The sequence below is a fragment of the Rhodococcus sp. MurmanLake-1 genome, from assembly GCF_056945715.1.
Genome location: NZ_JBWZNF010000003.1, coordinates 399,603 through 514,945 on the forward strand (window position 1 = coordinate 399,603; position 115,343 = coordinate 514,945).

The 115,343-nt window shown below is 61.9% G+C and carries 110 protein-coding genes (2 of these 110 cut by a window edge); 51 read left to right on the forward strand and 59 right to left on the reverse strand.

Translation table 11 applies throughout. The features are described from left to right. On the reverse strand, positions 1-2,575 hold the 5' portion of the coding sequence (gene recC, locus AC2ETI_RS11810; RefSeq protein WP_483633943.1) for an exodeoxyribonuclease V subunit gamma. It extends 707 nt beyond the left edge of the window; the window shows 2,575 of its 3,282 coding nt (coding positions 1-2,575); it begins with the start codon at positions 2,573-2,575; the stop codon falls past the left edge of the window. A 97-nt stretch (positions 2,576-2,672) separates the two neighbouring features. Between recC and AC2ETI_RS11815 the strand changes: the two genes are divergently transcribed. The 4 genes from AC2ETI_RS11815 to AC2ETI_RS11830 all read left to right on the forward strand — a co-directional run bounded on the left by AC2ETI_RS11815 (position 2,673) and on the right by AC2ETI_RS11830 (position 6,288). Next, entirely contained in the window at positions 2,673-3,506 is an 834-nt protein-coding gene (locus AC2ETI_RS11815; protein WP_483633944.1) for an ABC transporter ATP-binding protein, read from the forward strand. Then, positions 3,503-4,333: an ABC transporter permease gene (locus AC2ETI_RS11820; RefSeq protein ID WP_060938425.1), complete on the forward strand. Its 831-nt coding sequence runs from the start codon at positions 3,503-3,505 to the stop codon at positions 4,331-4,333. Before AC2ETI_RS11815 ends, AC2ETI_RS11820 begins: the two co-directional genes overlap by 4 nt. Continuing rightward, on the forward strand, positions 4,330-5,127 hold the full coding sequence (locus AC2ETI_RS11825; RefSeq protein ID WP_042950824.1) for an ABC transporter permease: 798 nt from the start codon (positions 4,330-4,332) through the stop codon (positions 5,125-5,127). The genes AC2ETI_RS11820 and AC2ETI_RS11825 overlap by 4 nt, the downstream gene beginning before the upstream one ends. Before the next feature lie 78 nt (positions 5,128-5,205). Continuing rightward, positions 5,206-6,288 carry an ABC transporter substrate-binding protein gene (locus AC2ETI_RS11830; RefSeq protein ID WP_020968444.1) on the forward strand — a complete coding sequence of 361 codons (1,083 nt, stop codon included), beginning with the start codon at positions 5,206-5,208 and terminating at the stop codon, positions 6,286-6,288. 12 nt (positions 6,289-6,300) lie between these two features. Here the strand turns inward: AC2ETI_RS11830 and AC2ETI_RS11835 are convergent, their stop codons facing one another. Continuing rightward, positions 6,301-6,900: a TetR/AcrR family transcriptional regulator gene (locus AC2ETI_RS11835; protein WP_205907418.1), complete on the reverse strand. Its 600-nt coding sequence runs from the start codon at positions 6,898-6,900 to the stop codon at positions 6,301-6,303. Between the two features lie 118 nt (positions 6,901-7,018). Between AC2ETI_RS11835 and AC2ETI_RS11840 the strand changes: the two genes are divergently transcribed. After that, entirely contained in the window at positions 7,019-7,966 is a 948-nt protein-coding gene (locus AC2ETI_RS11840) for an alpha/beta hydrolase family protein (protein WP_483633945.1), read from the forward strand. Between the two features lie 17 nt (positions 7,967-7,983). On the opposite strand, the gene AC2ETI_RS11845 is transcribed toward AC2ETI_RS11840, so the two are convergent. Further along, positions 7,984-8,340, reverse strand: coding sequence for a hypothetical protein (locus tag AC2ETI_RS11845; protein ID WP_070385858.1), 357 nt, complete (start codon positions 8,338-8,340; stop codon positions 7,984-7,986). 125 nt (positions 8,341-8,465) lie between these two features. Here AC2ETI_RS11845 and AC2ETI_RS11850 point away from each other — a divergent pair, with 125 nt between their 5' ends. After that, positions 8,466-8,900 carry a cupin domain-containing protein gene (locus tag AC2ETI_RS11850; protein ID WP_113682127.1) on the forward strand — a complete coding sequence of 145 codons (435 nt, stop codon included), beginning with the start codon at positions 8,466-8,468 and terminating at the stop codon, positions 8,898-8,900. On the opposite strand, the gene AC2ETI_RS11855 is transcribed toward AC2ETI_RS11850, so the two are convergent. Then, the gene (locus AC2ETI_RS11855) at positions 8,889-10,094 is read right to left on the reverse strand and encodes a cytochrome P450 (RefSeq protein WP_483633946.1); all 1,206 of its coding nucleotides are present in this window, start codon (positions 10,092-10,094) and stop codon (positions 8,889-8,891) included. The two genes, AC2ETI_RS11850 and AC2ETI_RS11855, sit on opposite strands and share 12 nt — an antisense overlap. A gap of 139 nt (positions 10,095-10,233) precedes the next feature. Between AC2ETI_RS11855 and AC2ETI_RS11860 the strand changes: the two genes are divergently transcribed. The 3 genes from AC2ETI_RS11860 (at position 10,234) to AC2ETI_RS11870 (ending at position 13,969) form a co-directional block, all read left to right on the forward strand. Then, the gene (locus tag AC2ETI_RS11860; protein ID WP_483633947.1) at positions 10,234-11,094 is read left to right on the forward strand and encodes an SDR family oxidoreductase; all 861 of its coding nucleotides are present in this window, start codon (positions 10,234-10,236) and stop codon (positions 11,092-11,094) included. Then, a complete protein-coding gene (locus AC2ETI_RS11865) occupies positions 11,091-11,819 on the forward strand; it encodes an acetoacetate decarboxylase family protein (RefSeq protein WP_029254467.1) in 729 nt (242 codons plus the stop codon). Before AC2ETI_RS11860 ends, AC2ETI_RS11865 begins: the two co-directional genes overlap by 4 nt. Positions 11,820-11,914: 95 nt before the next feature. Further along, complete coding sequence (locus AC2ETI_RS11870) at positions 11,915-13,969, forward strand: neutral/alkaline ceramidase (protein ID WP_070796374.1); 2,055 nt, start codon at positions 11,915-11,917, stop codon at positions 13,967-13,969. A gap of 81 nt (positions 13,970-14,050) precedes the next feature. On the opposite strand, the gene AC2ETI_RS11875 is transcribed toward AC2ETI_RS11870, so the two are convergent. Then, entirely contained in the window at positions 14,051-15,247 is a 1,197-nt protein-coding gene (locus tag AC2ETI_RS11875; protein WP_483633948.1) for an MFS transporter, read from the reverse strand. Positions 15,248-15,390: 143 nt separating this feature from the next. Between AC2ETI_RS11875 and AC2ETI_RS11880 the strand changes: the two genes are divergently transcribed. Then, positions 15,391-15,837: a MarR family winged helix-turn-helix transcriptional regulator gene (locus AC2ETI_RS11880; RefSeq protein ID WP_003945852.1), complete on the forward strand. Its 447-nt coding sequence runs from the start codon at positions 15,391-15,393 to the stop codon at positions 15,835-15,837. On the opposite strand, the gene thrS is transcribed toward AC2ETI_RS11880, so the two are convergent. After that, positions 15,834-17,054, reverse strand: a complete 1,221-nt coding sequence (gene thrS, locus AC2ETI_RS11885) for a threonine--tRNA ligase (RefSeq protein ID WP_047890333.1) — start codon at positions 17,052-17,054, stop codon at positions 15,834-15,836. The two genes, AC2ETI_RS11880 and thrS, sit on opposite strands and share 4 nt — an antisense overlap. Before the next feature lie 330 nt (positions 17,055-17,384). On the opposite strand from thrS, the gene AC2ETI_RS11890 reads away from it, so the two are divergent. Further along, a complete protein-coding gene (locus tag AC2ETI_RS11890; protein ID WP_019746908.1) occupies positions 17,385-18,659 on the forward strand; it encodes a DUF445 domain-containing protein in 1,275 nt (424 codons plus the stop codon). Positions 18,660-18,673: 14 nt separating this feature from the next. Continuing rightward, positions 18,674-19,498, forward strand: coding sequence for an Abi-alpha family protein (locus AC2ETI_RS11895; protein ID WP_069146975.1), 825 nt, complete (start codon positions 18,674-18,676; stop codon positions 19,496-19,498). Positions 19,499-19,561: 63 nt separating this feature from the next. Here AC2ETI_RS11895 and hsaB read toward each other — a convergent pair whose 3' ends face one another. Genes hsaB through hsaA form a run of 4 tightly spaced genes read right to left on the reverse strand, consistent with a single transcriptional unit; the run spans position 19,562 to position 23,109 of the window. Further along, complete coding sequence (hsaB, locus tag AC2ETI_RS11900) at positions 19,562-20,146, reverse strand: 3-hydroxy-9,10-secoandrosta-1,3,5(10)-triene-9,17-dione monooxygenase reductase subunit (RefSeq protein ID WP_003945677.1); 585 nt, start codon at positions 20,144-20,146, stop codon at positions 19,562-19,564. Further along, a complete protein-coding gene (gene hsaC / locus AC2ETI_RS11905) occupies positions 20,143-21,045 on the reverse strand; it encodes an iron-dependent extradiol dioxygenase HsaC (RefSeq protein WP_003945585.1) in 903 nt (300 codons plus the stop codon). The genes hsaB and hsaC overlap by 4 nt, the downstream gene beginning before the upstream one ends. Further along, complete coding sequence (gene hsaD, locus AC2ETI_RS11910) at positions 21,045-21,923, reverse strand: 4,5:9,10-diseco-3-hydroxy-5,9,17-trioxoandrosta-1(10),2-diene-4-oate hydrolase (protein WP_483633949.1); 879 nt, start codon at positions 21,921-21,923, stop codon at positions 21,045-21,047. Before hsaD ends, hsaC begins: the two co-directional genes overlap by 1 nt. Before the next feature lie 10 nt (positions 21,924-21,933). Beyond that, positions 21,934-23,109 carry a 3-hydroxy-9,10-secoandrosta-1,3,5(10)-triene-9,17-dione monooxygenase oxygenase subunit gene (gene hsaA, locus AC2ETI_RS11915; RefSeq protein ID WP_031332838.1) on the reverse strand — a complete coding sequence of 392 codons (1,176 nt, stop codon included), beginning with the start codon at positions 23,107-23,109 and terminating at the stop codon, positions 21,934-21,936. A gap of 195 nt (positions 23,110-23,304) precedes the next feature. On the opposite strand from hsaA, the gene AC2ETI_RS11920 reads away from it, so the two are divergent. Next, positions 23,305-24,465, forward strand: a complete 1,161-nt coding sequence (locus tag AC2ETI_RS11920) for a 3-ketosteroid-9-alpha-monooxygenase, oxygenase component (RefSeq protein ID WP_003945847.1) — start codon at positions 23,305-23,307, stop codon at positions 24,463-24,465. 2 nt (positions 24,466-24,467) lie between these two features. Next, positions 24,468-24,839, forward strand: a complete 372-nt coding sequence (locus AC2ETI_RS11925; RefSeq protein WP_007734099.1) for a hypothetical protein — start codon at positions 24,468-24,470, stop codon at positions 24,837-24,839. Positions 24,840-24,912: 73 nt separating this feature from the next. Here the strand turns inward: AC2ETI_RS11925 and AC2ETI_RS11930 are convergent, their stop codons facing one another. From AC2ETI_RS11930 to AC2ETI_RS11960, 7 genes are all read right to left on the reverse strand, one after another. Further along, positions 24,913-25,746 carry a hypothetical protein gene (locus tag AC2ETI_RS11930; RefSeq protein WP_020906154.1) on the reverse strand — a complete coding sequence of 278 codons (834 nt, stop codon included), beginning with the start codon at positions 25,744-25,746 and terminating at the stop codon, positions 24,913-24,915. 194 nt (positions 25,747-25,940) lie between these two features. Next, entirely contained in the window at positions 25,941-26,567 is a 627-nt protein-coding gene (locus AC2ETI_RS11935) for a TetR/AcrR family transcriptional regulator (RefSeq protein WP_019746903.1), read from the reverse strand. A 70-nt stretch (positions 26,568-26,637) separates the two neighbouring features. Next, positions 26,638-27,894, reverse strand: a complete 1,257-nt coding sequence (locus AC2ETI_RS11940) for an NAD(P)/FAD-dependent oxidoreductase (RefSeq protein ID WP_483633950.1) — start codon at positions 27,892-27,894, stop codon at positions 26,638-26,640. Beyond that, a complete protein-coding gene (locus tag AC2ETI_RS11945; RefSeq protein WP_007734094.1) occupies positions 27,894-28,085 on the reverse strand; it encodes a rubredoxin in 192 nt (63 codons plus the stop codon). The genes AC2ETI_RS11940 and AC2ETI_RS11945 overlap by 1 nt, the downstream gene beginning before the upstream one ends. A gap of 30 nt (positions 28,086-28,115) precedes the next feature. Beyond that, positions 28,116-28,286 carry a rubredoxin gene (locus tag AC2ETI_RS11950; RefSeq protein ID WP_007734092.1) on the reverse strand — a complete coding sequence of 57 codons (171 nt, stop codon included), beginning with the start codon at positions 28,284-28,286 and terminating at the stop codon, positions 28,116-28,118. Beyond that, complete coding sequence (locus AC2ETI_RS11955; RefSeq protein WP_483633951.1) at positions 28,283-29,458, reverse strand: alkane 1-monooxygenase; 1,176 nt, start codon at positions 29,456-29,458, stop codon at positions 28,283-28,285. The genes AC2ETI_RS11950 and AC2ETI_RS11955 overlap by 4 nt, the downstream gene beginning before the upstream one ends. A 170-nt stretch (positions 29,459-29,628) precedes the next feature. After that, positions 29,629-30,105, reverse strand: a complete 477-nt coding sequence (locus AC2ETI_RS11960; RefSeq protein ID WP_483633952.1) for an HIT family protein — start codon at positions 30,103-30,105, stop codon at positions 29,629-29,631. A 141-nt stretch (positions 30,106-30,246) separates the two neighbouring features. Between AC2ETI_RS11960 and AC2ETI_RS11965 the strand changes: the two genes are divergently transcribed. Beyond that, entirely contained in the window at positions 30,247-31,854 is a 1,608-nt protein-coding gene (locus AC2ETI_RS11965) for an FAD-dependent monooxygenase (RefSeq protein ID WP_483634007.1), read from the forward strand. On the opposite strand, the gene AC2ETI_RS11970 is transcribed toward AC2ETI_RS11965, so the two are convergent. From AC2ETI_RS11970 to AC2ETI_RS11995, 6 genes are read right to left on the reverse strand one after another with little or no spacing between them, the layout of a single operon-like run. Then, a complete protein-coding gene (locus AC2ETI_RS11970; RefSeq protein ID WP_020906146.1) occupies positions 31,841-32,329 on the reverse strand; it encodes a VOC family protein in 489 nt (162 codons plus the stop codon). The two genes, AC2ETI_RS11965 and AC2ETI_RS11970, sit on opposite strands and share 14 nt — an antisense overlap. Next, positions 32,326-33,078, reverse strand: a complete 753-nt coding sequence (locus AC2ETI_RS11975) for an SDR family NAD(P)-dependent oxidoreductase (RefSeq protein ID WP_483633953.1) — start codon at positions 33,076-33,078, stop codon at positions 32,326-32,328. Before AC2ETI_RS11975 ends, AC2ETI_RS11970 begins: the two co-directional genes overlap by 4 nt. 3 nt (positions 33,079-33,081) lie before the next feature. After that, positions 33,082-34,125, reverse strand: a complete 1,044-nt coding sequence (dmpG, locus tag AC2ETI_RS11980; RefSeq protein ID WP_020906144.1) for a 4-hydroxy-2-oxovalerate aldolase — start codon at positions 34,123-34,125, stop codon at positions 33,082-33,084. Beyond that, complete coding sequence (locus tag AC2ETI_RS11985) at positions 34,122-35,024, reverse strand: acetaldehyde dehydrogenase (acetylating) (protein WP_483633954.1); 903 nt, start codon at positions 35,022-35,024, stop codon at positions 34,122-34,124. The genes dmpG and AC2ETI_RS11985 overlap by 4 nt, the downstream gene beginning before the upstream one ends. Before the next feature lie 8 nt (positions 35,025-35,032). Beyond that, the gene (locus AC2ETI_RS11990; RefSeq protein WP_003945480.1) at positions 35,033-35,818 is read right to left on the reverse strand and encodes a 2-keto-4-pentenoate hydratase; all 786 of its coding nucleotides are present in this window, start codon (positions 35,816-35,818) and stop codon (positions 35,033-35,035) included. Between the two features lie 3 nt (positions 35,819-35,821). Beyond that, positions 35,822-37,420, reverse strand: a complete 1,599-nt coding sequence (locus AC2ETI_RS11995; RefSeq protein WP_483633955.1) for an FAD-binding protein — start codon at positions 37,418-37,420, stop codon at positions 35,822-35,824. A 115-nt stretch (positions 37,421-37,535) separates the two neighbouring features. On the opposite strand from AC2ETI_RS11995, the gene kstD reads away from it, so the two are divergent. The 3 genes from kstD to AC2ETI_RS12010 are packed head-to-tail and all read left to right on the forward strand — an operon-like array spanning position 37,536 to position 41,925. Then, positions 37,536-39,260: a 3-oxosteroid 1-dehydrogenase gene (gene kstD, locus AC2ETI_RS12000; RefSeq protein ID WP_175413857.1), complete on the forward strand. Its 1,725-nt coding sequence runs from the start codon at positions 37,536-37,538 to the stop codon at positions 39,258-39,260. Continuing rightward, positions 39,250-40,107: a MaoC/PaaZ C-terminal domain-containing protein gene (locus AC2ETI_RS12005; protein WP_054782293.1), complete on the forward strand. Its 858-nt coding sequence runs from the start codon at positions 39,250-39,252 to the stop codon at positions 40,105-40,107. The genes kstD and AC2ETI_RS12005 overlap by 11 nt, the downstream gene beginning before the upstream one ends. 54 nt (positions 40,108-40,161) lie before the next feature. Next, a complete protein-coding gene (locus tag AC2ETI_RS12010) occupies positions 40,162-41,925 on the forward strand; it encodes a cholesterol oxidase substrate-binding domain-containing protein (RefSeq protein WP_483633956.1) in 1,764 nt (587 codons plus the stop codon). A gap of 134 nt (positions 41,926-42,059) precedes the next feature. On the opposite strand, the gene AC2ETI_RS12015 is transcribed toward AC2ETI_RS12010, so the two are convergent. After that, positions 42,060-42,296: a hypothetical protein gene (locus AC2ETI_RS12015; RefSeq protein WP_125461407.1), complete on the reverse strand. Its 237-nt coding sequence runs from the start codon at positions 42,294-42,296 to the stop codon at positions 42,060-42,062. Between the two features lie 484 nt (positions 42,297-42,780). On the opposite strand from AC2ETI_RS12015, the gene AC2ETI_RS12020 reads away from it, so the two are divergent. The 3 genes from AC2ETI_RS12020 to AC2ETI_RS12030 all read left to right on the forward strand — a co-directional run bounded on the left by AC2ETI_RS12020 (position 42,781) and on the right by AC2ETI_RS12030 (position 45,398). Then, positions 42,781-43,068, forward strand: a complete 288-nt coding sequence (locus tag AC2ETI_RS12020; protein ID WP_020906139.1) for a MerR family transcriptional regulator — start codon at positions 42,781-42,783, stop codon at positions 43,066-43,068. Between the two features lie 144 nt (positions 43,069-43,212). Next, entirely contained in the window at positions 43,213-44,400 is a 1,188-nt protein-coding gene (locus AC2ETI_RS12025) for a serine hydrolase domain-containing protein (protein WP_046377925.1), read from the forward strand. Positions 44,401-44,588: 188 nt separating this feature from the next. Then, on the forward strand, positions 44,589-45,398 hold the full coding sequence (locus AC2ETI_RS12030; protein WP_020968420.1) for a PE-PPE domain-containing protein: 810 nt from the start codon (positions 44,589-44,591) through the stop codon (positions 45,396-45,398). 230 nt (positions 45,399-45,628) lie between these two features. On the opposite strand, the gene AC2ETI_RS12035 is transcribed toward AC2ETI_RS12030, so the two are convergent. From AC2ETI_RS12035 to AC2ETI_RS12055, 5 genes are all read right to left on the reverse strand, one after another. Next, positions 45,629-47,263: an MFS transporter gene (locus tag AC2ETI_RS12035; protein ID WP_483633957.1), complete on the reverse strand. Its 1,635-nt coding sequence runs from the start codon at positions 47,261-47,263 to the stop codon at positions 45,629-45,631. A 117-nt stretch (positions 47,264-47,380) separates the two neighbouring features. After that, positions 47,381-48,370: a linear amide C-N hydrolase gene (locus AC2ETI_RS12040; RefSeq protein ID WP_134998436.1), complete on the reverse strand. Its 990-nt coding sequence runs from the start codon at positions 48,368-48,370 to the stop codon at positions 47,381-47,383. Between the two features lie 146 nt (positions 48,371-48,516). Then, positions 48,517-50,283, reverse strand: a complete 1,767-nt coding sequence (locus AC2ETI_RS12045) for an oleate hydratase (protein ID WP_060938444.1) — start codon at positions 50,281-50,283, stop codon at positions 48,517-48,519. 440 nt (positions 50,284-50,723) lie between these two features. Further along, positions 50,724-50,876, reverse strand: a complete 153-nt coding sequence (locus AC2ETI_RS12050) for a DUF1049 domain-containing protein (protein WP_225989417.1) — start codon at positions 50,874-50,876, stop codon at positions 50,724-50,726. A 1,112-nt stretch (positions 50,877-51,988) separates the two neighbouring features. Continuing rightward, positions 51,989-52,630 carry a hypothetical protein gene (locus tag AC2ETI_RS12055; protein WP_019746880.1) on the reverse strand — a complete coding sequence of 214 codons (642 nt, stop codon included), beginning with the start codon at positions 52,628-52,630 and terminating at the stop codon, positions 51,989-51,991. Positions 52,631-52,800: 170 nt separating this feature from the next. Here AC2ETI_RS12055 and AC2ETI_RS12060 point away from each other — a divergent pair, with 170 nt between their 5' ends. The 5 genes from AC2ETI_RS12060 (at position 52,801) to AC2ETI_RS12080 (ending at position 59,521) form a co-directional block, all read left to right on the forward strand. Further along, complete coding sequence (locus AC2ETI_RS12060; RefSeq protein WP_483633958.1) at positions 52,801-54,081, forward strand: metal-dependent hydrolase family protein; 1,281 nt, start codon at positions 52,801-52,803, stop codon at positions 54,079-54,081. Positions 54,082-54,285: 204 nt separating this feature from the next. Continuing rightward, positions 54,286-54,921 carry a P-loop NTPase family protein gene (locus AC2ETI_RS12065; RefSeq protein ID WP_024488313.1) on the forward strand — a complete coding sequence of 212 codons (636 nt, stop codon included), beginning with the start codon at positions 54,286-54,288 and terminating at the stop codon, positions 54,919-54,921. Between the two features lie 3 nt (positions 54,922-54,924). Beyond that, complete coding sequence (locus AC2ETI_RS12070; RefSeq protein ID WP_483633959.1) at positions 54,925-56,910, forward strand: YhgE/Pip family protein; 1,986 nt, start codon at positions 54,925-54,927, stop codon at positions 56,908-56,910. Positions 56,911-57,000: 90 nt separating this feature from the next. Next, the gene (gene gad / locus AC2ETI_RS12075; protein ID WP_019746876.1) at positions 57,001-58,380 is read left to right on the forward strand and encodes a glutamate decarboxylase; all 1,380 of its coding nucleotides are present in this window, start codon (positions 57,001-57,003) and stop codon (positions 58,378-58,380) included. 292 nt (positions 58,381-58,672) lie between these two features. Continuing rightward, entirely contained in the window at positions 58,673-59,521 is an 849-nt protein-coding gene (locus tag AC2ETI_RS12080) for a sterol desaturase family protein (RefSeq protein ID WP_483633960.1), read from the forward strand. Positions 59,522-59,539: 18 nt separating this feature from the next. Here AC2ETI_RS12080 and AC2ETI_RS12085 read toward each other — a convergent pair whose 3' ends face one another. Beyond that, positions 59,540-60,847, reverse strand: coding sequence for an FtsX-like permease family protein (locus AC2ETI_RS12085; RefSeq protein WP_019746873.1), 1,308 nt, complete (start codon positions 60,845-60,847; stop codon positions 59,540-59,542). After that, positions 60,844-61,689 (reverse strand): ABC transporter ATP-binding protein, encoded by an 846-nt coding sequence (locus AC2ETI_RS12090; RefSeq protein ID WP_483633961.1) that lies wholly within the window; start codon positions 61,687-61,689, stop codon positions 60,844-60,846. The genes AC2ETI_RS12085 and AC2ETI_RS12090 overlap by 4 nt, the downstream gene beginning before the upstream one ends. On the opposite strand from AC2ETI_RS12090, the gene AC2ETI_RS12095 reads away from it, so the two are divergent. After that, positions 61,664-62,413 (forward strand): helix-turn-helix domain-containing protein, encoded by a 750-nt coding sequence (locus tag AC2ETI_RS12095; RefSeq protein WP_070796446.1) that lies wholly within the window; start codon positions 61,664-61,666, stop codon positions 62,411-62,413. The genes AC2ETI_RS12090 and AC2ETI_RS12095 overlap by 26 nt on opposite strands. A gap of 9 nt (positions 62,414-62,422) precedes the next feature. Here the strand turns inward: AC2ETI_RS12095 and zapE are convergent, their stop codons facing one another. After that, positions 62,423-63,370, reverse strand: coding sequence for a cell division protein ZapE (gene zapE / locus AC2ETI_RS12100; RefSeq protein ID WP_483633962.1), 948 nt, complete (start codon positions 63,368-63,370; stop codon positions 62,423-62,425). Between the two features lie 127 nt (positions 63,371-63,497). Here zapE and AC2ETI_RS12105 point away from each other — a divergent pair, with 127 nt between their 5' ends. Beyond that, complete coding sequence (locus AC2ETI_RS12105) at positions 63,498-64,064, forward strand: TetR/AcrR family transcriptional regulator (protein WP_438472930.1); 567 nt, start codon at positions 63,498-63,500, stop codon at positions 64,062-64,064. Positions 64,065-64,074: 10 nt separating this feature from the next. Here the strand turns inward: AC2ETI_RS12105 and AC2ETI_RS12110 are convergent, their stop codons facing one another. After that, on the reverse strand, positions 64,075-65,235 hold the full coding sequence (locus AC2ETI_RS12110; RefSeq protein ID WP_483633963.1) for a lipase family protein: 1,161 nt from the start codon (positions 65,233-65,235) through the stop codon (positions 64,075-64,077). 207 nt (positions 65,236-65,442) lie between these two features. Here AC2ETI_RS12110 and AC2ETI_RS12115 point away from each other — a divergent pair, with 207 nt between their 5' ends. Further along, positions 65,443-66,237, forward strand: a complete 795-nt coding sequence (locus tag AC2ETI_RS12115; RefSeq protein WP_483633964.1) for a putative protein N(5)-glutamine methyltransferase — start codon at positions 65,443-65,445, stop codon at positions 66,235-66,237. Here the strand turns inward: AC2ETI_RS12115 and AC2ETI_RS12120 are convergent. The 9 genes from AC2ETI_RS12120 to AC2ETI_RS12160 form a co-directional block, all read right to left on the reverse strand. Beyond that, a complete protein-coding gene (locus AC2ETI_RS12120) occupies positions 66,228-66,857 on the reverse strand; it encodes a TetR/AcrR family transcriptional regulator (RefSeq protein ID WP_459114064.1) in 630 nt (209 codons plus the stop codon). The two genes, AC2ETI_RS12115 and AC2ETI_RS12120, sit on opposite strands and share 10 nt — an antisense overlap. A gap of 30 nt (positions 66,858-66,887) precedes the next feature. Continuing rightward, entirely contained in the window at positions 66,888-67,688 is an 801-nt protein-coding gene (locus tag AC2ETI_RS12125) for an ABC transporter permease (protein ID WP_003945537.1), read from the reverse strand. After that, entirely contained in the window at positions 67,685-68,641 is a 957-nt protein-coding gene (locus tag AC2ETI_RS12130; protein ID WP_336505103.1) for an ATP-binding cassette domain-containing protein, read from the reverse strand. Before AC2ETI_RS12130 ends, AC2ETI_RS12125 begins: the two co-directional genes overlap by 4 nt. 239 nt (positions 68,642-68,880) lie before the next feature. Beyond that, complete coding sequence (locus AC2ETI_RS12135) at positions 68,881-70,341, reverse strand: MFS transporter (protein ID WP_021342838.1); 1,461 nt, start codon at positions 70,339-70,341, stop codon at positions 68,881-68,883. Continuing rightward, positions 70,338-71,186: a mycofactocin-coupled SDR family oxidoreductase gene (locus AC2ETI_RS12140; protein ID WP_019746862.1), complete on the reverse strand. Its 849-nt coding sequence runs from the start codon at positions 71,184-71,186 to the stop codon at positions 70,338-70,340. The genes AC2ETI_RS12135 and AC2ETI_RS12140 overlap by 4 nt, the downstream gene beginning before the upstream one ends. Before the next feature lie 103 nt (positions 71,187-71,289). Further along, entirely contained in the window at positions 71,290-72,483 is a 1,194-nt protein-coding gene (acmB, locus tag AC2ETI_RS12145) for a methyl acetate hydrolase AcmB (RefSeq protein ID WP_446837284.1), read from the reverse strand. A gap of 126 nt (positions 72,484-72,609) precedes the next feature. Next, on the reverse strand, positions 72,610-73,020 hold the full coding sequence (locus AC2ETI_RS12150) for a VOC family protein (RefSeq protein ID WP_003945857.1): 411 nt from the start codon (positions 73,018-73,020) through the stop codon (positions 72,610-72,612). A 110-nt stretch (positions 73,021-73,130) separates the two neighbouring features. Next, positions 73,131-74,156 (reverse strand): AraC family transcriptional regulator, encoded by a 1,026-nt coding sequence (locus AC2ETI_RS12155; protein ID WP_355331317.1) that lies wholly within the window; start codon positions 74,154-74,156, stop codon positions 73,131-73,133. Between the two features lie 54 nt (positions 74,157-74,210). Then, positions 74,211-74,753: a GNAT family N-acetyltransferase gene (locus AC2ETI_RS12160; protein ID WP_153213490.1), complete on the reverse strand. Its 543-nt coding sequence runs from the start codon at positions 74,751-74,753 to the stop codon at positions 74,211-74,213. 85 nt (positions 74,754-74,838) lie between these two features. Here AC2ETI_RS12160 and AC2ETI_RS12165 point away from each other — a divergent pair, with 85 nt between their 5' ends. After that, complete coding sequence (locus tag AC2ETI_RS12165) at positions 74,839-76,143, forward strand: HNH endonuclease signature motif containing protein (protein WP_483633965.1); 1,305 nt, start codon at positions 74,839-74,841, stop codon at positions 76,141-76,143. Positions 76,144-76,250: 107 nt separating this feature from the next. Here AC2ETI_RS12165 and AC2ETI_RS12170 read toward each other — a convergent pair whose 3' ends face one another. The 6 genes from AC2ETI_RS12170 to AC2ETI_RS12195 form a co-directional block, all read right to left on the reverse strand. Further along, positions 76,251-77,420: a lipid-transfer protein gene (locus AC2ETI_RS12170; RefSeq protein ID WP_020906121.1), complete on the reverse strand. Its 1,170-nt coding sequence runs from the start codon at positions 77,418-77,420 to the stop codon at positions 76,251-76,253. Beyond that, entirely contained in the window at positions 77,417-77,857 is a 441-nt protein-coding gene (locus tag AC2ETI_RS12175; protein WP_020968404.1) for a MaoC family dehydratase, read from the reverse strand. The genes AC2ETI_RS12170 and AC2ETI_RS12175 overlap by 4 nt, the downstream gene beginning before the upstream one ends. 2 nt (positions 77,858-77,859) lie before the next feature. Beyond that, entirely contained in the window at positions 77,860-78,867 is a 1,008-nt protein-coding gene (locus tag AC2ETI_RS12180) for a bifunctional MaoC family dehydratase N-terminal/OB-fold nucleic acid binding domain-containing protein (protein ID WP_483633966.1), read from the reverse strand. A 10-nt stretch (positions 78,868-78,877) separates the two neighbouring features. After that, positions 78,878-80,029 carry an acyl-CoA dehydrogenase family protein gene (locus tag AC2ETI_RS12185; protein WP_020968402.1) on the reverse strand — a complete coding sequence of 384 codons (1,152 nt, stop codon included), beginning with the start codon at positions 80,027-80,029 and terminating at the stop codon, positions 78,878-78,880. Next, a complete protein-coding gene (locus AC2ETI_RS12190; RefSeq protein WP_020968401.1) occupies positions 80,014-81,054 on the reverse strand; it encodes an acyl-CoA dehydrogenase family protein in 1,041 nt (346 codons plus the stop codon). Before AC2ETI_RS12190 ends, AC2ETI_RS12185 begins: the two co-directional genes overlap by 16 nt. Before the next feature lie 83 nt (positions 81,055-81,137). Next, on the reverse strand, positions 81,138-83,300 hold the full coding sequence (locus AC2ETI_RS12195; RefSeq protein ID WP_070385795.1) for an acyl-CoA dehydrogenase family protein: 2,163 nt from the start codon (positions 83,298-83,300) through the stop codon (positions 81,138-81,140). A 94-nt stretch (positions 83,301-83,394) separates the two neighbouring features. On the opposite strand from AC2ETI_RS12195, the gene kstR reads away from it, so the two are divergent. After that, complete coding sequence (kstR, locus tag AC2ETI_RS12200) at positions 83,395-84,033, forward strand: cholesterol catabolism transcriptional regulator KstR (RefSeq protein ID WP_003945752.1); 639 nt, start codon at positions 83,395-83,397, stop codon at positions 84,031-84,033. 87 nt (positions 84,034-84,120) lie between these two features. Then, positions 84,121-86,661, forward strand: coding sequence for a trehalose-phosphatase (gene otsB / locus AC2ETI_RS12205; RefSeq protein ID WP_483633967.1), 2,541 nt, complete (start codon positions 84,121-84,123; stop codon positions 86,659-86,661). A gap of 3 nt (positions 86,662-86,664) precedes the next feature. Here otsB and AC2ETI_RS12210 read toward each other — a convergent pair whose 3' ends face one another. Next, a complete protein-coding gene (locus AC2ETI_RS12210) occupies positions 86,665-87,753 on the reverse strand; it encodes a LacI family DNA-binding transcriptional regulator (protein ID WP_007733995.1) in 1,089 nt (362 codons plus the stop codon). A 139-nt stretch (positions 87,754-87,892) separates the two neighbouring features. Between AC2ETI_RS12210 and AC2ETI_RS12215 the strand changes: the two genes are divergently transcribed. The 7 genes from AC2ETI_RS12215 to AC2ETI_RS12245 all read left to right on the forward strand — a co-directional run bounded on the left by AC2ETI_RS12215 (position 87,893) and on the right by AC2ETI_RS12245 (position 93,791). Then, positions 87,893-88,843, forward strand: a complete 951-nt coding sequence (locus tag AC2ETI_RS12215) for a metal ABC transporter solute-binding protein, Zn/Mn family (RefSeq protein ID WP_019746850.1) — start codon at positions 87,893-87,895, stop codon at positions 88,841-88,843. Positions 88,844-88,945: 102 nt separating this feature from the next. Beyond that, on the forward strand, positions 88,946-89,806 hold the full coding sequence (locus AC2ETI_RS12220) for a metal ABC transporter ATP-binding protein (RefSeq protein WP_029254441.1): 861 nt from the start codon (positions 88,946-88,948) through the stop codon (positions 89,804-89,806). Then, the gene (locus AC2ETI_RS12225) at positions 89,803-90,684 is read left to right on the forward strand and encodes a metal ABC transporter permease (RefSeq protein WP_003945811.1); all 882 of its coding nucleotides are present in this window, start codon (positions 89,803-89,805) and stop codon (positions 90,682-90,684) included. The genes AC2ETI_RS12220 and AC2ETI_RS12225 overlap by 4 nt, the downstream gene beginning before the upstream one ends. Positions 90,685-90,718: 34 nt before the next feature. After that, positions 90,719-91,480 carry a LamB/YcsF family protein gene (locus AC2ETI_RS12230; RefSeq protein ID WP_336505111.1) on the forward strand — a complete coding sequence of 254 codons (762 nt, stop codon included), beginning with the start codon at positions 90,719-90,721 and terminating at the stop codon, positions 91,478-91,480. Next, positions 91,477-92,091, forward strand: coding sequence for a 5-oxoprolinase subunit PxpB (gene pxpB, locus AC2ETI_RS12235; protein ID WP_483633968.1), 615 nt, complete (start codon positions 91,477-91,479; stop codon positions 92,089-92,091). The genes AC2ETI_RS12230 and pxpB overlap by 4 nt, the downstream gene beginning before the upstream one ends. Positions 92,092-92,148: 57 nt before the next feature. Further along, entirely contained in the window at positions 92,149-93,021 is an 873-nt protein-coding gene (locus AC2ETI_RS12240) for a 5-oxoprolinase subunit C family protein (protein WP_211918191.1), read from the forward strand. A 77-nt stretch (positions 93,022-93,098) separates the two neighbouring features. Next, a complete protein-coding gene (locus AC2ETI_RS12245; protein WP_483633969.1) occupies positions 93,099-93,791 on the forward strand; it encodes an LpqN/LpqT family lipoprotein in 693 nt (230 codons plus the stop codon). Between the two features lie 88 nt (positions 93,792-93,879). Here AC2ETI_RS12245 and AC2ETI_RS12250 read toward each other — a convergent pair whose 3' ends face one another. After that, the gene (locus tag AC2ETI_RS12250) at positions 93,880-94,578 is read right to left on the reverse strand and encodes a hypothetical protein (RefSeq protein WP_483633970.1); all 699 of its coding nucleotides are present in this window, start codon (positions 94,576-94,578) and stop codon (positions 93,880-93,882) included. 309 nt (positions 94,579-94,887) lie between these two features. Between AC2ETI_RS12250 and AC2ETI_RS12255 the strand changes: the two genes are divergently transcribed. Both AC2ETI_RS12255 and AC2ETI_RS12260 read left to right on the forward strand, forming a co-directional pair. Beyond that, a complete protein-coding gene (locus tag AC2ETI_RS12255) occupies positions 94,888-95,610 on the forward strand; it encodes a hypothetical protein (protein ID WP_225989632.1) in 723 nt (240 codons plus the stop codon). Between the two features lie 172 nt (positions 95,611-95,782). Then, a complete protein-coding gene (locus AC2ETI_RS12260) occupies positions 95,783-96,580 on the forward strand; it encodes a helix-turn-helix domain-containing protein (protein ID WP_019746842.1) in 798 nt (265 codons plus the stop codon). Between the two features lie 4 nt (positions 96,581-96,584). Here AC2ETI_RS12260 and AC2ETI_RS12265 read toward each other — a convergent pair whose 3' ends face one another. Beyond that, complete coding sequence (locus tag AC2ETI_RS12265; RefSeq protein WP_029537512.1) at positions 96,585-97,574, reverse strand: iron-siderophore ABC transporter substrate-binding protein; 990 nt, start codon at positions 97,572-97,574, stop codon at positions 96,585-96,587. A gap of 199 nt (positions 97,575-97,773) precedes the next feature. Between AC2ETI_RS12265 and AC2ETI_RS12270 the strand changes: the two genes are divergently transcribed. Beyond that, positions 97,774-99,402, forward strand: coding sequence for an ABC transporter transmembrane domain-containing protein (locus AC2ETI_RS12270; RefSeq protein ID WP_483633971.1), 1,629 nt, complete (start codon positions 97,774-97,776; stop codon positions 99,400-99,402). Next, positions 99,399-101,180, forward strand: a complete 1,782-nt coding sequence (locus tag AC2ETI_RS12275; protein ID WP_483633972.1) for an ABC transporter ATP-binding protein — start codon at positions 99,399-99,401, stop codon at positions 101,178-101,180. The genes AC2ETI_RS12270 and AC2ETI_RS12275 overlap by 4 nt, the downstream gene beginning before the upstream one ends. A gap of 34 nt (positions 101,181-101,214) precedes the next feature. On the opposite strand, the gene rlmB is transcribed toward AC2ETI_RS12275, so the two are convergent. From rlmB to carD, 5 genes are read right to left on the reverse strand one after another with little or no spacing between them, the layout of a single operon-like run. Further along, a complete protein-coding gene (rlmB, locus tag AC2ETI_RS12280; RefSeq protein ID WP_020906105.1) occupies positions 101,215-102,192 on the reverse strand; it encodes a 23S rRNA (guanosine(2251)-2'-O)-methyltransferase RlmB in 978 nt (325 codons plus the stop codon). A gap of 2 nt (positions 102,193-102,194) precedes the next feature. Further along, complete coding sequence (cysS, locus tag AC2ETI_RS12285) at positions 102,195-103,589, reverse strand: cysteine--tRNA ligase (protein WP_003945830.1); 1,395 nt, start codon at positions 103,587-103,589, stop codon at positions 102,195-102,197. 11 nt (positions 103,590-103,600) lie between these two features. Further along, a complete protein-coding gene (gene ispF, locus AC2ETI_RS12290) occupies positions 103,601-104,077 on the reverse strand; it encodes a 2-C-methyl-D-erythritol 2,4-cyclodiphosphate synthase (RefSeq protein WP_019746837.1) in 477 nt (158 codons plus the stop codon). After that, positions 104,078-104,776: a 2-C-methyl-D-erythritol 4-phosphate cytidylyltransferase gene (ispD, locus tag AC2ETI_RS12295; RefSeq protein ID WP_081341377.1), complete on the reverse strand. Its 699-nt coding sequence runs from the start codon at positions 104,774-104,776 to the stop codon at positions 104,078-104,080. Between the two features lie 22 nt (positions 104,777-104,798). Beyond that, the gene (gene carD / locus AC2ETI_RS12300) at positions 104,799-105,287 is read right to left on the reverse strand and encodes an RNA polymerase-binding transcription factor CarD (RefSeq protein ID WP_003945666.1); all 489 of its coding nucleotides are present in this window, start codon (positions 105,285-105,287) and stop codon (positions 104,799-104,801) included. Between the two features lie 265 nt (positions 105,288-105,552). On the opposite strand from carD, the gene AC2ETI_RS12305 reads away from it, so the two are divergent. Both AC2ETI_RS12305 and radA read left to right on the forward strand, forming a co-directional pair. Beyond that, complete coding sequence (locus tag AC2ETI_RS12305) at positions 105,553-106,188, forward strand: copper chaperone PCu(A)C domain-containing protein (protein ID WP_021342814.1); 636 nt, start codon at positions 105,553-105,555, stop codon at positions 106,186-106,188. 97 nt (positions 106,189-106,285) lie between these two features. After that, positions 106,286-107,719 (forward strand): DNA repair protein RadA, encoded by a 1,434-nt coding sequence (gene radA, locus AC2ETI_RS12310; RefSeq protein ID WP_003945739.1) that lies wholly within the window; start codon positions 106,286-106,288, stop codon positions 107,717-107,719. Positions 107,720-107,742: 23 nt separating this feature from the next. Here the strand turns inward: radA and AC2ETI_RS12315 are convergent, their stop codons facing one another. Further along, entirely contained in the window at positions 107,743-108,303 is a 561-nt protein-coding gene (locus AC2ETI_RS12315) for a PaaI family thioesterase (protein ID WP_019746834.1), read from the reverse strand. A 96-nt stretch (positions 108,304-108,399) separates the two neighbouring features. Here AC2ETI_RS12315 and disA point away from each other — a divergent pair, with 96 nt between their 5' ends. Next, complete coding sequence (disA, locus tag AC2ETI_RS12320) at positions 108,400-109,485, forward strand: DNA integrity scanning diadenylate cyclase DisA (protein WP_024487741.1); 1,086 nt, start codon at positions 108,400-108,402, stop codon at positions 109,483-109,485. A 25-nt stretch (positions 109,486-109,510) separates the two neighbouring features. Here the strand turns inward: disA and AC2ETI_RS12325 are convergent, their stop codons facing one another. Both AC2ETI_RS12325 and AC2ETI_RS12330 read right to left on the reverse strand, forming a co-directional pair. Beyond that, a complete protein-coding gene (locus tag AC2ETI_RS12325; protein ID WP_029254432.1) occupies positions 109,511-110,260 on the reverse strand; it encodes a DUF4232 domain-containing protein in 750 nt (249 codons plus the stop codon). 97 nt (positions 110,261-110,357) lie between these two features. Then, entirely contained in the window at positions 110,358-110,987 is a 630-nt protein-coding gene (locus AC2ETI_RS12330) for a carbonic anhydrase (RefSeq protein WP_317551648.1), read from the reverse strand. Positions 110,988-111,215: 228 nt separating this feature from the next. On the opposite strand from AC2ETI_RS12330, the gene AC2ETI_RS12335 reads away from it, so the two are divergent. The 5 genes in view from AC2ETI_RS12335 to AC2ETI_RS12355 are tightly spaced (each overlapping or abutting the next) and all read left to right on the forward strand, a layout consistent with a single transcriptional unit that may run on beyond the window. Further along, positions 111,216-112,055: an MlaE family ABC transporter permease gene (locus AC2ETI_RS12335; protein ID WP_020968384.1), complete on the forward strand. Its 840-nt coding sequence runs from the start codon at positions 111,216-111,218 to the stop codon at positions 112,053-112,055. Then, positions 112,055-112,900 carry an MlaE family ABC transporter permease gene (locus tag AC2ETI_RS12340; RefSeq protein ID WP_020906104.1) on the forward strand — a complete coding sequence of 282 codons (846 nt, stop codon included), beginning with the start codon at positions 112,055-112,057 and terminating at the stop codon, positions 112,898-112,900. The genes AC2ETI_RS12335 and AC2ETI_RS12340 overlap by 1 nt, the downstream gene beginning before the upstream one ends. Next, entirely contained in the window at positions 112,897-114,081 is a 1,185-nt protein-coding gene (locus AC2ETI_RS12345) for an MCE family protein (protein ID WP_446837279.1), read from the forward strand. The genes AC2ETI_RS12340 and AC2ETI_RS12345 overlap by 4 nt, the downstream gene beginning before the upstream one ends. Beyond that, positions 114,078-115,088 carry an MCE family protein gene (locus AC2ETI_RS12350; RefSeq protein WP_020906102.1) on the forward strand — a complete coding sequence of 337 codons (1,011 nt, stop codon included), beginning with the start codon at positions 114,078-114,080 and terminating at the stop codon, positions 115,086-115,088. The genes AC2ETI_RS12345 and AC2ETI_RS12350 overlap by 4 nt, the downstream gene beginning before the upstream one ends. Then, positions 115,085-115,343: the 5' portion of an MCE family protein gene (locus AC2ETI_RS12355; protein WP_483633973.1), read on the forward strand. Its footprint extends 734 nt past the window's final position; only the first 259 of its 993 coding nucleotides appear in the window; it begins with the start codon at positions 115,085-115,087; the stop codon falls past the right edge of the window. The genes AC2ETI_RS12350 and AC2ETI_RS12355 overlap by 4 nt, the downstream gene beginning before the upstream one ends.

The following is a 115,343-nucleotide window of genomic DNA, read 5'->3' on the forward strand; positions in this document are numbered from 1 at the left end:
CGGCTGCACGGAAATCCGCCGAGCTGCGTCCAGCCAAGCGCGAGAGAAGCATTCGGTCACCCAGAGCCCAGGTGGACAGTGGATCGAGCTCGGTTGCCAGCGAATCCGCGATGTCGTCGTCGAGTTCCGGTACCCGGACGCCGAGGCGTTGGCGCAGAAAACCACGGGCGGGGTGTACGAGGAAGTTCACCAGGTCGGCAAGGTTCACTTCCTTCGGATGCACCTCGAGTAGCTTGGCCGACAAGACTGTCGGCAATTCGATCGGTGTTCCGGCAGCAGCCCTGGCACCGGCCAGCGCTGCCGTGTCGAAGCTGAACGGCTGATCCGGCGAGAAGTTTCGATTGTCGAACGACTGCAACGGGTGTCGAGTCAGCACCCCGTTGATCGCTTCCGGGCCCACCGTCGCACTGAGTACGTCGAGGAGGCCACTGAGGGGGATCGCCGGCGGTCTGACGACACCGGTGACCGGATCGGCACCGGTATACAACAGAATCAGATGCTCACCCGCAGACATCACGGCATCGAGAAGCAGTTGCCGGTCTTCACTGCGCAGATCACGCTCCCCCACAACGGGATCACGGGACAAGATGTCGTCGCCGTCGACTCCACCGGTTCGAGGGAACACCTCGTCGTCGAGTCCGATCAGAACGACCACGCGATGCGGCACCGAACGCATCGGAACCATCGTGCACACCGTCAGTTCGCCGGTTCGGAAGTTGGCACGCGTAGGTCTGCCCGCGAGGCTGCGCGAGAGCATCGCGCGAACATCGGCCAGACGTAACATCGTCTCTCCGCCGAATTCGACAGCAGCTACAAGTTCGCGGTGGGCCCCCGCGCTCTGCCAGGAATCTGCGGGCGCTGTGTCGGTCAGCAGATCCAGGGCCCGCATCAGCACACGAAGCCATTCGGCCGGTGAATGTGGGCCGGCAAGATCGCGAAGCGAGACGGCCAGGCGATCGACGAACTCTGCGAAACGTCCACTCAGGTCGATGTCTGTGCCGTCCACGTCATCGAGTGGTAGCGCGAGATCCAGCCAGGCATTTTCCGATTCGTCCGCGCTGACCCCCAACAAGATTCGGTCCATGGCGGTGTTGAAGGTGTTCTGCGGAAATGCATCGAGACCGAACGTGGCACGCTGCCGACTACCGATTCCCCAGCGAGCACCCGCTTCCGTCGTCCATTCCCGCAGTCTTTCCAACTCGTCTTCGCCCCACGAAAAACGTGTGCGGACAGGATCAGCCGCTGCCAGGTCGAGAACCTCACTGGCTGTGGCCCGGCCGTCGGCCAATTCGAGGAGAGAGCCGAGAACGGCCAGGACAGGATTGGTCTGACGTAATCCGCGGTCTGCCAGCCTTACTCGAAGAAGGTGCCCCGGATGGCCATGGACGCCTTGCCCGAATGCAGCACGAACCAAGGGTGCGTACGTTTCGACGTCCGGGCACATCACGAGTACGTCGCGCGGCTGCAATGTCGGGTCGTCCTCGAACAATCGGAGCAGACATTCGCGGAGCACCTCGACCTGCCGTGCCGGCCCGTGGCAAGCGTGGACCTGAACTGTCCCATCCGGTTCCGCTGCAACGCTGGGAGCACGATCTGCGATGACATCGGCCTTGACCGTCGCCAGGAGGGATTTCGGGCCGGCTGGTTCGGGAAGATGCACCGACTCGAACTCGGCGGCACCGAGGCTGATCTGAAGTTCACGAACGTCGCGAGCAAGACTCGACAGCAACGGATTGGCAGATATCAGCGCTGACCCGTCTTCCGAACGTCGAATCGTGCTCTCACTTCGAGGCGGTATGCGCGAGCTCATCTTGCTCCACAGCGCGGGGCTGGGATGCGGGAGCCAGATGTGCACGTCCCGATTCGCACTGAGTGCGCTCAAGATCATTCGCTGATCGACCGGCAGCCGGGTCGGCCCGAAGACCGACAGACGTTCCGGTAGGTCGACCAAAGCCGGGTCCTCGACCAGCGCGCGGCTCACTTGCCCCAGTCGCTCTACGGGCCCCGGAACGTCGATCTTGTCCGCGACGATGCACCACAGACGTGCCTGCCATTCGAAATCCTCCGACAGCGCCAATCCGTGTCCGTCGGTCAACCGCCCGGCGGCCCAGTCGATCAGCATCTGCGGGCGTTGCGCGGCATAACTGCGGAAGAGTTCGGTGACATGTGTGGCGGAGGCAAACCGTCGACCTTCACGATGGCCTTCGAGATGTTTCGCCAGTACTCCGCACCAGGGCTCGCCGAGGGACTCGTCGATCACGTCGAGAACCGTCCACACCAATCGCGTCGGCGACCATGGGTCGTCGTCAGCCGTGATTCCACTGACCGCGGCCACGGACTCCGCGACCAGGCGCGCGGGTGAAGGAAACGCGATGTTCGCAGAAATTCCGTCCACTGCTGACGGTCCGGACGTGCCTAGCTGGGAGGACAGCCGCTGATTGAGCCAACGCTCGACGCCCTTGGCCGGCACCGCAACAGTTTCCCGGGCGAATGGATCCGACAGCGGTGTACGGAGGAGCGTGGCCAACGCCGAGACCAAGGTGTCCGAACGCTCGGCCCGGTACAACTTCAGCAATCTTCGCTCCCCTCACTCCGTCCAGACGTCCATCTCACCACGGCGCTGTGACAGGAGACGCCGAACCAGCCTCACGCAGCGGTGACGCGCAGGCAACATGACCGCAACCGGACGTTCGTACTGTGCGGGAATGACCAGTCCCGTCACCACACCTCGCCCCGCTGGAACCGGTCTCGACATCTCCGGCCTCGGCAAGACCTTCGAGATGGGTCGTCGGTCGGTGACCGCGCTGACCGACGTGTCCCTTCAAACCAGCGAAGGCTCCTTTCTGTCTCTGCTCGGGCCGTCCGGATGCGGGAAGTCCACCGTTCTCCGCATCCTTGCGGGCCTCGACACTCCGACGTCGGGAACAGCACTTGTCAACGGACAGTCGCCCGCCGAGTTACGCAAGCGCCGCGAACTCGGAATCGCCTTCCAGGATTCGGCTTTGCTGCCGTGGCGGACGGTGACCTCCAACATCAAACTGCCGCTTCAGGTTGCCGGCATCGATCCCGACCCCGACCAGATCGCCGACCTGATCGCTCTCGTCGGCCTCGAAGGATTCGAGAAGGCCAAGCCCGCTCAATTGTCCGGCGGTATGCGTCAGCGCGTGTCGATCGCACGATCGCTCGTGGTCAAGCCGAGTGTCCTGCTACTCGACGAACCCTTCGGCGCACTGGACGACATGACCCGCCAACGGCTCAACATCGAATTGCTCAGGATCTGGACCGAGAAACCGGCGACCACGTTGATGGTGACTCACGGAATCGCCGAAGCCGTGTTCCTCTCCGACGTCGTTGCCGTCATGACGCCGAGGCCCGGACGCGTCCTCGAAGTCGTGCCGATCGACCTGCCGCGCCCGCGTACTCCCGAGATGACGCGTACACCCGAGTTCCACGAGATCCACGACTACCTCTCCGGACTGCTCTTCGGAAAAGCAGGCGTCGCATGACAATTACCGATATCGAGAACGTCGCGACCGCGGCGGCGCAGCCATCTGTACCGCGCCGGATCCGATTGAAGCGTCCAACGTGGTTCGGCGGTGCAGTCGGCATCTGCGGACTGATCGCTCTCTGGTGGATTCTGGCGGCGGCCGGTGTTGCGGGAGGTACGATTCCGACGCCGTGGGTGGTTGTCTCGACGATGTTCGACGACGGTTGGTCGCTCTACGGACCCAATTTCACCGTCACGGCTTCCGGTGCGCTGCAGGGCTTTCTCTGGGGAAATCTGCTGGCGATCACGCTTGCCGTGCTTGTCGTCCTCATTCCGCCCATCGAGGGATTGGCCACACAATTGGCGATCCTGAGCTACTGCACACCGCTGTTGGCGCTTGGCCCAATCATCCTGGTCGTCTTCGGCGGCCGGACCCCCACGATCTTTCTCGCCGCGATGTACTGCTTCTTCACCACGATGGTCGGCACACTCGCAGGCCTGAGATCGGCAGACAAGACGAGCCTCGATCTCGTTGCCGCCTACGGTGGTGGGCGTTGGCAGAAGTTCACCAAAGTTCAATTGGTGAGCGCACTTCCGAGCACCTTTGCCGCCCTCAAGATTGCTGCACCCTCGGCCGTACTGGGTGCAATTCTCGGTGAGTATCTCGGCGGGGTGGACAGCGGGATCGGCGTCGCACTCACGGCCGCTCAGACGTCGTACAACGTCCCGCGAACGTGGGGAATGGCCATCGCCGCCGCCTTGCTGGCCGGCCTGGGATACGCCGTCGTCGCAGCGATCGCCCGGCTCGTCACCCCGTGGACGAACGCTCCGGGAGCACAGAAATGACCGCGGTACGAGGAACATTGAGATTCCTCGCTCCGATTGCCATCGCCTCGGCGCTGTTGCTTGTCATCTGGGTGGTCTTCCTCAACACCTTCCCCCAGGTCGGCCCGCGTGTGGGAAAGACGCCGGCCGACGTCTGGGAGTACCTGTTCTCCGGTCCTAAGTCCGCCGACGCTCGTTCGGGCATCATCGACAACCTGTTCATCACTCTGCGCGACGCCGGTGTCGGCTTTGCCGTCGGAATGACTGCCGCGCTCGTGGTGGCATCGATCTTCGTCGTTTCCCGCACTGTCGAACAGACTTTCATGCCCGTTGCAATGCTTCTACGATCTGTTCCTCTCGTTGCGATGACCCCGATCATCGTCCTGATATTCGGCCGCGGAATCGTGGGTGTGACGGTCATGGTTGCGATAGTGGTGTTCTTCCCAGCCCTCGTCATGATCATGGTCGGTCTACGTGCCGCTCCGGCTCAGGCACAAGACCTCATAGCTGCGTACGGTGGGAGTCGTTGGACCGCATTGCGAATGGTGTCCGTACCGTCCGCACTTCCGGCGGTGTTCGCCGCCGCTAGGGTGTCAGTGCCCGGCGCTTTGATCGGAGCACTGATCGGCGAATGGCTCGGTAGCGGTCAAGGCTTGGGTTCGAGCATGATCAAAGCCATTCCGCGCTACCAGTACAACGAATTGTGGGCATCTATCGTGGTGATCACCGTGGTGTCGATCGTCCTCTACGCCGTGGTCGGGATCTTCGAAAGCATCGCTCTGTCTCGCTTCGGTCCTTCGGCGGGCAAGTCGTGACATCTGTTAACACGACCTCAACAAACTCTCTCTCCCAAGCAAACTGAACGAAACCGACTGGCCCTAGTGTTCCGATTCATGACGCCATTCAAGCCCGTCCGCCAGCTGGACCGCAGGGCCTTCTTCCGCTACTCCGCGCTGACCGGCATCGCAGTCGCCGGTAGTGCGTCATTGCTCGCGTGTAGCAGTGACTCCAGCAGTTCGAGTGGCGGAACCACGGACGACGGTTCCGAATTCGGAACAGTTGCAGTGCAGTTGTCCTGGATCAAGAACATCGAGTTCGCCGGCGAGTACTTCGCTCTCGACAAGGGGTACTACAAGGATGCCGGGTTCGGGAATGTAGACCTGGTGGCAGGTGGCGCAGCCGGTACCGGCGTCGAAGCCGGCTTGGACACCGGCAAGGTGTGGATCGGAATGTCCGCACCGCAGCTCACAGCACCCGCCGTACTCGACGGACTGGAGGCAAAGATCGTCGGGGCGACGTTCCAGAAGAATCCGTTTGCGATTGTCAGTTCCGCTGCGGCACCGATCAACTCACCGCAGGACATGATCGGCAAGAAGATCGGCGTCCAGGATTCCAATCAGCTCGTCTTCGGAGCTCTCCTGGCAGCAAACGGCCTGACCGAAAGCCAGATGACGATCGTGCCCGCGCAGTTCGATCCGAGCCCCCTGGCAAACGGCGAGGTGGACGGCTGGGTCTCCTACGTGACCAACGAGCCGATCACACTGGCCGCCAAAGGTTTCCCCAACGCCCACTTCCTCTTCGCGGACTACAACTTGCCGTTGGTCGCCGAATCGTTCACGGTTCTCCAGTCCACCATCGACAACGAGAGGGACAAGCTCAAGGCATTCCTGAAGGCCGAGATCCAGGGATGGAAGGATGCGGTCGCTGATCCGGCAGAGTCGGCGCGGCTTGCCGTCGAGGTCTACGGCAAGGACCAGAACCTGGAACTCGAAGAGCAGATCAAGGAAGCCACCGCACAGAACGATCTTGTGGTGTCGGCAGATACCAAAGCAAACGGGTTGTTCACGATGACACCCCAACTGATCGAACAGAACATCGCGGCACTGTCGAAAGCGGGGCTGGAGATTACGGCGGACCAACTGTTCGACATGTCGATCCTCGAAGAGGTGTACGCCGAGAATCCGGAGTTGATCTGACTGAGCCGAGCGTCAACGAACCTCTCGCGCGAGTACGCCCGAGATGAATAGTTGTACAAGGACCTCGGCCTTGTACCGGGCATCGGACCCAGCACCGATACAAAGGTTCCCGATGCCTTTGAGCACGTTGTACGCATCGACCCGCGAAGCAGTGCCAACAGACTCGAGCGCTGCCTCCAGGAGGGAGCCACATACCGGGACGAGGCGGTCGACGAAGTAGGCGTGCAGAGCGTCGGACCCGGCGCTGTCTCCTTGCAGTGCGCCGGCGAGCCCGTGCTTGGTGACCAGGAGCTCCACGAACAAAGCCACCCATGCCCGCAAAGCCGCCTCCGGCGTTGCACTCTCCGCGAGCATCTGTGGGCCCGCGTCCGCACACGCCTCGACTTGGTGTCGGTATACGGCGACCACCAACTCGGGGCGCGTCGGGAAGTGGCGGTAGATCGTCCCCATGCCGACGCCGGCCTTCGCCGCAATCTCCCGCACCGGAGCGTCGACTCCGGACTCTACGAACACTGCTGCCGCCGCGTCGAGCAGCGCCTGCTCGCTTCGACGTGGGCGACCGACTTGCTTGGGAGAGGCGACGCGCGACTGCTCGTCCTGGGCATCAGCCATGTGCACTCCTCGCTGACTCACGACATATGTTTGCATTACGGAACAACGTTCCGTAATGTTGCGGAGCGACGCTCCGATAATCAGTATCGCAGGGTGCAGCCTCAGCAAGGAACTTGCCATGACCTCATCAATGATCGACACGCTGAACGGCATCATCGGCGCCGGCACCCCGGTCGTCTCCGTTGCCCCCGTCGAGTTGTTCGCCCTCGATCGACCAGTCCCGCTGGAAGTACGTGTGTCTGCTCCGGCGGCAGGCACGAACCTCCCCGTTGTGGTGTTCTCCCACGGCAACGGGTGGAACCTCGATGGATACTCGCCACTCACGGCATTCTGGGCATCCCACGGATTCGTGGTGATCCAGCCGACACACCTGGACTCGCGCCGGAACGGTTTCGGGTTCGATCACCCGGTGTTCCCGACGATCTGGACCGAGAGGATCGCGGATCTCACACGCATCCTCGATCAGCTCGACACCATCGAATTTGCCGTGCCCGGACTTGCCGGCCGCATCGACCGCAGTCGAGTTGCCGCCACGGGCCACTCCTGGGGTGGGCAAACCGCTCAGTCACTCCTCGGAGCACGGATCTTCGACGAAGCCGGCCAGGTCGTCGGCCAGGACATGTCCGACAGTCGCGTCACCGCGGGAATCCTTTTCGCAGCAACCGGTCTCGGCGGCGAGAACCTACATCCGTTCGCGCAGGCGAACTTCCCGTTCATGCGCCCCTCGTTCCAGGAACTGACAACGCCGACACTCGTCGTCGCGGGCGACCACGACCAGTCCAAGATGTCCAGCCGCGGACCTGACTGGTTCACCGACGCCTACACGCACAGCCCAGGAGCCACCGACCTCCTGACCTTCTACGGTGCCGAGCACGCACTCGGCGGAATCGTCGGATACGAAGTCGCCGAGACCACTGACGAAAACCCAGAGCGGGTCGCCGCCATCCAACGGATGAGTACTGCCTACCTTCGGACCGCGTTGCGCATCGATGAGACCAGCTGGCCAGCGGCCCAGGCCGCATTCAGCGACAACGCCGACCCGATCGGCCGAGTCGGCACCAAGTAATGCGGCAGTGATCCAACTTATTGGCCGAAGTTGAACCTGAGATTCGCATTGATCAATGTATTGAGCCGCTTTCGCATCCTGACAACGTCCGACTCGGACGGTATCGGATCTTCGAGGAAGAGCGTCCAACGCAGCATCGTGCCGTTTCCGACCGCCTCGATGTCGAATCGGATGACGGCGTCGGGGCGGTCCGGCCAGATCGACGACCAGATCACCAGCCCCGGTTCTTCAGCCCTGACGATCTCCGGTGCGATCTCGCTCTCGAGAAGTTCCAGCCAGTGCCGGGCGGGCTGGCGGTACGGATCGATCAATGCCTCGAACATGAAGCGCGCAGGCGGCGGCTGGCTCCGGCGCCTCGTCGCGACTTGCTGCATGACACGAGCGTAACCGCCTCTCAAGGGCATACCTCTGCCTTCACCCTGCAAGATCCACGAAAACCGGGATAAATCGGACACTGTCGGAGGACACTCAGGAGCACATCCGTCTGGGAGGGCCGCTCATGCGTAAACGCCATCAGGTTCTGCTTGCAGTGTCCGCAGCGATCGGGCTGTCTCTGACGCCGATCAATGCGTCGGCAACACCGAGCACGGGAGTACACGGTGAAATCCTCGGGCAGGTGACTTTCGACGGCAAGGACTACATCCTGCGTCAGATCACCATCGACCCCGGCGGTTCCACCGGTTGGCACTTCCACGACGGGACGCTCTACGCACTGATCGCGCAGGGCACGTTGAGCCACTACCGATCCGATTGCTCCGTCGACGGGATCTACAGCGCCGGAAATACTTTGATCGAACCGAGCGGTTCAGATCATGTGCACATCGGAAACAACTCGCAGACAACACCATTGGTACTCGAGGTCGTCTACGTCAATCCGGCGGGCAGCGCCCTCTCCGAAGATGCTGCGCCTCCCAACTGCCAACTACCCGGCTGACGGCGCCGAAGCGGTAAACCGCACCGGCATCGATTCGAGACCGGACACGAAGTTGGCGGCACGCCGCTGCAACGGCGCGTCGGTGGCAAGTGCCATTCCCGGCAGCCTGGCGAAGAGTTGCTCGAACATGATCCGTCCCTCGAGCCTGGCCAGCTGATTACCCAGACAGAAATGCGTTCCGAAGCCGAAGGCCACGTGTGGATTCGGTGTGCGGCCGATATCGAACCGTTCGGCGTTCAGGAACACGGACTCGTCGAAATTTGCCGATTCGAAGAGCAGCAGCATCTTCTCACCCGCCTTCAGTTGCGCACCGAAGAAATCGGTATCACGGGTCAGAGTTCGAGCCATGTTCTTGATCGGCGAGGACCACCGCAACATCTCCTCCATTGCCAAGGGAATGGCATCGGGATCGTCGGCCAGCGCTCGATGCTGGTCCGGATGGCGCAGCAGCTGCTCCATGCCGCCGCTCAGGACGTGCCGTGTGGTCTCGTCACCGCCGATGAGTATCAGTAGGGACTCGTTGACGATTTCCTGATCGGAGAGGGCCTCGCCGTCGACCACACTGTGAATCAATGTGCTCACCAAATCGTCGGCCGGCTCGCTCCTCCGCTCGGCAATGGTTCGCATCATGTACGCGGTGAAGTCGACATACGCAGCCATCATGGCCTGCAGTTGCTCCTGGGAAGCGTTGCTTCCCAATGCCTTCACCAGATCATCCGACCACCGCAGAAACAACGCGCGTTCCTCGGGACGGACACCCAACATGTCGCCGATGACGGCCATGGGAAGTGGTGCGGCCAGGTCTGCGACGAAGTCGGCTTCTCCTTTCTCACAGACGGCGTCGATCAGTTGATCGCAGATCTCCCGGATACGGCCGGCCTTGGCTTCGACCTTCTTACGTGTGAAACCCGCGTTGACCAAGCGTCGACGCGTGAGGTGCTGCGGGTCGTCCATGTCGATCATCTGCGGCAACGGACCCGTTTCGGGGCGGATGCCGCCGGCGTTGGAGAACAGTTCGGGATCCCGCTCGGCTGCGACGACGGCGTCGTAGCTCGCGGCCGCGGTGATTCCGTTGGCGTCGTCTCGGTACACGGGCTCGTGATCACGCATCCAGGCGTATGCGTCGCGCACATTCCCGAGGTCTCCGCTGTAGAAGCGTCCGTCGATCAAATCGAAGGTCGGTCTGGTAGCCATCACTCCACCTCTCGCACAACCCTTGCCACAATAAGTAGAACCTGTTCCTATATAGCGTGGGGCGTTTTCACCGAAGCCGAACCGGAAAACCTCCAGAATCAGCACGCGAGCCCGCCGGAGCAACGACCAGGAGACACACATGGACGACGACACCGCCTCAGCGGGCATACCCACTTTCACCGGCACATCGATACTGGTGACCGGCGGCGGTAGTGGCATCGGTCTGGGCATCGCTCGTTCGCTGGTTGCGTCTGGCGCTCACGTCACGATCTGCGGACGCAACAAGGAGAAACTCGAAGCTGCCGCCGAATCGATCCGGCAGTCGAGTCCGGAAGGATCGGTCAGCGTCTCCCCTACCGACGTCACGATCGAGGCAGACGTCGTCGCCGCTGTTGCCGCGGCGGTCTCCGTCACCGAAAAGCTCGACGGAGTCGTGGCCTGCGCCGGCGGGAACGAAACCATCGCACCGGTCACGCAACTCGACGTCGACGCGTGGCGCCGCACCGTCGACCTCAACGTCACGGGGACCATGCTGACGATCAAGCACGGCGCCCGGGCGCTGGTGGCAGGAGGCGGTGGATCCATCGTCGCGATCTCGTCGATCGCCAGCAGCAACACACATCGCTGGTTCGGCGCGTACGGCGTCTCGAAGTCCGGCGTCGACCACCTGGTGCAATTGGCGGCAGACGAACTGGGCGCCAGCAACATTCGTGTCAATGCGATCCGGCCGGGTCTGACCCGAACGGATCTGGTCGCGCTCATCACCGACGGTGGCCCGATCCTGGACGACTACCTGGCCAACACTCCGCTCGAACGCGTCGGCGAGGTCGAGGACGTCGCCGGACTCGCTTCCTTCCTACTCGGACCGCAATCCACCTGGATCACCGGGCAGATCATCAACGTCGACGGAGGCCAAATGCTGCGCCGCGGACCGGATTTCCGCTCGATGCTCGAACCCGTCTACGGATCCGACGGACTCCGCGGGGTGGTCGCGCCATGAGCTACACGATTCTGGGCAAGAAGGTCGAGATGCCCGTCGAAGTTCGCACCGCGTCGGCCTTCATGGCGTTGTACTCGGTACCCAGCGCAACGGCGCAGTCGATCATCGATTACACCGGCTTGACCGCGCTCCAGTACCGTCCCGGCCGGGCGCTGTGCGGCCTGGTTTTTGTCGACTACATCGATGGGGATCTGGGGCCGTACAACGAATTCGGGGTGACGTACATGGTGCGTAGCCACACTGCGCCTCCCGAAACCTCGGTGCTGGGAGATCTACGTTCGCTCGCTGCCGGAACTGCAGGGGCACTCATTCACGAGTTGCCGGTGGACGGAGAGTTCACCAAGGCCGCCGGCCGGGAAATCTGGGGATTCCCGAAGGTGCTCGCCGAGTTCGACACCGAGCACGTCGGCTCGGTCAAGCGCGGATCCGTCTCGCGCGACGGCAAACTCATCACACAGTTGAGTGTGAAGTCCGGCGTCAGCGTGCCTGGCGGCGGAGCCAACATGTCGTTGGCCGCGTACTCGCATCTCGACGGCGCAACCAGGTGCACGTCGTGGGACATGGCGCCGACCGGCGTCAAATCGCGCCCTGGTGGAGCAGAGGTTCAGCTGGGTAGTCACCCGATGGCGGCGGAGCTTCGGAAACTGGGACTCCCCCGCCGGGCCCTGATGACCACGACCATCAAAAACCTGGCGATGACGTTCGGGGAGGCGACAACGATCTGAGTGTCAGCCGACGGCACCCCTTTCGGTCACGTGTGACTCGGGCTACACTCCTGGACGGTTGACCAACTCGCGTCAGACCGCCCGAAAGGACACTCGTGCAGATCACCCGACGCACCGTACTGGCAGGCGCTGCCGCCGCACCTGCGCTCGCCGCTCTGTCGACGAACCAGGCCGTCGCAGCTTCGCCGGCACGCACCGTTTCACCCGCACGTACCGACAAGTCGTCGTCGTTGCAGGTGGGCGTCGGGATCTCCGATGTGACCGGACCGGTCGCCGAGGTCGGCATGATGGGCTACTCGAGCTTCGACCAACGCGCCGAAGGCCTGCACCAGCGAATGCGCGCACGCGCCTTCATCTTCGAGTCCGGCGGGTCACGGGTCGCCTACGTGTGCGTCGACAACTGCATGATCTTCCAGTCCGTTCACGACGAGGTCCTACGCCGGCTGGCTGGGAAATTCGGCGACATCTACACCGAACGCAACGTCATGTTGACGGCCATCCATTCACACGCGGCATGTGGTGGGGCCTCGCACAACTACGCGTACAACCTCGCAGTTCTCGGCTTCGAACTGCCGGTGTTCGAAGCCGAGGTCAACGGCATGGTCGAGGCGATCAGCGCTGCCCACGAGAACCTGGCGCCGGGCTCCGTCCGTTTCGGGCGGTCCGACCTCACCGATGCCAGCGTCAACCGATCGCGAGTGGCGTTCGACCTCAATCCCGAAGAGGACAAGGCCTACTACCCCGGTGGCAACGATCACCACATGCGTGTCATGCGGATCAGTCGGGGCAGCAAGGACATCGGGGCGATCAACTGGTTCGCTACCCACTGCGCCTCGCTCACGAACGAGAACCATCTCATCTCCGGGGACAACAAGGGCGCCGCGGCGTACTTCTGGGAGCACGACGACCGGGGTGTGCGTTACCTCGACGGCGACACCAGCTTCATTGCCGCTTTTCCGCAGACCAACAGCGGCGACATGTCACCGAACCTCTTCCTCGAGCCCGGACGCGGACCGACCGAGGACGAATTCGAGAATGCACGCATCATCGGGCTGCGCCAGGTTGCGGCGGCTCAAACTGCCTTCGGCTCGGCCTCCGAAACCGTCACTGGTGGTGTCGACAGTCGGATCATGTACCTGGACATGGCAAATCAGGTGGTGAGCGGAAGATTCACCCCGGACGGGCGCGAGCACCGCACTGCACCGGCAGCGATCGGTGCGGCAATGAGCGCCGGAAGCGTCGAGGACGGGCCTGCAATTCCGATCTTCCCCGAGGGCACCCGAAACCCCATGATCGACGCCTTGGGCGGCATGGATGCTCCTGTGCCTCAATGGCTTCAGGATGCACAGGCCCCCAAGCTCGTAGTCGTTCCGGTCGGCCTGTTGCCACCGGGCGGATGGGTGCCGAACGTACTGAAGATCCAGATCCTGCGGATCGGCCAGTTCTACATCGTCGGTGGCCCTGCGGAATTCACCATCGTCTCCGGATTACGAGTGCGTCGAACCGTCGCCGAGGAGCTTGGAGTTCCCCTCGAGAACGTCATCTTCCAGGGCTACGCGAACTCGTACTCGAGCTACTGCACCACGCCACAGGAATACGATTCGCAGCAGTACGAGGGCGGCTCGACGATGTTCGGCCGTTACACACTGCCGGCCTATCAACAGGGGTACGCCGCTCTCGCAGCCGCGATGCGCGACGGCACCGAACCTCCTCGCGGCCCCGCGCCGGCCGACCTGTCCGGGTTCCAACCCAGCTTCGGACCTGGCGTCGACTTCGACGAGCCCTTGCCGGGAACACAATTCGGCGATGCGACCGTCCAGCCCGGCGACGGCTCACCGGGTGCGCAGGTTGCCGTCGAGTTCGTCACCGGCCACCCCAAGAACGACACTCACCGAAACGGGACCTTCTACGAGATCCAGCGAAATACCGGCGGATCCTGGACACGGGTCGCCGACGACAACGACTGGTCCACCAAACTGCACTGGCGCCGGGTCGGGAGCAACGGTTCCGTCGTTCGCATCACGTGGGATGTTCCGGCCGATACTCCGGCGGGTACGTATCGAGTCCAACACTTCGGTGCGTCGAAGGCTCGGGGTAGCGGCGCGATTTCGCCGTTCTCCGGGGTGACCGCCGAATTCCGCCTCACCTGACCCGCGTGAACGTATCGCTCCCCTTGTTGGACAAGGGGAGCGATACGTTCACGCGATGGGGTCAGAGCGCAGTTGCCAGGTTCAGGCGGCGGTCGGGTGCAGCGAGGTGCTCGACGTCGACTGCTCTGACGCTGCCGGGCGGTCGATCTTCGCCGCGACGATCAGGACCAGCAGACCTGCGACGGTGACCGCCGCCCCCATCCAGATCGGGGAGGTGAAGCCGAGTCCCGCGGCGATGGTGATTCCGCCCAGCCATGCACCGAGCGCGTTGCCGACGTTGAAGGCGGCAATATTTGCCCCCGACGCCATGGTCGGTGCGGCCGACGCGTAGTTCATGATCCGCATCTGCAGACCTGGAACCGTCGAAAAACCGAAGGCGCCCATGAAGAACAGCGAGATCACGGTCATGACCTTGCTCTCGGCGGTGGCGGCGAACACGATCAGAACGACGGTCAGGATCGCGAGAATCCAGACCAGCGCCTTCGTCAGCGAGCGGTCGGCCGCCTTGGCGCCCAGGAAGTTACCGACGAACAGGCCCGAGCCGAAGAGGATGAGCAGCCACGGAACGCTGGACGTCGCGAAGCCGGTGACCTCGGTGAGGGTGAAGGCGATGTAGGTGAAGGCTCCGAACATTCCGCCGTAGCCGAGGATGGTGATGGCGATCGAGAGCCATACCTGCTTGTTGCGGAATGCCCCCAACTCTCCGCGCAATCCGCCACCGGTCGTGCTGGCGGGCGTCGTCGGGACGAGTGCTGCAATTCCGATCAGGGCGATGACGCCGATGACGGTGATGGCCCAGAAGGTCGAGCGCCATCCGAGTTGCTGGCCCAGCAGAGTGCCGAACGGAACGCCGAGAACGTTGGCGATGGTCAGGCCCGCGAACATCATCGCGATGGCGCCGGCGCGCTTGTTGGGCGCCACCATGTCGGCGGCAACCACCGAACCGATCCCGAAGAACGCACCGTGGCACAGTGCCGCAACGATGCGTCCGCCCATCATGACCTCGTAGGAGGGCGCGAGCGCGGACATCAGGTTGCCGATGATGAACAGCACCATGAGCGAGAGAAGGACCTTCTTGCGCTCGAAGCGGGTGACGGCAGCGGTCAGGAGGATCGCGCCGATCGCCACCGACAGTGCGTAGCCCGAGATCAGGTAGCCCGCGACGGACTCGGTGACCTCGAAATCAGCCGAGACCTCGGGCAGGAGGCCCATGATGACAAATTCGGTGAGGCCGATCCCGAACCCGCCCATAGCGAGGGCAATGAGACCCAATGGCATCTCGATGTTCCTTTCACAGATTTACGCGTAAGCCGTTAGCGGGCGTGTGCAGTAGTTGCAGGCGCGCTATAAATAGTTGCACGCGCGCGCTACATGCGCAAGCTGGTAACCTGGAGTCGCAGGAAACGGACAAGGAGAATCACATGGGGATCGCCGACGACGCCGTCGAAATCCGTTCGCAAGGGTGGCGCACGCTCGCAGCACTGCACGGCGCCCTCGACACCGAACTGGAACGCGCGCTCCAGCGTGAGCACAAACTGTCCGTCGTCGAATACACCGTGCTCGACGCACTGAGCCGCCAGGACGGCTGGCACATGCGGATGGCCCAGCTGGCTCGCGCTGCCGCACTGAGCAGCAGCGCCACGACGCGCTTGGTCAATCGACTCGAAGATCGAGGACTACTGACGCGCATCCTGTGCGCCGACGACCGTCGAGGCATCTACACCGAACTGACGCCGGCCGGCCGCGAGCTTCTCGAAAGCGCACGGCCGACGCACGACGCCACCCTCGAGGCCGCACTCGACGAGGCGTGCAAAACGCCCGAACTCGCGCCACTGGTGCGCGCGCTCCACGAACTACCCGTCGGCTAGAAGTCTGCCGGAAGCAGGGCACGCTCCTCGATGCCCGAGACCACCTGAGCGACAAACACACTCGCATCGACGACCGCCCGCCCACCACGCGCAGGGACCAGAACGTCGACGGTGCCGCCGTGCACCTCGTTGTCCCCGATCACCGCGATGTACGGGTCACGGTGAGTGCGTGCCTCGCGGATGCGACGTCCCAACGATCCGTCAGGCGCGATCGCCACTCGAACATCGCGAGCCTCGAGATCGGCCCGCAAACGCTCGGCCTCAACCTGGTGCCGGTCGCCGACGGGCAGAATCGAGACTTGGTTGGGTGCCAGCCACGGCGGCATCCGCCCTTCGAACCTTTCGATCAAAAGCGCAGTCATGCGTTCCATCGACCCGAGCAAGCCCCGATGGATCATGACGGGGCGAGCCTTGGATCCGTCCTCAGCGGTGTACTCGAGGTCGAACCGCTCCGGTTGATTGAAGTCGAGTTGCACGGTCGAGAGTGTTTCCTCGCGGCCGTGCGCGTCTCGCACCTGGACGTCGATCTTGGGACCGTAGAACGCTGCCTCCCCCTTCGCTTCCACGTACTCGATCGAGCGTGCATTCAGCGCCTCGCGAAGGTGATCCTCGGCGTCCGCCCACTGCTCGTCGGTGCCGAGGTACTGCCCCTCTCCCCCTCTGATCGAGAGGCGGTACTCCCGTTCGGCAATCCCCAGAGTCGAGTAGCAGCGCTCGATCGCGACGAGCGCGACGATCACTTCCGCTTGCACTTGTTCACGACTACAGAAGACATGTGCGTCGTCGAGATTGATCTGTCGGACTCGACTCAATCCGCTGAGAACTCCGGAGAGTTCGCTACGGAACATCGAGCCGAGTTCACGAACGCGGAAAGGTAGCTCGCGATAACTACGACCGCGAGCGGCGAATACCTGAGCGTGATGAGGACAGTTAGCCGGACGAAGGAGAAATGACTCTCCGCCTATCTTCATTTCGGGGAACATGTCTTCCGAGAACTTGGACCAATGACCAGATCTCTCGTACAACTCTTTCTTCGCCATAACCGGGGTATAGACACCCTGACAACCGGAGCGCGCTGCTTGTTCGGCGGCGAACTTTTCGAGTTCGTTCCTGATGACGGCGCCGTCCGGTAACCAGAGCGGAAGGCCGGCTCCGACTATGGGGGTGGTGGCGAAAAACTCCAGGTCGCGCCCGAGTTCGCGGTGGTCAACGCTCATGAGAGCTCTCCAAATCGTTCAAGGGGAGACGCACGCGGAGCGACGAAACAGGAAAGCCCCGGGGCGATAACTCCCGGGGCTGAAAGGGTTCGGTCAGCAGTTGCTAAACGATGCGCCGGAAGAGAACCGGCGTCGTCGTGTTGTGCGCAATACTGACCATGTACGTGAGGTTACATCAACTTCCTACCCACCTACAGCCCGAATTGTCGGGCCTCTATGCTGACGCAACTGGGAAGGCGCAGCAGTAGCCAACGAAACACCCACGAAGAGCGAAGTTTCGGCAATCATGTCCGAACGTGAGGTTCTCGGATATGAGGAGGATGTGCGACGGTGCCGGACCACTTGCTCGAACAGTTGATCACCATTCCTTTGTTCACCGGAATCATCGGGTACATCACCAATTGGTCGGGCGTCCTGATGCTGTTTGCGCCGATCAACTTCCACGGGATCAAAGTGCCCGGCCTCAAACTGCTCTTCCCGTTCCTCCCCCGGCGCGTCCAGGTGATCCCCGCGATCACCAGCGACGGCAGATTCGGTTGGCAAGGCATCGTCCCCTCGCGGGCGGAGAAGATGGCGTCGATCGCCGTCGACAAATCCCTCGCGAAAGTCGGAAGCATCGCCGATTTCTATCGCGTCCTGGACCCGGACAGCATCGCCGAGCACTTGGTGAACATCTCCCGCAGTGAAGTGCGCGGCGTGGTCACCAGAATCATGACGGCCGAGAATCCTCAGCTGTGGCACAACCTTCCGACGTCGGTGAAGGAAGCCGTCTTCCGCAAGGTGGAGGACGATCTGCCGGCCAGCGTGCGCATGATCACCGACCGCATCGAAGAGGACATCGACGAGTTCATCGACGCGAAGCTGATGGTGATCCGCTACCTCTCCTCGCATCCCAAACTGCTCAACGACATCTTCCGCACGATGGGCAACAAAGAGCTCAGGTTCATGCAGAACTTCGGCTTCTACTTCGGGTTCCCGATGGGCTTCGTGCTCGTCGGAATCCTCCATCTGGTTCCGCAGTGGTGGGTGCTTCCCATCGGTGGCGTGATCATCGGGTACATCGTGAACTACCTGGGAATCACGATGATCTTCGAACCGATCACCCCCAGCCGTTGGGTGCCGTGGCGGCAGGGACTTTTCCTCAAACGCCGCACCGAGATCATCGCCGGGTACGCAAAAACCCTGGCCGATCACGTCGTGACGCTCGAGAACATCGGCACCGAACTCCTCGAAGGTCCCCGCTCGGACCGAACGCGGCGGATGCTCGATCAGGTACTGCGCGAATCCGTCGACGACGCCGCCGGCTGGGCAAAGTCGGTGGTCAAGATGACCGTCGGTTCGCAGAGCTACAAGCGTCTGCCCGGCCTGGCCACCACCGAAGTGCTCGATCTGTACCCAAGGGTCTTCGAGGACGCGGAGTTCGCCGAGAGCCAGTCGGAGAAGATTCGTGTCTTCGTCACCGAACGCATGAGCATCCTTTCACCGGAAGATTTCAGTGAACTACTACGCTCAGCCGTCAAACAGGACGAGTGGCTGTTGTTCGTACACGGGGCCGTGCTGGGCTCGTTTGCCGGTTTCCTGCACCTCGCAATATTCGGAGTATGAGTCGGAGTATGAGTATGAGTGAGCACGACCATCGCCTGATCGTCGAAGCGGAATCGTACGACTGGGCTGCGGACATCGCGCCGGTCGAATCCGTGGAAAAGCGTCTGATCCGCAGCCTTGTCGGGCTGACTGCCACGACGACGCTCACGTCGATCAAGCTGACGGGTTGGGCTTTCGGGACGGCGAAGGAGGCGACGCGGCAGATCGTTCAGGCTGCCGCCGAAGCCGCGGCAGAGGCCGCTGAATCGGCCAATGTTCAATCCGAACGTCGAGCCGAGAACTCCAACGGAGACGGCTCGCGGACCGACAACCTACGGGCAGCAATGGCAACTCGAACCAATCGCAAACAGAGTGTCGAAGCCACTCTCGCGGCGCTGCGGGCACGCGGCGACAGGTTGCTGGACCGTTCCGCGGACGTGACCGATCGCGACGATCTGCACCCGGCCTACGACCGGATCCTTGACGAGATCGCGCCGGACGAAGCTCGAATTCTTCGGTTGCTGGCCACTTCAGGTGCGCAACCGAGCGTGGACGTACGTACGGCGCGGCCGTTCGGCGTCGGCTCGGAGATGATCGACGAGGGGCTGTCGATGATCGGAGAACTGGCGGGATGTCGCCATCTGGACCGCATCAGCGCGTACCTGAACAACCTGCATCGGCTCGGTTTGGTGGCGTTCTCACGCGAGCCCGTCGAGGCCGACCGGTACCAGGTGGTCGAGGTACAGCCGTCGGTGATCGAGGCGGTCAAGCGAGCCGGACGATCCAACAAGATAGTGCGTCGTAGCATCCTGCTGACGCCGTTCGGTGACGACTTCTGTCATACCTGTTTTTCTCTGTAGGGCCTCCGGCCCCGTGAGTGGTTAAGGAGCCCCTGGACTCCTTAACCACTCACGGGGGTGCCCCTACAGCCAGGTATCTTCTGTCGTGGTCGTCAGGAACGCTTCCAGATCGTCACGCCAGGTAGCCGGAACAGTCTTGTCTGGCTCGATGCCCGTGTACTGCCCGCGATAGAACAGCAGCGGGCGTTCGGTCTTGATCTCACTCATCGACGACACACGTCCGAAGACGACGTAGTGATCACCGCCGTCGTGGACGGTTTCCACCGTGCAGTCGATGTGGGCAAGCGACTTGTCGATGATCGGTGACCCCAACGGTGATGGCGTCCAATCGATACCCGCGAACTTGTCCGGCTCACGCGACCCGAAACGAGCACACACCGCCTGCTGTTCCTCCGCCAACACGTTGACGGCGAACTTCCCGGTCCGCTCGATTGCCGCCCACGACCGAGAACCCTTGGTGGGGCAGAACAACACCAAAGGTGGGTCGAGTGACAGGGCAGCGAAAGACTGACACGCGAACCCGACCGGCTCACCGTCGTCGACTGTCGTGATGATGGTGATACCCGTGCAGAATTGCCCGAGAACCGTGCGGAACTGGCGTGGATCGATCGCCTGCTCCGCACTCACCGACGCGTCGGGCGAACTCACGGCTTCATTCCCACCGTGAAGTCGTGACCCCACAGGCTCACGGCCGTGCTTTCCCTCGCGATCCAGTTTTCGTCCTCGACCTCTAGCCCCTCACAACCGAATTCGATGTCGAACCCGCCCGGAGTCTTCATGTAGAACGAGAGCATCTCGTCGTTGACGTGGCGACCGAGAGTCGCCGACATCTTGACCTTCTTGCGCAGTGCCCGGTCGAGGCATAGTCCGACGTCGTCGGAGTTCTCCACCTCGAGCATCAAATGCACGATGCCCGTCGGGTTGGGCAACGGCAGGAACGCCAAGCTGTGGTGACGCGGGTTGCAGCCGAGGAACCTCAGCCACGCCGGGTCGCCGTCCGCGGGCCGGCCGACCATCTGCGGAGGCAGACGCATCGAGTCGCGAAGCTTGAATCCGAGTACGTCGCGGTAGAACCGCAGCGAAGCGTCGTCGTCATCGGTGGTGAGCACAACGTGGCCGAGGCCCTGCTCGCCCGTCACGAACCTGTGCCCGTACGGGCTCACGATCCGGCGGTGTTCGAGAGCAGCTCCGTGGAACACCTCGAGGGAGTTGCCCGAGGTGTCCTCGAACGCGATCATCTCGACGACGCGACGGTCCTTGAGCTGCTCCGCCGTGCCTTCCTTGAACGGAACACCGGCTGCCGACAACCTGTCACGGATATCCTGCAGCTCAGCGGCATTCGCGGTTTCCCAACCCGAGACGAGCAGACGGTCCGTGTCGTTCGGAACGATGACAAGACGCGCCGGGAAGTCGTCCATACGCAGATACAGCGATTCCGCGTCGACGCCCTTACCCTCGATCATTCCGAGGATCTTGAGTCCGTATTCGCGCCACGCAGCCATGTCGGTGGCCCCGATGCGCATGTACGCCAGAGATCGAATACCCATCATTTACCTCCGTCGAGCAGGAAGTCGGTTGCGAGCCGGTTGAATTCGTCGAACTTCTCGAGCTGCGCCCAGTGACCGCAACCGCCGAAGACGTGGAGTTGCGCGCGCGGGATCATCTTGAGCGCAACCAGTGCGCCGTCGAGGGGGTTGACCCGATCCTCACGGCCCCAGATCAGCAACACACGCTGACGGAGCTTGTACGCCTCGCGCCAGAGCATGCCGAGCTCGAAGTCACCGCTGGAGAAGGACTTACCCATCGCCTTGGCCGCAGCCAGCGACTCGGGAGTGTTGGCGGCAGCAAAGCGTTCGTCGACGAGTTCCGGCGTGATCAGCTTCTGATCGAAGACCATGATCCGCAAGAACGCTTCGAGGTTCTCCCGCGTGGGCTGGTAGCTGAACTTCCCGAGGTTCTTGACGCCCTCGGTGGGGTCCGGCGCAAACAGGTTGACACTCAGACCGCCGGGGCCCATCAGAACGAGGCGACCCGCACGGTCCGGGTAGTCGAGCGCAAAGCGAACAGCAGCGCCACCACCGAGCGAATTACCCAGCAGGTCAACGCGACCGGTAATCTCGAGCGTATCCAGAAGATCATTGAGCGCCGACGCACTGTGCACGAAGTACTGCGGATGCTCCGTCGGCTTGTCGGACTGCCCGTAACCGGGCTGATCGACGGCGATGACGTGAAAGTTCTTCGCCAACACCGGAATGTTGCGGGCGAAGTTCGACCACGACGACGCGCCTGGGCCACCGCCGTGCAGCAGCACGATGGTCTTGTCGTTTCCGACGCCTGCCTCGTGGAAGTGCAGTTTCAGATCGGGGCGCACTTGCGCGAACCGCGAAGTGGACTCGTAGGTGAGAGCTTCTTCGGTAGTTGTCACTGAGCCTCCTCTAGACCATCGTGTCGGTGATCGGAAGACCGAATTCGCCGGTTCCGAACATGACGTATGCGCGTTCGGGATCGTTCGCGGCGTGGACGCGACCAGCGTGGGCGTCACGCCAGAAACGCTGAATCGGAGTGCCGTTCTGCAGCGCCGTGGCACCGGAGTTCTCGAAAAGCTTGTCGATCGAGGCGATCGCACGGCCAGTGGCGCGCACCTGGTCGCGTCGAGCGCGCAGCCGCAGTTCCATCGGAACCTCTTCGCCCGCAAGGATCAACGCGTACTCGTCGGCGACGTTGCCGGAGAGCTGACGCCACGCGGCGTCGATGTCACTGGACGCCTCGGCGATACGCACCTTGGCGAACGGATCGTCCTTCGACTTCTCGCCGGCGAACGCAGCACGAACACGCTTGCCTTGATGCTCGACGTGCGCTTCGTAGGCGCCGTAAGCCATTCCGACGATCGGCGCCGAGATCGTGGTGGGGTGAATGGTTCCCCACGGCATCTTGTAGACCGGCGCGGTGTTCTTCTCGAGGCCCGGGGCGGTCAATTCGCTCATCGCCCGGAAGCTCAGAACGCGATGCTTGGGAACAAAAACATCCTTGACCACAACGGTATTGGAGCCGGTTCCACGCAGGCCGACCACATTCCACACGTCGTCGATCTGGTAGTCCTCGCGAGGAATCAGGTAGCTCACGAAATCGACTGCGCGGCCGTCCTTGAACACCGGACCACCGAGAACGGCCCAGCTGGCATGGTCACAACCCGAGGACCACGCCCACGCACCGTTGACCTTGTATCCGCCCTCGACTACTTCACCCATACCCATCGGAGCGTAAGAGGACGAGATGCGCACGTCAGTGTCGTTGCCCCACACGTCTTCCTGCGCCTGCTGAGAGAAGAGGGCGAGGTGCCAGTTGTGTACCCCGATGATCGAGGAGACCCACCCTGTGGAACCGCACGCGCTGGCGATCTTCTTGACCGCGGAGTAGAACAGCACCGGATCGGCTTCGTATCCGCCCCACTGCTTCGGCTGCAGCAAGCGGAAGAAGCCTGTTTCCTGGAGTCCCTTGATGGACTCGTCGGGGATACGACGCAGATCCTCGGTCTCCTGTGCGCGCTCGCGCAGTGCCGGCAGTAGTGCGTCGAGCCTCTGCATCACCTCGTGGCTGTCATGGTTACCCACTTCGACGCTCCCGTCTTCCTCGATCGGTTGGTTCACTTACACTTGAGACTAGAACACGTTCTCTTTTCTGTCGAGACGCTGACAAAGGTCCCGTTTGTGGCCGCAATGCTGTAACAAGTGCCCCCAAAATCTGGCGGAACCGGATCGAGTTCTATAACGTGTTCTACTAACAGCTAGAAGGGATGTGAGGTCACAATGGCGCAGATTCGCGAGATCGACGTCGGAACGGTGCAAACGCGTTTCGCCCGCGGTTGGCACTGCCTGGGTCTACTGAAGACCTTCAAGGACGGCAAACCGCACGCGATCGAGGCTTTCGGTACGAAGCTCGTGGTGTTCGCCGACAGCAAGGGCGACATCAAAGTTCTCGACGGATACTGCCGTCACATGGGTGGTGACCTCACACAAGGCGAGGTCAAGGGTGATTCCATCGCCTGCCCCTTCCACGACTGGCGCTGGGGCGGCAACGGAAAGTGCACCGGCATTCCTTACGCCCGCCGCGTGCCTCCGCTCGCTCGCACCCGCGCGTGGACGACCCTCGAGCAGAACGGTCAGCTCTTCGTCTGGAACGACCCCGAGGGCAATCCGCCGCCCGAAGAGATCGTGATTCCTCGTATCGAGGGTGCGTACAGCGACGAATGGACCGACTGGACCTGGAACTCCATGGTCATCGAGGGATCCAACTGCCGCGAGATCATCGACAACGTGGTCGACATGGCGCACTTCTACTACATCCACTACGCCTTCCCGACGTACTTCAAGAACGTCTTCGAAGGTGAGATCGCCACTCAGTACCTCAACACCACCGGCCGTCCCGACATCGGAATGGCCTCCCAGTACGGCGGCGACACGCTTCTTCGCTCCGAAGCTGCGTATTACGGACCGTCGTACATGGTCAATCCCCTGTGGAACAGCTACAGCGGATACGAGGTCGAGAGTGTTCTGATCAACTGCCACTACCCGATCAGCCCGGACTCGTTCGTGCTGCAGTGGGGCGTGACGGTCAAGAAGCCGACGGGTGTCTCCGACGAGATGGCCGACAAGTTGGCCGGCAAGTTCACCGAGGGCATCAGCGAGGGCTTCCTGCAGGACGTCGCGATCTGGAAGAACAAGACCAAGATCGAAAATCCCCTCCTCTGCGAAGAAGACGGCCCCGTCTACCAGCTACGACGCTGGTACGAGCAGTTCTACGTGGACAAGGCCGACGTCACCGAGAAGATGACGCAGCGCTTCGAGTTCGAGGTGGACACCACCAAGGCAAACGAAGCCTGGCACGCCGAGGTCGAGGAAAACCTCGCACGCCAGAAGGCTGAGAAGGAAGCCGCAGCAGAAGCAGCAAAGAAGGAAGCAGAGGTCTAATCGTGAGCGCCTCGATCGGAACCGACGCACGGTGGGCTCGCTGGGCCAAGGCACCGGACTTTGCCGGGCAAACGGAACGGCTCGAGGCGATCGCGGCCCAGACGATCGAGGACAAGCACGAATACCTCGACTCGGGTCTGCAGGAAGTCGACTGCAAGGCATGCGGTGCCTGCGTACTTGTTCGCAAGAACACGTACAAGCACACCAGTGTTCAGTGGACTTCCGACCCGGCGCTGCGTTGCCACACCTTCAAAGAGGCCATTGCTTCCGGACAGTCGACGGCATTGAAAGACGGTTGCCCGAAACTGCACGACAGCATCGCCGACGCGGTCAGGGACGGCACCATCACAGTGCGTGATCCCGAGGTCAGCTGACCTGATTGTGTAGAACGAGGGCAGACCCACCACGGGTCGGCCCTCGTTCTACGTTCCAGCGCCTGCGCGTCCGTCAGGCAGGCGGTCGCACCTTTCGTGCGGCCACCGCGTAGACGTCGCTCGACGTGGTGAGAGAGTTCTTTCCGCTGGCCGCCGGCACTCCCCCGCGTAGATTCACCGCCCAGTTGAGCGCACCGAGCGGTCCACATCCGCTAGCTCCCGGCGCCGCAAACACAGCATCCGAATGTGGGACTGCCGGGAACACTGCACCGGGGAACTCACCGATAGGTTCCGACGGAGGGTTTCCGGTTGTGGTCAGGTGAAGGTTGATCGGATTCGAAACCGAACCGATGTAGCAATCGTCACCGAGCAACGGATTAGACAGTTTCAATCGAACAGGCATGGTGAGTTCCTGCTCGAGAACCTTCAGATCCGGGACTCCCACCGATTCCACCGTCGCGCTGATCTGAGTCAGTCCCAGCGGAGTATCGATCCCGAGAGCACCTCCGGGTACCGAAATCGGATTGGAATAGACCCCGTTGGACCCGTCCTGCTTGGCGACGAACGTCTCGATGAAACTGTTGTCCGGCTGGGTCGCGTATTTCACGCCGCCCGCAACCTTGAGACTTCCGTCCGGGATCGGCACCGAAAGTGCGCCCAATTTCATGGTCCCTCCGCGAACTACGACGCTGGCGCACGTTGTCACCTCGAGATCCTCGATCGGGCACGTGCCCCAACCGTCGAAGGTCAACGGATCAACCTCTGCCGCACCGGAGGAACCGAGCGATCCGCTGCCGGAAGACCCTGACGATGATTCGTCGGCAATTGCCACACCTGCACCGGCCATGACAAATGTTGCAACTAGCGCGACTGTTGACATAACTCGAAACTTATTGCGGCTCTTCATCTTCGAAACCCTCCACCGTTGACGGAATCTGACGAGAGCCGCCCACGGGCTGCACCTCGACGCACGTCCGGCACGCTACCGAGAAGCGGGACTTGGATTCACACATATCGGCGAAACTTCCCACCAAAGAACTACGGCGATCAGTCTCGATCGAACTTCCGTCCTGGCTCGGAAACCGTATCGATCCTGTCGGCTCAGTTCGGTTCGACTGTGCCCGAACCGATGACCTGATCGAGGAACGGCCCGAACATCTCCCCCAGGTTCTCGGCGATCTGATCTGGAGTACCGAAGGACAACGTCACGTGACTGATCGCCAGACGCACTATCGTGCTGCCGAACATCTCGGCATGGACGCGGTCGACGTTCGCCCAACTGGTCATGAAGATCTCGGCCAACCTCGCGCTCGCATGTTCGAGCAGCGGAGTCCCGTCGGTGGTGACCAGGCTCAGCAGGTCATGTTGCGGACGAGGACCGACAATACTGACCACCATCGGATCCCGGGCACCGGCGTCGAAGAATGCACGGAAGGCCGCCGAGACCGCACCCCGGGGGTCCGAATGGTGCAGCGCTACTTCGCGTTCCACCTCTTCGAGGAACTCGTCGACGAAACGGATGAGGTATCCGGACGCCAATCCCTGCCGGGACGTGAACTCCTTGTACAACGTCTGCCGGCTCATACCCGCAGCTTCCGCGATATGCGCCATCGTGATGTCGTTCCACGATTTCTCGGTCAAGAGTTCGCGTGTGGCGTCGAGCGCTGACGCACGGAGGAGTTGACGAGCTGCCTCGTGGTACGGGACACGGGCACGAGCGGTGGACATATCGGGAAGATTTCCATCGCCCGTGCTCGGTGTCAAAACGGTGGACACGCAAGCAACAGAAGTCACGAACTCAGAGCACCGGTAAGGCGACAAGACCCGCCGCAAGTTCGGTCAGATCCCTGTTCGAATCGGCGAGTACGTCGGCGCTGATGTCCGGGGAGCGTTCGATAAGGGTTCGGACGGCGCGAATGTCCTTCGGCCGGCCCACGCTCACAGCACCGACGATATTTCCATCGCGCATGCAGATCGCAGTGAAGTCATAGGAGTCCAAGTCTCCTCGAACAATCACGGTGTCGTCCGCGCCTGGCCAACCAGCTACTTGAATGTTGCGGCCGAATTGGTTCGACCAACTCCATGGGACGGATTCGAAAGGTTCCGCCTTCCCCACAATGGTCTTGGCAACTGCGACGGCGTGGTCCTGCGCAGTGTTCCAGTGCTCGCCGCGGTGCATGCCGCCGAGAAAACCGTTGGGCACGTTGGCCACATCGCCGATCGCGTACACACCATCGACAGACGTTCTGAGGTATCGGTCTACCGTAATCCCGTTGTCCACCGCAATACCCGCAGCAGCAGCCACATCGGTATCGGGCAAGGATCCGATTGCGACCACGGCCAAGTTCGCTGTCCACTCGCGTCCGTCACGCGCACGTGCGGTGACGCCGTCGGCACCCGTCGTGAGCGTCTCGAGGTCGACTCCCGTCTGCAAGGTGACGCCGCCCAAGTTGTGCAGCGCGGCGATCTTCTCCGCTATCGACGGTGGAAGCAGTCTGGACAGGGGCAGCGGTTGCGCTTCGAGAACCTGCACACTGCAACCCAAGTCACGTGCCGTTGATGCCACCTCCGATCCGATCAAGCCACCGCCGACCACCAGTAGCGAGGATCCTTCGATCAGCCGGGATTGCAAGCGTCGCATGTCTGCGATATCCCGAAGATAGTGAACGCGCTCAGAATCTTCCGCGGTCAACCGTCGGGACCGTCCACCCGTGGCAAGAATCAGAACGTCGTAGTCGACGCCGTCACCGTCGGCTAAATGTATGGTGCGGGAATCTGTGTCGATTCTCGTGACAGTCACGCCGATCCGAAGGTCGATACCCTGCTCGTTCCAGAAAGTCGACGGCCGCAACCGAACCCGATCGATCGACGCTTTCCCGGACAGTAGTTCCTTCGACAGTGCCGGACGTCGGTACGGCTCCTCCGTTTCGGAGCCGATCAGGATGATGCTGCCGCCGAACCCTTCCTTGCGTAGGGCCTGCGCAGCACCAGAACCGGCGATGCCCGTGCCCACGATCACGACGGTGCGTGTGTCGGGCTCGCTGACCGCTGTCATCAGCGGTCCACCTCCACCATTTCGAAATCGACTTTGGCAGCACCACAATCAGGGCAGGACCAGTCTTCGGGAATCTCGTCCCAGCGAGTACCCGGCTCGATACCGTCGTCGGGCCAGCCGATCGCTTCGTCGTACTCGAACCCGCACTGGAGGCAGCGGAACAATTTGTAAGCAGTGGCAGTCTCGGACATCGGTTTTCCTTTCACCGGTGGGTATTTCGATCAGGATTGCGTGACGAGGGTGAAGTCGACCTTCTCGCGGACGCCGCAGTCGGGGCAGCACCAGTCGTCCGGAATGCTCGACCACGGTGTGCCGGGTGGAAAGCCCTCTCGCGCAGCACCTGTCGATTCGGTGTACGTGTAGTCGCAGATCGGGCAGATGTAGGCGTTCATGCGTTCACCCCGTAGGCTGCGAGGATCTTGGCCCGCTTCTTCGGCGCGATGTTGACCTGGGTGATGTCACCTCGGTAGTGCTCGAGAACGCGGTGGTCCATCACCTTGCGCCACAGGGGCGGGACTGTTGCGAGCATAATCATGCTGGCGTAGCCGCTCGGGAGCTGAGGGGCCTCTTCCATACTGCGAAGCGCTTGGTAGCGCCGTGTCGGATTCGCATGATGATCGCTGTGCCGCTGCAAGTGATAAAGGAAGACGTTGGTGCAGATGCGATCACTGTTCCAGCTGTGCGCCGGCGTGCATCGCTCGTACCGTCCGCTTGCGGTTTTCTGACGCAGGAGTCCGTAGTGCTCGAGGTAGTTGATCGCTTCGAGCAGCGAAAACCCGATGAACGCCTGGATCACGAGGTACGGCGCGATGCCGATCCCGAATACTGCAAGCGCGACACCGAACAGAACAACCGACATGAGCCAGGCGTTGAGCACGTCGTTCTTGATGCTCCAGTGCGTGGTGCCCAAACGCTCGAAGCGGGTCTTCTCGAGATGCCACGCCGACTTCAATCCCCCGCCGACGCTGCGCGGCCAGAAACCGTAGAGGGTCTCACCGAAGCGCGAGGTCGCCGGATCTTCCGGAGTCGACACTCGCACATGGTGGCCACGGTTGTGCTCGAGGTAGAAGTGGCCGTAAGCGCTCTGCGCGAGAACGATTTTGGACAACCAGCGCTCGACGCTCTCCTTCTTGTGCCCGAGTTCGTGGGCGGTGTTGATGCCGATTCCGGCCGTCACACCGATCGTCACTGCGAGTCCGATATTGGAGAGAACGCTCAAATCCCAACGCGCCCAGATGTAGCAGGACAGGAAGAAGGCCGTGTACTGCAGCGGCAGATAGGCGTAGGTGCACCACCGGTAGAAGCGGTCGTTCTCGAGTTCGTCGATCACCTCGTCGGGCGGATTCTTCCCGTCCTCACCCGCAAGGATGTCGATGACGGGAATGAGAGCAAACGCAATCAGTGGGCCGGTCCACCAGAAGACATTCCATCCGGTGGCGGTAACAAGCCCCACGGCGATGAAAGTTGCCGATGACGGAATCAGCGCCAGCAGCCACAAGTAGCGTTTCCGGTCTCTCCAAGTTACGAGCCGACCATCTGGCTCGGTGTACACCAACGCCGCCATCGAATTCTCCAGTTCTCGTTCGGATCAGTGAGTGCGTCCTGCGCGGTAATCCGCGACACGAACAACATCTATGTATAGAGAGTGGACAAATGATGGTGTTTTGTCAACGATTTTCAAGTAAAACTTTTACAAACATGCTGATTTGTACATGAAGCAGGTGTGGAAGCAGATCAGAATTCGAGGAACCGAGGGCGCAAAAGTGCACCGAAAGGCGCCCGCGCCTCAGGCGAAACGTACGACGCTTCGCCGTGCCGGGAATACAGGCGATCGGCTTCGTACCGCGGAAACACGTGGACGTGGTGGTGCCAGACGTCCTGGTTGCCCGCCGGTTCGTTGTGCTGCCTGGTCGAGACACCGTCACAGCCGTATTCTTCACGAATTGCAACAGCCACAGCCTGAACCAGGTCGAACACCGAGTGCCCGACGCTCGTGGGCAAAGTGTAGAGATTCTCGAAGTGTTCGATCGGTGACACAAGTACGTGGCCGGGGTTGCCCGGCCACCACTTCGGGGAAATCCGAGCGATTGCGTGGTCGGTTCGAGCAACCAGGTCGGTCGACGCGTTGTGCTCGTCGAACTCGCCCAGCGCGAAGCGACAGAACGGGCAGCGGTACTCCGGCGGCGCATGATGCAACTCGTCTGCCCTCACTTCGCGATCTTCTCACGAACTCAATGGCTTCGATTCGTGCAGAAGACTCTCAAGACGTCCGATTCGCGCGAATTTCCCCAAAACGAAAGTTCGCTTACCCATACTGAAATGACCGACTGTCCCCGACGTGAGTGGGTCCTCATGGATACCGACGTATTGGTAGCGGGCGCCGGCCCGATCGGTTTGACCACCGCGATCGAGCTGCGCAGACGCGGCATCTCCTGTCGAATAGTCGACCCCCTCGACGAACCGCGGCAATACGCGAAAGCCGTCGGGATTCAGCCACGCACTCTCGAACTCTTCGAGAACATGGGGGTGCTCCGCCAGGCACTCGACGCCTCGACACTTATGCGCGGTCAGATCATGTACACGAACGGCGTCGAGGTCGCCCGCGTCGACCTCACGCTCCCCGAGGATGTTCCTTACTGGTTTCTCTGCCTCCCCCAATACTCGACGGAGCGCATCCTCACCGAGCGCCTCGCCGAGCTGGGGACAACCGTTGAACGCGGAGTCGGTCTCACCGCATTCGAACAATCCGACGGCGCCGTCAACTGCACACTCAGCGACGGCAGCACCGTGAATGTCCAGTATCTGGTGGGTTCCGACGGCGCTCACAGCGTGGTCCGCAAAGGGTTGGGACTGAGCTTCGAGGGCGGCGCGTTTGCCGAAAGCTACATGCTCGGCGACGTCGAGGTCGACTGGTCGATACCCAGCGGCTACTCCGTCCGCGCCAACCACACCACCGACGACGGAACCACCGACGACCTACTCGTCTGCATCCCGCTTCCCGGACACAAGCGGTACCGCATGTCGATGCTCGTTCCGGACGATTTGATGCCGGACGAATCGTCGAACAAAGCCTCTGTACAACACGGCTTTTCAACCGGCAAGACACCTGAACTCCATCACATCCAGGCCGTGCTCGACAGACTGTCCCCAGAACCGACAACCGCCTCGATGCTGCGATGGTCCTCGGTCTTCCGCATCAGCCACCGCATCGTCGACGCTTACGGTCGCGGACGGGTTTTTGTCGCCGGCGACGCCGCGCACATCCATCCCCCGACTGGCGCGCAGGGCATGAACACCGGGATCCAGGACGCCCACAATCTCGCATGGAAGGTAGCGCTCGCCGTCAAAGGCGTTGCAACAGCAGATCTTCTCGAGACCTACGACGCCGAAAGACGGCCGGTCGGTGAAGAAGTCGTCGGGATGACCGTCCGAAATGCTCGAGAAGGAATCGGTTCGGGAGAGTCCTCCATCGACACGGCAATGCGGCGCCAGGCTCAATTGTTGATCGACTACTCGGAGAGTCCGCTGAACACCGGGCGTGATTCTTCGAGTCCACACGTTCAACCGGGCGAGCGTGCACCCGATGCCCGCGGGATGCGCCGAGACGGTGTGCAGTATCCAATTCGGTTGTTCGACTTGCTGTCCGGAGTCGACCACACGTTACTGCTGACTTCGGACGGATCCGCAGAGAGCATCAACAGCCTCGAGAAGGTCGCCGACGCCGCCATTCGATCAGCGCACCGCATGTTGGACGTCTACGCGATAGTGCCACCGGGAACCGTGACCGTCGATTCGTTGGTGCCGATCATCGAGGACAACGACTCGCAGGTCTGCGCCGCGTATGGGGTCGAAGGTACGGCGGCGCTGGTCATTCGCCCCGACGGCTACCTCGGATTCCGTGGTCACCCGGAGAACGTTTCCGACTACTTCGCGAAAGTGTTTGCCGTCAATCAGGAATGAGCGAAGCGAACATCAACCGGATCTCGGGTGAGAGCTTCATCAACTCGACGTATCCACCCAATGGCCCGGCATCGAGGTAGGAGAACTCCATGCCGGCGCCCTCTACCCGACCTTGTTGCACCACCGACATTCCGCGACGCTCGGCCTCGAGCAACGTCGCCTCGTAATCGTCTGGAACCCAAGCCATGTGATGAACTCCGACGCCGTGAGTCTCCAGGAATTCCGTGTACAGGTTGCGTCCGGATACTGGTTGGATCAGCTCGAGCTGTTGGCTGCCCGCATATCCGATCGACACGTGCACGACATAGTCCGCGGGCTCCCCGCGATACGTTGTGGTCTCGGGGCCAAAGACGATGCCTGGCATACGCAGCCACCGCTCCACTCCCCACTGCCGAGTGAACTCCTGTTCGGCAGCCTCGATGTCCTCGACCACCCAGCAGATCTGGAAGATCGGTCCCGAGACCAACGGGTTCATGCCATTTTTCCGTTGTCGACCGAGTAGACGGCCCCGTGTATCGCCGAGGCGTCGTCGGAGGCCACGAAAGCCACCATCTTCGCAACGTCCTCGGCTTCCATCAAGCCACGCGGCGACGCAACCTTCATGACGAGATCGAAGTCGACTCCGTCGGGGAAGGTGAATCCGGTGACTTGAGGAGTCATCATGCCGCCGGGGCAGATTGCGTTGACACGCAGAGACTTTCCGGTGAACTCCATCGCCATCGCTCGGGTCAGTCCGATGAGTCCGTGCTTGGCAGCGCAGTATCCAGCCGAGTACGCCTGCCCTTCCAGCCCCGCGATCGAGGAGACGTTGACGATGTTGCCGCCCCGTTCCAGCAAGTGCGGCAGTGCTGCGCGGGAAAGGAAGAACGGTCCGTTCAGATTGACCGCAAGGTCATGTGCCCATTCGGAATCCGCAATGTCTGCCGTATGACGAAGCGAGTGCGATCCCGCCACGTTGACGAGGATGTCGATACCACCGAGCGCGTCGACACACGCTTGCACGGCCGCATCACACTGAGCAGAATCCGAGACGTCCGTCGCTGCGTAACGACGCTCACCGTCCGTGCCGACCACCTCGACCATCGACTGCCGCAGCTTTTCCTTGTCACGGGCGATACCGAAAACCTGTGCGCCCCTGCGGTGGAGGAGCTCGGTGACGGCGCGCCCCAACCCTGAGGACGCGCCGGTCACCAAGGCCGCTTTTCCGGCCAGTACGTCTGCCATGGCCTAGGAAGCCGCTGCTTCGCGCTGGAGTTCCAGCGCGATGTCGATCAACTGATCTTCCTGGCCGCCGACCAACTTGCGCTTGCCTGCGCGCACCAACAGCTCCGCGGACGACACTCCGTACCGCTCGGCCTGACGCTCGGCATGCTTGAGGAAGCTCGAGTACACGCCGGCGTAGCCCATCATCAGTGCTTGACGATCGAGCAGGCATTCCTGCGGCATTGCCGGGCGCACAACATCTTCGGCTGCATCGGCGATGGCGAAGAAGTCGATACCGGTCTTGACGCCGATCTTGTCGCAAACACCGACGAAGGCCTCGACCGGGGCGTTGCCGGCGCCGGCACCGAACCGACGGGTACTACCGTCGATCTGCTTGGCTCCCGCACGAACTGCCGCAATGGAATTGGCGACGCCCAGGCCCAGGTTCTCGTGGCCGTGGAAGCCGACCTGAGCGTCGTTGCCGAGTTCCTGAACCAGCGCCTCGACGCGATCGGATACCTGCTCGAGTACCAGCGCGCCGGCCGAGTCGACCACGTACACACACTGGCAACCCGCGTCGGCCATGATGCGAGCCTGCTTGGCCAGCTTCTCCGGCGGAATCGAGTGAGCCATCATGAGGAATCCGACTGTTTCGAGTCCGCGCTCACGCGCGAGGCCGAAATGCTGGATGGATACGTCGGCCTCGGTGCAGTGAGTTGCGATGCGGCAGATGGACGCACCGTTGTCCTGCGCGATGACGATGTCGTCCTTGATGCCCAACCCGGGCAGCATCAGGAAGGCGATCTTCGCGTTGGTCGCCGTCTCGACTGCAGCTTTGATCAGTTCCTGCTCGGGAGTCTTCGAGAAGCCGTAGTTGAAGGAGGACCCGCCGAGGCCGTCGCCGTGAGTGACCTCGATGACCGGCACTCCGGCTCCGTCGAGGGCACCGACGATGGCTCGTACTTCTTCGACGGTGAACTGATGACGCTTGTGGTGGGAGCCGTCGCGCAGCGATGTGTCGGTGACGCGGATGTCCCAGCTCGAATCGAAATGAATCATGTCGCTCATGCCTTCACACTCAGAAGCTTCTGGGCGATTTCCTCGCCCACCTTGGTGGCTGCTGCCGTCATGATGTCGAGGTTGCCCGCGTACGGCGGCAGGAAATCGCCTGCGCCTTCGACCTCGACGAACGTGGTGACCGTTGCATAGCCACCGGAAACGACGCTCGGTTTGTCGAACTGCGGTTCGTTGAGCAACCGGTAGCCAGGCACGTACTGCTGGATGTCCTTGACGACGCGGTGAATGGAGTCGGTGATCGCAACCTGATCGGCGTCTTCGGGGATAGCGCAAAAGATGGTGTCGCGCATGATCATCGGCGGGTCTGCGGGGTTGAGGATGATGATCGCCTTGCCGCGCTGTGCGCCACCGATGGTCTCGATACCGCGGCTGGTGGTCTTGGTGAACTCGTCGATGTTCGCGCGAGTTCCCGGGCCGGCGGACAACGATGCAACGGAGGCGACGATCTCGGCGTACGCCACGTCGACGACTCGCGATACCGCGTAGACGATCGGAATGGTTGCCTGCCCACCGCAGGTGATCATGTTGACGTTGGGTGCGTCCAGGTGCTCACGCAGGTTCGCGGGCGGAACCACAGCCGGGCCGACCGCGGCCGGAGTCAGGTCGATGGCACGGATACCGGCGGCCTCGTAGCGTGGTGCTGCCTCGCGGTGCACGTATGCCGACGTCGCCTCGAAGACCAGGTCCGGTTTCTCCGCCTGGTTCAGCAACCAGTCGACGCCCTCGGCGGAGGTCTCGAGTCCCATCTTGCGGGCACGCGCCAATCCTTCACTCTCGGGATCGATTCCGATCATCCATCGCGGTTCGAGCCACTCGGAACGCTGCAGTTTGTACAACAGATCGGTACTGATGTTTCCCGATCCGACGATCGCCACACTTGCCTTGGTCATGACTACTCCTACGTGAACTGAAGAGAGACGGAACCGAGGCCGCTGAACTCGGCTCGGAAGTTGTCGCCTGGATGAGCGTCGATCGCTCGCGTGCACGAACCCGGCAGAACGATGTCGCCGGCCTTGAGCCGAACTCCGAACGTGTCGACCTTCTGCGCCAACCACGCGACGGCGGTGACCGGGTTACCGAGAACCGCATCGCTGCGCCCCTCCGCAATCCGCTCGCCGTTGCAGGTCAGCACCGCATCAATCGCCTTGATGTCGATGTCCGACGGGCGAACTCGTTCCTTGCCGAGAATGAACCCGGCGGAGGACGCGTTGTCCGCGATAGTGTCCGAGAGGCCGATCTTCCAGTCCTTGATCCGGCTGTCGATCAACTCGATGGACGGCGCATAGGCGACAGTGGCGTCGATGACGTCTTGTTCGGTGCACCCAGCGCCCGGCAGATCTGCTCCCAGAATGAAGGCGACCTCCACCTCGACGCGTGGGAAGCAGAAGCGCGACGTGTCGACCGGACGGTCCTCGAACTCTTCCATCTCGGCGAGCAGGTGACCGTAATCTGGCTCGTCGACGCCCATCATCTGCTGCATCGCCAGTGACGAGAGCCCGACCTTGTGTCCGACCACCTTTGCGCCACCGGCAACACGACGCCTGATGTTGATGAGCTGGATCTCGTAGGCGTCGACGACGTCGATGTCCGGATACGTGGCGATCAACGGGCTGATCGGAGCGCGATCCCGTTCCGCCGAATCAAGATGGTCGGCAAGTTCGCCGCGGATCTGCGTCGAGAGCATCGTTCAGGCCTTTCCGACTGTGGAGAATGCGGCTGCATGCTGACCGGCTCGTCGTCCGGAGAACACGCAGTCGGCGAGCGACAAGCCGCTCACATACGAGTTGGAACAGATACCGACGGCGGTACGGCCGGCGGCATACAGGCCAGGGATACCCTCCCCGGCCTCGTTTTTCACCATGCCGGACGACTCGTCGACCACCAATCCACCGAGCGTGAGCATCGGGCACGGATTCATCATGTTGGGCTTGATCGAGACGTCGTACATCGTGAACGGCGCAGACAGTATCGGCCTGACGAAGTCCGACGGTTTGCCCATCGGATCAGGTTGTCCGGCAGCGGCAGCGGAGTTGTGCGCGTCGACGGTGGCTTGAAGGCCGGCGACGTCTATCCCCGCTTTACGGGCGACCTCGGCAATGGTGTTGCCACGCACTGCGGTACGCATCATGCCAGTGGTCTGTACCCGCTGGAACCACATCGACTGGTCACTGATCTGCGATTTCGCTTCGCGAACGAGTTCGGAATCTGCCAGCAGCCAACCGATTCCGTTGCTCTTCTCTGCCATCGCCTGACCGAGAGCGGCACCGTAACGTGACTCGTCGACGATTCGCGCACCGGATTCACCCACCAGGATGGAACCGAGAAAAGCACTCGGCGGGACGATGAATCGCCAGGCGGAAACATTGCCGAGCTTGTCGGTGGCTCCCCCGGCTTCGATACCGAGGTTGATGCCTTTGCCGTCGTCCCCGGAGGTGCCGAGCGGGATACCGCCCTTGTAGGCGGGGGCATGGGTGCGCATCATCTCGCGATTGGACACGAAGCCGCCGGCGCTGAGGATCACGCCGCCGCGTGCCTGGACGCGAATCCGCTTAGCGTGCTTCTTCTCGATCTTCGCGATGAGTGCGTCGAGAATCGTGCGCAACTGCGGCGCGTAGACGCCGGGCTTGGAGGACAGAGATCCGAGCGTCGCGTGACGGCGACGAACTCCGGCAGGTGCGTCACGAAGAGTCAGTACTTCGACGCCGATCACCCGGCCGTCCTCGATGATCAGCCGGTCCGCTCTCGTCTGGCCGAGCAACTGGACGCCCTTGGCCTCCGCGGACTTCGCGAGCGGGCCGTAGAGCATCTTTCCCGACGTGCCACGCCCCTTGGCGCGATGGCCGCGAGGAGCAGGTTTTGCGATGTCACGGAACCCGCCGGCAGATTCGCTACCCGAGTAGTAGAGGTAGTGCTTGTTGCTCGGGTACGACGTCTTGTACGGACAGAGTGAGGCTTCGAACGGCACGCCGTGACTGCGCAGCCAGTCGATCGACGCCGGGCTCTCGTCGACGAACCGGCGCAGGGTCTGCGGCGTCACCGCGTCACCGACCTCGCGGTTCAGGTAGGCGAGCATGGCTTCGGGACTGTCCTCGACACCGGCTTCCTTTTGAATCACGGTGCCGCCGCCGGCGTAGTAGATTCCTCCGGAAATCGTGCTGGCCCCACCACCGAGTGCTCGGTCGATCGCCAAAACCGACGAACCGGCCGCTACCGCTTCGAGCGCCGCACTGGCGCCCGCCACACCGAACCCGACCACAAGGACGTCAACCGAAGTATCCCAGGTCACACCGCACCATCCTCAATCCCACTGCAACGTGTTTCGTTATCAATGACAACGTCCGGAAATACTTCCTGGCAGAAAGCATGGACTGACACCCCCATCATTCTATAACGTGTTCTACATGAGCAAGCAGGAATACGACATCGTCGTCGTCGGCAGTGGTGCCGCAGGTATGACAGCGGCCTTGACCGCAGCCCACCAGGGCTTGAGTGTGGTCATCGTGGAGAAAGCCGCCCACTACGGCGGATCGACCGCCCGTTCCGGTGGTGGGGTCTGGATCCCCAACAACGAGGCACTTCAGGCGGACGGTGTCACCGATACCCCGGAGGCCGCACGTTCCTACCTGCACAGCATCATCGGCGACGTCGTCGCTCCCGAACGCATCGACACCTATCTCGAGCGCGGTCCCGAGATGCTCTCGTTCGTGCTGAAGAACAGCCCTCTCGAACTGCAGTGGGTGCCCGGCTACTCCGACTACTACCCGGAAGCTCCCGGCGGACGCCTCGGTGGCCGCAGTGTCGAGCCCACCCCGTTCGACGGCAACAAGTTGGGCGCCGACCGCAAGAACCTCGAGCCCGACTACGTCAAGGCCCCCAAGAACTTCGTCATCACCCAGGCCGACTACAAGTGGCTCAACCTGCTGATGCGCAATCCTCGCGGACCCCTGCGCGCCATGAAGGTCGGCATGCGATTCCTCGCAGCCAAGGCCACAAAGAAGGATCTGCTGGTTCGCGGCCAGGCGCTGGTCGCCGGTATTCGACTCGGACTTCAGTCCGCCGGAGTACCCATCCTGCTGAACACCCCGCTGACCTCCCTGTACACCGAAGACGGCGCAGTTCGCGGCGTCAACGTCATCGTCGACGGCGAAGAGCAGGTCATCCGCGCTCGCCACGGAGTTGTGTTGGGATCCGGCGGATTCGAGCACAACAAGGAAATGCGTGAGAAGTACCAACGCGCACCCATCGGCACCGAATGGACCGTCGGTGCGAAGGCAAACACCGGCGACGGCATCCGCGCAGGCCAAGAAGTCGGCGCTGCAGTCGATTTCATGGACGACGCCTGGTGGGGCCCGTCCATTCCGCTGACCGGCGGACCATGGTTCGCTCTCTCCGAGCGCACCCTCCCGGGCTGCATGATGGTCAACATGTCGGGCAAGCGCTTCGGCAACGAGGCTGCTCCGTACGTCGAGGCAACCCATGCGATGTACGGCGGTGAGTACGGTCAGGGCGAAGGCGCCGGCGAGAACATCCCGACGTGGATGATCCTCGATCAGCGCTACCGCAACCGCTACACGTTTGCCGGTATCACTCCCCGCTCCCCCTTCCCCGGCCGCTGGCTCAAGGCCGGCATCGTGGTCAAGGCGGGAACAATCGCCGAATTGGCCGAGAAGACAGGGCTTCCCGTCGCATCGCTGACCGAAACCGTCGACCGGTTCAACGGCTTCGCGCGCAACGGCAAGGACGAGGACTTCGGACGCGGTGACAGTGGTTACGACGCGTACTACGGCGATCCCCGACTGAAGAACCCCAGCCTCGCCGAAATCAGCAAGGCTCCGTTCTACGCCATCAAGATGGTTCCGGGTGACCTCGGCACCAAGGGTGGTATCTGCACCGACGTCAACGGCCGAGCACTACGCGAAGACGGAAGCGTCATCGACGGCCTCTACGCCGCTGGCAACGCGAGCGCTCCGGTCATGGGCCACACCTACGCCGGACCAGGCGCGACCATCGGCCCCGCAATGACTTTCGGTTACCTGGCAGTACTCGACATCGTCGAGCGTGCGAAGAAGGCCGAGACCACCGAGGTACCGGCAGCTGAAAAGACGGCGGTCGACCATGCCAATTGATCCGAAGATCGCACTCGGCGCCGAGCTTGCGCCACAAGAGTTCTCATGGACCCCGTCGGACGTGCAGCACTACCACCTGGCGCTAGGGGCAGGTGCTCGGCCGCTCGATCCGAACGAGCTTCGATACCTCGACGACGAAAAACCTCAGGTACTACCCACCTTTGCCACCGTCGCCGCCAACTTCCACGCCACCGAAGCGCCGAAGGTCTCGTTCCCCGGCGTCGAAATCGATCTGGCGAAGGTAGTCCACGGGAGCCAGGAAGTCACTGTCCATCAGCCGATCCCGGCAAGTGGAAGTGGCCGCACCACAACTCGAATCGCCGAGGTCTGGGACAAGGGCAAGGCCGCGGTGATCGTGCAGGAATCCGTCACGGTCGACGCCGAAGGCATCCCGCTGTGGACAGCTCGCTCGTCCATTTTCGCCCGCGGCGAGGGTGGTTTCGGGGGTGAACGTGGTCCGTCGGAGTCGATTACGCTTCCGGATCGCGAAGCAGATGAGACAGTGGTGACGCCTGTGCTTCCACAGCAGGCTTTGCTGTACCGGATGTGTGGTGATCGGAATCCGTTGCACTCGGATCCGCAATTCGCCTCCGCGGCAGGCTTTCCAGCGCCTATCCTGCATGGACTGTGTACTTACGGAATGGTCTGCAAGACCGCAGTGGATACCATGCTCGACGGCGACAGCAGTCGGGTAGCCGGATTTCGGGCCCGCTTTGCCGGGGTCGTATTTCCCGGCGAGAACTTGAGTATCCAGATCTGGAAAGACAATGGGCGACTCCTGATCTCAGCTTCCGTACTGGAGCGCGAAGCTCCTGCCCTGGCTGACGTAGTTCTCACTCTTGTCTGATACCCACCTGTTAGAACTCACCGTAGTTCTCGAACCCGATGGAGTAGCCCGAAGATGACGGCACAAGACGAAAAGTTCCGACTGTCCCGACGAGGTTTCATGGCCGCTGGAGCCGGCGCCGTGGCAGCGACCGCATTCGCCGGCTGGACGCCGGCCTACGCCGTCCCCGCCGGCTCCTCCGGCTCCGCGGGTGGTCCCGTGTCCACCCTCACACCGCCGCCTGCCTTCCCCGAAGGCATCGCGCTGTACCAGCAGGCATATCAGAACTGGTCCAAAGAGATCATGCTCGACGCGATCTGGACCTGTTCACCCAAGACGCCCGAAGACGTAGTCCGCCTCGCGAACTGGGGTCATGCCAACGGCTACACCATTCGTCCCCGCGGTGCCATGCACGGCTGGACGCCGCTGACCATCGTCAACGGTGCGCCGGTCGACAAGGTCATCCTCGCCGACACCACGGTCCACCTCACCGGAGTCTCCGTCAACGCCGGTGGCAGCCCAGCCACCGTCACCGCAGGACCCGGCGCGACCCTCGACGCCATCACCACCGCACTGCAGGCACAGGGCCTCGGGTTCGCGAACCTGCCGGCGCCCGGTGTGTTGACCATCGCCGGCTGCCTCGCCGTCGACGCTCACGGTGCAGCGCTCCCCGCCGAAGGCGAAGCACACGTTCCCGGACAGACTTTCGGCTCACTCTCCAACCTCGTCACCTCCCTGACCGCAGTGGTCTGGAACGGCAGTGAGTACGCGCTCGAGACGTACGCGCGTAGCGATGCAGCGATCAAGCCGCTGCTGACTCACCTCGGACGCACCTTCCTCACCTCCGTGACCTTGCAGGCCGCTCCCAACTACCGCATGCGCTGCGTCAGCCACACCGACATCGGTTGGCAGGAACTCTTCGGTGCCCGCGGAGCGTCCGGACGCACCTTCGAGAAGTTCGTCCGCGAAAACGGTCGCGCAGAAGCAATCTGGTACCCCTTCACCGAACGCCCGTGGATGAAGGTGTGGTCACTTGCCCCCACCAAGCCGCCGTTCTCGCGTGAGGTGACCGGGCCGTACAACTACATCTTCTCCGACAACCTCCCGGAGCCGGTCACCGACATGATCGGCCAGATCAACTCCGGAAACCCGGGCATCGCACCGGCATTCGGGCAGATCATGTACGCCACCACCGTTGCCGGACTCGCCGCGACCTTCTCCAACGACCTGTGGGGATGGTCCAAGGACGTCCAGTTCTACATCCGGGCCACCACCCTTCGTCTGACCGAGGGCGGCGGAGCCGTCATCACCTCCCGCGCCAACATCGGCCAGGTCATCCACGACTTCACCCAGTGGTTCAACGGCCGCATGGAGTACTACCGCTCTATCGGACAGTTCCCCCTCAACGGCCCCGTCGAAATCCGTTGCTGCGGCCTCGATCAACCCTCGGACGTCGAGGTCGACTCGGCAGGCGCCCCCACCATCTCGGCCATGCGCCCGCGCCCCGACCATCCGGAATGGGACACCGCCATCTGGCTCAACGTCCTCGGCGTCCCCGGAACCCCCGGCATGTTCGCGTTCTACCGCGAAATGGAACAGTGGATGCGTAATCACTACAACAACAACGACGCCACCTTCCGCCCCGAGTGGTCCAAAGGCTGGGCGTTCGGCCCCGACAAGCCGTACACCGACGCCCCGATCATCACCCAGGGCCTCCCCCAGACCTACCGCGACGGCGTCCCATCGAGCGACAACTGGGACACCGCCAACGCCGCATACAACGCGTTGGATCCGCACAAGGTCTTCAGCAACACCTTCCTGGACCAGTTGCTGCCCTGAGGTCCAAGCACCAGGCACGCACTCTGACAACTCGACGGTCGTCGCCACTCCCCTACTTTCGGGAGTGCGGCGGCCGTCGTGCGTTGCAGTGAGCGGGATGAAGGAGTCCCCCGCATCCCAACCAGGTAACTGAATCAATCGCGATCAGGATGGATCGCCTCGTGCATACTTTCCACGGCCCTGGCATGAGTTGAGAGCTCGGACCGAGCCGACCGAATCGTGGCGCTGTCGCTGCGCGCCCCCGGCTCGGACGACGACGAGTCCTCTCCGGGGTTCGACGCGCCACCAGCGGGATGCTCGGAGGAGCCGGTGCGCTCTTCCCTCTCCGCGCGGGCGCGCAACAACGACTCGGACTTCGGGGTATTTCGCATCGGAGCATTGTCCCAGATTCATCTCCCATGACTCACATGGAGCGCTCTCACCCCCGGTGACCAGGCCGTTCCTGAACATCGATACCTAGAAAGTTCGCAACAAAATATCTACAGCAGTCAGGGTAGACATTCTTGCAAGGCTGTTGTATCTTTTTTCTCGTAGCAAGGAACGAGTCAAGAGATGCGGGAGAGATGAACTACCCGCAAGCAGTACCGCAGGGCAGGGACGTGCCGGGGCCGAATTCGTGTGTGAGTGTGTAGTCGGACCCGGCACCCCCCTTCAAAGCGGCTACCGGATGTTTTGTGCGAGTCCGGAAGTTCGAAAGAATGCAGTTATGTAAGTAAGTTCAACCCCATCCGGCCCCCGGCGCACCTCGCGCCGGGGGCCCCGTCCGTTCAGCGAAAGAAGCGAGCCATTCCGGCAGATACACCACCGGGGGACCCCTCCGGCAGATTCGACGACGAGAACTATCCTGCGTACAGCATGGGACATGCGGCCGAGATCCTCGGTGTCAGGCAAGCTTTCCTTCGTAGCCTCGATGCCGCGAAACTGCTTACCCCACAACGCTCTGAGGGCGGACATCGCCGCTACTCCCGGTACCAGCTGCGCATCGCGGCCCGCGCGCACGAACTCGTAGCCAACGGCACGGCGCTCGACGCGGCTTGCCGCATCATCATCCTCGAAGACCAACTCACCGAGGCTCGTCGCATCAACGCCGAGCTCCAGCAAGCGCAGGACCGACGAGCGGAATCGGACGCAACGCCGGACTGAGGACTGACGTGACCAGGCACTGGGAGTAGCAGTCACCCCTAACCGTCAATCTGTTCCCTCCCCCTTCGAACTGCGCTAAATTCAGTCAATTGGGACATTGCTAGGCGTCGGTTGCTCGATTTCCACATCGAAGGGATCGCAGGCATGAATTCCTCCCACCACCGCACTCGGGTGCGGCTAGCTGCTCTGTCGATCGCCTTGACCGTTGCCATTGCAACCGCTGCGTGCAGTTCCGACGAGGACTCGGCAACAAACACGAGCAGCGCATCTCCCAGCACCGCGAGCAGTCAGGAATCCAACGAGATCGCGGACCTCGTCCGCCGTCAAGTGGCCGACTTGGGCCTCAGTGCCGCCGTGTTCGGAGTGTGGCGGGGCGACGACGAGATTGCTCTCGGTGCCGTCGGAGAGTCCCCTATCGGAGTTCCGGCGACAACCGACATGCAGTTGCGCGTCGGTCAGCCGATGGAACCGATGCTCTCGACAGTCCTGCTACAACTCGACGAAGAGGGAACGCTTCCCCTCGATCAACCGATCGCGAAGTGGGAACCGAACTTTCCACGCGCAGACACCATCACTCCACGAATGCTGGCCAACAGCACGTCGGGCATCTCCGACTACGTGACCGATCCACAGTTCCTCAAACTCTTCACGGACAACCCGATGAAGGGCTGGACTTCTCAGGAGATCCTGAATCTTGCCAATTCCCGCCCACCGCTGTTCGAACCCGGCACCGGTTGGGCGTACGCGCACAGCGATCTGACGCTGCTCGGCGACGTCATGGAGAAAGCGACTGGAAAACCGCTGGGCGACCTACTTCAGCAGCGCGTCTTCGATCCGCTCGGGATGGATCACAGCAGCGTTGTGCTCACGTCGCAGATGGACGAGCCGATCCTGCACGGCTACACCAATGAACGCGGAGTATTCGAAGACTCCACTTTCTGGAATCCGACGGCTTTCCTGCACAGCGGAAACATGAACGCGCCTGTCGCCGACGTCGGAAAGTGGGTGCGCGCGCTCGGAACGGGAGAGTTGCTCTCCGACAAGGCTTTCGAGCAGCAGATGGCGCCGACGACTGCGGGCTTGGGAAGTATGACGGCGGACAAGTTCTTTTCCTTCGGGACCGGGCACCTCGACGGTTGGCTGGTGATGAACCCGTCGTACGGCGGCTACAACGGGCTTGCGCTCTATTACCCCGACTCGAAGACGACGATCGTCGTCTACGCCACGCTCGGGCCGACAACCAACGCGGACCTCAACAACGCCGTGCCGATGGGCAAGGCCATCGGAACCCTCCTCGAACCGGATCACCCACCGCAGGTCCCGACGCCGTGACGCGCCACACACGCTGGTAGCAAACAGCGTCGGTCGGCAACTTCCTGTTTACGCGCGGATTACCTCCAGGACTTATCGCCCCATCACCATTCTCTTCAGTACCGAACGAAACGCGTCGGACCGCGGGTTGTCTCGCCAGTGAACGAGAACGTAGATAGATGGGGACAGGCCCGATGAGGAAATACGCGATGTCAGTGGCATGCACGGTTGCAGTCACAGCGGGGGTGACTCTTGTGATGTCGGTGCCTGCCGGAGCGGACCCGAATGACAGTGGGTCGTGCCCTGCCGGTGCGGTATTCGCGGTCGGCGGAACGTGGGATCCGACGGGACAAACGACGCAACCCGTCACCGACCGCTACGTGGCCCAGGGTTACGCCTCCAAGCCGGTGACCTACCCCGCCAGCTTCTGGCCGCTCGGCGATCAGACGTACGACCAGAGCGTTGCCGCCGGCGCCCAGACGCTTCGCACTGAAGTCAACGCTTTCCACGCTCAGTGCCCGGGCAGCGAGATCGTCGTCACCGGATACTCACAGGGAGCGCGTATTGCCGGCGACGTTCTCGGTGACATCGCACGCGACGGATCCATTCCGCAGTCGCAAGTCGAAGGCGTCCTCTACGCCGACCCTCGCAACTCGGCCGGGGGCATCGAAACCGTAGTACCCAATGTCGTTCCGGGAGCGACGATGTCCGGAGCACGGGGCGGATTCGGAGACATCGCAGTGCAGGAAGTCTGCATCGAGGGTGACGGCATCTGCAACATGCCCAAGCCGCGTGATGCGCCCGAGGTGTTCGTGGATTCGGTCTTCGGCTACTTCACGAAGCACAACACCTATACGCCGATGATGTCCGAGCCCGCTCCGCCTGCTCCCCCGGCATTGCCGCAGACGCCGTCGGTGCCACTGCAACCCGCTGACGTTGCCACTGCGATCGTGACGCGGGTCGTCGAGAACATCACTCCGTATCTGAGCGCTGCACTCGCCACCGTACTAACGAAGTAGCCGGACGGCTGGCTAGGGCACCATCGCTTCATCTCCACCACCTCCGCAGGAACCACCCGGCTGGAACGCCCTCTACACGCCGACGATGCAGACGTCGAGAAGTTGAGTGCATCCTGCCGCAGGTCGGGATGCACTACTCCGCGTTACGTCTATTGCTCTACAAAACTATTCAAGATCGTGACGCGCAGTCGCTCTCCACCGGCATGGCGCCGCAGGCGGCCGAAGTCGCATCAGTCCGCTTCCTGGCGGCGAGTCGGCAGGTGGCGGAACGTCACGATCGGGAGGAGCGCCGCTAACCCGAGCACCGAGAGGCTCGCCCGCAGCGCAATCAGCCTGGATTCGACGTTGATCTCCACCGCCTGATCGAGTTGCGCCGAGGTCAGTTCCAGCCCAGTGAGACTGGCGCGGAGGTCATCGTTGGCGACGAAACTGACCGAACTGGCCGTTACCTCGATACTGCCGTTGGACAGTAGATCTGGGCTGTTCGTGATACGGACCGAGGCAGACTGCGCGAGCACGGACATCAGGACCGCCCCGGCAACGGCGGTGCCGGTGCACAGGCCGAGAAAGTTCGCCATTCCTCGAGCGCTGCCGATCTCACCCGCGATAGCAGGAGGGTTAGTCTCCATGAGAAGCGCACTGCCCGCACTCAATCCGACTCCGATGCCGAGACCCAAGCACACTTCGCTGATCAATGTCCATGCACCGGACCATTGGTTCGAGATGGTCAGTGCCAACAGAATCGCCGACGCGGCGGCCAGTACATGCGCCCCTGTCAGGAGCCATCGGCACGCAAGCAGTCGCATCAGTGCAGGTGTTGCAGCCGCGGAGACGAGTGCGGCCAAAGAGATAGGTATCAGTATCATTGCCGTGCCCAGAGGGCTCTTGCCCAATACCATCTGGGTGTACAGCGGTAGCAGGTAGCTCACACCGGCCATCAACAGGTTTATCGCAACCAACCCACTCAAACACGCTCGGTTGAGACCAGACTCGAACACCGAAGGTTCGAGTAGCGGTGTTCTTTCTCCCCGGAGCAACAAGTGCTGGCGGGCGGCGAACGTGTGCAGGACGAGGCCGCCGATCACCAGCAATGCGAGCACAGGCGAGAGTCCGAGCACACTCACCGGTGCGGACTCGGCGGCGAGAACGAGCCCCCATGATCCGATCTGATTGATGGCGGCGACCAACAACAGCACCCCGACGGCAGACAGCGCGATACTCGTCTTGTCGACGGACCCACGGAATGGAATCCGGATAAGGGCCACACGTGATGCGATGACGATTGTTCCTGCCGTGATGGCGAGCAAGAGCGCGAAGGGCGCCCTCCATCCCCAGGCTTGGACGAGCAGACCACCAACCAACAAAGCAAACGCGGCACCGATACCGGTCGTACCCGCCAGGACCGATACCGCAACGGTTCGTTGTGGACCGGAATACGCCTGCCCCAGAATCGCCAACGCGTTGGGCACGAGAAGCGCGCCCCCGAGTCCAGCGATCGCCTCGCCGGCAATCAGCATTGAAATATTCTGTGCCAGAAAGCAACACAGCATACCGAACGCATAGATGCCCAGCCCGAGCAGCTGAGCATTCTTGGCACCGAGCACGCCGCTGATCTTGCCGCCCGTGATCGTGAAGGCTGCGACGAATACCCCGTAAGCGACGATCGCCAATTGCACGTTCGAGATGGTGGTGTCCAGGCCGTCGACGATGCCGCTGATCGCCATCGGCAGCGCCGTCACGTTGAACACAGATACCAACCCTGTGAAACACACTAGTACCAGCGGTAGCCAACTCACCCTCGGGTGGGCGTCACTCGTAAGCGCTTTTGTAACGGGAGAGGAAGGCAACGGGTCCGCGGTATCCATGATGCGCCCCTAGGAGGATCTGAGTTGTCTCGACGGTGGCATATCGGTCACGAGCAGCGACGCCGAGGGCGGCCACCTGACTGGGTGGCCCCCCTCCCTGCGAACTGCTGGCTTCGATCAGGTCGGCAGGGTCAGGAATTTCATCGCGGCTGTCTTCTCGAATCGGCGAGAGACGTTGCCGGCAAGCCCTCCTTCGAGGGATGTATCGCCCATCAGATCGAGTTTGCCCGCAGGCGCACCTTCATTGAAGTTCAACTTGTCCAGATCCACCCAGACGACATTAGGTCGCGTGGTCGAGTCGAAGACGTACCGCTTGTTGGTCAAGTCTGCCACCGTCTGCCAGATCGTCTGCGATGCATAGGGTTTGTCCGGGTCGGGGATGCGGAAAGGTTGCGCCGCATTGCGGATCACACTGAACATTCCCGCGACAGCCTCGACTTCACTCTTAGGTTGAGGCAGTCGGCCTACGTAGTATGCGGCGCGGGCGAACCGGTCGGCTGCGAGTGTGGTGCCGGGCAGAGGATTGGCGCCCCCGAAGCCGTCGACCTCTTTGAGAAGTTCGATCTGCTTGTCGTAGGCCGGGGAATTGGTCATCACTAGGTGTTCGCGGCTGTGCCAGACGGTGGCCTTGCCATCCAGGTATTCGATGATCGCCGAATCACCGGTCGCATCGTCCAACGCGAGATGAACTGCAGGCACTTCGCCGGTCGCCGGATCGCCCAGTGGGACAACCTGAACGTCGACGTCGCGGATCCACGCGGCGGCATCGGCAACGGTGGAGAAGTTGTCCAGGAAGTACTGCAGCCAGACCGCCATGCTCAGAGCCGGTCTCGACGTGTCGTGAGTACCGTAATCCGATTCCGCTAGCCACAGAACATGACCTGCTAATCCCGCTTCGTTCATACCGTCGACCGACATCATGTCGAAAGCGCCGGCCACGACACTGCCGTATTCGGCAGTCCAACTCAGAGAACCGCCTACGCCGTCGTCGCGTTTGATCCCACGCGGAAGCGACCACAGGTTCGTACCGGTGTCCCGATGGTAATCCATATTTCGTCCGACAAGAACAGATCCGGCCGCATCAGGCCACATCACCCTGGTACACATTGATTTTGCCTTCCGTAGTTCTTCGAGAACTTCATAGTTGCCCGAGGTCCAGACCGAGATTCAGCTCCGAGACGCCCCTTCGACCACAGCCGAACGGGCACTTTCTCTCAGAAGCCCTCATTGACAAAGACATTCAGAAACCAGCGTCATTCTCGGGGGAGAATGTGGTATTCGTGCAGCAGCTGTCCGATCTCGTTCTCGTCGAGCTTCTTGTCCAGTCTGCGGCGAAGTAGCTTCGGCAACGGCACGCTCTCCTCCTTCTTGTCATTGAGGAAGTAGGTTGCTTGGAGAAGTTTGCGGATGTCGTAGGTGGAGCCGAAAACTTCCGGCACTCCGCGTTCGATCCCGAGCAGGCTGTACGCGGCCTCCATCCCGGTGCGGACCGAGTACTCCGTCGTGAAGATGCAGTCGCGTGTTGTTTCCGCGAACTGGCCGAGGAAGGCGAAGTTGACGGCACCATCCGGTACAACCGCAGGCCGGTCACCGGCCTGACGGGGCATGAAAAAGGAAGTGACATAGGGCATCATCACTGGAACGGTCTTCGCCGCATTGGCCGCGAGTTCCGGGATGTCCTCGACTGGAACGCCCATGTGATAGAGCCACTCTTGGGTGATTTCCTCGCCGGTGCATTCCTGCATCGGCTTGTCGACGTAGTCACCGGGGACGTCGACGAATAGTGAGTAGACCCAGACGACGATCTGATCCTTGGGTTGTTGTTTGAAGTGCGGTTGCCGGTTTACGGTCCAGCTCATCAACCACTTCGAATCTCGTGCTGTCACGATGCCGCCGGTGACTACTCGTCCACTGAATGGGTCACGCTTGCATATCTTTTCGATGTATTCTGGGATTCGGGCATCCAACGTGGTCACTGTCGCTGATTCCCACTTGGTTTCTGCGACGTGCCCACCGAAGACGTCTGGTCGTCCGAATGCGGGGTCTTTTGTTGCTATACGACGCCACAAATCCCACGCTGGAGCGGGGCCCTCGTCGAGTTTCGCCGGCGTGTGATGGTCTCCGTTGTTCGAGTTCTCGGTGAGCGAGCCGATGGTAGTCAACACCAGGTCGCCGTCATCGAGGTCGACCCCACCCAAAACACCCTCGGATTTCCAGTGAATGCGTTTGGCCCGCTTGACTTCACCCGTGATATCGAAGTCAATGTCGGTGACTTCGGTATCGAACCGAAAATTCACTCCCTGATCGAGCAGCCACGTGTACAGCGGCAGCACGAGAGACTCGTACTGGTTGTATTTGGTGAACTTGAGGGTACTCAGGTCCGGCAGGCCTTTGATGTGATGGATGAATCGATGCAGGTACAGCTTGATTTCGAGAGCACTGTGCCATTCCTCGAACGCGAACATTGTGCGCCAGTACAGCCAGAAATTGCTTGCGAGGAATTCCTTGCCGAACACCTCGTTGATGCGCTTGTTCTCGAGTTCGCTACGCGGAGTGAGAAAGACCTTCATGATGTCCTTCTGCGCCTTCGAGTTCAGATTGAACTTGAAGTCTGTGTGCGCGTCCTCACCCTGACGTTCGGTGACGCGCTGCAGCGAATAGTTCGGGTCGTCTTTGTTGAGCCAGTAGAATTCGTCGAGCACGCTGGCGTCTTCGACCTCGATCGAGGGGACAGAGCGGAACAGGTCCCAGAGACATTCGAAGTGATCTTCCATCTCGCGGCCACCGCGAATGACGAAGCCCTTCTCCGGTTCCTTGATTCCGTCGAGTGCACCGCCGGGCAATTTCAACCGCTCCAGGACGGTGATGTTGTTTCCTGCCATCTGGCCGTCGCGGATCATGAATGCCGCACCGGCAAGCGATGCAAGCCCCGAACCGACGAACCATGCAGTCTTGCCGTCCACCCCGTCAGGCTTGCGTGGCCGCGCGAACGCTTCGTAGTTTCCACTGCTGTAATACATTGTTCCCCATCTCATTTAGAGGTTTGGCGACAGGACCCTTCACGGAATGGATGCCGAGTTTTCTCTTGGTGATGTAGTTTTCCTTCGGCCACGCCGAAAGTATTTGCATTACAGCGACACCGGGAGCCAAGATGTTGTAGGGAATACAGCGGCCGCCTCGACGACAGGAGAACGTCGCGACAGCGACAGCGAGATCTGCTGTAAACTAGAATCTTTCGGATACGACGGCGACCGAGCTGTCAGCCGCTCGGAGACGTCGCGTTTGGACGTCTCCGATGACTCGAAATCCCGTCTACATGCGGCGAATGGCGTCTCGCTGATGCCGTACGCCGTGACGTCGAACCCCTTGAAGGCCGTCTCGAACGCGATCGGTGATCCCCGAACGCATGTACCGAGGACTTTGGTTTTCCGGATTGCGATCATTATTTCGTCCTCGAGGTTCAGTCGGCAGTTTTCGCACGGCGGTTGGTCAGCAAGCCGGCGATCCATCCGAGGACGAGTATCACGACGAGGGTGAGCCAGAGTGGGGACTGCACTGAGACCCAAAACAGTTGGATCGTGGTCGCGGCCCGGTTCTGGAGGATAAAGGTCACCGCCTGCACCACCAACAGCAAAGGTGAGGGTGTTACGTGATGCGAGTACTGATCGGGCGGATGCCTGCCGGGTTTCCGAACTCATGGGAGGTACCCCATTCTATGTCGAGTGATATCGATCGAATGCTTTTTCGAAGGAGATACCGGACTCTCCCGTACCGATCCAGTTCTGTTCACGTCTGGCGGCGAGGATCTGAGATTTTGTGTCTCGGCGTGCCGAGGTTTCCTACCCGCGATCCCGGTAATGGCTGAAATCTGGAGCGGAACCAACTGGGATTACGTGGCTAATCGAAACATAACACGAGTGGCGCCGAAATGTCGGCTTTAGATTGCGTAAGCAATTCGCCTTCACACACTGTCTCTCTGGCATTTCGCTTGAACCTGAGGCTTTCTATTCAGTCCAGATGCGTTACTGTGCGTGCGGAACCTGCCTAGAGTAGACACCGGCATCTGCCTCGTCACCGGATATGGACTCGACGTTCTCATCGCCTGAGCCATACGGAAGGTCGGGAGATCCGTGCGCTGGTCAGCGATGGAAAGCGGATCGACTGGTAGTTGCCGGCGGCTACCGCGCTCATCGTTGCCCTGCTCCTGACTCTCGGATCGTGGTGTCAATGAGGTGCAGTTCGCGCGCTGTTGAAGCGGCGTACGACCGGTGAAATCGACTCCCGGCGAACGCTTGCCCGAAATAGATTCCTGACGCATCGACAGCATGTTCGAAACACGGACTCCCCAGAGCGGCGAATGACCGCTTGTCACCTCGTCAAATACGATAAAGCAAGTGAAAATAGCAATTTAGTATCCGATCGTTGACCCTTTCATCAGAGGATAATCTCGCCGGGAAACTATCATCGAACGGTTCGGCTCTTGTCCTGAAATACGGGTCTGCTTCCCTCTCGAAAACGAACTGTTCACGACGGCTACGCGCGCTTCACAGAAGGATGGAAGCAAAACATCGATCCCAGAGTGAACACATCCCATACCGTTGCCGAACTTTTACGAAACCATCCCGCAATAGTTTGAGAACTTGATCGAGTGGGCGTAGCAGCGCAGGTCGGCGATCTCCCCCACCTCAGCGAATTCCTCGATATTGCGGGCGCGACGTGGCGCGTTCAGACTGCTTCGGCCATAGAAGTAGCCGGACGGCTGCTCCTTCCGAGGAATACTGCGGATGCCAGCAGGAAGAATATTGCGCCGACAAAGGTTCCGATATTGGCCATGTTCGGGTCCAACGTGTTCCCGTCTCGCAAGACGAACGATCCGATCGCGGAGACTCCGAATGCGATGGATCCCAAGGTATTCAGCCACACGCTTTGCCATTCCTTCGATTGCGGTGCCCAGTAAGCGCCTTCCCTCAGCAGGATGAGGACAGCCAGTCCGCTCGAGACGAGGAAGGCTATCGAGCCCTCCGCGTTCGGATTCCAGACCAAGTGCATCTCGCCTCGTAGCGTAAGCGCGTGCAGCGCAGCCCCGGTGCTGACGTTGAACAAGATCGTCCCGAGTAACTGCACGGCAGCAGACAGCCAGACGGCCCGGATCGCGGGACGCCCCGAGTCGGTTGTGGTTGCTGGCCCGGCCAGCACCAACTGAACGAAAGCCGCGCAGGTAAAGAACCAGGAGCCCGCGAAGAAGAAGCTGTTGGCGAGTGCGGCACCGAAGAAGACCGACAGGAAGGGTGCCGACCCGAGCGCGAAGAGTGCGGATCCGATCACGAATCCCCACGACTGCATTCGAATGGTCGGGTGAATCAGCATGCGCTGCAGTGTACTTGGACTCGATATGAAAAGTCCTCCATTCGGGACCTTGGTCATCAGGCACTGATTTCGATCCGCCCGCCGCGGGTACGCGGAAACAAACTAAAACCATCTGCTTGTTTTTTACTTTACCGAAGCATGACTCCACTTTGGGTGCTAATGTCCGATTTATGACAGCCACTCCTCCAGCTGGAAATCGTTTGCTGTTTCGCAATGTCCGTGTTTTCGACGGCACCTCCTCGACCCTTGTTGCCGGGGACGTTCTGATCGACGGCACCACGATCGCCGCGGTGTCGGAGTCGCCTGTCGGGGATGATCCGAGCCGCGAGACCACTGTCGTGGACGGCGGTAATCGAGTACTCATGCCCGGCATGAGCGATGCCCACGTTCACCTGGTCGGTAACGCGAATTCATACGTCGACATGGTGACCGGCAGTGAAGCGCACATCGCACTCAACGGCCTCGCTGAAGCAAAGAACATGCTGCACCGCGGGTTCACCACGGTCCGGGACATGGCGGGTGACACAAGCAGCATCAAGTCCGTGATCGATCGAGGCCTGTTCGAGGGGCCGCGCATCTACCCTTCCCAGGCTGCCATCTCCCAAACCAGCGGACACGGCGACTTCGGGTTTGTCTACGAATGCCCGACCGCGTTGGGAGGCAAGCAGTCTCGCGCCGAAGAAATTGGTTTCATGCGCGTCGCAGATGGCCCTGACCGGGTACTGGCAGCTGTTCGCGAACAGCTGAAGAAGGGCGCATCTCAGATCAAGATGATGGTCGGCGGCGGCGCTGCGTCGATGTACGACCCGCTCTACACGGTCCAGTTCACCGATCCCGAGCTTCGTGCAGCAGTGCACGCGGCCACCGACTACGGCACCTACGTCGCCACCCACGTTTACAACGTCACCGGCATTCGCCGCGCCATCGAAGCTGGCGTGAAATCAATCGAGCACGGTCATCTCGCTGACGAGGCGACGATCGCTCTGATGGCTGAGAAGGACATCTGGCTTTCGATGCAGCCCTTCGCGCTGGGCGATCACCACTATCCGGATCCGGGCCGCGCAGAAAAGGATCGCGAAATCTGCACCGGCACTGACGATGTGTACAGCTGGGCACGCAAGCACGGTGTCAAAACAGCGTGGGGTACGGATCTTTTGCTCGAGCCGCAGCTTGCGCCGCGGCAGAGTGAAATGGCGGCGCGACTCGGTGATCACTACAGCAATGCCGAAGCACTTCGGATGCTCACGTCGGGAAATGCCGAACTCTTCCGTCTTGCCGGCGAACGCGATCCGTACCGGCAAGCACCACTCGGAATGATCGCCAAGGATGCGTGGGCAGATGTTCTTCTCGTCGACGGCAATCCACTCGAGGATCTGAGCCTGCTCGCCGATCCGGCCAAACATCTCTCCGTCATTGTCAAAAATGGTCAGGTCGTCAAAAACATACTGTGACAACGTCTTCATCGCGTTGATCCGTCTGACGTGCAGCCAATTCAAGCTGAACACCTGAGCGGGTCGATGTGTCCTCGTGCTCCACCGAGTCGGGAGTCCAAGTTGGTTGAAACACGTTTCGAGCGTTGGGAATTACCTGAGGATCGAGTCGAAGGGTCGTTGGTGTCCGCCCGCGGTATCGAACTCCACGGGCCGTGGGGGCATGTGTTCGGTCCACTCGACATCGACATCGAGGCTGGCGGTGTGACCGTCCTGGCCGCGCAATCGGGTGCCGCGCGCACAGCCCTGCTGATGGCACTATGCGGACGGATGCGATTGTCGTCCGGGTCATTGACTGTGCTGGGCTACGAGAAACCCTCGAGAATTCTGGCTGTCTCGGCGATCGCATGTCTGAACGAACTCGACGAAGTTCGCCCATCGGTGACGGTGCGGGACATGGTGACCGAACAGTTGCGATGGAATTCACCGTGGTACAAGTTCGTGCCCCGGGTGAGCGAAGATCAAGTAGCAGATATGTGTGCGTACACATTTGGCGGCGTAGACCTCCCCCCGCTCAATGCCTTCGTCGACGATCTCCCGGAGATCCAACAACTGTTGCTGCGGATCGCCGTCGCGAACACCAAAAGACCACCGCTACTGGTGGTGGGTCGAGTCGACAAGATCGCCGACGACGACGAGCGGACAATGTTGTTACGCCGACTGGTCGCATTGGGAGAGCACCAGTCGGTGATCACCGCCGATGTCAACGACCTTCCGCCGGACAGCGGCGTCCATGCCGTGGTGAACATGCACGGCCTGCTGGGCGCCGGTGACATCGGCGTCATGACCGAAGGACGGTGAGCGATGCTCGCAGGTATATCTCTGGGCAGTGATATCAAACGCTACTCCCGCGGCACCCTGCCACGAATCGCGATCGTCACCATCATCTTGTTGCCGTTGCTCTACGGCGCCATGTACTTGTGGGCTTTCTGGAACCCGTTCGGCGAGGTGAACAAGATCCCCGCAGCGATTGTCAATAACGACTCGGGGCGAACATCGACAGGCCAACAAGTCGATGCCGGCGATCAGGTCGTCAAGTCGCTCATCGCCTCCGGGCAACTTGATTTGGCGGAGGTCTCGGATCAAGAAGCCCAAGCCGGACTCTCGAGCGGCAAGTACTATTTCACCATCACCTTGCCGGAGAACTTCAGCGACGCTGTCGAGTCACCCAACGGTGACAACCCCGAGAAGGCCGATCTCACCTTCACCTTCAACGACGCCAATAATTATCTAGCCACCATCATCGGGCAGGACGCGTCCGAACAGGTCATCAATCAGGTCAACTCGACCATCGGCGCCCAAGGCGTCGGCCAAGTCCTGACGGGCCTACAGACCGCCGGTTCGGGCCTGGGCCAGGCTGCCGACGGAGCGAAGACCCTCGCGGCCGGGATCGACACCGCCAAAGGTGGGGCCGATCAACTGAGCTCCGGTGCAGGCGAACTCGCCACCAACATGGTCACCGCACGCGATGGTTCCGCGCAGCTCGCAGCCGGCGCCGGGCAACTCGCCACAGCCATCGACGGCGTCGCCGACCCACTGCTCAACGCCCTCGACTCCACTGCCGTCTCCGACGTCGGTGCGCAAGCTGCGCAACTGCGGCAATCCCTCACCACCCTCGGGGATCGCCTCCCCAAGCCGCCACAGGTTACCGTCTCCCCGGCAATCCAGCGGGTGCTCGACCTTCTCGGACCCAGCACCGATCCGCTCGCACAACAGGCCGTTGCAGCTCTCACACCTCTCGTGGCAGCACAACCCCAAAGTGACACTGCCGCACTACAAGCGGAGATAGCGCGCCTCAGCGGTGATGCGCGCGCGCTCGAATACCAGTTGACGGATCCATCCAGTCCCCTGCAATCCGGACTCGCGCTGCTGCAAAACGGCGGGCTCGCCTCCGACGTCCGGCAACTACGCGACGGCGCCGACCAGCTCAGTTCCGGAGCCACGACTTTGAACTCCGGACTGATCCAGTTGACCGACGGCAGCACCCAGCTCGCGAGCGGAGCCGATCAGTTAGCTTCGGGGATGGTCGAGCTGCAATCAGGCTCAAGCGAACTGGCAGACGCACTCGCACAGGGCGCTGGGCAAGTACCCAGCTGGACCGACGCGCAACGCAACGCTACCGCGGACACCCTGTCCACCCCAGTCGCACTCAAGCAGGACTACACCAACGAGGCACCCACATTCGGTACCGGATTCGCGCCGTTCTTCCTCTCCTTGGCCCTGTTCGTCGGCTGCATCATCACCTGGATGCTGCTGACCCCGCTACAATCCCGCGCAACTGTCAGTAACCTCGGCCTCTATCGCACAGTTCTGGCTTCCTACTGGCCGGCACTGCTCATCGGCATCCTCCAAGTGATCACGATGTACGCCGTGGTCCACATCGGGGTCGGCCTGGACGTCAAACACGTTCCCGGAACTATCCTGTTCCTGATGCTGGTCTCGGCGACGTATTTGGCGATGATCCAGATGTTCAATGCTCTCTTCGGCGTCGCAGTCGGCCGAGTGGTGACATTGGCCTTCCTGATGCTGCAACTGGTCTCCGCCGGCGGCATCTACCCAGTGCCCACGACAGCGACGCCCTTCCAATACATTCATCCGTTCGACCCGATGACATACACCGTCAATGGCCTCCGGCAACTCATCACCGCCGAACACGTCGACTCTCGACTCTGGACAGCAATCGCCGTCCTGACCGGCATTCTGCTCGTCTCGATGACTATCAGCGCACTCTCCGTGCGCCGCAACCGGCGTTACACCATGGAACGCCTGTACCCGTCCATCGAGGTGTAAAGCACTGCACAGCAACATCTTCACAGTCGACCACATTTGAATCACCGTCCAAGTCGTACCCCGCACGCTCGCATACTGGAGGAGAAAAAAATGTCAGACAGCTTCGCAGCTCCCACCGAAACCCTCGCACCGGCGTACACAGGACGGCTCGGCACCGATCCGATTCCAGCTCTGAAAATGCCCAAGGCCGAGTCGGATCCCGAAGCGGCGTACCGATTCATCCACGACGAACTGATGCTCGACGGCAGTTCCCGACTGAACCTGGCAACCTTCGTCACCACCTGGATGGATCCTCAGGCAGACAAGCTGATGGCCGAGACATTCGACAAGAACATGATCGACAAAGACGAGTATCCCGCGACAGCGGAGATCGAAACTCGTTGCGTCAACATGGTTGCCGACCTCTTCCACGCAGAAGGGCTGACCTCCGACCCTGCGTCCGCAACGGGGGTCTCAACGGTAGGGTCCTCCGAAGCTGTGATGCTCGGCGGCCTCGCACTCAAATGGCGCTGGCGCCAGCGCCGCGAACAAGAAGGTAAAGACACCACGAAGCCCAATCTCATCCTCGGCAGCAACGTCCAGGTCGTCTGGGAAAAGTTCTGCCGCTACTTCGACGTCGAACCAAAATACCTCCCCATGGAAAGGGGCCGCTACGTCATCACTCCCGAACAGGTCCGTGACGCCGTCGACGAGAACACCATCGGCGTGGTCGCCATCCTGGGCACTACATTCACCGGCGAGCTCGAACCCGTCGCCGAGATCGCCGAAGCCCTCGACGAGATCGCCTCAAACGGTGGTCCCGACGTCCCCCTCCACGTCGACGCTGCCAGTGGAGGTTTCGTCGTCCCGTTCCTGCACCCCGAGCTGATGTGGGACTTCAAGGTTCCGCGTGTGGTCTCGATCAACGTCAGTGGCCACAAGTACGGCATGACATATCCTGGCATCGGTTTCGTCGTCTGGCGCTCGAAAGAACACCTACCGGAAGACTTGGTGTTCCGGGTCAACTATCTCGGCGGCGACATGCCGACCTTCACCCTCAACTTCTCTCGATCTGGCAACCAGGTCGTCGGGCAGTACTACAACTTCATCCGCCTCGGCGTCGCCGGATACACCCAGATCATGGAATCGCTGCGCGACACCGCGCTTATGCTTTCCGCCGCAATCTCCAAGATCGACAACATGGCGATCATCACCGACGGCACCGCTATACCGGTCTTGTCCTTCGAAGTCGTCGACGACCCAGGCTTCACTGTCTTCGACATCTCCCACGAACTCCGGGCACGCGGATTCCAAGTGCCCGCGTACACCATGCCCGCCGACGCCGAAGATGTCGCCGTCCTGCGGATCGTGCTACGAGAAGGTTTCAGCCAAGATCTCGCGTACAAACTCGCCACCGCCCTCAACGAAGTCGTCGAGCAACTTCGTAAGAGCAACGCCGATCGACCCCAAAGGACTGCTTTCGCCCACTAACTGCTGTTGAGGGGCAGCCTCAGAACCGCTTCCCCTCAACAAGCTTCTAATTCTGGACGACCAGCTGCACCAACGAACACTTTGCAACAGGCAAAGATCGACTCCGCCTGCTAGCCCGGTCAGTGCACGCCGTTCGTACGGATCGACCGGAACCACGGTGCGTGTGCGCTCACCGCGAAGAACGCACTGCGGCAGATGTGCATGTCAAACGTACGTCTGGCAGTTTCGACTGACTGAAAGTCGACCGATTCGTACAAGTCGAGAGCAACCGCTATCAAGCACCATCGATCACATGCTCACCTTCATCGTCAGATACGGGTACGTCCCGTTCATGCTCTTGGGAATCAACGGAGCCGCAATCGCGCTGGCGGCATCCGGCGCGCCGAAATGGTCACTGGTGGCATTCATTCTCTTCGCAGTGGCCTGCTCTTTCGCGGCCGAACGGGCGCTTCCCTACGAATCTTCGTGGAATGCCCCGGGACCGGACAGGTTTCGCGACGCTGTCCATGCGTTTGTCAACGAATCCCTCATCTTGGTCAGCGTCGCGGTCATCCCGTTGATGGCCGCGGTGATTCCGTTCGACGGGCTGTGGCCGAGCGGTCTTCCGTTTGTCCTTCAGGTCGTCTTCGCAGTGTTGGTTGCCGATTTCGGCATCACCGTGGTGCATTTGATCAGCCACAAGGTTGGATGGTTGTGGCGTTTCCACGCGGTTCATCACAGCCTCGAACGGTTCTACGGTATGAACGGACTGATGAAGCACCCCGTGCATCAGACTTTCGAAACCGCCGGTGGCGTCCTGCCACTGATCCTCCTCGGGATGCCCGTCCCGGTTGCCTCGGCGCTCGCGGTTTGTGTCGCTGTCCAACTCCTGCTTCAGCATTCGAATGCCGATTACCGCATCGGCCCCCTGCGTCCGATACTCGCCCTCAACGCCGGCCACCGATTCCATCACCTGAAGTGGGCGGGAATCGGTGACGTCAATTTCGGTTTGTTCACTCTGATCTGGGATCACCTTTTCCGCACTTATTCTTTCGATCCGGAAAAGCGCTTCAGCAGTGACGATCTCGGAATGGCGGCCAAACCCGACTACCCGGACGACTACCTCGGCCAGTTGGCCGAACCGTTCCGGAAACAGAACTGACGGACGATCGGTGGAGATTCAGCCCGCGAGTACCCGTCGCATGACGGGCTTGGCTGCAAACGCACTGGCCAACACCAACGCGATCCCCACAGCCAGGGTGACGCCCAACTGAACCAGCGCCATCGGAGTGGTCAATACGGCTGCCCCTGCCAGCGGGAAGAGGAACAGCAGTGCAGCGCCGGCGCCGGCCAGTGCCATCACCACGACGGGAGTGCGAACGTGCCTCATGCGGGCGCTGTCCATCACCTCGACAGGTGTGCCGGCCAAAGTCAGACTCCGATACAGCTCACGGTTGTCGAGGATCCCGGATACCTGGGTGAGCGCAGACGAGATGGCCGCCAACGTGAATGTTGCTCCGAGAGTGAACAACACCCCGGTTCTCATGTCCGCGAACAGGAACTCCTGCCCTGGCTGCAAATCCTGCCCTTCCCCGTTGCCTATCGCGGCGAGGAGAGATGTGCCTGCGGCAACAAAGCTGGCCATCGTCACACCGCTGACCGTGCGCCACACAGCCTTCGGATTGTCCAGGACCCGACGCGCCGCAATCAGCGAAGCACCGTCTTTGGCGCATTTGAGCATGATCCGTCCAAGCAGCGAAATGACGAACGGACCGACCAACGCAACAACGCCGAAGCAGAGACCAAGGCCCACCAGGATTGCCGCGATGCTTGCCGCGGAGCCCCCGAATGCACTCCATCCCACAAGAACCCCCACCCCAGCCACAGCGAAGATCATCTTCGGTGCGGCGCTAGGATTGCCCGCCGTGACGCCCAACGGGCTCACGAACACCTGGCGCATCCCGAGCATCGACGTCAAAGCAGCCAGGATGGTCATTCCGAATACGATGCCCACCAGCGGAAGTGCGCCTACCCAAAGCTCACTCCACTCGAATGTCCGACCTTGAAATCTCAAGAGAGCTACGAGCGGCAACGCGAGGAGGTATCCCACCACACCGATCAACGCACCGGCCAAGCCCTGGATACCCGATTCCGCAGCGCACAGCGCAACGATCTGGCGAGGGGTGGATCCGATGAGTCGCAGCGAGGCAAGTCGTTCGTCGCGACGACGGGCGCCCAAGCGGGCCGCCGCCAGACCGAGAGTGATGGCTGGAACGATCATCAACACCGAAGCAACCCCTGCGAGTGCTAGGTACGCCTCGGCTTCGGGTTCGCTCGATCTGCCCGCGAATGCACCGTAGCCGCCGAGCACCGTCAGCAACAACGTCGTCGAGGCGGCAAATGCGGACACTGGGAGCGCGAAGGTACTCAAGGCCTTTCGCCCTTCACCGCGCACCGTCATCAATGCAACGCGCGCTGTGGCCTTCATGCCGCCACCTGTGTCCCGACGAGCGAACCGGCCTGCATCATCATCGTGCGATCACACCACCGAGCGACTTCGGCATCGTGAGTGACGACGACCAACGCAGAACCGATCTGTTGAGCCGAATCACGCAACACCCTCATCACTTCCCAACTCGTCTGCGCGTCGAGGGCACCGGTCGGCTCGTCTGCGAAGAGAACGGCGGGTTTGGTTACCAACGCTCGCGCAATCGCCACACGTTGCGACTGCCCACCCGACATCTGACCCGGGCGACGATCCTGCAACCCATCCAGCCCCAACGGCGCGAAGAAGCCGTGCGCCGTCCGCTTGGCTTCTGCGACGGACAACCCGTTGAGCACCAAGGGCAAAGCGACGTTCTCGATCGCCGGAAGCTCCGGCAACAGTTGGCCCGATTGAAAAACGAAACCGTACGACTCCCGTCGGAGCCGGCTGCGGTCGTTCTCACCGAGGTTCTCGATATGCCGGCCGCTCAGCAAGATTGCTCCCGCGTCGGGCTTGACGATTCCTGACATGCAATGCAGCAGTGTCGACTTCCCCGATCCTGAAGGACCCATGATGGCCGTGGCAGTACCGGCGCGCACTTCCAGCGATACACCTCGGAGCACCGGAACGTCGCCGTACGACTTGCCCAGCGCGTGGACCGACAGGACTGCGGGTGCTTGTGCGTTGTTCATGATTCCACCTTCTCGTGAACCCTTCGCGAACACATCGGCCCAGCGCACGATCTTCGGACTGAGCTCGGTCCTACCGGAGGATGACCGGACCCCGAGCTCTGTCAGGGTCGTCACTATGATTTCCGACATGACCTGGTCCGGCGCCGTCCACATGCAGCCCGGAATTCTCATGTTCACCGGCGCAGTGGGATCCGCGCACATGCATTCGCACGCCGCTGTTCAGATCATGATCATCGACGACGGGGACGTCACGGTCACGGACGGGGACGGCCACAGTGAAGTCGTGCGGTCCGTGGTCATTCCATCCGGGGCGGTCCACGCGTTGTCAGCCTCCGAGGGTGCGTGGGGACGGGCGATCTACGTTGACTCCACCACCGGGATGGGTCTGCGCATCAGGCCACCGGAGCCGGGCCGCGGTGGTGTGGCCGACTGGTCGGACCGTGGGCAGACCGCAGTAGCGATGACGGACCGCGGCGCTGATTCGGATCTGGAATACGCAGCGAGGCTGATCGATTCACTATCCGAACGCGAAAAGGCGTCGAGCCTACGCGCTCTTCACCCGGCCCTCGAGCATGCCCTGACGCTACTTCCCGAGAGAATCTCGGGGCAGGTCACACTGACGGACATCGCCGCCCTGGTCTCCATCTCGCCCGGACGGCTGGGAAGAATCTTCAACGATCAACTGCAGATGAGCTTTTCGACCTACATCCGCTGGTTACGGTTACGACGTGCCATGGAAGTGATGAGCAGTGGCGCAACCCTGACAACCAGTGCACACGAGGCCGGTTTCACCGACAGCGCCCATCTCAACCGTATCTGCCACAGCATGTTCGGGCTCACGCCCAGCGCCGCGACCGGCGGCCTCACCTGGAATTGACGCTGCCCCTCAGCTGACGCTGTCCATCTCCGTCCTCGCGAGCAACGACAGACGACTGTAGAGGCGCGCCAATCCGGGAATGTTCCGAAGACTGCCCGCAACGTCCTCCACACCGGCAGCGGCATACACCGTCAGTCGCGCATCGACGTCGTAGAGAACATCGACGACATTTCCGAAACGGCGAAGGGCAAATTCCGAAGCTTCGGCGAGCACCGGTACTCCGAAGATCACCCAGTCGTCGAAGCGGGAGGCGAGCTCGAGATAGTCGGCAGCCGAGGTCGAGCCAGCGCACAGCACCTCGAAGTCGAACCAGACAACACCGTCTCGAATCGCCGAGCACTCCAATGTGCGTGTGCCTATCGTCAATTCGACACTTTCGCCCGAAGGCCACGTGATTCCCTGGACGACGAGGAATTCCCCTGTCGCAAAACGGTAGTCCCCGGCACCTGGCTGACCCGCCGTCCGATAGTCGACGGAGCCACCCAATTCGATCACCTCGAGAGTCCGCTCGATCAACTCGATCGACGGAACGAACTGCTCGTGAAAAAGCGGATTCGGAAGAAGATCGGTCGGCGGGACATTCGACGTGACAACAACAGTCACGCCTTTCGCGACGATTGTGTCGAGAACCCTTGCCATGAACATGGCGTCGGCGACGTCGTCGATGTGGAACTCGTCGAAACAGAGCACGCGGATTCCGTCGACGACGTGGTCCAGTGCCGCGCCCATCGACCCGAGTTCGTGCGCCCGAGAGTGCAGATCTGCAAAGAACCGATGAAAGTGAATGCGCCGCTTGCCGACTCGGATGCTCTCGTAGAACTCGTCCATGAGCATCGTCTTGCCGCGGCCGACGCTACCCCAGAGGTAGATCCCTCCGCCGACCTCACCGCCGGATATCCGGGCTCGCAGGGCATCGAGAGCTTCACGTGCCGCCAACTGCTCTTCGTCCAGTAACATGAGGCTCCTCTACATCTGTAGAGTCGAGGCTAGTGACCGAAGGCAAATCGAGTCAATGTGACCCTCACGACGCACCATCTGCAGCATGCAACTCCGGCAGCATGCAACATCGACAGCAAGGAACGACATGAAGCCCGATCGCAGAGCCCTCATTGCGGCATCCGCCGTCACGATCATCGCCGAGCAGGGCCCGCGTGCACTCACCCATCGGGCGATTGATCAGTCCCTGGAACTTCCTGCCGGTTCGACGTCGTACTATTTCCGCACTCGCGAGGCACTTCTCGAAGCAACCGCATTGCACATCGTGCACCGGTCACGTTCGACTTTCGGCGAACTCCGCGAGAGGCCCAGCGATCCTGCTGCCCTGACGGCCGAGTATCTCGACGATCTTCTCTCGCACCGCAGACACGAATTGATCGCGCGCTATGCACTACTCGTGGAATCTCCCCGAGATTCGGCATTGCACCAACTCCTCGAAGGCAGTCTGTTTTCGCCGGAGAAGGCAAGACCCGTCTTCGAAACCGCTGGTGTTGGCGACCCTGATGTCTCTGCCGCAAATTTCCTGAGCCTGCTGGAGGGCTTGATCTTCGACTATTGCCTGGGATCACGTAGCCGGGACCCTCACTCCAGCGAAACCGTTCGGCAACTTCGGATCCCGATCGACATCTACCTTCGCGGAGTGGGGGTCATCTGAAAGACTTCGGTCAGCAGAGGCTTCCGGTACAGGGTTGTCGACCAGAGAACAGCGCCGCAACAAAGGGAGTGCTGTCTGGAACCGAAGCCGGGACGGTTCCCAGATGATCAGTGGGATAGGTATGGAATGCAAAATCCACACCGTTGGCAGCGAGGTCAGCCGCGAACTTCAGTGTCAGCGGAGCCGGAACATCGATGTCCGACAACCCCTGACCAATGAAGAACGGGCGGTCGTATCCTGCGGTCGGCACAGTGAGCAGTTCACGCGCAGCCTCCGTGAATACTGGATTGTCCAGAGACTTCGTCAGCACCTGCCCGAGTGTGACGGTTCCGTACTTCGTGCGCGCCTCGGTGTAGCACATGTTGTTCTCGACGTCGTCGAGGATGGTCTTGCCGAGCGGGGTCAGATACGAGTCGATGTCGATGTCCGGCCGCGAAGCACGCAGTCCGCCAAGAACGTTCGCAATGTAGACCGTCGTACCCTTGAGCGGAAGCGCCGGGAAAGCCGGCCCACCGAGCGGTAGAAGATTTTCGATGTTCGAGGGGACACCAGTGGCGACAGCGCCGCGGTAGTCCAACTCCGGCGCGTAATCAGTGGCAAGCGAAGCGGTGAACATAGTCGCCTGCCCACCCTGCGACTGTCCCATCGCAACCCATTCGCTCGACAGGTCGTCGTCGACCGCACGAGCGGCACGCACCATGTCCACAACGCTGTGCGCAGCGGAACGACCGTCGAGATACGGGTGAACACCAGGTGTTCCGAGCCCCACGTAGTCGGTCGTCACCACCGCGTATCCCTGCTCCAGCCAGTGACCCAGATGCGTCGCGGTCCGTTCGAGTGGAACACTGCTGCTCGGCGCACACTGATCCGCGACACCCACCGTTCCGTGCGCATAGGAGATGACCGGCCAACCACCCTCGGGAGGAACTCCCTCTGGGCGATACACCACACCGGTACTCGTCATCGGCGCGTCCTTCGGGCCCGTCGACCAGTACGTCACCTTTGTTGCGCTCACGGCGCCCGGGATCACCCGATCGGGACCGAGTAACTCCCGACTCACGACAGCACCCGGAGCATCGTTCGGTTCCGCTGCGGCCGGCGCCGCAACTGTCAACGCCACCAAAGCACTCGCACTCAGCCCGACGAGCGTCCTACCCAGTCGCTTACTCACGTACTTCTCCTACGATTGCGGTGACGGTGCATATGTGGTGATCGGCCCCACATCAGCCGATCGAGTTCAGACCATAGAACAGCCTTACCAATTGGTCAACCTAGATTCCTACTCCGCATCTACCGTCGTGACACGCCTGCTCGGGTAGGGTGGCGGTGTTCGATACGTGCAGGTCCCAGCGAGATCAGGAGGCCGAAAGGCTCTCTCATGTCAGCACCTGATCTCCCGACCTTCCCTGCTTCGCAGCAGAAGTCGGTGGCCGCGATTCTCCGAGCAGCAGGTTGCGTATTCGCCGAAGACGAGGCTCGCCTACTTCTTCACACCGCACGCTCTCTCGATGAACTCGACGCGATGGTCGACCGACGAGTTGCCGGCGAACCACTCGAACCTGTCCTCGGATGGGTCGAGTTCTGCGGCTTGCGCATTCACATCGACTCTGGAGTCTTCGTCCCACGCCGGCGCACCGAGTTCCTCGCCCGGCAGGCCTGCTCACTCGTCGTCTCGGGAAGCGTCGTCGTCGACATGTGTTGTGGCTCAGGAGCTGTCGGCACCGTCCTGCAGTCGACGCTCGATGCCGTCGATTTGTACGCGGTAGATGTGGAACCAGCCGCGGTGCGGTGCGCTCGCCGAAACATCACACTGCCCGAGCGCGTACTCGAAGGCGATCTGTTCGAACCACTGCCAACGGAATTACTCGGTCGCGTGGATGTCGTCGTTGCCAATGCACCTTACGTCCCCACCGATTCGATCAGGCTGATGCCGCCCGAAGCCCGTCTTCACGAACCGCTGGTCTCGTTGGACGGCGGCACCGACGGACTGGACCTGCAGCGACGCATCATCGCGGACGCTGCGCCGTGGCTACGACCGGGTGGCTGCCTTCTCGTCGAGACGAGTACTGAGCAGGTCGAAATGACTGTTGAAACATTCACTCGGGGAGGGTTTCTCACTCGAGTGGCAACCTACAGTGAGACCGCGTCGACCGTGGTGATCGGTCAGTGTTGAAGGCGATCGGATCCTGGCGTGGACCACTCCCGAGCGCGGGCGGCAAAGCCGTCGACAAAAAGCCCGAACGCACGATCGACGCGGGCCCGGTCCCCAGTGGCCAGAAGATCCATCGACAGACCCCGCATTTGCGAGAGCAACAGAGTAGCGACAGAGGCAACATCGTCCTCGGGGCAACCCGCTTGTCGTAGACCGGCTTCCAGTGCCTCGATCCAATCGCCTACAAAACGGTCCAGGAACCGTCCGTAGCGGTCGCGGTCTCCGAGCGCGAGGGCGTAAATCTCGACCATCACTCGGAACCGCGGCAGGACCTCCGGCGTCGTACGTTCGGTCCACCACGCGGTCAGCACTGTCACCGGATCGACCCCCGGTTTCATCGGAACCGCAATCGGAATGGACTCACCACGCATGTTCTCGATGACCTCGGAGAGCAGGTTCTCCTTGCTCTCGAAATGGTTGAGCAACGACGCATGCGACACACCTACGGCCTTGGCGAGCTGCCTCACCGTCAGTTCCCCGACACCGTTGTCGATGACGTAGCGGGTCAGCGCGTCGAGCAACTCCTCACGTCGCCCGGCGTATCTCAGGCTGCGTTTGTCGATGCGTTCGGGCTCCGGCACATACCCACCCTACCGGCCGGAATCACCAGGTCAGCGGCTGACTGCCTTCTGATACCGACGAATAGCGAACGGCACGAAGACGATCAGCAAACCGAAAGTCCACAACAGCGACGCGATGACCGGATTCTGCAGTGGCCACGCATCCGGAACCGTCATCGCAGGATTGGTATTGCCGAACAGTTCACGCACCGCCTGAGTCACCGCCGACACCGGATTCCATTCGGCGATCACTTTGAGCGGGCCGGGAAGATTGGTGGTCTCGACAAAAGTGTTCGCGATGAACGACAGCGGAAAGATGACGATGAAACTCGCGTTGTTGAACACCTCCGGCGTGCGGATCCAAAGCCCGACGACAGCCATGACCCATGACAATGCGTACGCGAAGAACAGAAGCAGCGCATACCCGGCCACCGCCTCGAGGAAGCTGGAATGGATGCGCCACCCCACCAGAAGACCGGTCAACGACATGACCACCAAGCTGATGACGTTGATCAACACGTCACTCGATGTTCGGCCGGTCAGCACGGCAGACGGAGCCATGGGCAGCGATCGAAATCTGTCGATGATTCCTTTCTGAATGTCTTCGACCATCCCCAAACCAGTCCAGGTAGCACCGAATATGACCGTCTGCGTGAAGATTCCGGCGATCAGGAACTCTCGATACGACGTGCCCGGGACGGAGATCGCGCTGCCGAACACGTATGCAAACAAGAGCACGAACATGATCGGCGACAAAGTGGTGAACACCAGCAGATCCGGAACGCGTTTGATCTTGATCAAGTTTCGCCTGGCGATGGTCAAACCGTCTTCGAGCGCCATCTGCACGGTCATTTCTGATCCTCCAGTTCAGCCTGGTGCCCGGTCAGTGTGAGAAAGACATCGTCGAGAGTGGGCCGGCGCAGACCGACGTCGAACACCCGAATGCCTCGTGTCGACAGGAGATTCAGCGCTGCGACCAACGCATCGGTGCCGTCGTCGACAGGAACGGTGACGCGACGGACATTCTCTTGAACCTGAATGTCCCCCACGGCAAGCGAGCGCAATTCCTCGCGGACGATGTCGAGATGCTCGACCTCGTGCACACTCAGTTCGATGCGCTCACCCCCGACCCGAGCCTTCAGCTGATCTGCAGTACCGCGCGCGATGACCGAGCCGCGGTCGATGACGGCGATCTGGTCGGCCAACCTCTCGGCTTCCTCCATGTATTGCGTCGTGAGCAACAGTGTTGTCCCCTGCGCCACCAACCCTTCGATGACATCCCAGAGGCCGAGTCGCGCCCGAGGATCGAGGCCGGTGGTCGGCTCGTCCAGAAACAACACCTGCGGCCGAGCAACCAATGCGCCGGCCAGATCGAGTCGGCGGCGCATGCCACCGGAATAGCCCTTGACCGGCCGATCTCCAGCCTCGACGAGATCGAACTGCTCGAGCAATTCTCGTGCCCTAGCCTTACTGCTTCGGGCGCCGAGGTGATACAGCCTCCCGACCATGTCCAGATTCTCGTAGCCCGTCAGGTACTCGTCGACCGCGGCATACTGACCCGAAGCACCGATCTTGGACCGCAACGCCCGCGCATCCTCGATCACGTCCAGCCCGGCAACCTTGGCGCGTCCACCGTCCGGAATGAGCAGCGTCGTGAATATCCTTACCGCAGTGGTTTTTCCGGCGCCGTTGGGACCCAATAGAGCCATCACCGAACCCTCGCGCACTTCCAGGTCGATGCCGTCCAATGCCGTGACGTCGCCGTACTTCTTGACCAGCCCCTCGGCCACAATCGCTTCGGTCATGAGCCCTCCCGCATCGGTAATCCGTCGGTAGTCCGTTCCCCAGTGTGACCCAGGAGGCCGACACATTCCAGGATTTTTCACGCAACAGTCCGAAACGCTGCACCACAGAACAGACCACCACCCCCCGGATTGCCAGAAACATCACCTCCCAGGATCACCTAGGATCTCCCGGTCTCGGGTACCTGGTTGATTCCAGTCGAAGATAACGGTGACGACGAAGATCGGGTCAGTCCGTCGACTCACCCGATCTTCGTTGCGCCATCGGTTTCGGCTGCAATTGGTAACTCGGGCAGCGATACCGCCCCCGTCCGCTCCACCTTCACTGCCAACGTCACCGCGGCGGCCAGTGCTGATACGCCCGCTCCGATCCAGTACAAAACCGCGAACGAATGCAGGGTCGGCACAGCGCTCGCACCGATCACCACCGTTGAACTGGCCAATACCGCTGCCGCAACGGCGCTTCCGGTGGAGGTACCGACCGAACGGAGCAGGCTGTTGAATCCGTTGGCCGAGGCAGTCTGATGGATCGGTGCAGATTCGGTGATCAGAGTCGGCATGGCTGCCAGGGAAAATGCCACACCGGCCGATACCACGGCAGCGCCGATCACGATATTGACCAACGTCGGCGCCAACAGCACACGCAAGACATATCCGATTGCAATGACGATCGCACCCGACGCCAACGTAGCCTTCGCTCCCCATCGCCTCGTCACTTTCGACGACACCGGCGCCAATCCGATCATCAGGACTCCGCCCGGCATCATCGCCAGTCCGGCTTCGGCAGCCGAGAGTCCGAGACCGTCCGCCGACGCCAGGGGCAACTGAAGTTCCTGCGTTGCCGCCAACGCGCTGATGAACATGGCAAAACCGAGTAATACTGCGCAGACGTTCGAAACCAGAATCGGAGCGCGAAGGGAAGTCCGCAGATCGACCAGCGGTGCCGGCGTGTGCAGTTCCCACGGAATCCATCCACAGAGCAAGACCACGCCGGACGCGATCAGAACCAGAACCTCGGGGCTTGCCCAGCCCCATTCGGTTCCTTTCGAAACGGCCAGCAGCAGTGCAGTCATAGCGAGTGTGAGGACCGTGGCCCCCAGAAAGTCGAAGCGCCCGCGACTCTTCACCGCCGATTCCGGCACCACCAGCGGCAAGACGACTATCAGTACGACCCCGAATCCACCGGTGACCCAGAAAAGCGCGGGTAGTCCCCAGTGCGCCGAGATCACCCCAGCCATCGGCATACCGAACATGCCACCGATCCCCAACGTCGCACTCATGAGAGCTACTGCACCACTGAGCTTTTCCGGAGGAAGGACATCGCGCATGATGCTGATTCCGACGGGCAGAAGTGCCGTCGCGAACCCCTGCAACGAGCGCCCGAGGATCAGTAACCAGAAACTCTGGCTGAGCGCAGCAACCATGCAGCCGACGATCATCACGGCAAGACAGACGAGCATCATCGCGCGCTTGCCGAACATGTCGGCGAGTCTGCCGATGAGAGGGGTTGCGACGGCACCGGTCAGCAACGTCGAGGTCACCAGCCAGGAAGCGGTGGACGACGATACTCCCGATGCCGTCGCGAACGCAGGCAGGACCGGCACCACCAAGGTCTGTTGCAGCGCGACCACCACACCGCTCAGACTCAGGACGCCGACGACCCACCCGGTCCGCGCTTTCGCGCGAACAGTCTTGTCCGTCAAGCGTTCGAGCGAGCGGCTACTCCGGCGTCGACAGGAACCACGATGCCACTCATGTGGGCACTCGCGTCGGCGGCGAGGAACAGGACTACTCGCGTGATCTCGAAGGGATCCAGCCAACCGACCGGCTGCGCATGCAGAGTCGCGTACACGGGTTCGACGTCGTCTGCCGTCGGCGATTCGAGGTCAGGCCGCATCATTGCGTACATCATGTCGTTGTGAATCATCGGCGTCGAGATGTTTCCCGGTGCAATAGCATTCACGGTCACACCCGAGTTGGCCAGTTCGAGCGACACACTCTTCGTCAAACCGATGACGCCCCATTTGGAGGCGCCGTACGCCGCCATCTGGGTGCCACCTGATCGACCCATCATCGAGGAAATCGTGATGATGCGACCGTAACCACGTTCCGCCATTCCACCTGACACGGCCGCAACGGTGTTGAACACACCGGTCAGGTTCGACGAGATGACTTCGTTCCACTGTGCCGACGTCATCGACGTGATCGGAGCGGGCACGGACACACCGGCATTCGCGACGGCGATGTCGACACGGCCGAACTCGGCTTCAGCGCGGGCAACGAGCGCGTCCATTGCTTCGCGATCAGCAGTGTCCGCCTTGACGGCAATGCACCGACGACCGGTGGCTTCCACCAAACGAACGGTTTCCTTCAGATCCTCCTCGTTTGCGAGGGGGTAGGCGACGACATCACTGTTCTCGCACCGGTCGCAGATCACGATGTCCGCGCCACGCTCCGCGAATGCGACAGCGTGGGCGCGCCCCTGACCGCGCGCGGCGCCGGTGATCAGTGCAACTTTTCCTTCGAAGCTGCCTTCGAGGCTGTTCATGCCGTCTCCTAGTTCGTCGTATGCAAGCGTGCGCTGTACTGCATGCGTACTCCGAACCCGCCCGAAAGAAACAGTCGATCCCGGACAGCGGGAATCCAGCCGATCACTGGTAAACGGCGGTCTCGAATTCCAGGTATCCGTTGATGGATCCAGCGTCCGCGAACGGCAGAATCTGCGTTGCCCAGAACCCGCCGACGCCGGTCTGCCGGTCGATCCAGTAATAGAGGTTGGCAAGACCCGCCCAAGCCAGCGATCCGGCCGGCCTACCGGTGGGTGCCACCTCTTCATTTGTCATGAAGGAGTATGCCCATCCTTTGGGTACACCGGGGAAGAATTCCGCATCGTTGGACAGCGTCGGGAGAACTCCGGGCAACAACCCCACGTGCTGGCCTTCGAGCCCGTTCTGAACGGCTGCAGCTACCGCCTCCGGCGACAACACGCGACCGGATGTGCCCGCGCCGTCGTTGAGCCACATACGAATGAACTTCATGTAGTCGCCGACAGTGCCGTGCAAACCGTGACCACCCATGTGCACCTCGGGTTCGGCCGGAAGCTCGAATCCGATGAGCGGAGTGAGGCTTCCGTCGCCCTCGCGCTGATGGATCGGCGCAAGTCGATCCTTCATCGACGGGCTCATCGTGAATGCCGTATCGGCCATCTCGAGAGGTTCGAAGATGCGCTGACGCATGACATCGCCGAGTCGCTGACCTCGAATCGACTCGACGACCTGTCCGGCCCAGTCGATGTTGGTGCCGTACTCCCATTTCTCACCCGGGTCGAAGAGCAGCGGTGTCGTGAGCGCCGCTTTGCTACACGTGATCACGCTGGGCTGCCCATGTTCCTGCGAGAGCCGGTTGTACGACTCGTTGAAGAAGTCGTAGCCGAACCCTGCAGTGTGAAGGAGCAGCATGCGAGTGGTGATGTCACGCTTGGGTTCCCGAAGAACGGGGTTTCCGCCGGCGTCGAAACCGTCCAGGACCTTCAGCTCACCGATGTCGGGAACATAGGTCGCTGCAGGTGCATCGAGATCGAGCAATCCCTCCTCCACACATTGCAGGACAGCGGTACCGGTGATCGCCTTGGTGGTGGAGAAGAGCGCAAAGGTTGTATCGAGGGTCATCGGAACGCCGGAACCGAGAGTCCGCTCGCCCGCAGCACCCTCGTAGATGTTGCCTTCTCGATCCGTGATCATCGCGACCACACCCGGGACGCGATCAGCCCCCTGAGTTGCTCGCGCCAGCACGTCGTCGAGGCGCTGCTTCGAAAGGGGCTTCCGCGCAATATCTTCGATCGTCACTGCATTTCTCCATCCGACTTGCAACTTGTCTTGTCGAACAAAATGTAACGGCGATCACACACCCGGCTCTGCCTCGAAACGGCAGGAAAACTGTCTCGTTTCGGCAGAACCGGGCAGAGTCTGGAGTCAGCTCTGGGGCGCTCCGATATTCACCAGCCAGGAAATACCGAATTTGTCTGTACAGGCGCCGAATTCGTCGCCCCACATCTGCTTCTCGAGCGGAACGCTGACCGTACCTGTTCCCGACAGTTGCTCCCAGTACCCGCGCAGCACATCGCCGTCGTCGCCGCTGAGGCTGACCGTGATGTTGTCGCCGGGGTTGTACGGCATGCCGGGCGGAGTGTCAGCACCCATCAGGGTGTATCCCTGATCGGTCTCGAGCATTCCGTGCATGATCTTGTCCCCGCCTTCGCCGGGATTGCCGAATTCACCGAACGTGCTCAGCGCCAGCGTGCCACCGAAAATGCCCTTGTAGAACTCCAACGCTTCACGCGCGTTACCGTTGAAACTGATGTACGGATTGAGTCGAGTTGCCATGACGTACTCCTAGCTCGTGGGATTGCTGTCACGTTCGATTTCAATCCTTGCAGAACGCTCCGACACGAAACAACGGATCATCGCAGTTCATCGAGTGCGTAAACCGATCGTCATGACCGTTCAAACAACTGTCCTGAGAGTGGGTTCCGAGTCTCGGAAGGCAACTCTCCGAACCGTTTCCGGTAGGCGGCCGCAAACATGCCCAGATTGACGTAGCCCCAGGCGTTGGCGATCTCCGAAACGGTTCTCCCATCGGAACGCAACAGTTCGCTGCGTACCCCCTCCAGTCGACGCGCGCGCAATCGTTGCCCCGGCGTGGTGTCTCGGTACCGTCGAAATCCCGCAGTGAGCGCCCGGACACTGACGCCCACCGCAGCCGCGATCTCGGACGCCGTCGGCACCGAGCGCGCGAAGGTATCGATGTACTCCTCCGCCGATCGCACGTACGCCGGTTCGGCGGAGGCGACGTCGGCGCCGAGTTGCAACCCGGCCTGCGTCGCCCACTCGTCGAGAAGCTGAGCCGTGATGAGTTCTTGAACCCTGGCGCCCAGCCTTTCACTCGACATCGCGTCAGGCGACTCTGCAATCGCGCGAACGACGTAGTCCATCAATGCGAGCCAACTCGAGCCACGCCCGCCGATGGTGCACTTGTGCCGCCACAGACGATCGTCGGGAACCGCCCCGTACCACTGCTGGGCGTGGTCGGCGACAAGCTGATGCGGCACAGTGAGATTCAGCTGCAGATGATCCGCGTCGAATTCGACGAAATAGTCGGTCCGACTACAGTCGGCGACAAAAGTCTCCCCCACGGCAGTATTTGCCGCAGCTCCCCGGCCAAGGGCATGTCGGCCGTTGCCTCTGATCGTCGTCAGAACCAGAATGTTTCCGGCCTCAGGAGAACATTCACCGACAGAGACCGGAATGCCGTAGCAGAATCGGGTGACGTCGATCTTGCCCACCGCCGCCGAGTACATGTCCGAAGCCGGCTTCAACCGACTTCCTATCGGCGTGACCGTATACGGCATGTAGATGTTGTCGGACCATTCCTTGATGCGGTCCCAGTCCCGAGAAAAGGCCTGGTGATGCTGCATAGTGGGCCGGCCGGCCGCGTCGATGAGCAAGGCATCCTCGAACATGGTTCGAGTATCGCACCAGGGCCCGGGAAGGTCACGAAAGTGAGCCGACGCGGTCTATGGCTGTACGGCGGCAGGTCGTGTTGCAGCAAAAAGCAGCGAATCCACCGCGGTCCCTCGGATCACCATGTGAGCCCTCATCCGCCCCTCCTCCACCATTCCGATTTTGGTGAGCACCGACGCCGACGCCGAGTTCTCCGGACGACACGTTGCCTGCACGCGCTGTGCTCCAAGGCGAGCGAAGGCGAGTCCCAGGACCGCGCTCCCTGCCTCGGATGCATAACCTCGTCCTTGGGACTTCGGGTTCACGACAAAACCGAGTTCCGCCCGCCGGTGCGCGGCGGACACTTCCCACACAGCTACCGAACCGATGACCGTTCCATCAGCCTTCGACGTGATGGCCAGGGTGAACGTGCGACGTTCGACGAGCTCAGCTTCGAGTGCCGCGTCAGCCAGGAATGCCCTGGTCACCGCGGGGGTGTTCGGCCCCCAATCAACATATCTACAGACGGCAGGGTCGGACGCGTACTGATGGACGGCATCTTCATCCGCGGCAGTGAAATCTCGAAGAACAAGGCGTTCCGTAGTCAACGTGAACATCCAGCGATCCTAGAGCGAGCCCAAAAGCACCTGTTGACTCGAACGCGTGTTCGAGTATTGTTTTGGGTGGGGATCGGGGGATTCAATGAGTGTTCTGTTGTCGGACGTGGTGTCGGGTTCTGCGGTGGGGTTGCGCGGACGCCTGTGGCAGCTGTCTGCTTCTGAGTTGCGTACCGCTGCTATCGAGGCGAGTGCGGAGATTCTGCGGCTCGAAGCTGTTCGGGTGGCGGTGGTGGACGAGTTGTCGATGCGCCGGGATGATCAGGTGATTGCCAGCCGCGGGGTGGGTTGCTGGTTGGCGGCAAACACGATGCTGCAAATCCGGGACGGGAAGAAGATCGCCGCCCTCGGTGCAGCGCTACGCCCGTTTCCGGCAGTGGCGGCCCGATTCGATGACGGGGACTGCTCCTTCGATCATGCCGTGTTGATCGTGGCGTTCGGCGAGTCACCACCAAAGGGCATGCCTGACGAAGCGCTACCGAAGTGCATCGATTTGTTGTTGGCTGCTGCTTCGGGCGTGGAGGCGACGACCACGAAGGTGCGGAGTGTTATCGCGACCTTGGAGCGAGTGTTCGAGTCCGATGAGATTCCGCCCGCCGAGGATGTGGATCGGAACGAGTTGCGGATCGCGTCGACGTTGAATGGTCGGGTGGTGGTGCGCGGGGATTTCGACGCTCTCACCGGCGAAATGTTGTTGTCGGCGTTGTCGAATCTGACGATGCCCACCCCGGCACCCGATGGAACCCCGGATTCTCGGTCGGCGGCGAAGCGGACCGCGGATGGGTTCACCGAACTGATCCGCCGGTATCTGGACTGCGCGAAGACCGGTACGGATGGTGGTCAGCGTCCGCACGTGAACGTGCACATCAACGCCCGCGACCTCGCTGAGCATCGGGACTGCGCAGCCGCACCCGCTACTTCTGGTAGTGGAGTGGCTGTGTCGGATCTTGATGTCGGGCACATGCCCTGGCTGGGGCCACTGTCCGTCTCGCAGACCAGACTCCTCGGCTGCGACTGTTTCCTGTCCACCGTACTGCTCGACGACCGCGGGGCGCCGCTCGATGCGAAACCCGGGAAACGGTTGGTGTCCGCCGAACAGCGAGTGGCGTTGATCGCCCGAGACAAAGGCTGCGCGTTCCCCGGCTGCACGTGTGTACCGGCCTGGACGGATGCGCACCATATTCGGCACTGGGCGAACGGTGGCCCGACGGTGATGAGCAACCTTGTCCTGCTGTGCCGTTCACATCACCGGCTGATGCACCGCAAATCCGGGTTCGTCGGGAAGTGGATGATCCGGATCGGGGTCGACAACAAACCCTGGTTCATCCCACCACCCTCGATCGACCCGCAGCGGCGTCCGCGGCCGGCGAACACCACCTTCAAAACCTGAGGTAGTACTCCTCGGGCACAACAGAACACGGGCCAGCACCGCATCGAAGGGGACCTCGATGCGGTGCCAACAGGCCGTGACGCCTGAGGAAGCTGTGCCCACGATAATCAGCGAGTCAGCACAAGCCCCGATGTCGGAACGCCCGTTCCCGCAGTCACCAGTACACTCTCGACGGAGTCGACCTGGTTGACCGAAGTACCGCGGATCTGCCGAACTCCCTCGGCGATACCGTTCATCCCGTGGATGTATGCCTCGCCGAGCTGTCCACCATGGGTGTTGATCGGAAGCTTGCCTCCGAGTTCGATTGCGCCACCGGCGATGAAGTCTTTGGCCTCTCCCCTACCGCAGAAACCGAGTTCCTCGAGCTGCATCAGAACATAGGGCGTGAAGTGGTCGTAGAAGATCGCCGTCTGCATGTCCGACGGGCGCAGCCCACTTTGTGACCAGAGTTGATCGCCGACAAGGCCCATCTCCGGTAGGCCGGTCAAACCGTCGCGGTAATAGCTGGTCATGATGTATTGATCTGCCCCGCTGCCCTGTGCGGCGGCAGCGATAACGGCAGGGGTGTTCTTCAGATCTTTGGCTCGTTCTGGCGAGGTGACGACGATGGCGATGCCGCCGTCGGATTCCTGGCAGCAATCGAGGAGATGCAAAGGTTCAGCGATGAATCGCGAGTTCTGATGGTCCTCGAGGGTGATCGGCTTTCCGTAGAAGAACGCCTTCGGGTTGGTGGCTGCATGCTTACGGTCCGCGACGGCGATTCGACCGAAGTCCTCGCTGGACGCTCCGTATACGTGCATGTATCGCTGCGCGACCATCGCGACAAAGGATGCGGGAGTACCCAATCCGTGAGGATAGGAAAAGGCGTTGTCCGTTCCCGACGAATTGACCTGCGCCACAAGACCGGAGTTCACCTGCCCGAAACGCGCACCCGATCGCTCGTTGAATGCGCGATAAGCAACGACGACGTCTGCGACGCCAGTGGCAACCGCCATGGCCGCTTGCTGAATCGTCGCCGCAGCGGCACCGCCACCGTAGTGAATACGACTGAAGAACTTGAGGTTCGGGATACCCACCGAACGAGCTACTGCCACTTCGGTGTTGGTGTCCATGGTGAACGAGGTAAGACCGTCGACGTCGGCGGGTGTCAGACCGGCGTCGTCCAACGCGGCTTGAACAGCTTCGGCGGCCAGTCGCAGTTCACTGCGACCGGAGTCCTTCGAGAAATCCGTGGCTCCGATTCCGACGATCGCAGCCTTGCCGGACAATGCGCTCATTCAATGTCTCCGTTTTCAATGTCTCCATTCGAGCCCGACGCCGGAAATGCCAGTGTGACCTGCGCAGTGATGTGATCTCCCAGACTGTTCTTGCCGACCACCGCGAGCGAAACGAGATCCTCGTCGTAGGAGGTCACCGTGCCGGAGAGCGTCAAAGTGTCGTAGGCGTACCACGGGACCCCGAGGCGCAGCTTGATCGACGTGAGTACTGCCCGCGGTCCTGCCCAGTCGGTCACGAATCGCTGCACCAGGCCGGTGTCGGTGAGGATGTTGACAAAAATGTCTTTCGAGCCGCGTTTCTGTGCGAGATCACGGTCGTGGTGAACATCTTGAAAGTCGCGGGTAGCGAGCGCTGCCGAGACCACAAACGTCGGGTCGCCGTAAATCGAGAGCTGCGGAAGAACCTCTCCCACAGTGATATCCGTCGTCAAAGTCATCGTCACTCCTTCCCCGCTGAAACCGCAGGAACCGCCGAAACCGCAGAAGCCCCAACCGGCTGCCAGGCGTACAAAGTCCAGGGAGTTCCCCCGGTCTCGTCGTCTCCGGGGAAGTCGAGGTAGATCGCCTCCACCTCCATTCCGATCGACACACTCGAGGGATCGACGCCGCGCAATTCGCCGAGCATCCGCACACCCTCAGGCAGTTCGACCAGGGCAACGACGAACGGCAACGACCGACCAGGAACCTTGGGCGCGTGGTGAACGACGAAACTGAAGACCGTTCCCCGCCCTGACGCGACCACGTAGTCGGTCTGCTCCGACTTGTCCTTCCAGATCGCGGGCACGGGTGGGTGCTGCACCGAACCATCCGCACGCAGTTGAATACGCAACTCGTGTGCGGCGACACCGTCCCAGAAGAACTGTGTGTCTAGAGACGCCGTCGGGCGCAGCATCCGAGATGCGTCCAGGTCCGCAGGTACGTCAGTGGAGGGACGCTCACTTACCGGCGGCGCGAACTTCAAGATCCGGAACATCATCTCCGAGACCAGTTCTTCGCCTACCCGCCAGAAGCTGCGGGTAGTGAAGAACCACCCTTCACCAAGACCTGTATTCTTCGGTCCCACTACGTCTTCCAACACCGAAGAGATGGTGACTTCTTCACCCGGCTTCAAATAGCGGTGGTAGATCTGATCGCAGTTGGTCGCGACGACGGACGTGAATCCGGCCTCGTCGAGAATGTCCGTCATCCGGCCCAACGGATCGTCGGCTTCTCGAATTGTCCCCAGACCGCGCATCGTCCATACCTGCGCCATCGCCGGCGGCGCGACTATTCCGTCGTGTCCGGCGGCGCGGGCGGCCGATTCGTCGACGTAGATCGGGTTCTCGTCACCGATCGCCTCGACCCAGTTGCGGATCATCGGCAAGTTCACGGGGTCCCGGCCGGCGCGAGGAGCGCTTGGCCCGTCCTCTCGAACCCGCTCGGCAGCAGTGAGAATGGGATCTGACACGATTTGTTTCCTATCTCGGAACGCGGGGAAGCTTCAGGCCGGCGGTAGCGATCAATTCGCGCATCACCTCGTTGACTCCACCGCCGAAGGTGATCACCAGGTTGCGCTTGATCTGCATGTCCAGCCACTCCATGAGATCAGCCGTTTCGGGATCGATCGGATTTCCGTACCGTCCGACGATCTCTTCCGCGAGTCGACCGACTCGCTGGATGCGTTCGGTCGCAAATACTTTGGTTGCCGAAGCGTCGGCAATGTCCACCGACTCCGAATCACTCGATGCCACTTGCCAGTTGAGCAGTTCGTTGAGGCGATACGTCGCGTGAATCTCGCCGAGTGCGCGTCGTACGTCAACGTGATCAAGCAGGTTTTCACGCTTGGCCCAATCGAAGACGTGGTCGTAAATCCCTGCGACGCGACCTGCCGGACCGAGCATGACGCGTTCGTGGTTGAGCTGCGTCGTTATCAGGCGCCAACCCTGATTCTCTTCACCCACAAGCATGTTCGCCGGAACGCGAACGTCCTCGTAGTAGGTGGCATTGACGTGATGCGCACCGTCGCAAGTGATGATCGGGGTCCAGGTGTAGCCGGGATCTTTGGTATCCATGATCAGGATTGAGATGCCGCGGTGCCGTGAATCGGCAGATCCGGTCCGCACGGCGAGCCACACGTAATCGGCGTCATGCCCGCCGGTGGTGAAAATCTTCTGGCCGTTGACGACGTACTCGTCACCATTTCGTGTCGCCGAAGTACGCAGGGCTGCAAGGTCGGTGCCGGCTTCCGGTTCGGTGTAGCCGATCGCGAAGTGCACTTCACCGGCGAGGATGGCGGGCAGGAATTTCTGCTTCTGCTCCTCGCTGCCGTACTTCTGCAGAGTCGGACCGACGGTCTGCAACGTCACCGAAGGCAGTGGGACATCCGCCCGCACAGCTTCGTTGACAAAAATCTGCTGCTCGACTTCACCGAACCCACGTCCGCCGTACTCCACCGGCCAGCCGACGCCGAGCCAACCGTCCTTGCCCATACGACGGATGACCTCACGATAGGTAGGGCCATGCCGCTCCACACGCATGATCTTGGCCTCCTCGGGCGAGATCAGCGTCGAGAAGTAGCGTCGAAGTTCAGCTTGCAATGCGCGCTGACTGTCGGTCAGATCGATGAACACCGGGCCCCCACGAGGTCGAGTCGCTGCGAAGCGCCGCCGAGCAGGCGCGCCAAGTCTTTTGCAGTCGAGTAGTAACGATGAAGCGGATACGTGACGTCGACGCCCAGACCGCCGTGCAGGTGGTGAAGCACCTGCATTGTGGCGGGTACTTCCTGGGCGATCCAGTACGCCATGACGTCGAGGTCCGACTGAGCATCCAGGCCCTCCGACACGCGCCAGGACGCCGACAACGCCGCGACGTGAAGAGTCCGCGAGGTGACATAGGCGTCGGCGATCTGCTGTGAGACCGCCTGGAACGTTGCGAGCGGCTTGCCGAATTGCTCGCGTGAGCCGACATGTGCCGCAGTGAGATCGACGGCACCGGACACCAAACCGTCTGCAACGGCTCCGATACTCGCCGTGGCGATCCGGTACAGCGTCTGGACGGCTTCCTCGCCGGCACCGAGAAGTTCACCGACTGCCTCGTCCATGGTGACTGCGAACTCCGGACTGCCGGACGCACTGGGTGTCGGCGTCAATGCGACGCCGGCGGCGGTCGGATCGACGAGCACGACTCCGGCGTCGGTGGGCACAAGAATTCTGTGTGCGCTCGCCGCGAAAGGCACGGCAAGCACCGTCCCGCTGACGCGATACCAGTCGCCCGACTGATGGGCGGTGGTCGACGGCTGCGCCGGGAACTGCTGACCCGGCTCACCGAGCGCCGCGGTGAACACCCGTCCGGCGCTGACTCCGGTGAGCAATTCGTCCTGCTGAGCGTCGGTCCCCAGAGCAACGATGGGAAGTACGCCGAAGCCGAGGGTTGCGAGAGCCGGAATGGGAGCGGCGGCCCGGCCGACCTCGACGAGAAGAGAACCGACGTCGGTGACCGAGAGGCCCTCGCCGCCCAGACGCTCGGGCAGTGCCAACGTGAGCAGGTCGGCTTCGGCGAATGCCGCCCAGAGCGCGTCCGGCTCCAGTTCGCGGGCAAGGAGCGCGGTAGCCACCTCGGCTACCGCTTCCTGGGTTTCATCGGGAGTGAAGTCCACGCTGGCAATCCTGTCTCTGATGTAGAACGTGTTCTAGTTGTATCACCAACGTGGACATTTCTAAAGGCCTCTACTCACGCCGTCTAATCACGGGGCAGACCCAGAATTCTCTCCGCGGCGACGGTCAACAGAATCTGCGTGGTTCCGCCGGCAATCGACAAGCATCGCGTGTTGAGGAACTCACGCGAGAGCGGACCCTCCACCCATCCGGCTGGGCCACCCAATTCCATGGCGAACTCTGCGACATTCTGACGCTGGCGCACGCCCACCAGCTTGCGGACGCTCGACGCCGGGCCCGGATCCTGACCATCCAATTGCCGCAGTGTCGTGCGCAATTCCAGCAACGAGCCCACCATGGCGGTTCCGATCAGCCCACCGAGCTTGTCTGCAACCACAGGATCGGGATCGCCCGCCAGCTCGAGCAATTCCTCCATCGCACCGCCGAGCGAAGAGCCCCCGCTCATCGCGACTCGCTCGTTGGCGAGGGTCGTTCGGGCCAGTTTCCAGCCTCCGCCGAGCTGGCCGACGACGCAGTCGTCCGGCACGAAGACGTCGTCGAGGAAGACTTCGTTGAACAGAGCATCGCCGGTGATCTCACGCAGCGGCGAGATCCGAATCCCGGCCGTCTTCATGTCGAGAAGGAAGTACGTGATGCCCTTGTGCTTGGGAACCTCGCGATCGGTTCTGGCGAGGCAGATGGCCCAGTCAGCTTCACGCGCAAGCGAAGTCCAGACTTTCTGGCCGTTCAGCTTCCAACCGCCGTCGACCTTCTCCGCGGTCGTACGCAGCGCGGCAAGATCGGAACCTGCACCAGGTTCACTGAAGAGCTGACACCAAGTGATCTCACCCTTGAGCGTCGGTGTCGCAAATCTTTCGATCTGCTCCGCACTGCCGTGCTCGAGGATGGTGGGAACTGCCCACCACCCGATCACGAGATCGGGTCGGCCGATACCGACGGCCGCCAACTCTTCTTCGATCAAAATCTGTTGCGCGGCCTTGGCGCCCCGGCCGTACGGCTTAGGCCAGTGCGGCGCAAGGTAGCCCGATTCGGCCAACGCGTTGCGCTGTTCGGATTCGGGCAGCGCCACCAATTGCGCTACCTCTTCGCGAATGTCGGACCGGTCGGATTCCAGCTCACTCAAGTCGATCTGAAGGTGACGCCGTGCACCGCCGATCGTCAATTCAACGACGCGTGCGCGCCAGCGGGACGATCCACCCAGAATCTGCCGGAGCGACAGTGCTCGACGAAGGTAGAAGTGCGCCTCGTGCTCCCAGGTGAATCCGATGCCGCCGAGCACTTGAATGCAGTCTTTTGCCGTGTCGACAGCGGCGTCCAGAGACACCGCGGCCGCCACCGCCGCCGCGATCGGAAGTTCGTCGCCCGACTCTGCAGCGACCGCACCATCCCAGGCGACAGCTCCGGCATTTTCCACTCGGCACAGCATTTCGGCACAGATATGTTTGATCGCCTGGAACGAACCGATGGGTTTTCCGAATTGTTCGCGAATCTTCGCGTACTCCACCGCAGTACGCAGACTCCACGCCGCAATTCCGGCAGCTTCGGCAGCCCCAAGTACCGCCGCTAGATCGGAAACCGATCCTGGCGCAATGTCATCGAGGATTCGGTCGGCGTCGACCGTCACTCGGTCGAAGGAGACTCGCGCCAGTGGTCGCGACTTGTCGATCGTGTCGACCGCTTCGTAGGTCACACCTTCGCTGTCTCCGTCGACGAGAGCCCAGACGACACGCGAGCCTTCACCTTCCGACACCACGCCCGCCGACACGAGGACCGATACGCCCGAGTCTCCACCCCAGGCGTAACCTCCTTCGCCATGAAGCTCGATGCCGCCGGACGCATTCGCCGTTGCCGCAACTGGACTTTCGTCCAATACGACGGCACACGGCAACGCACCGTCGGCGAGCATTTCGGACCAGCGTTTGGCAGCGGGCGACGAACTACGCCCAACCACCAGAGCTGCAAGCGCAGTCGTGAGAACAGGACCCGGCACGAGTTCGATTGCCGCCTGCTCGAGCATTGCTGCGAGATCGACGATTTCCGCTCCGGCTCCGCCTACCGATTCAGGAACGGCGACCGAAAATATCCCGAGAGACGCGAACTCGGACCATTTCTCCCGCCACGAAACTGCTGGTCCACGGCGTACCATGTCCATCGGCGTGGCCGAGCGAGCCCAGGCCTCTATCGATTCCTGGACCGCCCGCTGTTCATCGGTCGTGGCGATTGTCACAACTGGTTCCCGCCTCTCGATAAGTGACACAATTGTTTAGAACGTGTTCTAATATGACACCTGGCCAAGAGTCAAGGCGCGAAGGAATTTGTCGATGACCACAACATCCCGATCCCGCTCCAACGCGGTTGCTTCTGCAACGCTCGGGGACGACGATCTCAGCTCCAACGCGCAACGTGAACGCCGCAAGCGGATTCTCGACGCAACCCTCGCCCTGGCGTCCAAGGGTGGCTACGAGGCTGTCCAGATGCGCGCCGTGGCCGAGCGCGCCGACGTCGCAGTCGGAACGCTCTATCGCTACTTCCCGTCCAAGGTTCACCTGTTGGTGTCCGCTCTGGCACGCGAATTCGAGAAGATCGATTCCAAGGGCAAGATCCCACCCGGAACCAGCCCGCTCGAGCGGATGCAGCTGATCCTCAGCCTCATCACCCGCGCGATGCAGCGCGATCCGCTCCTCACCGAAGCCATGACTCGCGCGTTCATGTTCGCCGACGCCTCCGCAGCGGCAGAGGTCGATCAGGTGGGCCAGTTGATGGACCGCCTCTTCGCACGAGCGATGACCGAAGAGGAGCCGACCGAAGAGCAGTTGGCAATCGCGCGCGTGATCTCCGATGTGTGGCTGTCCAATTTGGTGGCCTGGCTCACGCGACGTTCTTCGGCTACCGATGTCGCCAATCGGCTGGAATTGACGGTTGAACTGCTGCTCGGTGATGGAACACGGAAACCCGAATAGACATCCTTTGTCACATCTGTCATTTTTGCACTGATCTGGCAGAAACGTATCGAGCCAGGAGTCGCTGCATCACCTAGATTTGAAGAGGTGAGCGCACAAGATCTGTCCATCGAACTCCGCCGAGCGCTGTCGGGCGTGGCACGCACGCCGCGTCTGCTCGTAGCCTCCGACTACGACGGGACGATGGCACCCATAGTCGCCAACCCGGACAAGGCGTATCCCCGCGCGGAAACGGTGCGTGCGCTCCGCTCCCTCGCCAGCCTGGCGTCGACGACTGCTGCCGTGATCTCGGGCCGCGCCCTCAAGGATCTGGCGGCGCTGTCCCGGCTTCCCGCCGAAGTGCAATTGGTCGGCAGCCACGGCTCCGAGTTCGACATCGGATTCGTTCACGCGATCGACGCCGACGCCAGGAAACTGCTCGACGAGATCGTCACCGAGTTAGGCCGAATCGCCGCCGATACCCCCGGCGCAACTGTGGAGAAGAAGCCCGCCAGCGTCGCCTTGCACGTACGCAACACCAGTGCCGACGACGCCGAGAAGGCGCTCATCGCCGTTCGCACCGAATCGGCACTCTGGCCGGGCGTTCGGGTCACCGAGGGTAAGTCGGTGGTCGAGTTGGCGGTCATCGCCACCGACAAGGGCCACGCACTCGACTTGATCCGCCATCAGGACGGCGCTACCGCTGCCGTCTTCATCGGGGACGACGTGACCGACGAAAAGGCGTTCAGCAGGCTGCAGGGGCCGGACATCGGAATCAAGGTCGGCAGCGGGGACACCGTCGCCGACTATCGCGTCGACAGCACCGAGGATGTCGCTGCTGCTCTGGCGTTCCTGCTCGACGAGCGTCGTACGTGGCTTTCCGGTGCCGACGCTCCGCCCATCGAGCGACTCTCGATGCTCGCCAGTCCGCGCACCGTCGCTTTGGTGACCCCGGATGCGACGCTGACCTGGTTGTGTCACCCGGAACCGGATTCCGCGGCGGTCTTCGCGCACCTTCTCGGCGGAACCGGGGCCGGCCACTTCTCGGTCGGGCCTCGCCGCACAGCGTTGCCACTGAGCCAGAAGTACATCGACAGCACGATGACCGTTCAGACCCGCTGGGCGAGCCTGTCCGTCACCGACTACCTCCCGCACGACGTCCCGCAGGGACGAACCGACCTGACCCGCATTATTTCCGGTCAGGCCGACGCGATCGTCTCGTTTGCACCCCGTCCCGAGTTCGGCCAGGGTCAGGTGACGCTCGAGGTCGTCGACGAGGGCATTCGGGTCCTCGGCACCAACGAGCCGTACGTGCTCCGCTCCCCTGGTGTGCTTTGGAACATCGCAACCGACGGAAACCAGCAGACTGCCCACGCCATCGTCGAGCCGTCCAAGGGTGACGTCGTACTCGAATTGCGCTGTGGAACAGAAGAACTCGGCCCTTCCGAAGTTCCGGAACTCGAGCGTCGAGCGACCTCGGAGGCATACTGGTCCGATTGGGCCAAGACGCTCGAACTGCCGAAGCTGAAGCCGGACTTGATGAAACGCTCTGCGTTGACCTTGCGCGGGCTGGTTCATGCCGATTCCGGTTCCATCATGGCCGCCGCCACAACATCCCTGCCGGAAGAGATCGGCGGAGTCCGCAACTGGGACTACCGCTACTGCTGGTTGCGCGACGCCGCCCTCACCGCAACAGCTCTCGTGAGCGTCGGATCCACCGACGAAGCCGAGAACTACCTCGACTGGGTCCACCGCGTGCTCGAAACGCTGCCGGGACCCGAGCGCCTGCACCCCCTCTACACGCTCTACGGGACTTCGCTACCGCCAGAGGCCGTCATCGATTCACTTCCCGGATACGCCGGCTCCAGGCCGGTCCGCGTCGGAAACGCCGCGAATCAGCAGGTTCAACTGGACGTGTTCGGCCCGATCGTCGAGCTGATCGTCGAACTGGCGAATGCACGCGAAAAGGCCGGTGCTCCCGATCCTTTGAGTGATCGCGACTGGGAACTGGTGTGCGCCATGGTCGAAGCAGTGCAGCGGCGCTGGTTCGAACCGGACCACGGCATCTGGGAAATTCGCGACAACCCGCGCCACCACGTCTATTCCAAGGTGATGGGTTGGGTCACCGTCGACCGCGCCGTCGATCTTGCTACTCGCTTTTCTCGCGAGGCTCTGCCCGAGTGGGCGGAACTGCGTGACCAGATCGCCGACGAAGTACGACACAAAGGCTGGAAGGACGACGTCCAGTCGTACACCGCGGCCTACGACGGTACCGATCTCGACGCCGCTACTCTGCACATCGGACTGTCGGGACTGATCGATCCGACGGATCCGCGCTTTGCAGCGACCGTCGTAGCCACCGAGGCTGAACTACGCAGCGGCTCAACGGTATACCGATACCATCACGACGACGGTCTGCCCGGCATCGAAGGCGGGTTCCACCTCTGCGCCGCCTGGCTCGTCGAGGCCTACCTGCTGATCGGACAACGCCTGCAAGCAGAGGCACTGTTCGATCAGTTGGTCGCGGCAGCGGGTCCTACCGGACTACTCGCGGAGGAGTACGACCCCATCGCGGAACGCTCGCTGGGCAACCATCCCCAGGCGTACAGCCATCTGGGATTGTTGCGCTGCGCCCAACTCCTGGCGTGAGCGCTACCCCTTGATCCGACCTGATGTTCGCCCGGCCAGCAGTTCGGTGTCGAGCATCTCGACTATCGGAACGCCGGATCCAGACGGCGACATCAGGAGCGCACCGGCGCGCCGGCCCTTCTCTTCCTGGGGCTGGCGCACCGTTGTCAGTGATTCGCGCAGCGCCTCGTCGACGCCGTCGAATCCGGTGATCGACAGTTGGCCAGGTACATCGATGCCCTGCCAGCGCGCCCAGTCCAAGGCGCCGAGAGCCAGCACGTCGGTGGTGCAGACCAGTGCGGTGATCTCGGGGTTGGTCGCGAGAGCTTCCGCCGCCGCCGAGTGCCCGGACTGCGATGTGTGGACGTACCGCTCGATCACCGTGAGTGAGAGTGGGTCCATGTCGGACGCCACCATCGCGTCGCGCACTCCTTCGATCCGCTCACGCTGGACGTGGAAGTGCGGGGACTTGAGTCGTTCCTGGCTGACCACGCCGTCCATCCGGTCGCGCCCCAGCCTCATGCAGAGCACGCCGATGTCGCGGTGGCCCAGCCCGATGAGGTAATCGGCGACCTTGCGCATGGCAGCGCGGTCGTCGATGCCCACGAGGGATGCACCGGGAATCTCGCGCGGCTGGTCACACACGACGATCGGAATGTGACGCTCGAGCACGGCAGCGAGATACGGATCGTCGTCGGCCACGGAGTAGACGACAAAGCCGTCGACGCCCGCCTGCTGGACCACGGCTGCAGCATCCACCTCGTCGCGGCCGGGCCCGGCCGGGATGAGCAGCAAGCCCTGGCCGGCGTCCTCACACGATTCCGAGAGACCGGCAAGGAAGCTCATGGCGGCCGGGTCGCGGAACGAATAACTGAGTGCTTCGGTGAGCAGGAGCCCGACGGCACCGGCTTTGCGAGTTCGCAAGGAGCGGGCGACCGGATCGGGTCCGGGATATCCGCGTCGCTTGGCCGCTTGGAGCACTCGATCCCGCAGCTCGACGGAGAGCTGATCGGGTCGGTTGTACGCGTTCGAGACTGTAGTTCTCGACACATTGAGCTCGGCGGCAAGCGACGCCAAAGTGGCTTGACGGCGTGGCTGACGGGACCGGGGCATAAACGGACGTTAGCCGTAGTGCCCGCAGACGGCGCGTTGGGGCTGAACCGAAGGTGAACTACCAGCGACTATGCGCTAATGTGTAACGGTAACGGTTTCCAATAGCATTTAGCCCAGCCTTTGTTCAGGAGAAAAGCACGTGCGTTCGTCGTCGAAATTCCGCACCGCCACCGCCCTCGCGGCCGTCTCGGTCGCCGCAGCATTCGCGCTCACCGCGTGCAGCTCCAGCTCGTCGAAAGACGAAGGCATCACCGTCGTCGCATCGACGAACGTGTGGGGCGACGTCGCGCAGGCCGTCGCCGGCGACAAGCTGACCGTGACGTCGATCATCAACGAGCCATCCGCGGACCCGCACTCGTTCGAGGCGACTCCCGCCGATGCCGCCAAGATCACCGACGCATCGCTTGTCGTCTACAACGGCGGCGGCTACGACCAGTTCATCACCGACGTCCTCGACGCGGGCAAGGGTGAGCAGAAGACGGTCAACGCCTACAACCTGCTCGACGGTGGCATCCACGCCGGCGAAACCGCGGGCGAATCGCATGACGGTCACACCCACGGCGCAGTCAACGAACATGTCTGGTTCGACATTCCGACCGTCGACGCCGTCGCACATTCGGTTGCCGATCAGCTGAGCGCTCTCGATCCGGACAACGCGGCGACCTACGAGGACAACGCGAAGGCATACAGCCAGAAGCTCGCCGGCGTCACAGCGATCACCGATTCCATCGCCGCTGCCCACGCGGGCGCACCGGTGGCGCAGACCGAGCCGATCGCGCACTACCTCCTGGTCGCAGCTGAACTGAAGGACGCAACTCCCGAAGAGTTCACCAGTGCCATCGAAGACGGCAACGATCCTTCACCGGCCGCAATCGCCGCAACGCGCCAGCTCCTCTCGGAGAAGCAGGCCCGCGCACTGGTCTACAACATCCAGACGCAGGACAAAGTGACCCAGGACATGCGCACCACAGCCGAAACCGCCGGAGTGCCCGTCGTCGAGGTTACGGAGACTCTCCCCGAGGGCCTGGACTACATTCAGTGGCAGACGCAGACCGCGGAGTCGCTCGCAAACGCCCTCTCTGCCCAGTAATTATTTGCCCCACGATTTCCGAGAAGAACCGATCGGCTTGTGACAGAAACTTCCGCGAATACTCCTGTGCCCCCTGGTAACACCGTGCCTCCTGGTAACACCGTGCCTTCGAAGGCCTCCGTGCCCGCTGTGACGCTGAAGGACGCTCGATTGTCTTTCGGCGCCCGCACATTGTGGGACGGGCTCGATCTCGAGGTACAGCCAGGTGAGTTCATCGCCGTACTCGGACCGAACGGGTCGGGCAAGACCTCGCTCCTGAAGATTCTGCTGGGCCAACTACAACTCAGCGGCGGTAGCGCACAGATCGTCGGCACGCCGGCACGGGCCGGGAACTCACACGTCGGGTACATCCCGCAGCAGAAATCCATCGACGACGGCCTCCCGCTCCGCGGCCGCGACCTGGTCGGCCTCGGCGTCGACGGTCACCAGTGGGGTACGGGCCTACTGCGTCGGGGTCGTCGCCGCAAGATCGTCGACGACGCCATCGCACAGGTCAGCGCCCAGTCGTTTGCCGACGCTCCCATCGGTTCCATGTCCGGCGGTGAGCAGCAGCGACTGCGGATCGCGCAGGCTTTGGTCGGCGACCCGCGGATCCTGCTGTGCGACGAGCCGCTGCTCAGCCTCGACCTCGCCAACCAGCACCTGGTCTCGACGCTGATCGACAAGCGTCGGCGCAGCCATGACACCGCAGTGCTGTTCGTGACGCACGAGATCAATCCGATCCTGCCGTTGGTCGATCGAGTGCTCTATCTGGTGGACGGCAAATTCCGGATCGGGACGCCGGCCGAAGTGATGACGTCCGAGGTTCTCTCGGATCTGTACAACACCGACGTCGAAGTGTTGCAGGTTCGTGGCCGCCTCGTCGTGATCGGCACCGGAGACGCCATCGACGCGCTCGGCAGCGCAGGCGGACTACGCCCGGGAGAAGGCGTTCACCATTCTGATGAGGATCACCACCAGTGAGTAACAAGTTCACCGACGCGATGTCGCGGATGTTCGACGTGTCCGCCACCGTCGACCTACTGCAGTACGACTTCGTCCAACAGGCGTTGATTGCCGGTGCCATCCTCGGATTGTTGGCAGGCATCATCGGGCCGCTGATCGTGAGTCGTCAGATGTCGTTCTCGGTGCACGGAACGAGTGAGCTGTCACTGACGGGTGCATCCGCCGCACTTCTCGTCGGTGTGGGCGTCGGCTTCGGTGCCATCGTCGGATCCGTGGTCGCGGCAGTGCTGTTCGGGCTGCTCGGAGCCAAAGCGCGGGACCGAGATTCGGTGATCGGCGTGATCATGGCTTTCGGTCTCGGCTTGTCGGTGTTGTTCCTCTGGGCGTACGACGGTCGCACGGGAACCAGCTTCTCACTGTTGGTCGGACAGATCGTGGCGCCGGGAAACAGCGGTCTCGAACTTCTGCTGCTGTGCGCGGTCATCGTGATCGGCACACTCGGATTCATCTACCGCCCTTTGCTGTTCGCAAGCACCGACCCCGAAGTTGCTGCAGCTCGCGGTGTTCCGGTTCGGGCACTGTCGATCGTGTTCGCCGTGTTGGTCGGCATCACCGCAGCACTCGGCGTGCAGATCGTCGGCGCGCTGCTGGTGATGTCGCTGCTGATCACTCCCGCAGCGGCCGCCGCGTACGTCACGGCAAGCCCACTCAAGGCGACAATTCTCTCCGTCGTCTTCGCCGAACTCGCAGCCGTCGGCGGCATCCTTCTCTCGCTGGCCCCCGGCGTTCCCGTCTCGAGTTTCGTCACCTCGGTCTCGTTCGTGATCTACCTGATATGCCGACTCTTCGGATCCGCACGCCGCAAGAATGCGGGACGGATTCCGGCGCACGCCTGAACACCGAGAGCCCATACCTACCTAGAATCGAGGGATGGGCTACAGCGTTGATCTGAACAGCGACCTCGGCGAGGGCTTCGGAGCCTGGACCCTGGGCGACGACGACGCGATGCTCGAACTTGTCACCAGTGCGAACATCGCCTGCGGATTCCATGCCGGTGACCCGACAACGCTGTTGGCGACTTGCGAATCCGCAGCCACCCGCGGCGTGCGGATCGGCGCGCAGGTGGGTTACCGAGACCTCGCCGGTTTCGGCCGACGCTTCATCGACATGTCCCCGAAAGACCTCACCGCCGACGTCATTTATCAAATAGGGGCACTCGACGGTTTGGCTCGTGTCGCCGGATCGCGGGTCACGTACGTCAAACCCCACGGCGCGCTTTACAACGCAATAGTCCATCACCGACGGCAGGCGCGGGCCGTGGTCGCCGCCGTCGTTGCCTACGACAGTTCGCTACCTGTTCTCGGACTACCTGGTTCGGTGTTTCTGGAAGAGGCGCGCGAAGCCGGTCTCGACGTGGTCGCCGAGGCTTTTGCCGATCGCGCGTACACGGCAGAAGGCACCTTGGTCCCCCGCACCGAGTCGGGCGCAGTTCTGCACGACCCGGCACTGGTTGCAGAACGGGTTCGGCGAATGGTCGTCGACGGCGAGTTGGATGCGGTCGACGGGAGCACCCTCAAAATCACCGCGGAGTCGGTGTGCGTACACGGTGACAGTCCGGCAGCCGTCGACATGGCCGCAGCGATCCGCGCTCTCCTCGAATCCTCCGACGTCGAGATCACACCGTTCACATGATCACGATCCTGCCAGCCGGTGAATCCGCAGTCCTCGTCGAATACGACGAACTGCCGAGCGTGCTGGGCAACTTCAGGGCTCTCGACGCCAGTCGGATCCCCGGAGTGATCGATCTGACTCCCGCGGCGCGAACCATCCTGATCGAGTACGACAACACGATCACCGTGCACAAACTCGTGGAGAAATGGGTACGTGGGGCCGTACCGATCGAACTCACAGCAGATGAGAGCGGGCCTGCTGTCGAGATTCCGGTCCGCTACGACGGCGACGATCTCGTCGAAGTGGGCAAGCTGACCGGACTCGGGGTCGACGGTGTCATCGAGGCTCACACGTCTGCGTCGTGGACCGTCGCGTTCATCGGTTTCGCCCCCGGCTTCGCGTATCTGACCAGCAACGAGAGAAAGCTCGAAGTTCCTCGTCGATCGGACCCGCGCAGGCAGGTCCCGGCCGGTGCAGTCGGGTTGGCCGGACCGTTCTCGGGCGTCTACCCGCGTAGTTCCCCGGGCGGCTGGCAGTTGATCGGAACGACGGAACTGTCGGTGTGGGATGCCGAGCGCCGCCCGCCGGCGCTGCTTCTACCCGGCACCACAGTCACCTTTGTCCGTGCATGATTTCGGTGCAAGCATGATTTTGGTGTCTTCACCGCGTTGTTGCGGGACAATGGATTCATGGCCTGGCTCGAGGTAGTGCGTACCGGCCCGCTCGCCACAGTTCAGGACCGCGGGCGGAGAGGCTACGGCGCTCTCGGGGTCGGCAGATCCGGCGCCGTCGACATGATCTCGCACGACAGCGCGAACAGACTCGTAGGCAACACTTTTCGAGCAGCAACCATCGAAGTCACCACTGGGGGTTTTGCGATGCGGGCCGTCGGTTCGATGACGGTGGCAGTGACAGGCGCGCGGGTGCCGCTGGCCGTCGACGGACGGCCGGCACCTGACTACGCGAGCATCCACCTGGGCGGTGGCAGCATTATCGAATTGGGTTACAGCACAACCGGGTTGAGAACGTATATCTCTGCACGCGGTGGCGTCGACGTCCCACAGGTACTCGGCAGCAGATCCACCGACACACTCTCCGGGCTCGGGCCGCCGCCGCTCGCCGCCGGCGATCTACTCCTCCTCGGGGCAGAGGAAGGGACGTGGCCCACCGAAGAGTTGATTCCACCGCCCGCACCTGCACTCGGCGCGGTTCCGATCGAGATCACGCTCGGCCCCCGAAATTCCTGGTTCACCGCCGCATCCGTTCACGCGCTCCTTCACACCACGTGGAAAGTCACCGAACACACCAACCGAGTCGGGGTCCGGTTACAGGGCCAAGGGCCTTTACATCGCTCACGCACCGAGGAATTGTCGAGCGAAGGCGTCGTGATGGGATCCATCCAAGTGCCGCCAGGCGGCCAGCCCGTCGTGTTTCTGGCAGACCATCCCGTGACCGGCGGATACCCGGTCATCGCCGTCGTTTCCGACGCAGGGATTGCATCGCTGGCACAGCTGCGGCCCGGCAGCACCATTACCTTGAAGGCCACTACCAGGCCGTCCTAGCGCTGATAGTCTCAGCCGCGCCAGCAATGCTGCCGGCGGCGCTCGGCCGTCGCCAGAACCTGAAGGACTTTCACACTATGAGCCCTAAGAGCAGCACACTTGCTCTCGGAATAGCGTCAATGATCACTGCTGCACTCGTCCTGTCCGGATGCAGCAGTTCGGAAAGCGGCGACGCTGTCTCCAGTGATACCAGCACCAGTGAGACCACTGCTTCCGAAAGTTCTGCATCCTCGTCGTCTGCCGCTGCCGCGACGCCAACCTTGAGGGACGGAACACCGTTCATCGGTGAGCGGACGACGATCGAAACCGGCGACGACCCCGAAGCGCCGAGCATCAGCGTCAGCCTCCCGCCGAGCTGGACTCACGGCGAGAACATCCCTGCCGGCGTTACGGATGCGTTGTCCAGCAACAGCCAGGAACCCAGCGGTTTCATGCCGAACACCACCGTGACGGTCGAAAACCAAGGCACCGCAACAAAAGACGAGGTTCTTGCCGCTGCGCGTGAAACGATCGCCACCCTCGACGGATGGACCGAGGTGAAGTACACCGAGATCGACGTCGACGGACAGCAGGGGTTCCGCCTCTCCGGAACCTGGAGCGCCCCAAACCTGGACGTTCCGCTCTACGCCGTCATGACAGTCGTCGCTTACCAAGCCGACGACAACTCGCCGGTCTACCTGGTCAGCTTTGCGAATCAGTTCACCGACACGACGAACATGCAGACCTCCAACCAGGTGGAGGAAATCAACACCTCGATCGAATTCGGCTGAGCACCTCATGATTTGAGCGCTTGATCACCGAACAACCGCGGCGGGCCGAGACTACGACAGTCTCGGCCCGCCGTTTCACAACTCTCGCCTAGCTGGAGCCGAACAGGCCGCTGAGGGAACCGAGGCCACCACTCAACGAGCCGAGCGATCCGGTTCCACCACCGGTTCCGGGGCCAGTGGGATCAACCGGATCAACGGGATCAACCGGGTCAACGGGATCGACCACATCCGCGGCGCGGACAGTGATGGACGGGCCCAAGTTGGCGAAATTCGCACTCGACTGGAATCCGTTGCCCATCACCGTGGCACCTACCGCCAATCCACTTCCGTACACGGTTCCCGGCGCACACGAAGCAGTGACCGTGTAGCTGGTCTTCATGGTCACCGGTTTGCTGCCGTTGTTGATCCAGCCGGCACTGGTCACCTCGAGCGTCGTGGCTGTCAGTTCCGGCGTTTCAGTGGTTTCGGTCATCGTCCCGCCAACGTGAAACTTCGTGACTTTCGCCGAGCCCGGGACAAAGGTCAAGCATGCGGCATGCGTCTCGGTGAACCTGCTGATATATCCGTCGATTCCGCTCTTCTTCGACACTGTCGTGTAGGTGATCGTGTCACCGATCTTCGGGGACGCATTGTCCACGGTGCGAGTAAATGTGTAGGCACCAGAAGTTGCCGTCTCGGCAGTCGCGACTCCCGCACCCAGCGCGCTTGCACCCACAGCGAGAGCGATCACCCCCAAACCAGCTCCAACGGTGGACAGTCTTCGATTCCTGGATCCAAACTTTGCCATGAACAATCTCCACTCTGTGAGGTTCCAGGACAACCGAATTCGTTGATTACTGAAACTTGTTGCAACCCGACTCTCGAAGTACGATACAGTCGACCTGGACATTCGCCCAGCTTTTCGCCGACTTGGTCGCCAATCAGTTAACAACAGGAAATCGAGGTCGAAAAAGTCCTCTCAATTCGGACTTTTCCGTAGAGTCTGCCGAACTGACACATAGGCAAGCGTCCGATAGGTTTCAATGGTTACCACGGCGCAACCTTTGAAGAGTCATCCCCATCGCCGTCAGCGTGAACCCCTCGAACGGAGAATTTCATGTCACGTTTCTCAATGCGCAAAACACTCACCGGAGTAGCAATCGCTGCGCTTGCAACCAGCGGACTTCTCATCGGCACCGGAGCTGCGCACGCAGATGCCGCGCACCCGAAGACCAACACCGTGACTTCGAACCAAGTCACGATCACCAAGAGCGTCGTAGGCGACGGAGAAGTGGCGCCCGGCGGAAAATTGACCGTCCGCACCACGGTTTCGGCCAACGGCCATCCGGACTTCTTCGTCAACAAGTTCGTCGACCGTTTCCCGGCCGGATACACCTACATCAAGGACAGCGCCTCGATCGATTCATGGCACTTTCTCGGACTGACTCAGAAAACCGAGAAGGTCTCCCCCACCGTCGACAATGCGGCGCGCACCGTCACAATTCCCGATGCGGGTTGGAATGTCTCGATCACCGGCAGCAAGACAGTCACTTTCGAAGTGAGCTACTTGGTTCCGGACAACGCACAACCGGGAACTTACGTCGAGCTCCCCAGTTCCATCGGCATCTCGCTGTGGGGCAGTGATCAGAACATCGGCGATGTCTACGCCAAGATCCGCGCCAAGAACCCCGGTGAGGCTGCCGCATCGGGCTCGGCAGATCTGGGCTTCGGCTCTTCTGACGGCGAGGGCGGAACCGGTTCGGCCGGCTCCTCCATCCTCGACAACCCGGCCGGCTTCATCTCCGACATCATCAGCGGTGTCCTGGCCAACGGCAGCTGATTCACCTGCTCCACCTGTAAACACTCCGTCGGGGAATGTGATCGAGGGTGGCATCGAGTTTTCGGACTCGGTGCCACCCTCGGTCTTTTGTCGCGACCGCACTCCCTCGTGCCCTGCGTCAAAGAACCAAATAGGAAAGCATTACCTAAGTCATTCGCGGTATGATCCACCGATGAGTTCCACAGGATTTCCGTACTGGGCTGTGCCGGCAGGCCGGTACGTTCCGCTCCCCTTCGCCATGACGACGTCCACCATCGGGCGCGATCAGAAGCGCGCGTGGCGTGAGATCCGCCATCCCGAGCACGAACTCCTGTGGGGCGCTTCCGGCGAGATGAGCGCGTACATCGACGACGTTCGTTGGCAGATCCCACCGACGGTCGGCATGTGGATTCCGGCTGGAACTCCACGGCGCATCACGCTCGGCGCATCCACCGAGGCTCGCTTCACCTATTTCCGGCCCGAGTCGTTCCCCCACCCGTGGACAAAACCCGCGATCATCGGCATCGACGACGTGGTCAAGACGATGCTCATCCATCTGCACCAGCGAAACATGCCTACCGAGGCTCGCTTGCGGGCGGAATCCGTAGTCTTCGACACGCTCGCGCCCATCGAGGCGGCTGATGTCGCAGTGCCGATGCCCGCCGATCCCCGGGCCCTCGCCGTTGCACGCCGCTTGATCGCCGACCCCGCCGATCAACGCGGGCTTGCCGATTGGGCCTATGTGGTCGGTGGAAGCCCCCGTACCCTGAGCCGCGTGTTCTCTCAGGGAACGGGGATGTCCTTCACCGAGTGGAGGATTCAAGTCCGCGTCCGCGCCGCGATGTCCTATCTCGCTGCGGGCGTTCCTGTTTCGACGGTTAGCCGTCGCGTCGGATACGAAACCCCCAGCGCCTTCACCAGCGTGTTCCGCAAGGTCACCGGACGAACACCGAAGAACTATTACTCGGACGCGTGCGAATTGTCAGCCTAACTGGTCAGAAGCCGTTCATCTTCGAGACCAGTTCGGCGAAGGCATATTTGACGCTCAGCGACGTGGGCGAAGCCAGTGCCATGACTCGTGCCAGACCGAGCTGCTGAATCAGCCTGCCGTCCTTGACTGCAGGCAGGTCGGCAAACAACTTGTCCCCCATCAATCCGGGGAGCCCCTGACCACTCGCGTCGTTGAGCACGATCACGTCCGCGTCCAGTTCGTTGTACTGTTCGCGCGATGCAGTCACCGACCCCTGGGTGTCCCCGCACAGCTCTGCGCTTCCGGCCGACTGCTTCAGTCCGAGCTGGGACATCAGGATGACTCTGCCGTCGTCGGCGCAGTAATTGGTGAGGCCGTCGATGTTTCCCGAGAGGAAGGTCAAGGTTTTCCCGTTCAGATTCGGGGACCCCGCAGCCAGGTCGGCTATGGAATCGTCAGTTTCCTCGATCAGCTCAGCCGCCCGCTTCGGTTGTCCGAGTACTGAACCGATGGTCGACATCTGCTCTTGCCACGTAGTCGCCCATGCGGTCTCCTTGAACGGAATCGTGGGTGCGATCTGAGAAAGACGTGCATAGTCGTCTTCGGTGATTCCCGAGACCACCGCGATGATCACGTCCGGCTCCAACGCCAGGATCTGCTCGAAAGGCACACCGGAAGTGCTGTCGAGCAACGTGGGTTCGACGTCGCCCAACAATTCTTCGTCCCACGGCAGGATTCCGTTCTCCAAGCCTGCCCCGCTGAACGACTCCATGGCGACGGGCGTCTTGCCCAGTGCCAGGACCGAATCCTGGCTGTTCCAGCCGATGGTCACGATCCGCTGAGGTTCGGTCTCGATGGTGGTCGAGCCGTACGCGTGATCTACGGTGACCGGCAGCGCACCGGTCTCGGCCAACTGCGTCGTGTCCTCCGACGCTGTTGACTCGGTGCTGCTCTGGCAGCCTGCGAGCAGGGCAATCGCGGCCAACGCAGCCACTATTCGGGTAGTGCTTTTCATCTTCTGTCAGCTCTCTTCGCAAACGTACTTGTTTCGACCAGGCAGGTATATCGAGACCTGATCCCGGTAATGGGGTGTCGATACTCCATCTGTCCGCTGCCGCGTAGCCCTTGGCATCTGCGAGCACTTTCCGCACTCGCTCCGGCTCTACCGTAGAACTGCACAACGAGTGTTCAGATCTGGGCGAGGAGTTTCACGAGTGTCAGCGCTGCCCGAAACTCGTTCCGGTCCGATGGAGATGATCAGAGTCGGATCGTTCTCCTCCGGACGCGGCCCGCGACTGGTTGCAGCCGTCACCGGCCAGGCGTCGTATCAGGTAGCTCAAGCCCTCATTCCGGTGCTGATCGGTACCGTCGTCGACCGTGCAATCGGAAAGTCCGACAGCACAGCACTTCTCGTATGGCTTGCTGTGTTGTGTGCTCTGTTCGTGGGACTTGCTCTGTCGTGGCGCATCGCGGTTCGCCTGAACACGCAGGTCTTCGTCTACGGCGAACACGACCTACGATTGAACGCTGCCAGACGGGTACTCGATGCCAGAGGCATGCAAGCTCAGCGCTCGACGGGTGAAGTTCTCACCATCTCCACCTCGGACGCCTCACACGTCTCGGGCTTCTCCTGGGTTGTCGCCGAACAGGGCTCAGCTTTTGCGGGGCTCGCCGCGGCAGTGATTTCGCTTGCCTTCGTCTCGTGGCCGCTCGCACTGATCGTCGTACTCATCACTGCTGCGCAGCTCGTATTCATTCACAAGATCAGCGGTCCACTGGACGAGCGTGTGTATGCAGAGCAGAAGAAGGCAGCCGAGGCAGGCATGCTTGCAACTGATTTCACGCTTGGGTTACGAGTACTGAAGGGTTTCGGGGCCGAGCCCACTGCCCTGTCGCGATACGTCAAGGCGAGCCGGGCGTCGATGAAAGCAGCGATCCGGACGGTCAGAGCAATGTCCAGTCTGACCGCGCTCAATTCCGGGGTCTCCGCGTTGGTGCTGGCGTCGGTCGCACTTGGAGCCGCGTGGATGGCGCATCAAGGCACGATCACCGTGGGCAACTTCGTCACCGTTGTCGGCTTGAGCAGGGTCATTGCCGGTCCGATGGAAACTCTGGGGTTCTTCGGTGCAGAACTCGCTGCCAAGCGAGGCTCCGCACGCAGGCTGTCCGAACTCCTGGCCGAGCCGCACCTGATCGAATCGCCGCCCTCCACCGCCCCGATCAGCGCTGTCAGAAGTGAAGACGCCCTGCTGATTTCGACGGACAACGGAACTGTCGTCTCAGCTCGCCGCGGCGAGGTGGTGGGCGTGCGCGCGGACGATTCCGCTCACCGACTGGCACGCCAACTCGCCTTTCAGACTCCGCTGGACCCCGACTGCTACTTCGTATTCGGCACCGATGCAACCGAACTCGGTCCGGACGGAGTTCGCGATCAGGTGTTGGTGTCCGCTCATGAAGGAACCGTGTTCACCGGCACCGTCTTCGACAATCTGGCTGCACCGAACGTCGACTCGTCGGCAATGACGTCATCTGCGCTCGACGACGTGTTGACGCATCTGCCCGACGGCCACCTCTCCGAGGTAGGTGAGCAAGGAAAGAAACTCTCCGGAGGTCAGCGCCAACGCCTTCTCCTCGCCCGCGCTTTGCATCAACCCCAGCCGATCCTGGTCCTCCACGAACCCACCACTTCCGTGGACTCTGTCACCGAACATCGAATTGCACACTCACTGAGAAACTTTCCCGACAAGGCCATTGTGGTGATCACCTCGAGTCCGACCTTGCTCCATTCGTGTGACCGTGTCGTCACGATCGACCACGCCGCTCGGGACGGAGACTCACTGTGACCGACACCCTTCCGGATGCATCTGCTGTTCCGGCTACATCTGCCTTGCCGATCGCGTCGACCACACAGACGGTCCGCGCATTGATCGCACTGCTTCGGCCACGGGGGCGAGCGCTCGCACTCACGACCGTCGTACTTCTCTCCGCTACGGCCTGCGGCCTGTCCACCCCGGCGCTGCTCGGGCTCATGGTCGATGCAGTCACGGAGGGCAAACCGTTTGTCTCACTTCTGCGTATCACCGCATTCATGCTCGGCGCAGCGGCAGCAGGAGTTGCGCTGACTTGGTGGAGCACACAGCTTCTCGCGAATGTCGCGCAGAACGTGCTGGCCGATCTTCGTGAGGACGTGTTCGCCGCCACGCTCGCGCAGCCCTCGTCGCTGGTCGAGGATGCCGGAACCGGTGATCTGATTTCCCGGGTCTCGGGTGACGTCGAAGCGGTAAACACCGTCATCGCGCGGGTGCTACCCGCAACGGTGTCCGCCCTGTTCATGATTTCACTGACGCTTGTCGGTGTGGGAGTGATCGATTGGCGATTCACCGTGGCGATCGTTGCCGTTGCGCCGATTCACTATTTCGCTCTTCGTCATTTCCTCCGACGCTCCGGACCCGTCTACCGACGCTCTCGCGCTGCGCAGGCCAGGCGGGGACAGCAGCTCATCGAAACCCTGGGTGGTGCAGGTACTGTCACTGCCCTGCGTCGAACCGACGAGCACATCGGCCGAATCGCCGAGACCTCCGAGCATGCCATCAGCTTCGACATGCAGGCAGTTCGACTGCGCACCAACTTCTTCGCTCAACTCAACGGCGCCGAACTGCTCGGACTGGCCGCGGTCCTGAGCGTCGGCTACTGGCTCGTGACCACGGGGTCGGTGTCCATCGGGGCCGCTACCGCCGCTGCGCTCTACTTCCACAGTCTGTTCAGCCCCATCGCGGTATTTCTCTCGAACATCGACGAATTGCAGGATGCGGGTGCCAGCCTGGCTCGCCTGATCGGTGTCACCGCGATGCCCGGGCGTCCCGCGAGCATTCCTGCCTCGGCTCGGTCCGCACCCATCGGAGTCGACGTGGAGCGGGTTTCTTACTCGTACGACAACTCCACCCCGGTGATCGATTCGATCTCGATCTCGATCGCACCGGGGGAACGAATCGCCGTCGTCGGCAGCAGTGGTGCCGGAAAGACCACACTCGCCAAACTGATTGCCGGCATCATTCCCGTCGGGGACGGGCGAATCACCGTCGACGGCAAACCGATTGACGACCTGAGTGATGCCGAACTTCGGCACAAAGTCGTCCTGGTCAGCCAGGAAGTTCACGTGTTCGTCGGGACGATCGCCGACGATCTCCGGTTGTGCGCACCAGATTCGGACGATGCGAAGATCGCCGAAGCCGTCGAAACGATGAAAGCTCAATGGATCCATGAGCTTCCGGACGGGCTCGAGACCAGGGTCGGGGCCGGCGGGTACCAGTTGACGGCGGCACAGGCACAGCACATAGCCCTCGTCCGACTGGCTCTGCTCGATCCGCCCGTCGTCATTCTCGACGAGGCGACTGCCGAAGCCGGAACCACTGCAGCAGGTCTACTCGATCAGGCAGCCGAGCTCGCAGTCACCGGCAGGACTGCCGTGGTGATCGCACACCGCCTGAGCCAAGCAGTCCGCGCCGATCGCATACTCGTCATGAGCGGTGGCCGCGTGGTCGAGAGCGGGACACATGACGAACTGATCGGCGCGGACGGTTCCTACGCTGCACTGTGGGAAGCCTGGTCGGTACGGAGCTAGAACCCCGCCAGGCTCACCTGAAAGCCGTTACAACTCAGCTGCTACGACGCCTGCGGGCGATGTCCGCCAGGACGACTCCGGCGGCAACCGAGGCGTTGAGCGACTCGACCGGACCTGCCATCGGAATCGACAGGATCGCGTCGCAGTTCTCGCGGACGAGGCGCGAAAGGCCCTTGCCCTCGGAACCGACCACGATCACCACAGGACCGCTGCCGTCGAAATCGTCGAGAGTGGTGTCACCTTCGGCGTCGAGACCGACGACCTGAACACCCTTCGACGCCCAGTCCTTGAGCGTGCGAGTGAGGTTGGTTGCCCGAGCAATCGGCAGACGAGCGGCAGCACCGGCGCTGGTACGCCAAGCGACAGCACTCACGCTCGCGCTACGACGCTCCGGAATCACGACGCCGTGTCCACCGAAAGCTGCGACCGAGCGCACAACGGCACCCAGGTTGCGGGGATCGGTGATGTTGTCCAGCGCGACGAGCAGAGGGGGCTCGGCGTGCTTACGTGCCTCGGACAGAAGATCGTCCGGGTGCGCGTAGCGGTACGGCGGAACCTGCAGAGCGATGCCCTGGTGAAGACCGTTGGCGCTGAGGCGATCCAGATCCGAGCGCGGCACCTCGAGGATGGAGATACCGGCGTCGGCAGCCCGCTGAACGGATTCCTTCAACCGGTCGTCGCTCTCGGTACCGACAGCCACCCACAGCGCCGTCGCCGGAACACCCGCGCGCAGGCACTCCACCACCGGGTTGCGACCGAGCACGGTCTCGGGACCGTCGAGAACCTTGCGGCCCGGACCCGGACGGCCACCGCGGCCCTGGTTCTGCTTCTCGTCGGCCCGGGCGGCGCGCGCTGCACGCTTTGCCGCTGGGTGCTTGGTGCGTGCCTCGGCGGGAGGCGTAGCACCGCGGCCGGCGAGACCACGCTTGTGCTGGCCACCGGAACCGGCAACCTGGCCCTTCTTGGTGCCGCCCTTACGGACTGCGCCGCGCCTGCTCGAGTTTCCAGCCATTGTTACTGCCCTGCCTTAAGGGACCATTCGGGTCCGTCGGGAGTATCGGTTACTTCGATACCCGCCTTGATGAGGCGATCGCGGACCTCGTCCGCCACCGCCCAGTTCTTTTCCGTACGTGCCTGCTGCCGACGATCGAGATCGGCCCGCACCAACACGTCCAAAGCTTCCATTGCCGTCTCGGTGTCGCCACCGGACTGCGTCCAATGCTCGTCGAGTGGGTCGACGCCCAGGATCGCGAGCATGGCCCGCACCTGACCGGCAGCCACCCGAGCCGCGTCGAGATCACCGGCAGCGAGCGCGGAATTACCCTCGCTCGCCTTGCCGTGAATCTCGGCCAACGCGATCGGCACCGACAAGTCGTTGTCGAGAGCCGCCGCGAAACCTTCGGTCCACGTACCGAGTTCGACGCCACCCGCACGCTTGTGTGTGCGCAGGACGAACGACTCGAGCCCCTGGTAGGACTTCGCGCTTTCGTCCAACGCCTCGTCCGAGTACTCGAGATTGGAACGGTAGTGCGCACTACCGAGGTAGTACCGAAGTTCTTGCGGACGAACCTTCTTGAGCACGTTCGGCACAGAGAGAACGTTGCCCAACGATTTGGACATCTTCTCGCCACTCATCGTGACCCAGCCGTTGTGCAACCAGTACTGAGCGAAATCGTCGCCGGCGCACTTGGCCTGCGCAATTTCGTTCTCGTGGTGTGGGAAGACGAGATCGCGTCCACCACAATGGATGTCGAATGCGGCCCCGAGGTAGAACTCCGCCATGGCCGAGCACTCGAGGTGCCAGCCCGGACGGCCAGGTCCCCACGGTGTCGGCCACGAGGGCTCACCGGGCTTGACGGCCTTCCAGAGGGTGAAGTCGCGAGGATCGCGCTTGCCCTCGGCCGCACTCTCGCCCTGATGAACGTCGTCGAGTTTGTGGCCGGACAGTGCGCCGTACTCGGGGTAGCTCTGCACGTCGAAGTAGACGTCGCCGCCCGCCGCGTACGCGTGGCCGTTCTCGATCAGGCGTTCCATCATCTCGACCATCTGCGTCACGTGACCGGTGGCCCGCGGCTCGATGGACGGCGGCAGCACACCCAGTTGGTCGTAGGCCCACGTGAACGACCGCTCGAACGTCGCCGCCCACTCCCACCAAGGTCGACCGGCGCCGGCGGCCTTGTTGAGAATCTTGTCGTCGATGTCCGTCACGTTGCGCACGAAGGCAACGTCGTTGCCGTGCGCCAACAGCCAGCGTCGCAGCACGTCGAAAGCGACGCCGCTACGAACGTGTCCGATGTGAGGATCGCCCTGAACTGTCGCCCCACACAGGTACACCGATGCATGTCCGGGGGCCAACGGAACAAAATCCCGAAGGGCCCGCGTACCGGTGTCGTATAGGCGCAGGGTCACGACCAGCGATCTTACCTGTCGTGTTCGGTTGTCATGACCAACGCGGTGGCCATGGCGGCGATCCCCTCGCCGCGGCCGGTCAAGCCGAGGCCGTCCGTGGTGGTCGCGGACACCGAAACAGGCGCGCCGAGAATGTCCGAGAGCACCTTCTGTGCCTCGCCGCGTCGCGGCCCGATCTTCGGTCGGTTGCCGATGACCTGCACCGCGGCGTTGCCGACGGTGAACTGGTTCTCTTCGAGCAGTCGACGAACCTCGGCAAGCATTCGAGCGCCGCTCACGCCGTCCCATTCGGGCCTGCCGGTGCCGAAAACCGAACCGAGGTCGCCAAGACCTGCGGCGGAGAGCAACGCGTCACAGAGCGCGTGGACGGCGACGTCGCCGTCCGAATGCCCCGAGCACCCGTCTGCTTCCTCGAACAGCAACCCGGCCATCCAGCAAGGTCGGCCGACCTCGATGGGATGAACATCCGTGCCGAGACCGACGCGCATCTATTTTCCGTCCTGTGAGTCCGCGCTCAACTCTGTCTCCGAGATCAGGAGCGCCCGTGCAAGGACGAGGTCGAGCGGAGTGGTGATCTTGAAGGCGAGAGCGTCGCCGGGAATCGTCTGCACCGAAACACCGAGACGCTCCACCAGAGCGGCGTCGTCGGTCGCGGCGACGTCACCGGCGTCGTACGCACTGCGCAGGACGTCGGTGGAGAAGCCTTGAGGAGTTTGAACCGCACGCAACTCCGAACGCAGAGGCGTTCCGGTGACTACGCCGAGTACGTCGACCGACTTGATCGTGTCGGTAACCGGGAGTACCGGGATGACAGCGGAGCTGCCGGCTCGGAGAGCGTCGACGACGCGCGCGATCAACGCCGGCGGCGTCAATGCCCGCGCGGCGTCGTGCACGAGTACAAAATCTGCGTCGCCGGCAGCACTGAGACCGGCTCGAACCGAATCCGTTCTTTCGGCACCACCACCGACGACGTCGACGTCCGATGCACGACCGAGGTCGGCTACGACGGATTCGACCAGTTCAGGCGGCACAATGACAACAACGCGGTCGATCGCTCCGGATTTCCGGAGTCCATCGACCGCGCGTGCAAGCATGGTGCACCCACCGAGTTCGACAAATGCCTTGGGCAATTTCTCGCCCAATCGCACTCCCCGACCTGCGGCAGGTACCAGGGCTACTACTGCCACTGTCAGCTTTGTTGTGTTGCAGTCAGGACGCGGCCGCGAGGACCTCGTCGAGAATGGTCTCTGCCTTCTCGGTGTCAGTGCCCTCGGCGAGCGCGAGCTCTCCGACGAGAATCTGACGAGCCTTGGCGAGCATGCGCTTCTCACCAGCGGAAAGCCCGCGGTCCTGCTCACGACGCCACAGGTCACGAACAACTTCCGCAACCTTGTTCACGTCACCTGAGGCAAGCTTCTCGAGATTTGCCTTGTATCGACGAGACCAGTTGGTGGGCTCCTCGGTGTGCGGTGCTCGCAGAACCTGGAAAACCTTGTCGAGGCCTTCTTGGCCGACCACGTCACGAACTCCGACGTACTCTGCGTTGTCTGCAGGAACCCGTACTGTGAGATCGCCTTGAGCGACCTTCAGAACCAGGTACTCCTTCTGCTCACCCTTGATGGTGCGGGTTTCGATAGCTTCGATCAGCGCCGCACCGTGATGGGGGTATACGACGGTGTCTCCGACCTTGAAAATCATGTGTCCCGTGCCCCTTTCGATTCCACTAGTTTAACACGTGAAAGAACCGACCACTCATCAACTGTGCAGGTCAGGGGCATCCTTGCTCGAGCGTAGGGGTTGACAGGGCTTGTTGTACGTGCATTCAACTGGTCTGGAGCACCCCTGCATAACCGACTGAAAGCCCACGCAGACAACCGTTGTGGCGACCCGACGGCCAGCCCGCGGGACCTTATCTACTACTCTGCCTAGTGGAGTGCGAACCTGACGCCGTGGAGGACAAATCGTGACTGCTATCCGTAAGCCGACTCGTCGAGTCGCTACCGCCATTGCACTGGCTGCAGGCGCAGCCATCGCGCTGTCCGCTTGCGGTTCCGGACAGGTGAGCCAGACCGCCGTCCAGCAGGCCGCCGTGAACGGCAACAGCGCCAACCTCGGTGAGATCGCACTGCGCAACGTGCACATCGCCTACCCCTCGTCCGAGGAATACAGCATCGAGCCGGGCGGCAACGCCGTGCTCGCGTTCACCGTCGTGAACGACAGCGCCGAGACCACGGACAAGCTCGTCAGCATCACCACCGATTACGCAGCACGCGTCATCGCGGGTGAAGAGGTAGGTGGCTTGACGATCAAGCCGCAGACGTCGCTGCAGGCCGGCCAGTTGCCCGCAGGCGAAGGTGCCGCGACCGAGGCAGAGACCCAGATCAAGAACAACGAAGAGAACGACGACGCACCCGCTGCGCTCACTCTCGTCGTTCTGCAGGACATCAAGGCAGGCGTTCGCCCCGGCTTGACCGTCCCGATCACCTTCAAGTTCGAGAAGGCCGGCTCGGTCACCGTCGACGTACCGGTCGACGCAGGCCCGCAGCTCGAGCGCAACGAGTCGGACAAGTCGCCCGACGTTGCAGAAGCCGGGCACTGAGCCCGAATCACCAAGGCGCACACTGCGCTTCGCAGAACAACTTAAGAATCACACTAGAGGCGGGGTCCATGTCGGACCCCGCCTCTAGTCTGTCCCGGTGGCCAAAGTGAAATCGAACTACCGATGCTCCGAATGCCAGTCGGTAGTGCCCAAGTGGGTCGGTAGATGTCCGGACTGCGATTCGTGGGGCTCGATGACCGAGGTCGCGGTAGTGGCACCCGTCGCCAGTCGCGCCGGCGCATCACTCGCCAAAGCGGGATCGAGCGCCGTGCTCCCTACGACGCCGGCCACGCCGCTGACACAGATCGACAGCACCTCGACGCAGGCCAAGCCCACCGGGATCGGCGAGTTGGACCGCGTCCTCGGCGGTGGCGTCGTACCTGGTTCGGTGGTGCTGCTCGCGGGCGAGCCCGGAGTCGGAAAATCGACGCTACTTCTCGAGGTCGTCTACCGCTGGGCGATGCGCAGCGCGGATGATCGAGCGTTGTACGTCACCGGCGAGGAGTCCGCCGGTCAGGTCCGACTTCGGGCAGATCGCACCAACTCTGTCCACGAACGGATGTATCTGGCGGCCGAATCCGATCTCGCGACCATCCTCGGCCACATCGAGCAGGTCAAGCCGACCCTGGTCATCGTCGACTCGGTGCAGACCATGCTTGCTGCCGACGTCGACGGAGTCGTCGGCGGCGTGACTCAGGTCAAGGCTGTCACCAGCGCCTTGACCTCCCTGGCGAAGGCCAGTGGAATCCCGGTGCTTCTGATCGGCCACGTCACCAAGGACGGCGCCGTCGCCGGACCGCGCTCGCTCGAGCATCTCGTAGACGTGGTTCTGCACTTCGAAGGCGACAAGCACTCCACGCTGCGCATGGTCCGCGGCGTCAAGAACAGATTCGGTGCGGCCGACGAGGTGGGATGCTTCGAGCTGAGCGAGCAGGGCATCAACGAGATCAGCGATCCGTCCGGCCTGTTCCTGCATCACCGCGAAGAAGCCGTGGAAGGCACGGCTGTCACCGTGATGATGGACGGTAAGCGACCTCTACTCGGTGAAGTTCAGGCCCTCGTCGCCGCCACGCCTCTACCGACACCTCGTCGAGCCGTCAGCGGGCTCGACACCGCCCGTGTGGCCATGGTTCTGGCCGTGTTGGAGCGCCGCGTCGGGGTGTCGATCTCGAAGGCCGACGTCTACGCGGCGACCGTCGGCGGTATGCGGATGACCGAGCCGGGTGCCGATCTGGCTCTCGCGATAGCGGTCGCTTCCGCTGTGAAAGCCAAACCTGTCCCCAAGGGGCTCGTCATCCTCGGCGAGGTCGGACTCGCCGGAGAGGTTCGACGAGTTGCCGGCGTGAACCGACGGCTGATCGAAGCTGCCAGATTGGGATTCACCAGCGCCATCGTGCCGGTCGATTCCGGCCCGAACATTCCCGGCATGCGCGTCAACGAAGTAGCGAACCTGGCCGAGGCACTCGCCTATGCCGGATTGATGGGCGGCAAACAAGCCCCGTCTCGCCCCAAGCTCACTCCGGTGAAGTGACCGGTCTGCGGCCGACTACCGCGTCAGACCGACGAGGTGCCGAACGGGGAAGTCGGTTCGCCGTCCACGAACTCCTTGGTCTTGGCGAAGTGTTCCGACGTGATGGTCAGGAACAGTCCGCGGGACGTTCCCACCACCGTGTCCGGATCCGCTGTCGGACCTTCGACGATCACCGCTTCCGCGCTGGTGTAGACCTTGCGGCGCACAACGCCGTCGATGCGAGCCCGAAATTCGAGCACCGATCCCAACGGGATGGGCCGGGCGAAGTCGATCTCGAGGTGCCCGGTCACCACCGGCGAGCCGAGAGCCATGCATGCCATGCCTTGCGCCTCGTCGAAAGCCGTCGACAAAATACCGCCGTGAATGACCCCCGGACCGCCCTGATACTTCTTGGCGACCTCCAGACGGCCCGTCACTTCCAACCCGTCACCAGCCCTGAAACTCATCGCCATTCCCGCAGGCTGGTCGTCGCCGCAGCCGAAGCATTTCGACCAGTGCTGAGGCAACTTCTCGCCGGCGGCCGGAAAGAATTCGACCGGCTCCGGGACAGTCAGGTCATCAGGCAGGGTCCAGGTACTACTCATGGATAGGTAATCTAAACGGGGATCAGTCCGGCGCAGGCATCGGACCCGACCGAAGTGACATCGACCTCAGCAGGGAGTTTCTCAATGATCAGTGCGATGGCGGACACACAGTCGTCGTCGGCATTGCGAGAGACCATCGCCAGGTTGGCGCCGGGTACCGCTTTGCGAGACGGGCTCGAACGAATTCTGCGCGGACGTACCGGCGCGCTGATCGTCCTCGGATACGACGAGGAGATGGAAGCGCTGTGTGACGGCGGATTCAACCTCGACGTGGAGTTCGCACCGACCCGATTGCGTGAGCTCTCGAAGATGGACGGCGCGGTAGTCCTCTCGACGGACGGCACACGCATCGTGCGCGCCAATGTCCAACTGGTTCCCGATCACAAGATTCCCACCGTCGAATCCGGCACCAGGCACCGTGCCGCCGAGCGCACGGCAATTCAAACTGGCTATCCCGTGGTCTCGGTCAGTCAGTCGATGTCGATCGTCAGTGTGTACGTCGGTGGTATCCGGCACGTCATCGACGGCTCGGCCACCATACTTTCGCGCGCCAACCAGGCCGTCGCGACGCTCGAACGATACAAAGCGCGACTCGACGAAGTGACACGGCAACTGTCGGTGGTCGAGATCGAGGATTTCGTGACTCTGCGCGACGCGTTGACCGTCGTACAGCGACTCGAAATGGTTCGCCGTGTGTCGATCGAAATCGAGCAGGATGTCCTCGAGCTCGGCACCGACGGTCGCCAGCTGGCACTGCAGCTCGAAGAACTGGTCGGCGACAACGACATTGCACGTCAACTGATCGTTCGGGATTATCTTGCCGGCCCCGAACCCATCGGCACCGCGGCGATGGACAACGTCCTCGTTGCACTCGATCGCGTCACCGACGCCGACCTACTCGATCTCACGACTCTTGCGCGTGTTCTCGGTTATCCGGGCACGATCGAAGCCCTCGACACTCCGATGACTCCTCGCGGATATCGCGTACTGATGCGTGTGCCTCGATTGCAGTTCCATCAGATCCACCGGCTGGTCGGATCCTTCGGCACTCTCCAGTCGCTGCTGGCCGCTACGGCTGCCGATCTGCAGTCGGTCGAGGGCATCGGCGGGCTGTGGGCCCGTCACATCCGTGAGGGACTTTCCCGGCTCGCGGAGACGTCGATCACCGGATCGTTCAACTAGCGGGCCTGTTCGGGCTTGCCCGCTCTCACGCGATGTTGAACGGCTCCGGGGAGCTTCGCAGTGCACCGAGCTGACCGACAACCGTGTACGCGCCTGCGCCCACCGGATTGCGCTCGGGGTTCTGCGCGGTCGCGCACTCGGGGGTCGACGTCGTGGCCGACCAGGCGACCTTGAACGCAGCTTGCTCGCCGGGAGCGAGATTGCGCACGTCAGCGGCGGGCTGGGGATAGCAGTCGACGTTGGACCACAACCGGGTCTTGCCGTCGATGCTGTAGACGAGCACCTGCTGAAGGCCGCCCGCCAGATCTCGATCACAGGGTGCCGAACCGATGTTGGTGATGACGATCGTGAAGGACGGCTCTTCACCAGGAGCGAAGGTCGCCTTGTCTGCGGTCGCCTTGACTGCCAACGACGAGTCCGCGCACTGACCAGCCGGGACCGGAGCGCCGGTGGTCGACGAGGACGAGGACGATGCCGACGTCGACGATCCCGAAGCCTGCGTGCCCGAGCCACCTGATCCACCCGCAGCACCGCCACCCGAACCACCGTTACCGTCCGGCGCGTTGGAGCCGGAAGGGTTGGGGGTGAAGGAGACGTCCGTCGTCAGCGAGGAACTCGCAGCGGCCGAATTGGCCTCAGGAGTATCGCTTCCACCGCCGAAGAGGGCGGACGCCGCCCAGATGATCAACGCCAGTGCAATGACGGCGGCACCAATGGCCAGCGCCCGGCGACGCCAGTAGATCTCGGGGGGCAGTGGTCCATTCGGTTCCAACACGGACTCAACGGTAGTTGGCGCAGGGTCCACTAACCGTCAGCTGAGGCGGCGTGTCGGTACCCATTGTCTGCTACCGGGTATCACTGCCCCGGAAGATCTAACCCTCGACGCTCTCGCCGATGTCGCCGACCGCGCCCTGAACTCGCATGTGACCGTCGGACAATGTGTACGTGACGCCGACGATCGCGCACGCACCGTTGTCCACCTTGTCTGCGATGATCCGCGACCTCTGCATGATCAACGAGCCGGTCTCCACGACGTGTCGACCTTCGAGTTCGTCGACGGTGGACAAGCCCTCGTTGCGCCCCATCAGGATGGACGGAGCAACGCGCTCGACCACGCTGCGAATGAAGCCGTCGGGAACCGCACCCTTGTCCAGGGCGTCGAGCGTTGCCTTCACCGCACCGCAACCGTCGTGACCGAGGACGACGATGAGCGGCACGTTGAGCACGTGAACCGCGTACTCGATCGAACCGAGCACCGAATCGTCGAGCACGTGACCTGCCGTACGCACGACGAACATGTCGCCGAGGCCCTGATCGAAGATGATCTCGGCGGCTACGCGCGAATCACCGCAACCGAACAGCACCGCGGTGGGGTGCTGCCCATCGACGAGCTTCGCGCGATCGGCGATTCCCTGGCTGGGGTGAATGGACGCGTCGTTGACAAATCGCTCGTTGCCTTCGCGAAGGGACTTCCAAGCGGAAATGGGGCTTGATCGTGGCATTCACTCATTGTGCACCCGTCGCATTTCGGACTCTCGCCGGGAAGGTTGCGTAGACGCAAACGGAAGCTCCGCGTCCACATTCACGCCTTGTGATGGCGTGCCCGAATTGGAACTTACTTCAGAGTCAGTTTCCTGATACCGTCTCCGAACGTGACCTGGAGCACTTCGACCTTCCGAGTGTGATCGAAGAAACCCGACCAGAACGATTCGGCCGGAAAGGGGGATGGCGTGAGCACTGAAGTTGGAACAACCGGGGACGCAACGCCTGCCTCCCCCGCCAAGACGAACATGTTCTCGAACCTGCTGTCCGAGATCGGACTGCTGTTCACCTTCACCGTTCGCGTATGCGTCGCCGCTTTCACAACTCTGCGACACAAGCGCCTCGCCTGGCGTGAGGCGCTCGACCAGATGTGGTTTCTCGCCCACGTCACCTCGGTCGCTTCGGCACTGGTGATGATTCCCCTCGGCGTGGGCGTAGCTCTCCAGATCGGTTCGCTCGCAGACCAAATCGGCGCGGGTTCATACAGCGGTGCAGTCGTCGCGTTCCTCATCATCGGACAGGCCGGACCGCTGGTCTGCGCCCTGATCATCGCCGGCGTCGGCGGTTCCGCAATCTGCGCAGATTTGGGAGCGCGCACGATCCGCGAAGAGATCGATGCGCTCGAAGTACTGGGCCTGCCGGTGTTGGAACGCCTGGTCGTGCCGCGGATGATCGCAATTGCCGTCGTCTGCCTCCTGCTGAATTCGATAGTTCTCGTGATCGGTTTGGGCGCAAGCCTCTTCGTTCACGTCCTGATACTCGACGGCAACGCACAGAGCTTCCTGCGCAATCTTGTTCAATTCAGTCAACCGAGCGACTTCGTCGTCTCCGGTATCAAAGCCGTTGCCTTTGCTCTCATCTCGGGAATCGTGGCCTGCTACAAGGGCCTGACCGTCAAGCGCGGAGCTCAAGGCGTCGGCGACGCAGTCAACGAGACCGTCGTGCTCTCGTTTGTCCTCGTGTTTGTCGCCAACCTCGCAATTACCCAGTTCTACCCGCTGTTCGTCTCGGTGAAGGGTGCCTACTGATGCACCTGCCCATCGCAATTCGTGCCAAGCGGGCCAGTTCGCGCACCGTCGACGGTCTGAGTCGACTCGGCGATCAGTTCACGTTCCACGCGCGTGTCATCACCTCGATTCCGGCAACCCTCAAGCGATATTGGCGTGAAGTCGCCCGTCTCGTCGCCCAGGTGGCATTCGGTTCGGGCACCCTGCTCGCCGGCGGCGGCAGCGTCGTCGTGATCTTCGCGATCTCGTTCTTCGCAGGTTCCCAGATCGGACTCGAGGGCTACCGCGGACTCAACCTCGTCGGCCTCGCACCGCTGTCCGGCGTGATGTCCGCCATCGCGAATACTCGTGAGGTCGCACCACTCGTTGCCGCAATCACCTTGGCTGCCAAGGTCGGAACTGGATTCACCGCGCAGCTCGGAGCCATGCGGATCTCCGAGGAAATCGACGCACTCGAAGTCATGGCGATTCCCTCGCTGCGATACCTGGTCACCACCCGAATGATCGCGGCGCTCATCGCGGTGGTCCCGCTGTACCTGGTCGGCCTGTTTGCTTCGTACATGGCAACGGCGCTTGCGGTGATCCGGGTCAAAGGCCAGTCGGAGGGAACATACGGCTACTACTTCAGTCTTTTCCTCTCTCCCAACGACATCTGGTTGTCCTTGATAAAAGTCATGGTGTTCGCGGTCGTCGTGACCCTCGTGCACTGCTACTACGGTTATACCGCGACGGGCGGACCTGAAGGCGTCGGGCGAGCAGCCGGGCGAGCGCTGCGCACCAGCATCGTCTTCCTGGCCTTCACCGACGTCGCCATGACCATCGCGCTCTGGGGACTCAAACCTCAGGTGCCCGGGTTGACCGGATGATCGTCACGGGTACCAGTCGAATTACACTGGCACTGCGTGGTTTACTTGCGATAGTCCTGCTGATCGTCGCCTACGTCTTCTTGTTCAGCAGGGGCACGGACACGTTCAGTTCCACACCGCAGGTCAGTGCTGTCGTCCCTGCCAGCGCCGGTGCGCTGCGAGTCGGATCCTCGGTTCAGTACCGCGGCGTCGTCGTCGGTTCGGTCGCCGATATCGAGCCTGGCACCACCGCTTCCACCATCTCACTCGCAATCGACGAGGGTGCATTCGAGGACATACCGTCGGCAAGTCAGGTGCGGCTGATGCCCCGCAACATCTTCGGCGACTTCTTCGTGGACCTGATTCAACCTGACGGTCTCTCGCGCGGTCCTGCTCTCGCGCCGGGTACCGAGTTGGCATCAGATCAGTCCGAAGTCGCGGTCCAGCTCTACCAATCGATCTCACGGATCTACTCGCTCGTTTCTTCCCTCGACCCCGCCGACATCAACGTGGCGCTCACGGCAGTCTCGGATGCGATGAGCGGCAAGGGAAACCAGATCGGTGAGTCTCTCGATTCAGTCCACCAAGCGTTGGTCGGTGCGCAGCCCGTCATCGACGGACTCGGTGACGACCTCGACGACATAGCCACGCTCGCCGACAGTCTCTCGACGAGTGCGCCCGACATGCTCGCCGCATTCGAGAACTCCATCACCACATCCAAGACCGTCGTCGAGAAATCCGACGGATTGGCGGGGCTTCTGCGAGCAGGCACCAGCACGGGATCTGCTGCCACGAGTCTGATCGGCGACAATCGCGACCGCCTGATCACCTTGGTCGACGACGCCGATTCCCTCACCGGTGCAATCACTTCGCGGCCGGACCACATCACCACCTTCTACAACGGCCTGCGCAATCTCACGATCAAACTCCCGCCCGCATTGGCGCACGGCCCGTGGCTCAGCACTGACCTGCGCCTGTCTGTCACAGATCTGTATCCGTACGGAAAGACCGACTGCCCACAATACGACGGGACCCGCGGCCCCAACTGTCCTGCCGCCGCGACCGCGTTCGGCGGAACCGTCGGCCCGGTCGGCAGCCCTGCCGAACAATCCCTGATCTCAGCTATCACCCAGGGCAGTACAGCTTTGGACACTCTCGTGGCGGGGCCGGTCTTTCGCGGCACGACGGTGGTGGGCGGATGAGCGTGAAGAAATCTCTGATCAGGTTCGGACTGTTTGCCGCGCTGTCGATTCTCGCCACCGTGGTCGTGGTGAGCACTCTGATCAACCCAGTCTCCGGGTCTAGTTCGCAGTACCGGGCCGTCTTCGTCAATGCCTCCGGCCTGGTCACCGGCAGCGATGTTCAGATCGCCGGGGTGCGAGTAGGGCGCGTCGACAGCGTCGAGTTGGTGAACAACCAAGCCGTCGTCGGCTTCGAACTCGAATCTACACAACGTATTCCGACCGACGGTCGGGCTGTGGTGAGGTATGCAGATCTGCTGGGGGCACGGACGATCTCGATTGAACCCGGACAGGGCGAACTCGTAGCCGGCAACTACCTCTCCCCCGGAGCCACAATTCCCGTGGAACAGACTCAGCCGGCGATCGACCTCACCGACATCCTCGGCGGTTTCCGTCCCCTGTTCGACGCACTTGACCCCGCAGAAGTCAACGAGCTTGCCGCACAAGTCGTCCAGGTATTCCAAGGACAAGGTTCCACCATCGAAAGCCTGCTGGAGCGCACAGTTGCCGTCACCGAGAACTTGACGTCCCGAGACGCGATCTTGGACCAACTACTGACCAACCTCGACCGGGTACTCACCGTCACGACGACGAATCGACCCAACTTCGTCGAGATGATCAACACGCTCGACACGCTGGTAGGCGGTTTGGCACAGGATCGCCAACAGATCTCGGCCGCAGTTGATTCCGCAGGTGCCCTGACTTCTTCCCTTCAGGACTTGGTGACGCGCGTGGAACCGGACTTGGCTGGCGCGCTGACTTCGATCGATCAGTCGGCCAGCGTCGTCGTCGACAATCGTGAGTCGCTGGCGACCGGTATCACCGCTTTCGATCAACTGTTCACCCAATTGGGAATCGCAATGAGCTACGGCAGTTGGGCGAACATCTACATCTGTAACTTCCGGCTCAGCGCGCTGGACCAATCGGTGACTCTCGGCGGCCCCGAGCGTTCGGCGGTGTGCCGATGAACTGGCTCACCGTCAAGACCCCGGTCCGCAACGGAATGATCTGCATTCTCGTCGGAGTCTGTGTCGTTCTGGCCGCACTCGTTGTCCCTCAATTGATCTTGAAGGTCAAGACCAACGAGTACAACGCCGTGTTTGCCAACGCCACCGGATTGACGCAGGACGATCCGGTCAACGTCGCGGGAGTCCCGAGCGGGGTGGTCACCTCGTTGGCGGTCAGCGGCAACTCCGTTGAAGTCACCTTCCGACTCGACGACG

Coding starts and splice junctions, on each gene's coding strand:
- AC2ETI_RS12155 (WP_355331317.1), bottom strand. CDS start 74,156: ATGTTCGAGGATGCCTTGCTCATCGACGCGGCCGGCCGGCCCACTATG.
- AC2ETI_RS11830 (WP_020968444.1), top strand. CDS start 5,206: ATGACGCCATTCAAGCCCGTCCGCCAGCTGGACCGCAGGGCCTTCTTC.
- AC2ETI_RS12255 (WP_225989632.1), top strand. CDS start 94,888: ATGTCACGTTTCTCAATGCGCAAAACACTCACCGGAGTAGCAATCGCT.
- AC2ETI_RS11990 (WP_003945480.1), bottom strand. CDS start 35,818: ATGCTCTCGACGCAGATCCGCGGCGAACTTGCCGACCATCTTGATTCG.
- AC2ETI_RS12035 (WP_483633957.1), bottom strand. CDS start 47,263: ATGGATACCGCGGACCCGTTGCCTTCCTCTCCCGTTACAAAAGCGCTT.
- AC2ETI_RS12040 (WP_134998436.1), bottom strand. CDS start 48,370: ATGTGTACCAGGGTGATGTGGCCTGATGCGGCCGGATCTGTTCTTGTC.
- AC2ETI_RS12030 (WP_020968420.1), top strand. CDS start 44,589: ATGTCAGTGGCATGCACGGTTGCAGTCACAGCGGGGGTGACTCTTGTG.
- pxpB (WP_483633968.1), top strand. CDS start 91,477: ATGATCACGATCCTGCCAGCCGGTGAATCCGCAGTCCTCGTCGAATAC.
- AC2ETI_RS12080 (WP_483633960.1), top strand. CDS start 58,673: ATGCTCACCTTCATCGTCAGATACGGGTACGTCCCGTTCATGCTCTTG.
- AC2ETI_RS11840 (WP_483633945.1), top strand. CDS start 7,019: ATGACCTCATCAATGATCGACACGCTGAACGGCATCATCGGCGCCGGC.
- disA (WP_024487741.1), top strand. CDS start 108,400: ATGGCGGACACACAGTCGTCGTCGGCATTGCGAGAGACCATCGCCAGG.
- AC2ETI_RS12230 (WP_336505111.1), top strand. CDS start 90,719: ATGGGCTACAGCGTTGATCTGAACAGCGACCTCGGCGAGGGCTTCGGA.
- carD (WP_003945666.1), bottom strand. CDS start 105,287: ATGATTTTCAAGGTCGGAGACACCGTCGTATACCCCCATCACGGTGCG.
- AC2ETI_RS11855 (WP_483633946.1), bottom strand. CDS start 10,094: ATGGCTACCAGACCGACCTTCGATTTGATCGACGGACGCTTCTACAGC.
- kstR (WP_003945752.1), top strand. CDS start 83,395: ATGACCACAACATCCCGATCCCGCTCCAACGCGGTTGCTTCTGCAACG.
- AC2ETI_RS11955 (WP_483633951.1), bottom strand. CDS start 29,458: ATGGCGGCGTTGGTGTACACCGAGCCAGATGGTCGGCTCGTAACTTGG.
- AC2ETI_RS12115 (WP_483633964.1), top strand. CDS start 65,443: ATGTCAGCACCTGATCTCCCGACCTTCCCTGCTTCGCAGCAGAAGTCG.
- AC2ETI_RS11865 (WP_029254467.1), top strand. CDS start 11,091: ATGAGCTACACGATTCTGGGCAAGAAGGTCGAGATGCCCGTCGAAGTT.
- AC2ETI_RS12060 (WP_483633958.1), top strand. CDS start 52,801: ATGACAGCCACTCCTCCAGCTGGAAATCGTTTGCTGTTTCGCAATGTC.
- AC2ETI_RS12330 (WP_317551648.1), bottom strand. CDS start 110,987: ATGCCACGATCAAGCCCCATTTCCGCTTGGAAGTCCCTTCGCGAAGGC.
- AC2ETI_RS12105 (WP_438472930.1), top strand. CDS start 63,498: ATGAAGCCCGATCGCAGAGCCCTCATTGCGGCATCCGCCGTCACGATC.
- AC2ETI_RS11920 (WP_003945847.1), top strand. CDS start 23,305: ATGGCGCAGATTCGCGAGATCGACGTCGGAACGGTGCAAACGCGTTTC.
- dmpG (WP_020906144.1), bottom strand. CDS start 34,125: ATGAGCGACATGATTCATTTCGATTCGAGCTGGGACATCCGCGTCACC.
- AC2ETI_RS12015 (WP_125461407.1), bottom strand. CDS start 42,296: ATGCGAAATACCCCGAAGTCCGAGTCGTTGTTGCGCGCCCGCGCGGAG.
- AC2ETI_RS12160 (WP_153213490.1), bottom strand. CDS start 74,753: ATGTTCACGTTGACTACGGAACGCCTTGTTCTTCGAGATTTCACTGCC.
- thrS (WP_047890333.1), bottom strand. CDS start 17,054: ATGAGCGTTGACCACCGCGAACTCGGGCGCGACCTGGAGTTTTTCGCC.
- AC2ETI_RS12245 (WP_483633969.1), top strand. CDS start 93,099: ATGAGCCCTAAGAGCAGCACACTTGCTCTCGGAATAGCGTCAATGATC.
- AC2ETI_RS12240 (WP_211918191.1), top strand. CDS start 92,149: ATGGCCTGGCTCGAGGTAGTGCGTACCGGCCCGCTCGCCACAGTTCAG.
- AC2ETI_RS12010 (WP_483633956.1), top strand. CDS start 40,162: ATGACGGCACAAGACGAAAAGTTCCGACTGTCCCGACGAGGTTTCATG.
- AC2ETI_RS12315 (WP_019746834.1), bottom strand. CDS start 108,303: ATGAGTAGTACCTGGACCCTGCCTGATGACCTGACTGTCCCGGAGCCG.
- AC2ETI_RS11845 (WP_070385858.1), bottom strand. CDS start 8,340: ATGCAGCAAGTCGCGACGAGGCGCCGGAGCCAGCCGCCGCCTGCGCGC.
- AC2ETI_RS11860 (WP_483633947.1), top strand. CDS start 10,234: ATGGACGACGACACCGCCTCAGCGGGCATACCCACTTTCACCGGCACA.
- ispF (WP_019746837.1), bottom strand. CDS start 104,077: ATGCGCGTCGGTCTCGGCACGGATGTTCATCCCATCGAGGTCGGCCGA.
- AC2ETI_RS11895 (WP_069146975.1), top strand. CDS start 18,674: ATGAGTGAGCACGACCATCGCCTGATCGTCGAAGCGGAATCGTACGAC.
- zapE (WP_483633962.1), bottom strand. CDS start 63,370: ATGTTACTGGACGAAGAGCAGTTGGCGGCACGTGAAGCTCTCGATGCC.
- kstD (WP_175413857.1), top strand. CDS start 37,536: ATGAGCAAGCAGGAATACGACATCGTCGTCGTCGGCAGTGGTGCCGCA.
- AC2ETI_RS11880 (WP_003945852.1), top strand. CDS start 15,391: ATGGGGATCGCCGACGACGCCGTCGAAATCCGTTCGCAAGGGTGGCGC.
- AC2ETI_RS12025 (WP_046377925.1), top strand. CDS start 43,213: ATGAATTCCTCCCACCACCGCACTCGGGTGCGGCTAGCTGCTCTGTCG.
- AC2ETI_RS12250 (WP_483633970.1), bottom strand. CDS start 94,578: ATGGCAAAGTTTGGATCCAGGAATCGAAGACTGTCCACCGTTGGAGCT.
- AC2ETI_RS12170 (WP_020906121.1), bottom strand. CDS start 77,420: ATGAGCGCATTGTCCGGCAAGGCTGCGATCGTCGGAATCGGAGCCACG.
- AC2ETI_RS11875 (WP_483633948.1), bottom strand. CDS start 15,247: ATGCCATTGGGTCTCATTGCCCTCGCTATGGGCGGGTTCGGGATCGGC.
- AC2ETI_RS12045 (WP_060938444.1), bottom strand. CDS start 50,283: ATGTATTACAGCAGTGGAAACTACGAAGCGTTCGCGCGGCCACGCAAG.
- AC2ETI_RS12085 (WP_019746873.1), bottom strand. CDS start 60,847: ATGAAGGCCACAGCGCGCGTTGCATTGATGACGGTGCGCGGTGAAGGG.
- rlmB (WP_020906105.1), bottom strand. CDS start 102,192: ATGGCTGGAAACTCGAGCAGGCGCGGCGCAGTCCGTAAGGGCGGCACC.
- AC2ETI_RS12020 (WP_020906139.1), top strand. CDS start 42,781: ATGGGACATGCGGCCGAGATCCTCGGTGTCAGGCAAGCTTTCCTTCGT.
- AC2ETI_RS11935 (WP_019746903.1), bottom strand. CDS start 26,567: ATGTCCACCGCTCGTGCCCGTGTCCCGTACCACGAGGCAGCTCGTCAA.
- AC2ETI_RS12055 (WP_019746880.1), bottom strand. CDS start 52,630: ATGCTGATTCACCCGACCATTCGAATGCAGTCGTGGGGATTCGTGATC.
- AC2ETI_RS12095 (WP_070796446.1), top strand. CDS start 61,664: ATGACCTGGTCCGGCGCCGTCCACATGCAGCCCGGAATTCTCATGTTC.
- AC2ETI_RS12130 (WP_336505103.1), bottom strand. CDS start 68,641: ATGACCGAAGCGATTGTGGCCGAGGGGCTGGTCAAGAAGTACGGCGAC.
- AC2ETI_RS11850 (WP_113682127.1), top strand. CDS start 8,466: ATGCGTAAACGCCATCAGGTTCTGCTTGCAGTGTCCGCAGCGATCGGG.
- AC2ETI_RS12140 (WP_019746862.1), bottom strand. CDS start 71,186: ATGAACAGCCTCGAAGGCAGCTTCGAAGGAAAAGTTGCACTGATCACC.
- AC2ETI_RS11945 (WP_007734094.1), bottom strand. CDS start 28,085: ATGTCCGAGACTGCCACTGCTTACAAATTGTTCCGCTGCCTCCAGTGC.
- AC2ETI_RS12005 (WP_054782293.1), top strand. CDS start 39,250: ATGCCAATTGATCCGAAGATCGCACTCGGCGCCGAGCTTGCGCCACAA.
- AC2ETI_RS11965 (WP_483634007.1), top strand. CDS start 30,247: ATGGATACCGACGTATTGGTAGCGGGCGCCGGCCCGATCGGTTTGACC.
- AC2ETI_RS12175 (WP_020968404.1), bottom strand. CDS start 77,857: ATGACTTTGACGACGGATATCACTGTGGGAGAGGTTCTTCCGCAGCTC.
- AC2ETI_RS11825 (WP_042950824.1), top strand. CDS start 4,330: ATGACCGCGGTACGAGGAACATTGAGATTCCTCGCTCCGATTGCCATC.
- AC2ETI_RS12165 (WP_483633965.1), top strand. CDS start 74,839: ATGAGTGTTCTGTTGTCGGACGTGGTGTCGGGTTCTGCGGTGGGGTTG.
- AC2ETI_RS12150 (WP_003945857.1), bottom strand. CDS start 73,020: ATGGCAACTCGACTCAATCCGTACATCAGTTTCAACGGTAACGCGCGT.
- AC2ETI_RS12210 (WP_007733995.1), bottom strand. CDS start 87,753: ATGCCCCGGTCCCGTCAGCCACGCCGTCAAGCCACTTTGGCGTCGCTT.
- AC2ETI_RS11820 (WP_060938425.1), top strand. CDS start 3,503: ATGACAATTACCGATATCGAGAACGTCGCGACCGCGGCGGCGCAGCCA.
- AC2ETI_RS11950 (WP_007734092.1), bottom strand. CDS start 28,286: ATGAACGCCTACATCTGCCCGATCTGCGACTACACGTACACCGAATCG.
- AC2ETI_RS11975 (WP_483633953.1), bottom strand. CDS start 33,078: ATGGCAGACGTACTGGCCGGAAAAGCGGCCTTGGTGACCGGCGCGTCC.
- AC2ETI_RS12070 (WP_483633959.1), top strand. CDS start 54,925: ATGCTCGCAGGTATATCTCTGGGCAGTGATATCAAACGCTACTCCCGC.
- AC2ETI_RS12260 (WP_019746842.1), top strand. CDS start 95,783: ATGAGTTCCACAGGATTTCCGTACTGGGCTGTGCCGGCAGGCCGGTAC.
- AC2ETI_RS12265 (WP_029537512.1), bottom strand. CDS start 97,574: ATGAAAAGCACTACCCGAATAGTGGCTGCGTTGGCCGCGATTGCCCTG.
- AC2ETI_RS11835 (WP_205907418.1), bottom strand. CDS start 6,900: ATGGCTGATGCCCAGGACGAGCAGTCGCGCGTCGCCTCTCCCAAGCAA.
- AC2ETI_RS12090 (WP_483633961.1), bottom strand. CDS start 61,689: ATGTGGACGGCGCCGGACCAGGTCATGTCGGAAATCATAGTGACGACC.
- AC2ETI_RS11930 (WP_020906154.1), bottom strand. CDS start 25,746: ATGAAGAGCCGCAATAAGTTTCGAGTTATGTCAACAGTCGCGCTAGTT.
- AC2ETI_RS12125 (WP_003945537.1), bottom strand. CDS start 67,688: ATGACCGTGCAGATGGCGCTCGAAGACGGTTTGACCATCGCCAGGCGA.
- AC2ETI_RS11985 (WP_483633954.1), bottom strand. CDS start 35,024: ATGACCAAGGCAAGTGTGGCGATCGTCGGATCGGGAAACATCAGTACC.
- AC2ETI_RS12340 (WP_020906104.1), top strand. CDS start 112,055: ATGCACCTGCCCATCGCAATTCGTGCCAAGCGGGCCAGTTCGCGCACC.
- AC2ETI_RS12350 (WP_020906102.1), top strand. CDS start 114,078: ATGAGCGTGAAGAAATCTCTGATCAGGTTCGGACTGTTTGCCGCGCTG.
- gad (WP_019746876.1), top strand. CDS start 57,001: ATGTCAGACAGCTTCGCAGCTCCCACCGAAACCCTCGCACCGGCGTAC.
- hsaC (WP_003945585.1), bottom strand. CDS start 21,045: ATGGGTATTCGATCTCTGGCGTACATGCGCATCGGGGCCACCGACATG.
- AC2ETI_RS11970 (WP_020906146.1), bottom strand. CDS start 32,329: ATGAACCCGTTGGTCTCGGGACCGATCTTCCAGATCTGCTGGGTGGTC.
- AC2ETI_RS11815 (WP_483633944.1), top strand. CDS start 2,673: ATGACCGCAACCGGACGTTCGTACTGTGCGGGAATGACCAGTCCCGTC.
- AC2ETI_RS11940 (WP_483633950.1), bottom strand. CDS start 27,894: ATGACAGCGGTCAGCGAGCCCGACACACGCACCGTCGTGATCGTGGGC.
- AC2ETI_RS12345 (WP_446837279.1), top strand. CDS start 112,897: ATGATCGTCACGGGTACCAGTCGAATTACACTGGCACTGCGTGGTTTA.